Here is a 114,855-nt window from a genome sequence, read left to right as displayed (position 1 = left end):
CAGCTTCGTGAAAGACGCCTACATCCGGTACAATGCTCTTGATTGTCGTATCGAAGAAACTGCCGATCTTCACCATAAAGTCCGGCATCTCGCGGGTGGGCAGTTTGGCTTTGGGATAGGCCTCGCGGAGAATGGCTGCGATATCGGAAATCCATAATGTGTTGGACGCCGCTATTAACCGCCGCCCGCCGGCTGCCTCTGCCGTCATCGCTTTGATGTGGAGCGAGGCGCAATCGCGTACATCGACAACCGGATAGGCAATACGTGGCATCATGGGAAACTTTCCACTAAACAGGCCTTTGATAATACCGAGCGAAGCTCCACCATTGTCATATGTGTCTGGTCCAAAGACGAGCCCGGGGCACACCGTTGTGATTCTGTCCTTTACGTTCTGCGCCGCCGCATAATCCCAAACCGCCAATTCCGCCCGTGTCTTCGAGACGGGATAGGCCGTTAGCGGTTTCCAATCCGGATCGGACCAATCCTCTTCTTTGACACGCATATGCTCGCCGCGTCCTGGCTGTCCCATCATCGACACCATGGAGGATGTCATCACGACGCGTTCTGCGCCCGCGCCGATGGCTTGTTCAATAACGCGCATCGCGCCTGCCCGCGCCGCAGGGACGAGGGCTTCACGGTTAGAGGGGGCATCCATTGGAAAGGGTGACGCGATATGTTGAACGAAACGGCAATCTTTCACGGCCGTCTTCCAGCCTACATCCGAGTCGAGATCGGCCTCAACTAACTCCAAACGGGAGGTGTCCGAGCTGTGTTCTGCCAGCGCCTCAACAATCCGCTCGCCCTTGACCTTATTGCGAACAGTCCCCCGCACGGCATAGCCTTTGGCAAGCAATCCCGCCGCAACGTGGGAGGCAATAAAACCGGAAATTCCGGTAACAAGAACGGTATCGGTCATATCATTTTCCTAACTCTCAACAGGGAAAAATACTAATATTAGAAATTTCGTTCAGGATGGTCGTTGTAATTCGTCCATGATTAAGTGTGATGTCCAAAGTCAGGGCAAAAATAACGCCCATATATATCATATATGAGAAGCCCCAGAAATTCCCGAGTAACAATGTATAAAACCAATTTTGCCCGAAGATATAAAGGCAGATCGTTACTATAGCCGATATGAGCAACAAGCCTGCAGGCAGTGATAAATGGAAGCGTGCGCCGGGGCGCACCCATGCCAGCAATAGAATGAGGGCGAATGCCAGAATGTTGACGCCCGAGAAAATTCGAATGTCGCGGATTAATCCTGAAACCGTCGCGTCATATTTTCCTTTGATAAACGATTCGAGTTTTTCGGAAATTTTAAGAGCGGTTGCATTCTTGTTTTTGAAAAAACCTGTAACGGCGGATTGACGCTCGGGTGTTACGGTTTCGCATTCGAAATACCGGGAGATTGCTTCCGCCACTGCGATATCGACTTTGGCACCCAATGCGGCCTGAAATGCTTTTCCACGATCGCCGAATTTACCTCTCAGGCGCTCTGCCCCCTCAATAAAATTATCGGTTTGGATATTTGGGTGATGGGTACTGACTTCGGCCTGTACTTTGCTTTGGATTGCAAAAACCGCAACTTTTTGAATATCGTCTCTATCTGCAAAGCTACTTACAAAGATGAGCGTGAAAATGGCTATCCCTGAAATTGCGACGGCCATTAGAAACCATCTTAACCACCCCATGCTTTTTTCGACAGATTTGTCTTCATTGGTCATCGCAACTAACGTATCGAAATTTTGGTCGGGCAGTTGTAATTGTAGAGTTCTATCGCTTCCGGCATCCAGCGTTTGAAATCCGCGACGCGGGTTTCCGGGCTGGGATGGGTGCTTTGAAATTCCGGTGGTGTTGCGCCGGCATTGGCTCCCATACGTTCCCACAGTTTTGGGGCCTCACGCGGATCATAGCAGGCGCGCGCGACGAGGAGCAGACCGATATAATCGGCTTCAGATTCATGTTTGCGGGAAAAGGGCAGGGCGTAGCCATATTGGCTGATCCCGCCAAACACGCCCATGACCGCACGTTGGGCTCCGGCATCCATTCCGCCCGCTCCGAGGGAGACCCCTGCGCCGACAATCCGTTGCATATTTTGTTGCGCCATTCGCTCCGCGCCGTGATGGGCGAGGGCATGCGCGATCTCGTGCCCCATGACGACCGCCAAACCGTCTTCATTTTCGGCAATCGGAATGAGCCCCGTATAGATCGCGGAATAGCCGCCGGGCAGGGCAAAAGCATTGGCTTGTTCGCTGTCGATAACATTCACTGCCCAGTCAAAACCGGATGGTTTGCCCGTTTCCGCAACCAGCATCTGGTCGGCTGTTGTGGCCAGCCTGTCCCCGATTTGGCGCACGGCTTGAACGACGGGCTCATTGCCCGACAGGACTTTCGAATCGCTGAGGATCTGTTGATAGGATTGCAGGCCGAGCTGCATTTCCTGCGCCGGTTCCATCGTTCGTAGTTGACTGCGCCCCGTCAGGGGTACGGTTTCCTGATTCATGAAATAATATATGCCCGCCCCGATCGCGAAGAGCAGCATGATTTGCCACCGAAACCCGCCGCGTCGCCGCCCGCCGCCCAGCATAGACCGCGCGACGCTTGACCCACCGCTTCTGGAACGCCCGAATTGCGCAGGAGCAGGTCTGCGGACGACTCGCCGTGAGGGCCGCTGCCCGCCATATTGCCGTCTGTAAACCATGCTCACTCTCCACGCTATTAGTGCAGACTACCCGTCCGAAGTCGAAAGGCAAAGCCGAAACGAAGGCCTTTTAAGTCTTTGCGCCTGAATGAGCGTAGAAAAATCGCTTTTCCACGCCTTTGTCAGCGACGCTCTCTTGCATGGCTGCGCCCATATCATTATGGCGAAGCAATTTGCTTTTTCGCCCGCACGGATACGAGCCTCATGCCTAAACGGACCGACATTTCCTCCATCCTGATCATCGGGGCTGGCCCTATTATTATCGGCCAAGCCTGTGAGTTTGATTACTCCGGTGTGCAGGCCTGCAAAGCGCTCCGCGATGAAGGTTATCGCGTCATTCTCGTTAACTCGAACCCTGCCACGATCATGACCGATCCGGGCATGGCGGATGCGACCTATGTCGAACCGATCACGCCCGAAATTGTCGAGAAAATTATCGCGATTGAGAAACCGGATGCGTTGCTGCCGACAATGGGCGGGCAGACGGCACTGAACACGGCACTGGCACTGGAAGAAATGGGCGCGCTGGAAAAGCACGGGGTCGAAATGATCGGTGCGAAAGCGGATGTGATTGATAAAGCCGAGAGCCGCGACCGTTTTGCGAAGGCCATGACGAAGATCGGTCTCGAAAATCCCCGTGCCAACATCATTACGGCTCCGATCGGTCCTGACGGGGAAGCTAATATTGCCGAAGGCGTCGCAGAAGCCGTTCGCAAACTCCCTGAAACGGGACTGCCCGCCATTATCCGTCCGGCATTCACCATGGGCGGCACGGGTGGAGGCGTCGCCTATAATCATCAGGAGTTTGAAGAAATCGTCCGCTCCGGCCTCGCGGCGTCTCCGACGAATGAAGTCCTGATTGATGAGAGCCTGTTGGGGTGGAAAGAATATGAGATGGAGGTTGTTCGCGACAAGGCGGATAATTGCATCATCATCTGCGCGATTGAAAATATTGATCCGATGGGTGTTCATACGGGCGACTCGATTACAGTCGCCCCCGCACTGACCCTCACGGATAAAGAATACCAGATGATGCGGAATGCCTCCATCGCGGTCCTCCGCGAAATTGGCGTCGAGACGGGCGGGTCGAATGTTCAGTTCGGTATTAATCCGAAAGACGGCCGTATGGTCGTGATCGAGATGAATCCGCGTGTCTCGCGGTCCTCGGCGCTGGCCTCCAAAGCGACAGGTTTCCCCATTGCGAAAATCGCGGCGAAACTCGCCGTCGGCTACACATTGGATGAACTGGATAATGACATCACGGGCGCAACGCCTGCCGCATTTGAGCCGACCATTGATTATGTCGTCACTAAAATTCCCCGCTTTGCCTTCGAAAAATTCCCGGGCTCGGAGCCTATCCTGACAACGGCTATGCGATCTGTCGGTGAAGCTATGGCGATTGGCCGGACCTTTGCGGAGAGTTTGCAGAAAGCCCTGCGATCTCTCGAAACCGATCTGGAAGGTCTGGACGAAATTGATCTGGGCACGGATGATCCGGAAGAAATTTCTGCCCTTCTGAAATCCCGCCTCTCTATTCAAGCACCGGACCGCATTCTCGTCATCGCGCAAGCCTTCCGCGCGGGTTTCTCTGTCGAAAAAGTCCAGCAATACACGAGTTTCGATCCGTGGTTCCTGCGCCAGTTTGAAGCCATTGTGAAAGCCGAAAGATGGCTCACCGAGAAGGGTTTACCTAAGGACGCCGCAACATGGCGGGCCATCAAATCCGAAGGCTTTTCTGATGCCCGTATCGGAACATTGACGGGCAAAGCGGAACGCGCAGTCCGCAAGGCGCGGCACAAAGCGGGAGTCCGTCCTGTCTATAAACGCGTCGACACCTGCGCAGCGGAATTCGCGGCGAAGACACCTTACATGTATTCCACATATGAGATGCCGAGCTTTGGCGGTGAAGTTGCGAATGAAGCCCGCGTCTCTGACCGCAAGAAAGTCGTTATCCTCGGGGGCGGCCCTAACCGCATTGGCCAGGGGATTGAGTTTGATTATTGCTGCTGCCACGCGGCCTATGCCATGGCGGAAATGGATATTGAATCCATCATGGTCAATTGTAACCCAGAAACTGTTTCCACCGATTACGATACTTCAGACCGTCTCTATTTTGAACCGCTCAGCGAAGAAGATGTGCTGGAATTAATTCACGGCGAAATGCAGTCCGGTGAACTGCTCGGCGTCATCGTCCAGTTCGGCGGGCAGACCCCCTTGAAACTCGCCGAAGCCTTGGAAGCTAATGGTATTCCATTATTGGGCACAAAACGCGATGCCTTGGACCGTGCGGAAGACCGGGAACGGTTCAAAGACCTCGTCGACACACTCGGCTTGAAGCAACCTAATAACGCCATCGCCCGCAATGCGAAAGAAGCCCAAGCGGCTGCCGATATCGTCGGTTATCCGCTCGTCCTTCGCCCGTCCAACGTCCTCGGTGGACGCGGGATGGAGATTGTGGACTCGGATGCGGAATTAAAACGCTATATCAATGAAGCCGTCAAAGTTTCCGGCAAATCCCCGCTCCTCATCGACCAATATCTCCGCGATGCGGTGGAAGTCGATGTCGACGTCATCTGTGACGGGGAAGAAGTTTTCGTCGCGGGTATCATGGAACATATCGAAGAAGCCGGCGTCCATTCCGGCGACAGTGCCTGCTCCCTTCCGCCCTATACATTATCAGACGACATTGTCGCGGAACTGGGTCGGCAGGCTGAGGCGCTGGCGCTGGAACTCGGCGTGGTTGGGTTTATGAACACGCAATTCGCCGTGAAAGACGGCGTTGTTTATCTGATTGAGGTGAACCCGCGAGCGTCCCGCACAGTCCCCTTTGTCGCGAAAGCCATTGGGCTTCCAGTTGCGAATATCGCGGCGAAAGTTATGGCGGGCGCGAAACTCTCGGATTTCGATCTCACTCTCCGCCCGCAGAAATATATTGCGGTGAAAGAAGCCGTCTTCCCCTTTGCCCGCTTCCCGGGTGTGGACACAGTCCTCGGGCCGGAAATGCGGTCCACGGGTGAAGTCATGGGACTGGCCGATAATTTCGGACTGGCCTTTGCGAAGAGTCAGCTTGGCGGCGGTGTGAACCTGCCGAAATCAGGCAAAGTCTTCATCTCCGTGCGCGAAGATCATAAACCGATCATGGTCGGCCTCGCCAAAGACCTCATCGCGCTTGGGTTCACAATTATCGCCACGGGCGGGACAACGAAATTCCTGCGCGAAAATGGTGTAGAAGTCGAATATGTCCGCAAAGTCCATGAAGGTCGCCCGCATATTGTCGATGCCATGAAAAACGGCGACATCGCGCTCGTGTTCAACACAACGGCGGGCAAGCAAGCGCTAGAGGATTCAAAATCCCTCCGCCGCACAGCCCTCACCCAAAAAATCCCCTATTTCACAACCGCCGCCGCCGCGAAGGCTACGGTAGAGGCGATTAAAGCGCTGGCGGAAGGGGATTACGAGGTGGAGAGTTTGCAGAGTATTGCGGCGGGGTAAGCCAAAAAAAGCTTTAATCTTCCGATATGTTTATAGCTTTTTCGACATTGATTTTAAAGCCAGGCGTCTCTTTATAGTTTAAAAGTCTTCCGTCATTATCAATTTGTATGATTGTGGAGTTATTATTTGAATCTTCATAGCGTATAGCAATGCCTTCGGCATTTGCTAAGCAACCAATTTCTAATTTCGATTGCAGTCCGTGTTTTTTGAAAAATGACGAGATTTGGTTAGTGTAATTGTAGGGGTTAGAAACGCCTTCTAATTTAACATATGTATTTAAATATTTTTCTTCGCCTAGATTTTCATAAAGAAATATACCTGTAACAGATTCACATCTAGTCATTATATTTACAGCAGAAGAATTTGATGCAAGCGCATTATTAGCTAAAAGTATAGAGACGATTGTCGATAGACCGATTTTATTTAACTTCATAATATACAATCTCCCATGGCGTCCAGAAGGTTAGCTTCTGTTGCCGCTTCGATTAATTCTTTTATTTCATCATCACTATAGGACTCTCTTGCCCACGAAGGCTGAACATAGCCTTCATATTCTAGTAAATCTCCATCTGGTGAAATGATATAGGTTGCAACATTTTGCCCGCCGCCTAATTGACTAATAGTTTCTGCCGTTGCTAGATCGCCAGTTGAAGGACCTCTATTAAATGCATCGTCCCCTATTCTTGCGCTCAATGTCGACAGATCAGAAGGCGGGTGGCGGTGAATGATGCCAACAACGTGTTCAAAAGACAAGCTATTTGCAGCTAAGCTAGTTCCTCCCTCTGTCAATACTCTAAATGGTATACTGTTTTCATTTCCTGTTACCCTAGCAAGAATAAAAGTACGACCTTCGAATGTCACAATTAACGCCCCATGTTCTAATTCCGATTCAGCAAATCCAGCAGAAATATCTGATTGTAATGCTTCATTAAACTCTTGCGCAAGGCGGTCCACCCCCCGCTCTTTATCTTGCTCCACATAGCATAACAGTTCTTCTTCCGTCTCCTCATCAAAAATGGTGTCATCCATTCCTTCCTCGTTAAGCGGATTGAAATCCGGACTCTGCCCCGCGCCTGTTTCGGTGACGCCGGTGGGATTTCGAGGAGTTTGCGGGCAGCTTGTTGGTGTGCTGCCCTCAACATAAGCATAACACGCGAGGCGGACAGGCGGTGGTGCGACTTCGACCGGTTGGACAATCGCGGCGGGCGGTGTTGTAAGATGTCGAATGATCTCCGATGGACCCGTGTCGATAAACAAAAAATCCATGTGCCTCTCCCGTTGCATTACACTCGTAATTTAAGGAGATGTTATGTGTAAATGTACAATCCAGAGTATATTTCATCGATCTGAAAAACGGCGATATTGCGCTCGTCTTCAATACAACGGCGGGCAAACAGGCGTTAGAGGATTCAAAATCCCTCCGCCGCACAGCCCTCACCCAAAAAACCCCCTATTTCACGACCGCAGCTGCGGCCAAGGCTACTGTCGAGGCGATTAAAGCGCTGGCGGAAGGGGATTATGAAGTAGAGAGTTTGCAGAGTATCGCGGCGGGGTGAAACGTTAAGTCTATTTGGGTTTTCGTTTCGTTGACCGAGATCCCAGCACTAATCCATCTGAAAAAACTTGAATAGATGTACTGTCAATTCTACTTTTTTTGTTGCCCTCAAATGATTTGCCTAAAGAAAACACTATCTCAAAAGCACCAGAGCTCTCTCCGCATCTTACGCTCATACTCCTATAGATAAGATCGTCACTGTTAATAGATTTTGTCAAATGTTCACTTATATCGTGACTCTGGTTGGCTGACACGATTTTACCCGACACAGATGCACGGCTTCCGTTTATATCGCTCGTTGCTGCAAAAGCGGATATATATAATGCGCTATCACCACAGATATACTCACTCGTTTGACGAACGCTTTCCACTGGAATTAAAATGGAAAGTTGAGCCGATCTTTCAGGATCAAAGAATAAATCGGCATTAGCCGATGTATTAGTTGAGATTAGTATTAGGGTAAGTAAGCTTGTTTTTTTGAAGTTTAACATTCACTACCTGCGTCTTTCTCTGCCTCAATTATTCGATCTTGGAGGGATTGTCCAGGAGCGTCAGGGTTTGGATCAGAGTAGCTATACTCTCTCAAGACACCGTCTGGGCCCAATATATAGTGCGATACATCGTCCACCGATGTCCGTAACCCGCCCGAAGTGAGAAACCTTTCTCCAGCGGCCCAATCCCAAGGGTCATATGGTTCGCCTGTAATTGGATGCGTTCTTAAACCACCAGTATGTCTGCTGGATGGAAACGTGCTTCCAAAATTTAACGCAGATAATTGATTCAAATTATCTACATTGACGAAACCCGGCCCTGTATCCGAAGGGTGAAGGTGGACAATACCAACAATATTCGATTGATTAATGTCCCCAAATTCATTTTGCGCATCACGGAGCATTTGATCCAATCTAACTGTACCTGTGCTTCCCCCGAATGTGGGCGATGCAAATACGATGCTCCCATCTTCTAAGCGCAGCACAAAGGTCCCAAGTTCTAGATTATTTGGATTATCGACACTATTATTTATATCCCTAATTTCTTCTGCCGCGCGTTGAGCCGCATCATCCATTTCCCGCTCTTCATCTTGCTCCACATAGCATAACAGTTCTTCTTCCGTCTCCTCATCAAAAATGGTGTCATCCATTCCTTCCTCGTTAAGCGGATTGAAATCCGGACTCTGCCCCGCGCCTGTTTCGGTGACGCCGGTGGGACTTCGAGGAGTTTGTGGGCAGCTTGTTGGTGTGCTGCCCTCAATATAAGCATAACACGCGAGGAGGACGGGCTGTGGTGCGACTTCGACCGGTTGGACAATCGCGGCGGGCGGTGTTGTAAGATGTCGAATGATCTCCGATGGACCCGTGTCGATAAACAAAAAATCCATGTGCCTCTCCCGTTGCATTACACTGGTAGTTTGAAGAAGTGCTTTGTGTCAATATACAACTTTAAATAAGTGCCGAGGCTTGATCCGAGTGGCATCACCTTTTTTCTATTTGAGATCCGCCCGCATCCGCTATCGTCATAGGGCAGAGTGTGAGACTTGACTCATCCCCTCAACACACCGTAACAATAAAAGTCTTTTGATTTTCGTCTCCTTTCGATGCTCAAGACATTCCGGCGGCAGGGTGGCACTCCTGCCGCCATTTTATTTTTGTTATCTTCATCTTATTTTCAGGCATAAAAAAAGCGGGATTGCTCCCGCTTGCGTTTTTCAGAGTTTGAGGCGTTTAGCTTCGCATTTTCGAATGATGCTCCGAGAGGATTTCACTGGCGGCGTTTTCAACGAAACTGTCCAGTAGGACCGAGGCACAGTCAGAGGCTATGCGTATTTCTTGTAAGCCCCGTGTTCCATCTGTGGAACAAGCGCTTTCAGATTTTTTCACGAGTTTGTCATAGACGATTTCAACGCCCCACTCCGTTTCAAGATACCGTGTATCGATTTCGACACTGACCGTATCCGCAGTTGATGCAAATGCGGCGGGGGCCATGGCGAGACCTGCTGTAGCGGTTGCAATCATTGCGATTTTGAATGTTTTTAATGTCGTCATGTCAGTCTCCTTTTAATCTCCCACCACAGGCCGGAATTGGCGTGGCGGGCTGACAGCCCCTCCCGCCCCGGCTGGCACGCTAGGGCGAGAGAGTGATAAGGAATTGGAAGGGGTTCTTTCATTTACCTTATTGCTTATCAATAAACGACATATGTCGTATTGTATAGAGTTTTTTATTGTTTTTCGATAATTTAATAAAGTGGAATGACTCGAAGAGTTTGGGTGTGGAGGGGCCTGAATTTTGATCGAAGCGATTTCTAACTTGACGACCCGACATTTCGCCTTATCTGCTTGCGGCTTGTAAATTCGCCGAAATAGAGTTTGGGACAGACCCATGATGCAGAAATATCCAATGACCGTTCAGGGCCATGCCGCGCTTGAAACAGAGTTAAAGCATTTGAAGTCTGTGGAGCGTCCAGAGATCATCAATGCCATTTCCGTTGCGCGCGATCATGGCGATTTGTCCGAGAATGCCGAATATCATGCGGCAAAAGAAAAGCAGGGCTTTATCGAAGGCCGAATTCAGGAACTCGAATCTAAACTGTCCCTCGCACAGGTTATCGATCCGTCCTCTATGTCGGGGGATGTCGTTCGGTTTGGCGCGACGGTAAAAGTTGTGAATGAAGACACGGACGAAGAGTCGACCTACCAAATTGTGGGTGAGGACGAGGCCAGCGTGAAGGACGGCAAAATCTCCGTCACGTCACCCATTGCTCGCGCGATGATCACGAAAGAAGTCGGCGACAGTATTGAAGTTATCGCGCCGGGTGGATCCAAAGCTTACGAAATCCTCGAGGTCGATTACAAATAGTGACGGTTGTTTCGGAAAGTTGCGAGGCTGTAAAATGCCTCGTTATTTCCGACGGACGGCGCGGTATTGAAAATCAGGCTTTGGGATTGGCGGAAGCCTGCGCCGCTTTGCAGCCGCTCTCGATCCAGACGCAACATATTCAGCACAACACCTTCGTTGCGGCCCTGCCGCCGGGATTGCAATTACGCGTTGCTCGTTTCGAGCTCCCGGAGTGTGACATTGCTATTGGCTGCGGGCGGCAGGCGATTGCGCCACTCTTGAAATTGAAGCGGGATAATCCCGCCATCTTTACCGTTTATATTCAGGATCCCCGCATCAGCCCTGACGCTTTCGATCTTGTCATCGCACCGGAACATGACGGATTGAACGGGCCAAATGTTATAAACATGATTGGCTCCCCGAATCGTGTGACGGAAACTCGGATCATTGGCGAGACGCTGAAATTTGCGGCGGGTCTGGCAAAGCTTCCTTCTCCGAAAACAGCATTCCTGATAGGCGGAACGTCGAAAACGCATATGCTGACTCCGGACGATCATGCCAGTCATCTCGCCCATGCGAAGACATTATATGCTGCAGGGCATAGCTTGCTGATTACGACATCACGAAGAACGCCGGATTTTGCACGGGAGGCTTGGACAGATTTCGCATCAGAATCGGACCGAATATGGCTCTATGACGGAAACGGCCCGAATCCGTATTTCGCCTTTCTGGGTGCGGCGGATCTAATCCTCGTGACTGAAGATAGCACGAACATGCTGACCGAAGCCTGCGGGACGGGCAAACCGGTTTACCGTCTGCAGATGTCTGGCAAAGCGGGGAAGTTTCAGACACTTTATGGGGCTTTAGAATTACGGTGCGATGCCGTTTCTTATACGGGACAATTATCCGGCGCAGACTTTCTTCCGTTAGATGAAACGACCCGTGCCGCCCAGGAATTGTGGAACAGATTCAAGTCGTCGCCTTAACCTAAGGACATCCCGCTTCACCTTCTGTCCGAACCCAAGCCATCGCATTTCGCAAAACTGTTTGGTGCGCCATATTATCATAAGCGTCAGTTTTGTGGCCTAGCGCAGAGTAGATCATTTTCCCCTGTCCCGGGCATTTGGCCCAAATGATCGGATGATCTTCCGGCTCCGGTCCCATGCGCAAATCTTCGACGCCGTAGACTTTGTTGACGGGCGAATAGGTGCTCTCATCCAGACCGGCCAGCACGACGACATCACCGGCGACTGGACCCGTGAAGGTGTACCATTCATCCATATGTGAAAATTTAGCGCCGATCCCGTCCATAACGGGGTGAGTGGGGGCCAGCGTCACGACATCCGCTATTTGGAATTGTGGGTCGGCAGGGTGGCTGACAAATTCTGTTCCCAATTGTGTTTCCCACCACGGCCAAGTCGCCGCGAGGCTGCTGTCGCCCATCGCGTGTTGGGCAATCATTCCGCCGCCACTTTCGACAAAGCGTTCAATGGCGGATTGTTGATCGGGTGTCAGGATATCACCCGTGGCAGAATTCATGACGATGACGCTGAATTTTTCCAGATTGGCCTCTGTGAAGACGCCCGTGTTTTCTGTGATAAATATTCCGGAGCCATTTTCATCTGACTCCCGCGACCAGAATGCTGCTGCACCTGCAATCCCGCTATCATGACGCCAGTCTTTCGTCGCCGAAAAGACGAGCGTTGCGCCCTCCGGCATATAATCATAACTTCGGGGCCACTCGAAATTCGTGGTATCAGACGTTTCATCGGCGGCTTGAACGGCCAAACATCCCGTGGTGAGAAGAACGGTACAGAGGAGAACTATCTTTTTCATAAGACACGCTCTGGCAGATAGGGAGCATCTTCACAAGTCCGTGCACAGATTCAACGGCGAACTCCTGTTGCGACTCAGGTCTGCGCGCCCTACATTACGCTTGAGAAATTCATGAAGGGACATCCAAAATGTCTGAGACTATTCACCATCCTGTTCTCGTTGTCGGTTCCGGCCCTGCCGGATATACGGCGGCTGTCTACGCCGCGCGGGCCATGCTCAAGCCTGGTATTGTTGCGGGGATGCAGCCTGGCGGTCAGTTGACCATTACGACCGATGTTGAGAATTATCCGGGTTTCCCAGAGATTATGGGACCGGACCTCATGGAGAAGTTCAAGGAACATGCGCTGAAATTCGGTACGGCCTTTCACGAAGACCTGATCGTGGATGTGGATTTCACCGTCCGTCCCTTCGTCCTCAAAGGCGATAGCGGTACGATCTATACCGCCGATTCCGTCATTATTGCGACGGGTGCGCAGGCCAAATGGTTGGGCTTGCCGAGCGAAGATAAATTCCAGGGCTTTGGGGTTTCCGCTTGCGCCACTTGCGACGGATTTTTCTATCGCAATAAGGAAGTCTTTGTCGTCGGTGGCGGGAATACGGCTGTCGAAGAGGCGCTTTATCTCTCCAATCTCGCGTCCAAGGTTACACTCATACACCGCCGCGATAGTTTGCGGGCGGAAAAGATCTTGCAGCAGCGTTTGTTCAACAAAGACAATGTCGAAGTGCTTTGGGATACGGAGTTGGATGAAATTTTGGGTGATGACATGCCGCTCGGTGTGACGGGTGTACGTTTGAAATCTTCCAAAACGGGCGAGACATTTGAACGTGACACGCATGGTGTCTTTATCGCCATAGGTCACAAACCTGCGACGGAAGTCTTCAAAGGCCACGTTGCAATGAATATGGGCGGCTATATCACAACCGCTCCGGATAGTACGGCGACGGATATTCCCGGTGTCTTTGCTGCCGGTGATGTGTCGGATGAAGTCTGGCGTCAGGCCGTTACCGCTGCGGGTCTTGGCTGTATGGGCGCTTTGGAGGCTGAACGCTTCCTAGCGGAAAAAGAGGCCGCCGAAGCGCAACTGGAAGCGGCCGAATAAGTGCCCCATTCCCTCGATTGGGATAAATTGAAAACATTTCACGCCGCGGCGGCGACAGGTTCACTGACGGCTGCCGCAGATAAATTGCGGATTTCACAATCTGCCGTGTCGCGACAGATTACGGCGCTCGAGGACTATCTCGACATGCCGCTCTTTCACCGTCATGCGCGGGGCCTAACTCTGACGGAACAGGGTCATATTCTGTTCAAGACGGCTGATGATGTGGCGGTTAAGATTGCCCGTGCGCAGAGCAGCGTGATTGATAGTCGTCAAAAACCACAAGGCGTGCTGCGGGTGTCGAGCCCAATTTCCTTAGGATCCAACTGGTTGCCGAGTGTGCTGCCTGAATTTTTAGCGCAATATCCTGATATTGATGTGCAACTCATTCTGGAAGATAGCGAGCATGACCTTTCAGCCTTTGATGTTGATTGCGCTCTTCGCCCGTGGCCGTCGACGCAGGGCGATGTCATCCAACGGAAATTGGGTCAGATCACGCAATCGCTTTATGCCAGCCATCAATATCTTTCCGACCACGGTGCGCCAGTATCAGCGCGGGATTTAGATAATCATCGCATAGTTGCTTTCGGTGATTTAATGCCGAAAAACCTTCAGAGTGCAAATTGGGTTTTGGATGTGGGGCATGATGTGAACGAAACTCCGCGGAAACCGGCTCTCGTCGTCAATAATCTGCATGGTATTATGCGGGCGGCAGAGGCGGGAATCGGCATCGTTGGTATCCCTGATTATATGACCGCACTTTCGCGGCGTCTTGTGCGGATTCTGCCCAGCGTGAGAGGGGATCAGTTTGACTTATTCTTTGTCTATCCTACGGAATTACGGGGGTCTGTGCGGGCGAAAGTCTTCCGTGAATTCCTGACCCAAGTGACCCGCGACTGGCCTAAAAGCTGACGCTGGCCTGAATGGATTGCCAAAAAGCTATGCGTTTATGCATAGCTTACTTGCGTTGGCACGGGTTCTGTCATCGAAATCCATCCCCTATATGATAATCACGAACGCAGCAACGTCCTCCCCTTTTGTCGCTGCGCTTCATACCGCATTCACTCTCCCCGATTGGATAGCGAAGACTTTCACGGCTCCTGCGCTTTGTCGCAGTGAGCCGTTTTTTTTGGCCATTTATTAACCTTGCGCGTTCAAAGTGAAAGAGCGTGCGTGGAAGTCTACAATATTGCTGCGCTGAGAGATGGGTTAAAATGCTGCCAGAAGATAATCAGAAGTCGGACTCCGTTGATGGGGAATATCTCCGTATATTGTCGGAAAACCTTGAATCTGGTGTCAGTATTCTCGATTCAGATATGAACTACCTGTTTCTCTCCTCTTCTGTTTATAAAAATATTAAATGTACGCCGGAAGACCTGAAGGCGGGGGACTCTCTGCAAAAATGTCACGATATTATGTTGGCCAATGGGTTGTTCACGGAAGAAATTCTAAAAAATCAACGTCTTTCCAGTGAAGAACAAATTCTTAAAAATGCGTCCGGACAGGTCGAAACAGCCCGTCTTGTCACGTTAGGAGATGGATCGACACATCGGTTTGTTCGTAAAAACCTCCCTTGCGGGAAAACGGTTTCTATCGCGGATAATGTGTCCGAGCTGGTGGAGAAAGATAAACTCTTTGAGAAATCACTGGCCTTGGGAAATGCAGGTTACTGGTCCCTCGATATTGCGACGAAAACCTACACACTCAGTAAATCCTTACATCGCTATTTCGGGTCGGAGCTCATCGAACAAATTCATCGCAAAGGCATTATATCAGTTGTTCATCCTGATGATCACGAAAAATTCCGGAAAGCACTTGCCTCGGCCTCAAAATCTGGAAACCGGTTTGATGTCACCTCCCGCACGCCATCCCACAAAAAGGATGGGCGCTGGTCAACAACAAGCGGTGAGATTATCCGTGATGTCAGCGGCAAAGCCATTCGTATCGAAGCTTTTGTCAAAGATGTCACCCGCGATAAACGTCAGGCCGCAGAATTGGAAGCGGCCAAGGATGAAGCCATCGCGGCGTCTAAAGCCAAATCTGAATTCCTTGCCAATATGAGCCATGAAATCCGCACGCCGATGAACGGCATTTTGGGAATGGCGGAACTCTTAAGCCACTCAGAAATTTCTGATCGCCAGAGGGATTTCGTGACGGTTATCAATAATTCCGCCTCCGCCCTTCTGACGATTATCAATGATATTTTAGATTTCTCGAAAATCGAAGCCGGTGCCTTTGAAATAGACCCGGTTCCTTTTGACCTTAAATCCTCAATGAATGATGTCACCTCGCTCCTGCGGGCGACCGCGCAGGATAAGGGGTTGGAACTTATCATCAATTATCCGACGGATTTGCCAAAAGGCTTTATCGGCGATGCGGGACGTATCCGTCAGGTTATGACGAATCTCGTTGGGAACGCGATTAAGTTTACCGAAGAGGGCCATATTTGCATTGATGTGGACGTGAAGCGCAGCCGCGATATCGCAGTCTGTACGATTAAAGTCTCAGATACGGGTATCGGTATCCCGCCCGAAAAATTACAACATATTTTTGAAAAATTCACACAGGGTGACGGATCAACGACGCGCGTTTATGGTGGAACCGGTCTCGGCTTGACGATTTCCAAACATATTATCGAAATGATGGGTGGCCGGATGCAAGTCGCCTCAACGCTCGGTCAGGGATCCAGTTTCGGTTTCCGCGTGCCCTTACCGTTGGATCCTGATGCAAAGACTGAACATTTTGACAGGTCACTTGTCGCCCATAAACGGGCGCTTATTATTGATGATATTCAGGTCAATCGTGATCTATTATCCGAGCAATTATCCGCTTGGAATATACAGACAGAGACCGCCATTGATGGTGTAGATGCCCTGACAAGAATAAGAGCGTCGCAAGAAGCCGGGCAGCCTTTTGATTTTCTCATCTTGGACTTCCTCATGCCGGGAATGAATGGGCAGGAATTTGCACAAGTTCTGCATCAAACCTCTACTTTGACTGCACCGCAAATCATCATGCTCTCCTCTTGTGATCAACCGATTAGCACGCCAGCGCTGTCGGCGATCGGTATTGATAGCTACCTCGTGAAACCTGTTAGAGAACGGCGACTTTTTGATACAATTGTGCGTACGCTATCCAATCCGCCTGATCGGGATGAGACAGTGGTCGCTGTGAATGAAGATGTTTTGAACGTGGGACAGACATCGCAGAAACAGGATATTCTTGTCGCGGAAGATTTTGCCCTGAACCGTGATGTTGTGAAACTGATGTTGGGCGACACACTGTTCCAGCCCATTTTTGCCGAAAATGGGAAACAGGCTTTGGACATGTTTACAGCTGAACCTGACAGATTTGATGCTATTATCATGGACGTGTCCATGCCCGAAATGGATGGTTATCAGGCCACACGCCGTATTCGCGAATTTGAACGGGAACAGGGCCGCGAACCCGTTCCAATTATCGCTTTGACGGGGCACGCTCTGAAAAATGATCGTCAGGACTGTATGGATGCCGGGATGGATGATTACCTGACAAAACCGGTCAAACAGGGCGAACTCATTGATGCGCTGGAAAATTATACGGGCAAAGCGGTTGACCTTAAACGCAGCGCCCAAGATTTCCTAACGAATCCGGCAATACGGTCCAGCGCCGCGTCGAGCTCCTCCATAGCAGCGGCATAACTGATACGGATATGGCCCGGCGCGTGAAAGGCACTGCCCGGAACGGTAGCAACGCCTGTCTCTTCCAACAGGTCCAATGCGAAACGCGCATCATCATGGGTGATCGCTGAAATATCGGCAAAGGCATAAAACGCCCCCGGCGGGACGAGGCAGGATACACCGTCTATGGCATTTAGTTTTTTCACGACGTGATCTCTGCGGGACTTATAAGTCGCGCGCCAATCTTGCAGGAAATCTTGTGGGCCGTTTAGAGCGGCCACGGCCGCCCACTGGCTAATGCTAGCGGGATTAGATGTTGTTTGCCCCATATATTTCGCCATAGCCTTTATAAGCCAGTCCGGCCCGCCCGCATATCCAATCCGCCAGCCTGTCATCGCGTAAGCTTTCGACACACCATTCATCGTGAGGGTCCGGGCAAATAAGTCCGGTGCCACTTGCGCCATCGTGGCGAATTCGAATTCGTCATAGACAAGGTGCTCATATATGTCGTCGCAGAGGATCATGACCTGCGGATGAGCCCGTAAAATCCCGGCTAAGGCTTTCAATTCATCTGCTGAATAGGCTGCCCCTGTAGGATTTGACGGGGAGTTGAGCATGAGCCATTTCGTTTTAGGGTTGAGGACTGCCTGTAAAGCATCCGGCGTCAATTTAAATTCGGTCTCAGCGCCGCAGGGAATAACAATCGGTGTCGCCTCACAAAGCCTGACCATATCCGGATAGCTGACCCAGCAGGGGGCAGGAATGATGACCTCATCGCCGGCGCCAATCGTGACGGCGAGGGCATTAAAGATGACGGGCTTCCCACCGGGCGAAACGTTGATTTGCGCGCGTGTGTAGGTCAGTCCGTTATCGCGCTCAAACTTTCGAATAATCGCATCTTTTAACTCCGGAATACCGTCAACCGCTGTGTAGCGTGTTGCACCCGCATTCATAGCATCTGTTGCGGCCCGCCGGATATGTTCAGGTGTATCGAAATCGGGTTCTCCGGCGGAGAGGGAAATCACGTCCCGCCCAGCCGCTTTCATCTTCCGTGCGGTTTGCGTAATCGTCATCGTGGCCGAGGCCCCAATACGCTGAATTCGGTCGGATAATCTTGCGTCACTCATGGAGAGGGCATAGGCGAAGCAGGTGCCTTATGGGAAGGCGCAAATAGGACCCACGCGATATGAGCCTCAAAGAGTTTTCAGTCCTGATGTTGGTCTGCACCATCTGGGGCTTGCATTTTGTCGTGATGAAATTTGCGATGATCGATGTGGGCGTCCCGCCTATTTTCTATGCGGCGTTACGGGTCAGTCTTCTCGCCCTCATCCTTCTGCCTTGGTTACGCTGGCATAAAGGGCAGATGAAATATGTGTTCTTGGGCGGATTGGGCTTCGGCGCTTTCAATTACGCTTTTATGTTCCCCGCCCTGGAATTGACAACGGCGAGTGCGGCGGCTGTCACGATTGAGCTATATATGCCCTTTTCCATTCTCCTCTCAGTTATTTTCCTGAAAGAGCGTTTGGGGTTCTGGCGGGCTCTTGGTGCGGGACTCGCCTTTACGGGCGTCGTCATTATCGGGCTCGGTGCGCCGTCCGAGCAAGCGGGCGAGGGCTTTGCATTGGGCATTGCTTTCATGGCGTGCGCCGCGATGTCGGAGGCAATTGGTGCAATTTCCGTGAAATCGGTCAAGGCAATTTCACCCATGCAGCTCTTGGTCTGGTTCGGGATTGTGGGCTCGACGGTGCTTTGGCCGCTTAGCTTTATCTTGGAAGATAACCAAATGCGGGCTTTTGCCCCAGAGGCGCGTTTGTCTTTTCTATTCTGTTTGGCCTATTCCGTTCTACTCGTCAGTCTCGTCGCCCATGGATCCTATTATTGGCTGTTACAGCGCCTGCCGATTCATGTTGTTGCGCCTTCTGGACTGATGACGACCGTGATCGGCGTTATTGGCGGCACATTGATTTTGCGGGAAGCACTTACGGTAACGTTGCTGCTTGGGGGTGTAGTAACCCTGTTCGGAATTGCACTTATCCTGTGGCGGAACCGAGGTCGAGCCGACCTGGTCATCACAGAGATTTCATAAGGTTGTCACACTCCGGCCATTCTTGATGTGGATATAGTCATCATAAGAAGACTGGTGATGACTATGACACGCGAATTGAGATTTGAAAAAACGGTTCTGATGGGCACGGCCATCATGGCAATCTTCCTGTTTTTGGTACAGGCGCTCTGAAAGAGCCCGCCTTGTATAACTGAAATTTAAGGCCACAGAACGGTCGCACCCCATTGGCCACCCGCTCAAACCGTTTTAGACCACAGTCTGGAGCGAAGAAGATCGGTGCGAATTGGACGTCAGGCGACATAAGGATACGAGCTTTTCGCCCTATCATGATGATGGTGGCTGGATTGATTTTCTAGAGGATGACGCCCAGCGTTTTACGACGAATGCCGCGCTCGTCTTTTTTGTGCATGTCGGTTTGGCGCTTGCGCTGTCGGCTAATTTTATCGTGCCGGATTTGAAACCGCCGCCTGACCCCGAACCGATCACCGTTCAAATCGTCAGCTTTGACCCTGTTGAGCCGGAACCCGAACCGGAACCTGACCCGATCGTCATTGAGCCCGTGCTCACGCCGCCGCCCCCTGCGCCGAAGCCAAAGCCGCGACCTGCGCCGCAACCCGTCCCGGAGCGTCAACCGCCGCAGCCTGAGCCCGAGCCTGAACCGGAACCTGAAATAGAGCCAGAGGTCGTGATAACACCTCCACCACCTGAAATTTTGACCCAGCCTGAACCGGAACCGGAAGCGCTTGAGCCCGTACGTCCTGAGCCCGTACGTCCTGAGCCCGAACTTATCGAGCCCGAGCCTCTCCCAGAGCCTGAAATCGTTGAACCAATTGATCCGGAGCCGATTGTCGAGATTTTTGAACCCTTGCCTGAACCGATTGAGGATCCCATCCGCGAGCCAGAGTTGGAAACTGAGGTCGCGCCGCTTGAGCCGGATTTTGACATTGAAATATTTGACCCGGTTCCTGACCCTGACCCTGAAATTATAGAAGAGCCTCTTCCCCTGATTGAGGACGTGCCCCCGACACCGGGTGTCATAGAGGCCGAACCTCTACCCGAAATTATAGACCCGGAGCCGCTGCCCCCCGAAATTATCATAGAGCCGGAACCAGAAATTACACCTGAACCTGTGGAGCCGACACCTGCAGAGCCGGAGGTGATTGAACCCGACATCATTCCAACAGCGCCAACAGTCCTCGCTTCACCCGACGCGCCCGAAACGCGGGAGCAGGAACGCCGCGCCGTGCCGCAGGAACAATCCGATCCGTTTCTGGACCTCTTGGAACGGGACCGGGAGTCGCAGAAGCCGGAAATTACGCCTCCAAACTTGGGCGGCCCCACAACGGGTGGCGGCAATGAAGGGCCTGTTGGCGGTATTAGTGCGCCGCCGGGTGGGGGAACCCAACGCACGAACCCCAATCCCGGTGCGGGCGGTTGGACACTGGCCCCGCAGGGCCCGGGGACGAGCAAAGCCTATGAAGGGCTCAATCTGGATATGCGCTGTCGCGAGGAAGGCCGCACCCATGCCGATTGTCCTGAATATGTGCGCAAAAACCGGGGTCGCGCCGCCGACGGATCGGAAAGCTTTAACGGCTTTGCGGGAACGGGAACGGATCGCGGGGACCGGATTGAAGACTCGCGCTTTATTCCATCCCGCGGATCTTTGGGATTGCCGATTGGTGATAATTCAGTGAATAGTGGCGGCCCCTCAACATCCTCGCTCGACTTTCAGGATACGAATTTTGACCGCGAATTCCTGGGTAAAGAGCTCTATCAGCTCGAACCGGAAAGAGGTTTGCTGGATGATATTTTTGCGCCCTTGGACCCCGTTAATAATTCGACGGACCCCGTTCTCAACCCTGTACCCGAAGATGGAACGAATGAGGATGAGAAAACGGATTGGTTATTGAAAACACTACCTGAGTAGTGATTCCAGACCTTGCGTGGCCCGTTCCAGAGCGGCCTCGGTTTGAGACTTCTGACGCAGGGCTGCAATCCGTCCCAAATAGGGGAAACCACCCAAAGCGCGTTCAGACTGTATCAGGAATGCGGTTTCGGTCTCGCCTTCATCAATGGCCAAGGTCACCGTCTGCTCGCCCAGCGGTCCAATGGTTCTGACCCTGACATATTCCCCCGACGCAGTTTGCAAAATTTCCAAAGAGCCAAAACGATCCGCTCCCATATTTTCAACTTGCCAAGCGGCCGTTTGGCCGACCCCATCTTCTGCCCCCCCAAAGACCCACTCACTCTCGGGTCCGCCGACGCCGCTCCAATCGGGGTAAGTTGTGAGGTCGGAGATGAGCGTGTAGATATCATCGCCGTCCACCAGCATCATAACGGTTCTATCCACCCGCTGCGTTGCAGGTAAAAAGGCCCCGACGGCGCAGAGTAGAAAAAAAAGGGCGAGGATAAACCCCGTCATGCGAAAGAACCATTTCATATTGAGGCACAGTGTAACGATGACGGTCTGACGATACTATTGAAAATCCGTTGCGACCTGCGGATGAGCCGCGCATAAGGCAGAGAGGAGAGACTGGTATGAATATGCGTTTGATCGTCGCCGATGGTGATATGACCATGATGGAAGAATTCGGTAGCTTTGCGCTCTCGGGCTTAAATCTCTTGGGATCACTCTTTCTGTTTGCAATTGGCGCGCTGGTCGCGATTTGTCTCGTCTTATTCGTTATTGATATCACGCAGACTAAATCCGCCGTGCGCAGAAATTATCCCGTCATCGGCCGGTTCCGCACGCTGTTCACGAAACTCGGCGAATTTTTCCGTCAGTATTTTTTCGCCCAAGACCGCGAGGAGATGCCGTTTAACCGCGCGGAACGTGAATGGGTCGATCATGTATCCGAGAGCGGCAGTGATGTCGTACCTTTCGGGTCCACCAAAGTCCTGTCACCTGGCACCCCGATTTTCGCGAATGGTCTGTTTCCAAAACTGGAAGATGATGAACCACCGGTGCCCGATTTTATCATCGGTCCCGACACGCGTCATCCTTATGCGCCTAAATCTCTCTTCAACATTTCCGCGATGAGCTATGGCAGTCTGTCCAAGCCCGCCATTCAGGCGTTGTCAAAAGGCGCGGCGAAAGCGGGATGTTACCTCAATACGGGGGAGGGCGGCGTCTCGCCCTACCACCTCGAAGGTGGCTGTGATGTCGTCTACCAAATCGGCACGGCCAAATTTGGCGCGCGGAATGAGGATGCGACCCTCAATGAAGACAAACTTAAAAAGATCTGTGAAAACCCACATATCAAAATGGTCGAAATAAAACTGTCCCAAGGAGCAAAACCGGGCAAGGGCGGCATTCTTCCGGCGGGCAAAGTGAATGCGGAAATCGCGGAAATTCGCGGAATTCCTGAAGGTCAGGATGCGATCTCACCCAATCGTCATGTCGATGCGGCCAATGCGGAAGAGTTGCTCGATCTCATCCACCGTGTGCGGGAAGCTTCTGGTCGGCCCACGGGGATCAAAATGTGTATCGGTAATGTGAAACCGATCATCATGTTGATGGACGCGATCAAAGCGCGCGGCCCTGCTTCTGCACCCGATTATATTGTTGTCGATGGTGGTGATGGCGGGACGGGCGCCGCGCCATTACCCCTGATTGATAATACAGGATTGACGGCGCGGGAAAGCCTTCCGTTGATGGATGATCTGCTGACCGAATACGGCTTACGTGACCGCGTGAAACTTGTTGCCTCTGGCAAACTAATTACGGCGGCGGATGTCGCCTGGGCGTTCTGTGCGGGGGCGGATATGATCAATAATGCGCGTGGATTTATGTTTGCGCTGGGCTGTATCCAAGCGCTGAAATGTGATCAGAACACTTGCCCAACAGGGATCACGACCCACAATGCCAGATTACAAAAAGGCCTCGACCCAACAAATAAAGCTGTGCGGGTCGCCAATTATGTGAAGACGATTATCAAAGAAGTTGAAATGATTGCCCATGCCTGCGGTGTGGATGAACCGCGTCAACTTCAGCGCGAACATGTCCTGATTGTACAGGCCAATGGTCGTTCCAAACCGTTTGATCAGGTTTGGGATAAATCACGATATATGTAGGCCGTGATGGTCTGTCGTCGTACAAAAATTCTGGCGGGTATTGCCGCCGTTTTTGCTTTGATCGCAGTAGGATTATTGGCTGAGCTTTGGCAGTTTGAACGTGCGCAAGACCGTGCATTCACGGCCCAAGCCCAAAGTGTCACGGCCTCTGTCAAAACTGACCTCGAGAGTTTGCTAGCGAATATTGAAGTTGCGGCAAGCGAGCTTGGCGAAACCTTCGGCGAAAGAGATTACACGCGCGCCGAAATAGAGAGCATTGTCAGAGATAAATCGCTTTCAATGCCTGAATTGCGCGGCGTCACGGCCTTTTTGAGCATCTGAAATTTCCACATTGTCCTCATCGCTTTTCCGGCCCTGATTGTCGGGCGGCATATCCTGTGAAAGCGATGGAGTTGAGAAGGCTAACTAAAGACAAAAAAGAAAGAGGTATCGCATCATCCTAATCTCGAGAATGAATTAGGCGTATTTTTCGCCTAAATAGACCCGGCGGACATCCGGATTGGCGCGGATTTCCTCAGGTGTGCCTTCGAACAGGGCTTCGCCTTGGAAGAGGATGGAGGCGCGGTCAACAATGTCGAGTGTTTCGCGGACTCTGTGGTCCGTAATCAGAATGCCAATCCCGCGCTTTTTGAGGTAGAGGACGAGATCTGAAATATCTGCAATCGCGATGGGGTCGATGCCTGTAAACGGCTCGTCCAAGAGGATGAAGCTTGGGCGACTGGCCAAAGCACGAGCGATTTCAACGCGACGACGTTCACCACCTGAGAGGGCGAGGGCCGGAGATTTCCGAATATGGCCAATGTTCAATTCGTCCAGCAGGGCGGAGACATTGTCATCCCATTTGCTGCGGTCTTTTTCTGTCAGTTGCACAACGGCTTTGATATTTTCCTCAACCGTTAACCCGCGAAAGATGCTCTGTTCCTGCGGGAGATACCCAACGCCAAGGCGAGCACGTTGATACATGGGTAGTTTTGTGATGTCCTGTCCATCGAGAGAGATTGAGCCGCGATCAGCCTCAATCAGACCCATAATCATGTAGAAACTCGTGGTCTTACCCGCACCATTAGGTCCCATCAAAGCGACGACTTCGCCGCGCTGGACAGTGAGTGTGATATCTTTGACAACGACACGCCCGCGATAGGCTTTACCGATATTATTCGCCGCCAGCCCTGTGGCAGGCGGTGTGAATCCAGAAGTTCCGGAATCTGCCTCCGCGTCCCGTTTCCCCATCCCGATGACCATTAATTCGTCCCTGCTTGGCTTGCATCTGTTGACCGGATGAGGATGGCAACCCGGTCTTGTTTCGCGCATTTGCGGCCCGTGCAGGTGCCTTTCACTTTCGCGTCACGGGTCTCCAGATTATAATCAAGGCGGGTCCCCGTCACGACGCTATCGTCCTGCAACAGGACGACATCACCCGTCACGACGAATGTGTCATTGGCGGCCGTGTAGACGCCGCGCTCACCTCGAACTTCCTGTTCAGGCGTGATGTAGTAAAAATTGCCTGTCGCGACGACGCGATTAATCCGGTCTGTCGAAATCATGCCGCCGCCATTATTACCAGCGGTGTAAATTTCAACTTTATCAGCCAGCAGTCGCACATCGCCTTGGCGGATATCCGCCTGTCCGGTGAGCGTGATGACGCCGTTTTTAGACACTGTATTATCGGAATAGAGAACCGTGTCCGCGGAGGAGTCAGAAGAAAACTGAGCCGCCGCCAAATTGGGAAGCGCTATAAAAGCGAGAAGCGCGAACGCGCCTAGAAAACGTGTCATGGTCAACTCCTAATTCCCCGATCCCGGTATCACGATTTTATTCCGGTCGCCCGCTTTTTGTCCCAAAAATTGGACTTCTTTTGTGCGCGTATCATAGATCAGTTTCTGCGTCTCGACCCGATTGCCGCCCGGTTGAATGACGACGACATTTCCCGTCACTGTCATGATTTTTTTATCACGTTCATAGACGCCGCGATCACCACGAATATCATTGTCTTCCGTGACGTAGTGAAAATTACCTTCTGCTTCAATCCGGCGAATGGCACCGAGTTTCAAGCTGTCATCGGTCGAGCCGGTTTTCCGAATACGGTAAATGTCCATTTCGTCTGATGTCAGGACTGCGCCGTCTTGGACGACTTTCACGTCGCCGCGCAAGTCCGTGCGTGTGCCGTAATAAATGCCTTTATCTGCGACAATATCGATAGGGCCGTCACCCCCAAAACCAAAAATATCATCTTCTTCGGGAGCAGCAGCCTCGTCCTGTTTTATAAGAGCTGTCATCCCGTCTTTAAAAATGAAAGTCTTATAAGAGTCTTCAATGGCATAAGTCTGGCCCGTAACCGTGCCAAACTCACCCTTGCAATCAATCGGTTCGTCGCCCTCAATGCGTTTGTCGCGGTTGAAGATACGGGCGTGGATTGTGTCGCAGATATAGCCGTCATCTGTCTCCAGATTGACATCGGATTGGAGATTCAGGATTTTATCCATATCATTGTAAGATCCCGTTTCCGCCAACACGAAACTGCTCTGCGCCCCTGCATCGCGGATAAACTCCAACACGGGCTTATCCAGCGCAACCGTGTTGCGGTCAGCCTGTCGCCGTGTTGCTGTGTCAGATGTGAGGTAAAATGGCAGGCCGTCACTTGTTCGGCCGGAATAGCGCGGATTGACCATTTTCACCGATTCTGTTGGGTCATCCTCATAGCCTAGGCTCGTACGGTCCGACATGAACTGCCAGATCAAAACGCCAACCAACAAGACCGACACGCCCATCAGGATATAACGCATAACTTTGATACGTTGCGTGTGTGCCCGCGCGGCCTCCAGCGTAAGCGCACGTTTCGGCTCCCAAAGGCCGAGACCTTCGGAGACGCTGCGGTCTGTTATGGTGGCGGAAGAATTCATAGTTGCGAGAGTTATAACGTGCGAACAGTGAAGGTGCGATAGCTAAAGGCTAGCGTGACGCTTTATTAATTTAGTCGGCTCTGCGCATCCGGTGAGAGAAAATATCGACATCGGCCCAGCCTTTCAGGTCGAGCTTGGCGCGGGTCGGCAGAAATTCGAAACAGCCCTGCGCAATCTCCCAACGGTCTTCACGCATGAGACGGGCCGAGAGGATGGTTTTGAGCTGGTGAAGATAGAGCACATCGGACGCCGCATAATTTAGTTGTGCTTCGGTCAGGTTTTCCGCCGCCCAGTCTGACGATTGCTGCTGTTTAGACAGGTCCACACTAATGAGTTCTTTGGTGAGGTCTTTCAGGCCGTGACGATCTGTATAGGTGCGCACAAGACCGGAGGCGATTTTGGTGCAAAAGACGGGCGCAATCGTGACCCCCATATCGCGCATCATCATGGCGACATCGAACCGCGCGAAGTGAAAAATCTTCGTCACATCCGGATTTTCCATCAGGGCTTTGAGGTTCGGGGCGTCATATTTATCCCGGTCCATTTGCACGATATGCGCATCGCCGTCCCCAGCTGAGAGCTGCACAAGGCAGAGCTTGTCGCGAATGAGGGAGAGCCCTTGCGTTTCTGTATCGACGGCAACGCTGCTCCCGAATTCGATATAATCGGGCAAGTCATGTTTATGCAGGTGAACGGTCATAGCGGGGCTTCCGGAAAAATGTTTCCCCTTCATGCCAAATAAGAAAACAAAAGGCCATGCCGGATTTTCGGCGGTCATGGCCTATGTGACGTGTTAGAGCGCAATTATGGATTTGTTCAAACCCACATTACCGATAGGGGCTAACGCTCTATATGCGATCTTTCGCGATGGCGAGCTGACCTATGACGGGCATCTTTATATCGGCGTCAAAACGACGGGTATTTTCTGTCGTCCGGGATGTCCGGCGCGTCTGCCAAACCCTGAGAATTGTGTCTATTGCGAGAGTGTGGCGGAGGCGTTGGAAGCCGGTTTTCGCGCGTGTAAGCGATGTCATCCTGCTGGCGGGAATTACGGCCTCATTCGGCAGCTTATTACATTAATTGAGGAAGAGCCTGATCTGAAACTCACGGGTGATGTCTTGGCGAAGAGAGGCATTGATGCCTCAACCGCACGGCGTCAATTCTTGGACCGTTTCGGCATGAGCTTTGCGGATTACGCACGGGCTAGACGGATGGCGCTGGCCGCCAAGACACTCTCGAAAGGCGGGTCTGTGATCGCGGCGCAATTGGATGCCGGTTTTGACAGTCCCTCCGGTTTCCGTACAGCCTATGCCAAGACATTTGGTGTGGCGCCCGCAAAGGGAAAGCCGGACCCGCTTTATATCGACTGGCTGGAAACCCCGATGGGGCGGATGATTGCGATTGCGGATGAGGCGGCGCTCTACCTGCTGGAATTTACCGACCGCAAGAATATGCGGCGGCAGTTTGACCGTTTGCGGAAAGTGCAAGGCCGTCCCGTCCTGCCGGGGCGGACGGAAACAACCCAAAAGATTGAAGATGAACTGGCAACTTATTTTGCGGGTAAACTATCAGACTTCCAAACACCGCTGGCGACCTCCGGCACGGATTTCCAACGTTCCACGTGGAACGCGCTACAAACCATCCCGCATGGTCAGACCCGCAGCTATGCGCAACTCGCGCAGATGATCGGAAAACCCAAGGCCGTCCGCGCCGTCGCCTCGGCCAATGCAAATAATGGCCTCGCGCTCATCATTCCCTGCCACCGCGTGATCGGTAGCGATGGCGGGTTGGGCGGTTACGCGGGTGGTCTAACTCGCAAACGCGATTTACTGGATTTGGAAGCTGGGTCTTCAGAGAAGACTTAGCTCAAGGGTTTGAGTGTAAACTGCGCATTCAAACTGCCCTGCGGCGTTCGGTTGATCATGACCGTTTGCACATCGACCGTATATCCTGTCGTTAGCGCTTGCATGAGTCCGAAGAGGGGTTGCGTCCCGACATCATCAATCCAGACGGTGACGCTACCATCATTCTGCGGCTGAACGCGGGTCAGGCGGACATCACGTTGGCGGGCGAGATTAATCATAGCCCCGCGTGAAAATTCCGTGCGCGTGGCATCTCCGCCGGACCCGACAGAAAGTCGCGGCTTGGCCCGCAGCCACAATTCACGGTCCAATTGGGCCTCTGCCAAAACGGTGTCTCCATCTGGTCCGGATTCGCGTGTCAGAGCAAACCACGCGGCGAAGATAAATAATAGTCCGGCTAATACCATCAGCAGAACACGCTCGCGGGGTTCGCGGCTGTTGAACCAATTTATCATGACGCGGGCTCCAGGCTGAGCGTTGCCTCGCCGACAAATGTGTCATCTCTTTCGCGCACGCCACCCGTCTGCAACCGCCCGCCGACGTCGGCAATTGCGGCTTCCGCGCGGGCAGCGGCATCGAAACTGGGATAGATAAAGCGCAAAGCAAGCGTGCCGTCCGTCGCATTATAACGCATTTGATCTACGCGGATATCATCGAGGTCTTTCATCCCGGCAAATAAAACGTTGGAGAGATCGAGAAATCCGTCCGCCTGTTGTGGCCAGGATTTTGCGGCCCTCGCCGCGGCGCGACCAGGCGCGTTGGGTGCGGCTTGGCCTGTGACTTCCGTATATTCCGCTGCCGTTTTGGCTTGTAAATTTTCTGCCTGCGCGACTTTAGAACGATCAGACACGCCGCCCCAAATAAAAGCGACTAACGCCGCGCAAGCGGCGAGCGCGCCAAACCGCATCAGCGCGGGTCGTGGTAGAGAGATGTTAGAGCGAGGGCGATAATCACCTTGTAGCAGATTGATCCCCCGTCCTGCTGCAATGCCGTCGGCGAATTGTCGGGCGAGGTCAGTATCCGTCGGCTGCACCAATTCCGCCTCAACCCAGTCCAAATCCAACGCGGACTGTCCCGGCTCGACAGCGCGATCAATGACGAGAATTGCTTGGTCGCCTTCCAGTAAATCATAATCCACATAGGCGGCTTTGGGGCGCAGATTGATGAGACTTACGCCCAGCTGTCCCATAACGTCTTGGTCTATCACGGCGAGGCGGGGCGGTTGGTTGTCTGACAGGGCGAAATGCAGATCATCTGCGCTGGAGGCAATATCATCCTCCCGTGCAAATTTCGCCATTTTCAGCTGCTGTGCCCGCCCGGCCTTGGGCAGTTCCGTTTCAAATATGCGCGCGGTTTGCCCAGGTAGAATAACGTGGAGGTCAGACGCGTCCAATGTACCGAACATCGTTTGCGCGACGCGACGGGTATTATAGCCGTCGCTGGAGGCGCTCGCAAAAATCGCGTCGCCGCTCTCTGTCGCGGGCAATATCAATAGCGTTGGCAGAGCCATTATCGCGCATCCTCTTGAGCGTTCGGGTCTTCGATTTCCGGCCGGAAAGTTTCCCGTCCCCAACCTCGATATGTCAGCACCGGCGCGTCCTTGTCTACCCCATCATAGCGATAAGTGCGAACGCGTTCTGCGGGGCCGACCGTCGTGACGACCTCGACGAAGACGGCTGAGACATCGGTTGTCAATCGGTCGGTCAGCGAGACGCCTTCAAGTTCCAAGGATGCCAGAGATTGCCCCAGCTCTTCGCGATTACCAAAACCTTGGTCGGGCCGCGCTTCCAAAATGCGTTGCGCGGCAGTGGAGGCGTTATCTCCACCGATCGCGGCGGCAAGAATGGCAATGCGTTCCAATTCCAATGTATTCAAATTCACAGCGGGCATTTCGCCCATGCGTCCCGTGCAGACAAAGGGCTGGTAAATATCCCAAAGGTCTTCATCCATGCCGTTTAACGCGCGCATTTCTTCCGGTGCGGTGAGTTTCGTATCCGATGTGCGGTAGGGCGGATTGGCCCGCAGGTAAGTCCCGTCTTCCGCCCCGCCCGCGCGTTGATTTTGGTCGGCGTCAATCCAATCCATGAGGGCGCTGGAAATGACTTCGGCTTGATTTTGCGGGATACCTATATTTTCTGAGAGCGTTTTGAACTCGGCCGGATGCTCTGTGACCTTGCCTTCAAAATCCAAAACCGCATTTAAATTAAAACAATGGCTCGCATCTTTCAGGTGGACCGTGATCACGCCGTCTTCTGTCGGTAGAATGATCGGCTCGTCCTGCCGGATGAGGAGGGACTTCGCGCGGTCATCCAATGCAGCGAAATCATTGGTCAACCAGGCGCGAATGAAATCCTCCGCGCCGCGGCCCTGCCAATCAGCTTGGGCGTAAGCGTTGACGTTGATTGTGCGTTTTACGGCGATGCGGATATCATCCATCAGGGCCACGGTAATCGCTGCCATAACTGACATGATGAGCAGCGTGGTCAGCAGCACCGTGCCGCGCTCTGTATCGGATTTCCTCATTGGCCGATCTCGAACAAGTGAGAGGTTTCCGTCCCGCTCTGGACGAGAGTCAATTTGACAGCGCCTGTGCGGGAGAGGGACGGCGCACGGCCATCATTCGGGATAACCCAGTTCTCAAGCTCAATATAATCGCTCTGCCCGCGCGTGACATAGAACACTTCCGCATTATCAATATTATCCATCAATACCCGCCCGCGCCAACCGTCCAATTGGTCCGGATTTTCATGGGTTAGGGTTTCGCGGATGAATTGATTATTGCGGAAAACATATTGTACGCGTTGAGCCTGTCCGCGTTTTGCACCGACAGGGTTACTTCGTCCCAATCGCGTGAATTGCAGCAATGCGTCCCCATCGGTTGTCAGGAGTGTCCGTTCCATCCCGCCTAACCCGTCGCGAGCGGGGCGCAGGGTCAGGGCGTCCATATCGGCGCGGATAATCGCGCGGAAGGTCGCGATATCGGCGAGCTGTTCAGCGGCGAGGTCGAGCCGGTCTTTTGCGGCAAAAGTCTGGAACATCGCGCCCAATGTGCCCGCGCTGATGATCGCAAAGATGAAGAGCGAGATCAGGACTTCGACGAGGGTGAATCCGTCTTCGGAATTACGGGCGGCGCTCATTCCGGTGCGACCCAAGCGCGGCGCGTGATGAGCGCATCATCCCCGTCCAGCACCGTCATCCGCAATTCAAACAATCCGGCTTGAGGCGTCTCTATGGTGTCCAATCGCCAGTCATAGGTCCGTCCCGCCACCGTCTCTTCGCCACTCTCGGACCGGACTTGGGGGGTGCGCATTCGGGCGAGGACGAGCTGATTATCCGCCACAATTCCGGCATAGGTCTTATCCGTCAGACGGTCCGTGTGCGCGACGGATTGCGCGCCCGCCCGCGACAGGCCGACAATGGCGAGGGAGAAGATCAACAGCGCGGCCAGCACTTCGACAAGGGTGAAGCCAGCCTCTCTCATTCCGCAATCTCCGCGATAATCCGGCCCCGCTCGTCTGGCATGAGAAGAAATGTAGTCTCGCGACCCTCAATTTCCAGCTCAAAATCCGTCACGCCGCCCATTGGATCGAGCGTGATGAGGGGAACTGCGACGATGTCTTTTGATTTGGCGATGATTTTTGCACGGTCTTTGAAGTCAATGATTTCGTCCTCGACTTTGAGATCGACACTGAACACATCGTTCCACTCCGCCTCGACCCGTGTTTCCCATTCGCCGGAATATTCCAGCAGGTCATAACCGTCCGAGTCAATTTCTATGCCGCGGATCCGGCCGTCAATCGCGCTGTCACGTGCGGCGATATTTAATTGCGTTGCAAATTTCTGCATCTCGGCTTTGAACGGGTCTTCCCCGCGCGGCAGGTTCAGCACGACCAATCCCGCCGTCAACCCCAAGACGGCCAGCACGCAGAGAATTTCGACGAGGGTAAACCCCGCTTCGTTATGGGAGGCGCTTACTGCCAATTCCCGATATCCGCGTCTTGACCCTCTCCACCGGGTTCGCCGTCCGCGCCGAGGGAGTAAATATCAATCGGTCCGTTTTCACCGGGATTTCGGTACTCATATGGATTGCCCCATGGGTCCAGTGACATCTTCCGGATATAGCCGCCTTGGCGGTAACGCGCCTCTGAAATCCCGGCAGGCGCCGTTGTCAGGGCCTCAAGCCCTTCCTGTTCGGTCGGGTAATTATTTAAATCCAGCGCGTACATCTCGAGCGCCGTTTCAATCGCGGCGATGTCGCCTTTGGCCTTTTGGACCTGCGCTTTGCCTTGGGCGGGCAAGACGTTCAGCACGACGAATGTCGTCAGCAAACCGATGATGACGAGTGTCACCATGACCTCGACGAGGGTGAACCCGTCCTCATTTGTTTTGTTTTCAGTGTCCGTCATGTCGCGTCCCTTAATAAGCCAATGTATTGAGTTGCAGGATAGGGAGGAAGATAGCCGCCACGACGAGCAACACAACGCCCGCCAACAGTATGATGATCGCGGGTTCCAGCAGTGTCAGGAACACCGTCGTCGCGGCGTCAAATTCATCTTCCAGATAATCGGCGGATTTGGCGAACATATTCCCCATATCGCCGGAGGCTTCGCCCCCCATGACCATTTGCACGACGAGCGGCGGGAACACACCCGCCTCTTTCAATGCGGCCGACATGGGCGCACCGGAGCGGACACGTTCAATCGCGGCGGTCAGGCTCTCGCGCATGACAGCATTTTTCAGGGTATGTTGCGCCGTTTCCATCGCGGCGAGGGCGGGCGTGCCCGCACTGACAAGACCTGCCATCGTGCGGGAGAACCGCGCCGCATTGACGTCGCGGTGCAGTCGCCCGACCAGCGGCAATCGTAATTTTATCGCGTCCCAGCGTCGGCGAATGGCTTTGCGTTTCAAAGCGTAACGGAGGGCCACAATCGCGGCGACGATAAGGCCGAGCAGGATGAGGCCGCGGGCTTGCAGAAATTCTGACACCCATATTGTGGCTTTGGTCAGGGGCGGGAGGTCCTGCCCGAATGTATCAAATTGCTCGACAACCTTCGGCACGACGAAAATCATCAACACGACGATGACGATTAGCGCAACCGCCGTCAGGACGAGCGGATAGGCCGTGGCCCCCGCAATCTTGCGCCGGATTTTCTGCGCGGATTCCAGATCATCGGCGAGGCGCAGCAGGACTTCAGGGAGTTGTCCCGAGGCCTCGCCCGACGCGACCATCGCGGTGTAGAGGTCGGAAAAGGCCTGCGGTTGACTGCGCAGGGCGGAGGACAGGGTTGCCCCTTCTACGACTTGCGACCGTATAGAGAGCAACACGCCCTTCATCGCGGATTTTTCAAATTGCAGCGCCGTCACGCGTAGCGCGTCCTCGACGGGTGTGGCCGCATCAATCAGGATCGCGATTTGCCGTGTCGCGCGGGTGAGTTCCGCATGTTTAATTTTCCCGCGTCCGAAACTTTTTTGGTCCGAGAGATCTCCGGCTTTCACGGATTTCTTGCGGGACCGGTTCAGGTCCAACGGGGTCAGCGCCCGGGCGCGGAGGAGGTCGCGTGCCTCCCGCGCACTGCTCGCCATTAATGTGCCGGACCGTTTGGCCCCGCCCGCATCTATCGCACTGTAATCAAACGCATCCATTAGATTGCGTCAGTCGTTTTCGCCGAACACACGCGCAGAACTTCCTCCGAACTCGTGGCGCCTTCCAGCACAGCATCCGCGCCGGATTGCAGAAGTGTGTGACGATTGGCGAAAGCATAAGCGGACATATCTGTATCCGACGCGCCGTCATGGATCATCTGACGCAATGTGTCGTCGTTGATAACCATTTCGTAGAGTCCAAGGCGTCCCTGATAACCGATATTTTGGCACTGCATACAGCCGACGGGTTTGTGGAAAGTCGCGCCCGCTTTCACGCCCAGTTCCGCGCATTCCGATGGTGTTGGGGTGTAAGGCGTTTTGCAATGATCGCAGAGGCGACGGACTAGCCGTTGCGCGACGAGCGCCGTCACGGTGGAGGAAAGCAGGAACGGCTCGACGCCCATATCGCGCAGACGCGCAATCGCGGCGACGGCTGAATTTGTATGAACCGTGGACAGGACCAGATGTCCCGTTAGGGCAGCTTGCACGGCGATTTCCGCCGTTTCGGGGTCGCGGATTTCGCCGACCATCACGACGTCCGGGTCCTGCCGCAAAATCGCGCGCAGGCCTGCCGCAAAGCTCATCCCGACCTTATCATTCACCTGCGTTTGACCAATCCCGTCCAGCGCATATTCAACCGGGTCCTCGACTGTCAGCACGTTTCGTGTGCCGTCATTCAAAGTGGAGAGCGCGCCGTAAAGCGTCGTCGTCTTACCGGAACCCGTTGGCCCCGTGACGAGGATAATCCCATTGGGTCGCGCCAGCATGGATTGGAAATCCGTCAACATGGCGGCGTCCATACCGAGTTCCGAGAGGCCAATCCCCTGACTGTCTTTTTCGAGTATCCGCATGACCAGACGCTCGCCGTGGCGCGCGGGCAGGGTGGAGACGCGGACATCAATCTGCCGTTCGCCGAGATTGAGCGAGAAGCGCCCGTCTTGCGGGATACGTTTATTGGCGATGTCCAGCCGCGCCATGACTTTGACTCGCGACACCAGAACGGGTGCAAGGCGGGCGGGAAGGGAGAGTTTCTCAGTCAGCGTTCCGTCAATCCGGAACCGCACGGAGAGCCGTTCCTCATAAGGTTCAACGTGAATGTCTGAGGCGCGGGAGCGAATAGCTTCCTGCAAAATCCCATTAATGAGACGGATAACGGGCGCATCATCGGCATCATCCAGCAGATCCGATGTTTTCGGCAGGCCAGAGGCGAGTTGCGAAAGATCCTGAGGATCGCCAATCGCGGCATCAGCGGAAGATGTCAGGTCGGATTGTGAATAGGTTTTAGCGACCAAATTCGAAAACGCATCCGCGCTCATCTGTTCTGGCCGGATGGGCGCTCCGAAGGCCCGCCGCGCCTCCAGCAGTGCTTCCCGAGCTGCGCCAGGACGGTGCGCGAGGACTGGAATACCGCTCGCACCTTCTGCCACAACAATCCCGTGCATCCGCGCAAAAGCATAAGAAAGCGGCGGGCTGGCAGGCGGTAGGTCGGGGGCAATTTCAGTATCCATATCCTTCAACCTAGACTCATCTTTCGCAGCTGGGAAGCGAGAGTCTCCTAGAATTGTATTCTGCTTCCGGGGCCTGGTTATTTATCGAAAAACAATATTTATTGTTGTTTTTCGATAAAATTTGACCTAGTGGAGGATAAAATAAACAGGGTTTCCTGTGTTTGGGTTCAGTTTTCGGGGGAAGCTCATGCTTTCAATTAACAATATTTCCAAGAGTTTCGGTGCGGTTCATGCCTTGGATGGTGTGTCACTGGATTTAGAGCCAGGCTTGTTTGGGCTTCTTGGTCCAAACGGTGCGGGGAAATCGACCCTCATGCGGACACTTGCAACGCTGCAGAACCCCGATAGCGGGACGATTACGTTGGACGGGCAGGATATTGTCGCCAATCCGAATGCAATGCGAAGCGTCCTCGGTTACCTACCACAGGATTTTGGAGTCTATCCAAAAATGAGCGCGAAGGCGCTGCTCGACCATATCGCCGTATTGAAAGGCGTGACGGATAAATCGGCGCGGGATAAACAAATCCGAACGTTGTTGGAGCACGTGAATTTACTCACCCATGCGTCTGCCAATGTCGCGACCTATTCCGGCGGAATGCGTCAGCGTTTCGGTGTGGCGCAAGCTCTGCTCGGCGCCCCGAAAGTCCTGATTGTGGATGAGCCGACGGCGGGCCTTGACCCTGCGGAGCGCCAACGTTTCTTGGATCTGCTGTCTGAACAAGCAGAGACGAAGATCATCATTCTCTCAACGCACATCATTGAGGATGTGCGTGATCTCTGCACGGATATGGCCGTGATGGGGAACGGCAAGATTGTGGCTCGCGGCGCACCCGAGGCGCTGATCGCTAAAATTGATGGACAGGTCTGGCGCAAAAAAGTTGCAAAAGAAGAATCCGTGGAAATTAAATCCCATGCCAATTTCCTTTCCTCTCGTCATTTGGCGGGCGGTGTTATCGTGTCGGTGCTGTCAAAACATTCACCGGGGGAAGGTTGGGAACAGGCGGATGTCATTCTTGAGGATGCCTATCACGCCCATCTCAACGGTCTTGTCGCCGAGGAAGTGGAGACGTTTGGTGCTTAAGCGACTTATAGATTTTGAAACACGGTATCATGCCAAGCAGGTCGGCTTCTGGGTCGTCATTGCGGTGATGCTCGTTTACGGGCTTTTGGTTGCACTACTTCCAGATATTGTCGGCAATGGTCTGTCCGGTTCCCGCCTCAAAGCCAATGGCGCGCAAATGATTGCGGGTGGTTTATCCGGCGCCTACCTGCCCATTATTTTCTTCGGCGGCATTTTCACCGTCACAGGTATTTTGCGGGATAAGACCTCCAATATGCTGGAGATTGTCCACGCCACACCTGTCTCCACGCGGGATATGACATTGTCGCGCATGGTTGGTATTTTCGGCGTCCTCTGTATCGCGTTTTTTGTCTTTTTGGTCGCGCAATTTCTCGGTCAGTTAAGTCCAACATTGGATAAGGAAACGCTTGGACCCGTAAATCCGCTTTATTATTTGCAACCCTTTATTCTGCTCACAGTCGTCAACGCGTTGTTCGTCACGGCCTTTTTCACTCTCATCGCCGGACTGACGCAAAACCGTATGCTGGTTCTGGTCTCCGCGATCGGGCTGTTCTTCTTCTCACTGATGGTGGGGGTTGTTACGGAGCTGGATATTCCGAAATGGGTGCAGGCTGTGGCCGACCCGTTTGGCTCATTGGCTTATGGTTTCGATACGGAGTTCATGAATCCGCAACAGCGTAACACGGAGCTGCTGCCACTGACGGGCTATGTCGGTTTAAACCGTCTGGTCTGGACGCTCATATCGCTCGGGATATTGGCGCTTGTTTTTGGAAAGTTCAAACGCGGCCTTATCACAGGGAGGACCCGTCGGGCAAAAGTCGAAATGAAGGGAACTGGTCTGTCCTATTCCGGTGTCGCGCAGACATCCGGCTTTATGTCAGATCTTGCAGCCGTTTGGACGCGTTTCAAATTTGAATATTTGACGACTGTGCGGTCCGTACCTTTTATCATACTTGCGAGTCTGGCTGTCGCACTTTTTGCTTTGATTATCATCATTACGGTTTTCTTCTCACCGCAGAAATTGATTCCGACATCGCTGATTATTTCTAGATTGGGATTTACGTTTTTCGCCATTCCAATTATTTTAATTATTGCTTTCTTTGCCGGAGAGATTTCCTTTCGGGACCGGGGCGCAAAGTTTCATGAATTACTGGATTCGACAAGCGTCAATAATTGGCCGCTTTTGGCGGGTAAATGGCTAGCCCTGTTTGCCGTGGTCTTCTCTCTTTGTTTTTTTGGTATGTTGGTCAGCATGTCAATCCAACTCATGACAGATAGTCCGCCCGTCGATTTCGGTCTCTATCTGGGCTTCACATTCCTGAACGTATTCCCGAACTACCTTTTCATGGCGGCGTTGGCGATGATGGTGCAGATGTTCGTTCCGAATAGAATAATCGGTATGTTGGCCGCGGGTGGCGCTTTGGCAGCCTTGCTGTTTATCGGACGCTTACCGTTCTACCATCCCCTCATGGGATTTGGCGGGACGTCGCCCGGGCCTGTTTCAGAGATTTCGCCTTATAATAATTGGATCTATTTCCGCTGGTTCAATTTCTACTGGGGCATGTTTGTTCTCGCCTTTACCGTGTTGGGCGTCTGGATGTGGCACCGTGGATTGCAGGTAAGCTTTCTCACCCGCTTGCGCTATGTTGGACGCCGTGTCACGCCTGTATCGGGTGGTGTTATGGCCTTGGCGCTGGCCGGGTTTATCGGCTCGGGCATCTATATCTTTCAGGCTTATGACAAGGTTGACTGGAATAACCGCAATGACCGCGAAGCCCGTCAAGTTAGGGGTGAGGCCCTTTTCAAGCGGGAAATGGACCTGCCGCGCCCCCATACGCGGGCGGTAAAAGTTGACGCCCAGATTTATCCGTCCATTCAGGAAGCCCTCATTTCCGGCACGATGGAGCTGCAAAACGCCAGCGGTGAACCGATCACGGAACTCTATGTGCAGCCCTCCACCGGTCATGAGGAGGATATGCGCGTCCTGGCAGTTACCGGTGCGACGGAAGTGACCTCCGGCGAAAATGACGACGGTGACAGCCTTAAAGACATTCGTGACTTTGACGTCCGGCTATTCCGGTTTGATCCGCCCCTGGCCGACGGCGCGACTGCCACGCTGGATTTCGAAGTCTTTCTTCACGGGCCGCGTTTGGCGGATCGTAGTTCGGTCTCGAAAAACGGAACCTTCATGAATAATTACGCGACCTTCGGGGGCAGCCCGCGCGTGATCCCTGTTTTCGGACCGCCCGACCTCGCCATTCAGAGCAAGAAACGACGTCGTAAGCTCGGTCTGGAAGAGCTTCCAAAGCTACCCGAGCCCACTGCCGAGGGCATGGATTTGAATATATTCGGGGCTTTGACGGGTCCTGCCGACATGATTGATTTTGAGGGTCGGATCTGTACCGAAGCCCCGCAAACGCCAATTGCGCCCGGCAACCTGATTGCGGAAGAGACGGTGGAGGGTCGGACGTGCCGGACCTATAAGACAACACAACCCATCAGTAATTTCTTCTCCATGCTCTCCGGTGATTACGCGGTGACAGAGGATAGTTGGACCGCCCCGGACGGGAAAGTTATTCCCATCCGTGTCTACCACGCGGCCCATCACGATTATTCCGTCGATGATATGATCCGCGCCACGCAGTTCTCACTCGGTCATTACACCGAACATTTCTCGCCTTATCAGTATGATTATGTGCGGATTATGGAGGTCCCGTTTATCGGATTCGCGCAGGCCTTTGCTGGGACGATTCCCTTCTCCGAGTCGGGCTTCATCATGGATGCGGGCGATCCGGATGATGTAAAGACACTGGATAATGCCTCCGCAATCACAATGCACGAAATGGGACATCAGTGGTTCGCCCATCAAATTGTCCCGGGTTATAGTCGTGGGTTTAATGTGCTCTCCGAAGGGCTGACATCCTATATAACGTTGGACGCCTATGAAGCCATGTATGGGTTCGACAAGGCATTGTTCCTGTTGGAAAACGGCACGATTGCGCAATATATGGCGCTGTCCATGTTTGACAGTCAGGCGGAAGTTCCTCTGGCTGTGGCGCGGGACCAACAATATCTCGTCTATAACAAGGCCGATTGGGTGATGTGGAGCTTGAAACATCATATCGGGCCGCAAAATATGCGGGATGCGATGAAAGGCTTTATCGAGGAATACGGTCTGAAAGGTCCGCCCTATCCGACGACGAAAACGCTAACCAATGTTCTGCGTGAAGCGGCCGGTCCTGAATATGACCAACTCATCACGGACCAATGGGACCGGATGGTACAGTGGAAATTCGGTTATGGCGATGACGGTCCGACAGTCTCAGAAAATGCTGACGGCACGTGGCGCGTAACAATCCCCGTCAACACCCAGAAGGATATCCAGACCGAAGAGATGGAAAAGTTTGAGAGCTGGGCCGATATGGACGGTGAAGTTTTGAACGAGCCTCTCGAAATCGGGATCTACACGGATGAGCCGAAAAAGCTCTGGAGTGCCTGGACGCAACTCGAACGGGTTTGGGTGACACAGGAAGATCAAGTCTTCAGCTTTGATGTTGTGGAAAAGCCAACGCATATCGCGCTCGACCCGCGCCGGATCATGTTGGAATTCCAGAACACGAATAACGTGCAGACTGTGGGCGAGGCGTCGGCTTATCGCCGCTAGGGTCGCTTGCACCTGCATCACGTGACTGTTATGGCGCGCGGAAACTTATAACCCGCAGGACGCGCGCCATGAAAATGAACGGCAATGAGATTAAGCCCGGCAATATTATCAAGCACCAAGATACGCTCTGGGTCGCGGTAAAATGTAATGCTGTAAAGCCTGGAAAGGGCGGTGCGTTCAATCAGGTCGAATTGAAAAACCTTCTCGACGGGCGAAAGCTGAATGAGCGTTTTCGCGCGGCGGAAACAGTCGAACGTGTGCGCCTCGATCAGAAGCCCCATACGTTCCTTTATCGCGACGGCGACATGCTCGTCTTTATGAACACAGAGAATTATGAGCAGATCAATCTGGCCGAGGAATTTGTCGGCGAGCAGGCGCAATTCCTGACGGACGGCATGGAGGTCGATCTCGAATTTTACGAAGAGCGGGCGATCACGGTTGCCATTCCGGAACAGGTCGTTCTCGAGGTCGCCGAGACGGAGCCTGTCGTCAAAGGTCAGACGGCGGCGAATTCCTACAAACCCGCGACCATGTCGAACGGCACGCGCACAACCGTGCCGCCCTTTGTTGGCGTGGGCGAGCGTTTAATTATCAACACGACCGACGGGTCATATGTGAAGCGTGCCGATTGATGCGGATAGACTTGGGAAGAGGTTTCTCTTTAAATTTGATTAGTGCCGCAATGCTCATCTTTGCGGCTGTGGTTTTATTGATTACGAAAATTTTCTCTTCTAACAATTACTTAGTCGCTATTATCATCGCCCCCTTATTACTTATTGTTTGCTTTGTTTTGTATAAGCTTTTGCAGAACAAAACTTCATCGAAAGAAAAATCATGAGCGGAATGTCTGCCATAATGACCGTGATGCAAAACGCAGCCCGAAAAGCGTCGCGCAAATTGCTGCGGGACTTCAACGAGGTTGAGCATTTACAGGTGTCCCGCAAGGGCCCTGCCGATTTTGTCTCGCGCGCGGATAAGCAATGCGAGGAAACCCTCGTCGAGATGTTGTCCGAGGCCCGCCCGGGTTACGGTTTCCTGCTCGAAGAGGGCGGCGAAATTATCGGGTCTGACAAGACCCATCGCTTCATCATCGATCCGCTGGACGGCACCACGAATTACCTTCACGGCATTCCGCACTTCGCCATCTCTATTGCGCTGGAACGCGAGATTGACGGCAACCCGCGCGAGATTGTGGCGGCCATGGTTTATAATCCGATCACGGATGCCATGTTCATGGCGGAAAAAGGCAAAGGTGCTTTCGTCAATGACGGCACGCGCGGCGGGGCAGACCGTCGTCTGCGTCCCGGCAAACGCGATATTTTCCAAGATTCGATTTTCGCCACAGGCATTCCGTTTCTGGGCCGTCCGGGCCACGCACGGTTCCTCAAAGAACTTCATAAAGTCATGGGCAGTTCCGCCGGTGTCCGCCGAATGGGCGCGGCCAGTCTCGATCTCGTCTGGACGGCTGCCGGCCGTTACGATGGCTATTGGGAACGTGATCTCGCGCCTTGGGATGTCGCGGCAGGTATCCTCATTTGCCAAGAGGCAGGGTGCGTCGTCGAAAGCCTCTCCGGCGGCGACCCGACCTATGACGGTGATCCCTTGGTCACGAATGCGGCTCTATTGCCTATGCTAAAAGACCGTCTGGTCGTTCAGTAGAGTTTGAAATAAGCGAAAGCTGCGACCGCCCATCTCGGGGTCGGCAATAGTCTGATAAATGGGACTGTCCGCGTGGGGCCTCCGCGATGGAGTACCAAGGGTAGGTCTTTCATCTATGTTTTACGCGGGAGGCCAAGCGCGTGAGACAAGATTAGAGGTCGGCGATACCGTTACATCTTCCAAATCTCAGGCTCCATCGGTCTTTAAGCGACAGAGCCCTTGCGCTCTCGCATCAGGCTCACGCCAAATACAAGGCCACGCGGCAGCGGTTTTTGAAGAAACGGCCGGTCAGATAATCCCCGGAGTCTGCCCACTTGGAACAGCCGGTCGGCTCTCGTTTCTAAAAGTCCGGCACAACTCTCGTTCTCACACAAAAGCGCTCAACCCCACCGTCCTTCAGTACCAGCAAGCGAGGCCTCGCCTGTCCCGTGTCTGAAAGAACGAATGTAATATGGCATAGCTTTTATAAGTGGGGATCATTCTCTTCATAAACGGGGATTGGCGGCCGTACTCAGCCTCACAAAACCCAAAGTCATCCCGCACGCAGCGAAGTGGAGATGCGGGACCTATCGCCTATAAACCCAAGCTAAAGCTCTGTAATCGTTAGGCCCCGCATCTGCGCCCTTTGGGCTGGTGCGGGGTGACAATGAAAGTGGCTTTGGATGGAATTATTTTTTCAAAACCAAGGATTAATCTTGGCTTAAGCTTGGATTGATCGAAGATAGCGTCTCCCGCCGAACTGGCGACACATCGACCCCAGAATCAATGCCGGATGAGAGGAAGGAAAGATGTGCTCAATTTCCTCATCCCCTCCCCACAAAAAACCGATAAACTCCAAAGGCCAATCCCGCGCCGATCATCTGCATGACAATAAATAACGGTGCATCAACCGGACGGATGCCCGCGAAACTATCGGTCAGGCTTCGCGCGACGGTCACGGCGGGATTTGCGAAACTCGTCGAGGCGGTGAACCAATAGGCCGCTGTGATATAGAGGGCGACCGTCATGGGCACGGCTTTGGGCTTGAACCGCACCGCGAACAGAATGCAGAGCATCAATCCGAAGGTCGCAATAAGTTCCGAAAGCCCCTGCGACGCACCCGCCCTGATCTTCGGTCCGATCTGGAAAATGGGCGCATCGAACATGGCATGGGCGGCATAGACCCCCATGATCCCGCCGACCGTCTGCGCGGCAACATAACCCAGCGCTTCACGCGTCGAAATGGCTTTGTCGAGCCAGAAGCCGAATGTCACAGCCGGATTGAAATGCGCGCCGCCAATGGGTCCGAAAATCGTAATTAGGACGTAGAGAATTGCCCCCGTTGCAATCGTATTCCCCAACAGGGCAATCGCGATATTTCCACCTGACAGTGTCTCCGCCATGATGCCGGACCCCACAACTGTGGCGAGGAGGAAGGCCGTGCCGAGGGCCTCGGACATCCATCTTTGTAATGTTGAAAATTTAGTCACAGCAAACGACCTCATCCAGAACGGGACCGCAAATTTCAGGGTTTCCGCCGCAGCAATCCTCCATCAAAAATTCCAGCAAACCCCGCATACCGTCCAGATTGGCGCGGTAGCGCACAGATCGCCCCTCCCGCGTGGACGCGATGAGCCCCGCCGATTGCAGGATGGAGAGCTGGGTCGAGGTCGAGTTTTGCTTCGCATCCAACCGCGTCGCAACTTCACCGGACATCAACCCTGCGTCCCCCGCTCTTATGAGCAGACGGAAAGCCTGCAACCGACCCGTGTTTGAGAGGGCGGAGAAAGCCGCCAGTGCGTTATTCATATCCATATATCCTGAATAATGGATATATAATAGACTGCAAGTCTGAATGTGAGACTGTGCTTGTCATATTTGACGGGTCGCGCCATGTCGGGCGCATGAACGATATGACTCCCATTCTGATCGGTGCCGGACAAGCGGTGGAGCCTGTGCCTGCGGATTTATCGAAGGCTGCGTCGCACGCGGATATGGCGGGGCGGGCGGCGAAATCGGCACTGGCCGATGCGGGCATCGCTGCTGCGCATATTGATGTTGTCGCCTGCGTCAGAACTTTTTCCGATAGCAGTCCCGCCTATGCTTGCCCCTTTGGCGGACCGGATAAATTTCCATTGGCCGTGGCGTCGCGCATCGGGGCTGCGCCGAAGCTGGCGATTTATGACGTCTTGGGCGGACAATCTCCACAAGCCCTTGTCGGAGAATTTGCGCAGGAGTTAATAGCGGGCCGCGCAGATGTGGTCGTCATTGCAGGCGGTGAAGCTCTCGCCAATATGCGGGCCGCACAGCGCAGCGGTGCAGACCTTGATTGGTCAGAGGAACATGAGGGCGAGTGGAAAGATCGAGGCCTCTTCAGCGGTTCGATGATCGTGTCGCAAACCGAACTCGCCCACGGGTTGATGGATGCGATGAGCTATTACGGATTTATTGAGACCGCCCGCCGGATCAAAGCGGGCCGCACGGTGGCCGAACATCGTAAACATATGGCGGAGTTAATTGCGCCCTTCTCAGCCGTTGCCGCGCACAATCCCTATTCCATGTTTGATGAAACCTATTCGGCTGAGGCCATCGCGAAAGAGACGCCTGACAACCGCGCACTTATCTCGCCCTTTCTCAAATCCATGGTCGCCAAGGATGGCGTCAATCAGGGTGCGGCTATCGTGATGACGACGGTGGGCCGTGCGCGGGAATTGGGCGTGCCGGAAACACAATGGGTCTATTTGCGCGGTCACGCTGAGGGTCAGGAAAAGCTGATGCTGGACCGCACAGAATTGGGCCGCTCTGTTGCCATGGACGTCATCATTGAGGCCGCGCTCTCCGCCGCGAATGTCGCGCCCCAGCAGATTGAACATGCCGATATCTATTCCTGCTTCCCCTGCGTCGTGGATCAGGCCGCGACAGCGCTGGACCGTAAGGGCAAATCGATGACGCTGACGGGTGGATTGCCCTTCTTCGGCGGTCCTGGAAATAATTATACTTTGCACGGTATTTGCGAGGTCGTCGAGGCCTGTCGGAAAGCACCGGGCGGTCTCGGCCTCGCCCATGGCAATGGCGGCTGGATGAGTAAACAGGCCGTTGGGATTTATTCAACGGAGGCGGCAGAGGGCGATGTGTTCGCCGATCGGGATTTAATTGCGACGAGAATTGAGGGGCAGTCTTCTCCGGGACAGGTGGAGCAGGTTTCAGGCGATGCGGTCATTGAAACCTATATCGTAAATCACAAGCGCGGCGTGCCGGTTAGTGCGGTCGTGATCGGGCAGGCTAAAACGGGTGAACGATTTTATGCGAGGCTGCAGGATATGACCACAGACCAATTATCAGCGATGGCCGACGGTCAATATGACCGTGCAGATATTCGTGTCGAAACGGGGATGCCCGCGAATAAGGCGTGGTTGATTTAATACTACACTCTGTCATTGCCCGACTTGATAGGGCAATCCATTTGCATTGACGTTGACATATAATATGGGTTGAGCTTTTCACGAGATTGAATGCGAGTGGATCCTCCGGTCAAGCCGGAGGATGACAATGACGGGAAGCAATCAATCTGTCTCCAACACTTCCAGCGTCAGATTGTTATTCGTAAACACACAAATCCGGTCGGCAATGCCCATGGCTTTGCGGGCGAGTGTTTCCGCATCTTCTTCATATTCATCCATGGCGAGAGCAGCGGAGAGGGCGTAATTTCCCCCCGACCCAATGGCCGTAATGCCGCTATCGGGTTGGACGACATCGCCATTGCCCGTGAGGACGAACGTCTCGGATTTGTCCGCAACGATCATCATGGCCTGCAATTGACGCAAATATTTATCCATGCGCCAATCCTTGGCCAGTTCAACACAGGCGCGGGCGAGTTGCGTGGGATGCAGTTCCAGCTTGGCTTCCAACCGTTCCAACAGGGCGAAGGCATCCGCCGTCGCGCCTGCAAATCCGGTCAGGACCGTCCCGCCGGCAAGGGTTCGCACCTTGCGCGCGCTCGCCTTCATCACCGTATTTCCGGCGCTGACCTGCCCGTCACCCACAACAACAACTTTGCCGTTTTTGCGCACGGTCAGGATCGTCGTCCCGCGCCACTGACTGGCATCTGCATAATCATGATGGGGGTTATAGGTCATATCAGCATCCCTTGGTGCGGGCATTATAGGCGGCAATTTGCTCGGGTGTCGCGGCGGGTTGCTCCGCTTTCCAAGTCGCGTAATCCATACCGTAAACACGGAGGCGGGCGTCTTCTAAGTCCATATCATGGCCCTGTTCTTCGGCCTCCGCCAGCCACCATTTAGACAGGCAGTTGCGACAGAAATTGGCCAGGATCATCAAATCGATATTCTGAACATCGCGGTTTTCGTCCAGATGTTCCAGCAGGCGCCGAAAGGTTGCGGCGTCGAGTGCGTCTTTTTCCGCCTGGCTCAGATCGGTCATAGCGCGCGCGCCTCACGCTCTAATAAAATGGGCACACCATCGCGGATGGGGTAGGCGAGCTTGGCCTTCTTGCTAATTAATTCATTCGCGTCGGTGTCGTGCGTCAAGGGTCCCCGCGTCTTAGGGCAGACGAGAATGCTGAGCACTTTCGGGTCGATTTTGGCTTGTTTGGGCGTTGCGTCGGTCATTGGGTCGGTTGGTCTCCATCATCGGTAATCTGGCTCGCATAAAGATGCATCAGGCCGATCAACAATCGCCGCCGATCATCCACCGTGGCCGCTTCCAACAGGCTCTGTTTATCCTCCGCCTGAAACGGGGAAATCATGGCGGCTTGATTGACGAGCAGGGGGAGGGGGATTTCTTTTAACGTATCCCAATCGACCTGAACATTAATCGCTTTAGCGAGAGACTTCATGGCAACTGTCAAAGCCGCACGATCCGATCGCCCGGACTCGGACAGGGCTTCTGATGTTTGTTTCGCATTATGCGTATCGGCATCCGCCTCAAACCCGTCAAAATCAATATGGGCCTGACGATATGGAGATGTCGTTTTCAATTCCTCGCCCAAGCGAAACCGTTTCAGGCCTTTCAGCACGACAAGATATCGCCCGTCTTCCGTCTCGGAAAACTGGCTGATACGACCCAATCCGCCGATCTGTTTCAAATTGTCGTTCTCGCTTTGCACCATCCCGATCAAGCGCTCACCCTTCAGGGCGTCGTCGATCATGTTCAGATAGCGTGGTTCGAAAATATTCAGCGGCAGATCACAGCCCGGCAGCAGAACCGTCCCGTTCAGCGGGAACAGGGCGACCGTCTCTGGATTGGTCCGACGGGCGAGGGATTTATAGTGAGCGCTCATAGTCCGAAAGTGGGGAGGGCGGGGCGTCCTGTCAATTGCGACATCAATTCTGATCCCTGTTTTCACAGCGGTAATTTAGCGGTTGACCTTTAACTCTACATATGTAGATTTTATACATGACCCGTACACGACGCCCTTCTCCCTCCACACTAAAAATTCTGACCGGACTCTCCGCCGCGCCTGAGGGACTGCACGGCTATGCCCTGATGAAGGAGACCAGCTTGGCCTCAGGCACGCTCTATCCGATCCTGATGCGCCTGACGGAACGCGGCTGGCTGGAGAAGGCGTGGGATATGTCAGAGGCCGGCCCGCCCCGACGCATCTACACGCTCACCGCAAAAGGCAGGACGAAACTGGAAACGTTACAGTCGGAGACAAGGCTGCAATCAGCTTCAGCCACGGAGAAATTGGCATGAGTGGATATTTGAACAATTTGCTCGGATGGCTGGGGTCATATCTTCCCCAGGATGAACAGGGTTGGATTGAAGATATGCGCATAGAAGCGCAGCATGTTCCGAACGGGCTGGCCCGGGTCGGCTTTTTGTGGGGCGGCGTGCAAGCCGTTTTTGGCGAGATCATACGCCGCCACATCGGGCCGCGCCGTCTGGGGCAAGGGCTCTTATCCCTTGCCCTTCTCCTGCTCTGCACGGGGGGTGTTTTGTTTGCAACGGGGATGGAAGATCCGCGCGTCAGGATGACGTTTTACAGTCTGCTCACCCTCTATGCCATCGCGGGCGGATTATGCTGGTGGGCGCTCGATGTGATGAAGCGCTTCGTTTTGTTCTGTGCTGTTGCATTGATCGGGATTTGGGTTTTTCTGGGATTGGGCGGGGCTGCGTCCCTTGTCCTACCGCTTGGTTTCCTGCGCGCTTTTTCAATTGAACAGGCGGCCATGATGGTCTGTCTTTACATCATTGCCAGCTATCTGACATGGGTCGAGGGCGCGGCTCGTGCCTAGCCGGATCAGGCGAATTTCAGCTGGCGCGGCCATCATATTGGGGTTGGCGCATCTGGTCTACGGCATGGTGGTTTTCAAAGCCCTGACACCGGACCATCTCTGGTTCGCGGGGGCAGGTATTGCGATGATTTGCGTCGGCCTCGCGCATTGGAACAGGCCTGCGAGAGTGCAGGCCGCGCTGATGTGCATCTATCTGGGTGTGCTGGCGCTCATCCTACCACTCCCGCAAATCTTCATCGGATTGGCGATTTTCCTGACACTTCTTGTTTCAGACAGACGCGCGTCCTACGCGTAAAGGATGGAGGACAGTCTGCGTCTTCCGTCGCGAGACACGTCTGATTCCGTGCCTTCGGCCTCGAATATTGTTAGTAGGAAGAGGCGGGCGGCCTCGTCATCATGCATCCGGTTTTTGCCAATGGAATAGATCAGGTGGTCGACGGCCTCTGCATTCCGGCCCGCGCCGACGAGCGCTTTGGCGAGCTCCAACCGCGCGTCGAGGTCATCGGGATTATCTGCGACTTTGGCGGCAAGTTCTGCCGTTGCGTCGTCTTCTTCGGGTGCAGAGCTGCGCAGGTCGAATTGTGCTTTCAAAGCGGAAATTTCCGGATGGTCCAGCACGGATTCCGGGGCCTCATGGATAAGTTGAAAGGCGCCGTCCTCGTTCCCGCTCTCCATGTAAAGACGGGCGAGGCCTGCGCGGGCGGATGGGTTGTTGGGGTCGAGCGAAAGTGCGCCAGCGAAATCCTGCGCCGCACCGCCGGGGTCACCAGCGGCGAGGCTGTCTTTTCCGCGGGCAACGAGTTTTTTGGCATCTTCCACGGGGTCCGTTTCACCGGACAATTTAGCGACAAATTCCTTAACAGCCGTTTCAGGTTGCGCGCCCATGAAGCCGTCCACGGGCTGGCCATTTTTAAAAGCGTAAACGGCAGGAATAGACCGAACGCCGAGTTGGGTGGCCACAGCATTTTGTTCCTGTGTGTTGATTTTGACGAGCTTTACCTTGCCGCCCGCCGCTTTGACTGTGCGCTCGAGGACCGGCATAAGCTGCTTACACGGGCCGCACCATGGCGCCCAGAAGTCCACGATGACGGGGACGTCGGCTGAAGCCTCGATGACATCCGTCATAAAGCTCATATCGGTGCCGTCTTTGACGATGTCGGTCGCGAGTTCAGTCATTGAAAAATCCTCTAATTTTATACGTGTCGTATTTGGGCGGGGGGTAAAATGAATTCAAGGGGAGGCGAAGGGGCTGGCTCGCCAATCCTGTCACATCGCTGTGAGTGTCGGAGCTTATAATTTGGCGTAGAGGGCCAGCCGTTCGACCATCAGATCGAAGAAGCCGTCCGCATCCGCGCCGACCGCCCATTGGCAATCGCGGTCCCAGTCTGTGCCGTGCCAGTAATCGACGGAGGTGCAGCCACGTGTGAGCTCGCTCTCGGCCTCAACGCGAATACCGACTTGGCGGAAGGTGAAGAGATCGGGGCGGAGTAAGTAAGCCGTCGTGCAGGCGTCATGAATGGGAGTCCCATTCGTCCCGAATTTCTGAGCGTCAAATTCCGCGTATCCTCCGCTTAACATTGGGACCAGAATATCTGTCATATAATTATTTAATTCGCCCAGTTTTTTGACATGATCCGGGCGGATGAGGGTTTTATGCGTCACGTCCAGACCAAAGACTGTCTTTGGCACGGAGGTGGCAAATATTTCGGCAGCCGCATGCGGGTCGACATAGGCGTTAAACTCGGCGCTCGGCGTGATGTTGCCTGCCTCTGATCGCGCCCCGCCCATAATGACAATCTCCCTGACACGGGAAATGATGTCCGGTGCGCGGCGAAAGGCGGTCGCGATATTGGTCAGGGGACCCGTTGGCACGATGAGGACATTATCGACCGTGCGGCAAATCCGGATGATGGCATCGACGGCATGCTCCGCTTGCAACGGCAAGGCGGGTTCGAAAATCTCTACCCCGTCCAGACCTTCCGAGCCGTGAACCTCTTCCGCTGTCGCCAGCGGTAATTCCAGTGGCGCGTCACACCCCGCATAGACGGGAATATCTGTGCGTTTGCATAATTCGACAATCATCCGCGCATTGCGCTGGCATTTGTCCAAGACCGTATTTCCCGCCGTCACTGTGATCGCGCGAATGTCGAGGGGCGTATCCGACGGCGCCAGCGCCATCATCAGGCTGATCGCGTCATCCTGTCCGGGGTCGCAATCAAATATCAGGGGTCGTGTTTCCATATGTGGCTTATGGACATGTCGGGGCTTGAGGGAAACCCCGCATTGGATTATGGGGCCTCTTGCGCGAAAGAGAGTGGACCATGGCCGAGCCCCAACCGAATATTGAAAAAGTTTTTGTCAGTGCGGAAGATTTACTGCGCGACAGTTTTGAGTTGGCCTTGCGTATTCATGAGAGCGACTTTCACCCGTCTTTCATTCTTGGCGTTTGGCGCGGCGGCACACCTGTCGGGATTGCCGTACAGGAAGTGTTGGAAACACTCGACTGTCCGACAAATCATTTCGCCATTCGCACGGCGAGTTATGGGGCGCGGACGACGAGTTTTGACGGTGCAGAGGTCCTGCCCGAGGTCAAAGTCTACGGCCTGCAACATGTTGTCGATGTGATCGATTCTGAAGACAGCTTGCTCATCATTGACGATATTTTCGACAGTGGCCGCAGTGTCGATGCGATCATTCGCGAGGTCCAAGCCCGCTGCCGCAAGAACACACCGACAGAAATCAAAGTTGCGACAATCTATTATAAGCCGAAGCGAAACCTCACAGACCGCACGCCGGATTTCTACGTCCGCGAAACGGATGAATGGACCGTCTTTCCGCATGAATTGCGCGGCTGTTCCGAAGACGAGCTGCGCAAACGCGGGACAATGCCGGCGCGTTATTTCGAGATGAACCCGAAATTTTAATCTGCGACGTTAGGTTCCGTCACCGTCAAACTATCTGAATTAATCGACGTGATGAGTTGTGGCGGTGTGGCCTGATGCGGCCAGCGGATTTCCAGACGGTCAATCGTATCATCGCCAAGCCCGAAAATCAGTGTGCTGTCATCCTGTGAATGGGCACTGTTCCCACCCGTAATTTGCTGCGTCAATCGCTTACCACCCGTCGTATAGAGGTCCGCCCGCAGGCCGATCGCGTTCGCATTGCTGCGCGTTGCAATGACATCTAGCGAGAAGGATTTTGCCGTTGGATTGACGGAGTCATTTCGAAAGAGCTGCAAACCGCCATCCTGATTGATGACGAGGATATCGTGGTCGCCATCGCCGTCATAATCGGCCAGCGCACTGCCGCGGGCATTTGTGGTCGCGATGTCGAGTTGCTTTGTTTTCCAACCCTGAAGGTTTGTAAAAATAGCGGAGTCGCCGCCCAATTGGGTGCTCGTATTTGATCTGGCCGCCGCGGCGAAGAGATCCAGTTCACCATCCCGATCAAAATCTGCAAAATTCGCGCCCCATGACATGACGAATTCCGTTTGAGTGGGCCGCGCAATATTCGCGGAAAATCCCGTCTCATGAGACATATAGAATGTGTTTCCGAACGTATTTGGATCAGACTGATCGATAGGATGTGTCGGCGCGTCTGTGATGTAGATGTCGAAAGCGCCGTCCTGATTTACATCGCCAAAGGCGATACCCATCGCCGCTGGCGTGTCTCTGCCGATATATTCATGGGACAGGTCCAAATGCCCCGCACCGTCATTGATGAGGATCGCGTCCGTTAGCTCTTCTTCGAAACCTGGCATCATGCCGCCCGCATTGCCGACATAAATATCCGGCCACATATCATCATTCAGATGACCCGCCCGCGTGACAAGGGCTCCGCGATTGGTCGCGTCGTCCGCACGAATAACATCCAGCGCCAGACGGAATGTCCCGTCCCCCTGATTACGATAGATGACATCCATATTCGCGCGTTTGCCGATCGCGTCTTCCGCCGCGTCATCCGAAGATGTGCGGTTAATCACCATCTGACCGAGATAGAGGTCAATCCATCCGTCCAGATCGTAATCAAAGAAACTGGCGCTACGACTTTGGCTGCAGCGATGAGGGGATTTGACAGCGGAGGATCTCTCTGCGCGCGTAATAACTTTTTTGAACCGGGCGGAGCATCCATCCACGCCTGCGGCGGTCGCAACATCTGTGAAAAGTCCTGGCCCCGCGTTGTTTCCATTTTCGACGAAACTGTTCTTCAACAGCAGGTTCGGTGGCCCCCCATAAGGATTATCCTCAACCGTTCGCACGTTCCATTTTTCATTCGATGTATAGACGAAAATATCAATATCACCATCGCGATCATAATCCGCCGCGACCGCCCCAGCATATTCGAAATTTTCGAAATCTGGAAGGAGGTCATCCGAAAGGGTAAATGTACCTGTCGCGTTTCCTAAATAGAGATGCGGGCGCAGCGTGTCGTTCTCATCCGCATTGAATCCGTTCGTCGCGAAAATATCGAGATATCCGTCATTATTCACATCTAGCCAAACGACGCCGAGACTGTGCCGTGTCGTCCCACCATAACTTTCCGCGCTGAGGCCCACGCTGGCCGTCACATCGGTGAATTGAATGTCCGACGCATTGGCGGATATGCTTGGGCAGCCGAAGGCCAAAGCCATGGCGCCAGCGATTATTGGTCGATAATATTTAAACATTTGGACGTCCCCATATGCGGGACGATACTGTCATTCTGTCCTGCCCCATCGGCTGGATATTGCGCAGAAACAATCGCGTCAAGATACCAATATGGCCTCAACAGTCTCTCGCTTTGGACTCGCGGTTTGGGTGCCTAACTTTGTAGTTGTAAGTGCGCCAGCCGCGCAGGCAAATGTCAGCGCGTCCGCATCGGATTGTCCTTCGGCGAGTGCCACAGTCAGCGCAGCGGCAAAGGCGTCGCCCGCGCCCGTCGTGTCAATGACCTCGACCTTGGGCGGTTTGCCATGCGCCACTAACGCGCCGTCCCGCCAAAGCTCCGCCCCTTCGCCGCCCAAAGTAATGGCGACGAGTCCTTTATGGCCCGAGAGATTATAGGCGTCCGCTTCGCCTTTATTCACAATAATAAGGTCGGCACGGTCGAGGATGTCTTGAACGTCTGCGCGCACGGGGGAGGCATTAACCGCGACAAAACCTTTATAGCCGTCAATCGCGGCTCGAATTGTGTCCAGCGGAATTTCGAATTGTGTAATAAAATAATCGCTGCAAAGTTTTGGTACATGTTCCGGTGCATAGGCCGAATTAGCGCCGCTCGCGACAGCAATTTGGTTTTCGCCATCCGCCGCCACGCTGATAAAGGCGAGACCTGTATGGGTGTCGACGCGTCGGACCGCATCCAGATAAACGCCCTCGGCTTCCAGATTGACGAGAGCTTGCGCAGCATAATCGTCATTGCCGACGGCGCACATAATTTCCGTTTCTGCGCCCAATCGTTTTGCGGCGACGGCGACATTTGCGCCCTTGCCGCCGGGCAGGGCGGTGTAGGTCCCACCCGTAACTGTCTCTCCGGCGCCGGGCAGTTTTTCCAAGCTCACGATCAGATCCAGATTGACGGAGCCTAAAACAGTTAATCCATAGCTCATGAGAGATCCTCGCTAAAATCGATTATTGTCGCCGGATGGTTGGCGGCTTTTGCAAATCGCAACAGGTCTGCACTCGCAATTCGCGTACTCGCCGTGTTGCGCATCGGGTGGAACCAGACATGCTCATGCTCAAAGAGCGCCTTGTCGAGGATGAGCTGCACCTGTCCGTCCATATCGTTCATCACGGAAAACACGGTGACCGACCCCGGCACAACATCCAACAGGTCTTTCAGCGCCTCAGGCTTGCCGAAAGACAGGCGCTTCGTCCCGATCCGTTTATGCAATTGGTTCAATCGGATCTGCGTGGACCCCAATGCGGAAATCAAAATGAACGCGCCGGATTTGTCTTTCAAAAACAGATTTTTTGAATGTCCTCCCGGCAGGCGTGCTTTCACATCCGCGCCGTCTTCCACCGTGAACACCGCACGATGTTCTTCCGTGCGGTGATGGATGCCTGTTTCGTCGAACAAGGCATAGAGCGCGGCTTCTTTTGGATGCGGTCTCGTCATATCCCGCGCTTACGGGATTGGGGACACCTATTCAAATGGCGGATAGAAAAACGCCTCGCGGATAATCTGTCCGTCCGCGTTCGTTGTATAAAGCCCGACCTCTTTCATCTGCACCCGCTCACCGGAGTTTTTATCCGTGACGTCCATCTCGAAGATGAGGGAGAATGTATCATCCCCATGCAGGAAGGGCCCTTCCGCCGACGTGCTGTGAACCTCATTATTGGCGAACCACCAGTCATGTTTGGCGCGGATTGCGTCGAGTCCACTCGCTTCGCGTCCCATCGGTTCACCTGGCATATCCAGTGCTTCGACGGACACGCAGTCCTGTGCATAAAGCTCGTCCAGCGCTTTGGCTTCTTGCTCCGTCTGGCAATATGCCGTCAGAGCCTTAGCCGTTTTGACCAGTTTTTCATTGAACATCTATCTCTCCTCTTTCGCGTGTTGAGCCCAGAATAGCAGAGTTTGATGGTACGGGCGAGTCTGTTGAAAGGAGGTGTGATTTTGCCTGATAAAAGGCTTGATACCTCAACACATTTGAGTCTATACGGCGCGCCTACCGAGAGGCGGGCTGGCCAAGCCGCACGCCTTCTACGCAAATCTAATGAGCGGGCGTAGCTCAGTGGTAGAGCATCACCTTGCCAAGGTGAGGGTCGAGGGTTCGAATCTCTTCGCCCGCTCCAGATTTTTCATATAATTTTCAAAAATTTTCCATGATCTAAAACGGATCGGATAATTGCAGAGCGTAAAAGATGGTAGCTTAAGTTTACACGATTTAAATTTCATGGATAAATTTAAGGCGATATTTTTTCAAATCCGAAAAATCTGATTGCGTACTCAACTTTGAGGTGGGTGCGTCATTTTACCATTTTGACGACAAATTGAGAGTTTGGAAGTCAGATTCTGAGTTTGGAATATTGTTTCCATGCGAGGAGAGGGCTGCCATGATATTTCGATCCGAGGGTTTACGTGTCTTGAAATTTATCGCTTTTGTGACGGCCTGTTTATTGGCGTGTGTCGGTTTCGCATCGGCCCAATCCGGTATTGGTGATGAAGGTGCCGTTTTTCCGGATCTTGGCGATATTCAAAAACGGTATAATACGCAGGAACTCTCCGCGCTGACAAATGACCTCGCAGGGGATCATATTGACATAGATACGGGCGCTCTCAGTTTTACGGTGACGGATGTTTCCCTGCCCGGAAATGATAGCCTTGCGGTTGAGTTTACGCGGACGCTCTCACGGGATCGCTCCGGTCAAAAATGGGGCGATTGGACTATTGGCGTGCCGTCTATTTCTCGGAATTATGTTGAGGAGAACCGAGCTAACCTTGATCGCTGTACGGGAAACCTCACGCCGGGCTCATTCGAATGGTCAGCTCATACTGACACGGACGCCAATGGTGATGAAGCTTGGACGGGCACGCGTTGGACCGCGCATGACTTGCGCGGGAATATCCAGCATTACGGCCATCTCCATCTGGTCCACGATATGACGAACCAGCCTATCGGCATGTTCGGGCATGGCACGGGCAGCCATGGGTCTGACGCGGTGGACTTTGGCTCGCAGGCCTATCTCTATGACGCGAATAAGCGGCGCGTGAAGACGGTCCAGCGTAATCATCAGGGGACGGTGCTGGACGTTAATTATAATATCTTCGACGCCGCAGGCACGCTCGTGCAGGTCTATAATGCGACGAAAGGCGAGCGCACGGATTACGTGGACGGCCCGAACGGCGCCCTCGCAAGGATCAAGCGAAAGCAGGGCACGGACACGGTAACCTTCATCCACGCCGACCATCTCGGCACCGCACGGTCGGGCACGGGCTGGGGCGGGCAGGAACTCTGGGAGGACTACCACACGCCGTTCGGCGAAAGCCTGCTCCACCCCGACGCGACGGATGACCAAGGCGATTATACGGGACATATCCGCGACCGCAAAACGGGCCTGACCTACATGCAGGCGCGATATCAGGACCCGCTGATTGGGCGGTTCTTGAGCATTGACCCCGTAACGTTCATGGACACAGGTGACCCTAGATATTTTAATCGTTATGCTTACACGGCTAATGACCCAGTCAATTTAATTGACCCGACTGGAGAAGCCTTTGGTGTTGCTAGTAAAGTTATAAAAGTCGCTATAAAAGGCGGTGATGTTGGAGCGGTTTTAGCAGGCGGCATAGCTGATGCTAAAACGCTAACAGGTCGAAATGTTAGTTTAGGACGACGGCTTGCGGCGGGAGCTTCGTTAGCGACTGAGATATTCTCGCCCGTTAGTGCTAGGGATGCCAAGGCAATTACGAACGGTGCGAGTCAACTTTTAAAAGCTGAGAAGATTCAAGGCCCGCCAAAAGTTGACATCGGCCTCACGAATGGTCGCCGCACAGGTGGCACACCGCAAACCCGTCTCAAAGTTACCGAAGCAAGTGGTAATACGAAAGATATTACTAGAGAAAGAGTGAAAGCAAAGTCACCTAACACCCATCCTTCCGCCCCAAGTGGAGCAATGAGCAATACCAAATTCGATAATCCACAACCTGGTTCTGGGGGATTGAAAAGAGATCCCACTCCTGATGAAGTTAGGATGATTGATAATGTTGAACGGTGATATGGATTTGCACTCATTAATAATTAAGTTCCGTGATTTCATTGCGCTGAACTGGGAACGTATTCTTGAACTAGATACTCAAGACGAAAGTGACGCTTTGCTGATTGATTGGCTACAAGTTAATTGGGAAATGCTAGTTGAAAGACAAATACCTAACCCGAAAATTATTTTAGAAATTTACGGAGACGGTGCGGATAATGGGAGAAGCTCTCGCATTCAGTTTGCTGATGCTTTGCCTACTCATCGAGTATTGCTAAAATCTAAAAACAGGTCTCTTGTTTTTGATCACCTAAATAAAAAAAATGTGGAGATTGATGAAGCACCATTAACGCTCGATAGATTTGTTAGTATGCGCCCTGATGGTTGGTACTATGAGGAACCACCTTTTGATAAAGCGCTATCTTTCATTAATGGGAAAGAGGTAGTTTTTAACATCAACGATGTTGAATTTATATTAGGTCATATTGTTGATTAGAAAATGCAAAGAATAGAAAAAGGGTCAGATTAGGTGAGAAACAAGATAAAGCGAAGCGGCCATTGTGGCCCACTTCGACGCTAAAGCTCTGTTTTTACGACTTATTTTGTGGGCCAAAGTGACACCATTTTTCTATCACCTTGGGCCACGAGTGGCCCCATCCCAGAACCCTGTAGAATCCTGTATTTTACTACCTCTTTCCAATCGGGACTCTTAGACCATAATCTGCTATGTTGTCCGCATGGCGCAGGATGATGAGTTTTTTATTGATGGCCGAACGTCGAAGCGTTCAGGGTCGCAAGGCTCGCCCACACCCCGTTCGGCGAAAGCCTCATCCACCCCGACGCGACGGATGACCAAGGCGACTACACAGGCCACATCCGCGACCGCAAAACGGGGCTGACCTATATGCAGGCGAGATATCAGGACCCGCTGATTGGGCGGTTCTTGAGCATAGACCCCGTGACGTTCTTGGATACAGGGAATCCTAATTTCTTTAATCGTTATGCTTACACTTTTAACGACCCAATCAATCTAACTGACCCAAGCGGAATGTGCGCTGAGGATGGTAAGTCAGGATTCTGCCCTCAGGATGAAACCGCTCAAAAGATGTTTGATCAACAAATGAAGGATCCACATAGCAGTCTTCCACAGGCTGAAAAAGATGCTATAGAAAGTGGAACCTATATCGCCGTAAGTAGTAATGAAGATTTTGGTGGTTCCTCGGTTGGCCAAAATGAAACTAGTGACGGTGTTGCAATCCCGAATAGCTATGGATTGTCTTTTGCAAAACAAAAGGGCGTGTTTGAGAATTCTGATGGGACCATATCAGAACAAGATAGTTCGCCGACAGAAGTTTTTGAGCACGAGGTCGGTCATATTGTGGACATCATGTCAGGTGCTCCATTGACCGACCGTACTGTTGATACCATTGGTTATCCAGATAAACCAAATGAAGTTTCCGCCATTAACAGAACGAATATTTATAGAAGAAACACTGGTGGCCCCAATGCTCGTCAAAGAGTTTGTCACTCATGTTCTGTAGGTAATGCTAAGATTTGGAAGAAGTATGGAAGCCCATGAGATACGTTTATTTTATTGTAATTTCAATTTTAGCTCTTTTCACATTGAGTTTAACAGCATGTGCTCAATCGACGTACACCTCATCATGTGAGGAAATAAATGGGAAACCGATTGCCAGTTCGTTGCAAGAAATGATTGACCAAGCAGATTTTATTGGGCTCTTTGAGGTTGAAAGATATAACTCAAAAAGTAGTGAGGCTCCTCAAGCCAACTATCTATACCCACTTTACTCATACAATCTTAGCCTATCTAAAAATATCAAAGGAACCTCTCCTAAAGAGTATAGTATCCCTGTTTTTCTCGAAACCAAAACCGTTCCACCTGAGTATTTCTACATCAAAGATATACATCAAAATCTAGTTAAAAATGACCACCTCATATTAGGATTTTCTTTTATGGTAGAAATGAAATCTGGCGAATGTAGATACTCTACCACATTAGTGGAAGGGTATGAGTATCTTGTGTTTGGTGGAGCGAATAGTCGTTCCGTTTATCAGCCAATTTTAGATCGACGGTTTGACCCTTTGTATAGAAGTGTAACGGCTCTTATTAAAGAAAACGGGCCAAATTAGTGTTGTAACAAGATAAAGCGAAGCGGCCATTGTGGCCCACTTCGACGCTAAAGCTCTGTTTTTACGACTTATTTTGTGGCCCAAAGTGACACCATTTTTGCATCACCTTGGGCCACAGGTGACACCATCCCAGAACCCTTAAATTTACTCCCTCTTTCCATCAAAGACTCTGCGGCCATAATCTGCTATGTTGTCCGCATGGCGCAGGATGATGAGTTTTTTATTGATGGCCGAACGTCGAAGCGTTCAGGGTCGCAAGGCTCGCCAAAAACTCGCACATCTAAGAGCAGCGCCGCCTCTCAACCGATAGTCAAATTAGGTAATCTCTCTTGTGGGAGCATGAGCTTCATGACGCGTCTGGTGAAGGATATGGTGATTACCAAGCGATAAACATAATCCCCACCTTCACCCCCACGCAAACCCAATACTCACGCGCTTTCCAACAATCGCATCCCCACTTATCCGGCCTGTGCTATATCTAAACTCGTTCTTTCGGACATGGGACAGGCAAGAGATCGTTGGCTTTCTGGTATCGAAGGACGGTGTGCTTAGAAGCATCTTGTAACGGGGATGTGGAGGAGCCCAGCCGCGAGCGCCTGACTCTCTGGAACGAGAGCAGTCAAGTAAGGCCGCCGTTGGAAACACACCGCCGCGTGGTTTGTGCCAGAGCCTGTCTGACAATCAGGTGACGGTCGATATTCGCGTAAAACAAAACTAACTTTGGTATCCATCGCGGATATCACCACGCGGGCTGTCCCACCATTAACGGGAAATCTGCTCTCGCCGTTCCCACCGATGGGCGGTCGCACCTTCCCGCATGGTTATTTGAGAACGTCCTATCCCCAAATTTCCCTGTCAGTCTAGTCGATGTGTTTCTCCTTAAACGACTGCGTTTGGCCAAGTTCACAACAAATTGGTCCTACCAATTTAGCTATATTGGTCGAAAACATAGGTTAACGCGTTGCGTGGTTTTTGTTCTGGTGTGTCAAATAACAATAAGTTTAACATTAATGGGGGAGAGCACTCGATGAGTTGCCTAATCACACACCATAAAACCACGTCTCGTTTTCGCGGGCTAATCAAACGCGGCCTAACGGTCTCGACGTCGGCGCTCGCGGTTGGATTGATGGCGCAACCGGCTATGGCGCAAACGTCAGAGGATGAGGATGTCATGGTCGTGACCGGTTCTCGTCAGGTGATTCAGGACGCCATCGCGTTGAAGCGAAACAGTACGCAAATCGTCGATGGTCTATCGGCGGACGAAATTGGTGATCTTCCCGCGCTCTCCATTGGTGAGGCGCTTGAAAATATTACGGGCGTTGCTTCGCATCGTGAAAATGGCGGTGCCACTGAGGTCTCCATTCGCGGTCTTGGTCCGTATCTTTCCTCGACGGTTGTAAATGGTCGTGCGGCGACAAACGGCTCGGGTGACCGGTCCGTGAATTTTTCTCAGTTTCCATCAGAGCTCGTCAATAAGCTTGCCGTGTTCAAAACATAGGATGCGAGTCAAATTGAGGGCGGCGTGGCCGGACAAATTCAGCTCGAAACGCTGAAGCCGCTGGAATATGGCAAGCGCCGTCTCCAATTCGATCTAAAGGGTAATGTGAACCCGGATCAGCTCGATCAGGATGATACGGAAGCCGGTGATTTGGGCTATCGTTTTACGGGCAGCTATGTGGACCAGTTTGAGCTGGGTACAGGCGATATCGGGTTCTCCATCGGTGTGCAGCGCAGTGATATTTCACAGCCGGAAGCCGAGAGCCGTCAGACCGGACCGACGAGTAATTCCCGACCGGCCTGTTTGATCACGAATGGCAATGGGCGATATATTGAACCAACAACGCTTGGAACAGTCACGGGGTTCTCGAATAACCCGGAAACAAGACGCCGCGGCGATGACGATTGTGATGATCTTAACCTAGAAGGGTTTGACCTTGATGATCTGAGTGGCAGTGCCAGTCCAACGCCAGAAGAATTAGAAGCTTTCGGCCGTGGTTCTTTTGTTGAAGGTGTAGATACAGGTCTTATTAACGGTGTCGCGCCGGATGCGGGTGTGCCATTCGTGTTTGCTCCCTCCCAGCGCCATTTCCGTCAGAATGATACACGTGATGAACGGGATGCAGTCTTCGGTGCGATTGAGTGGTCGCCTAATGACCGTTGGAACATTAATTTGGACGCGCAATATTCTGAGCGAACTCAAACTGAGCAGCGCAACGACCTGACATTTAATGGGGGACGTCGGAATGATACATCCCTCAATATTGGACCGGGCGGAACCACAACAACACTGGATTCGCTCGTGGCAACGCCAAGCGGCGCGGTCTTACGGTCCATCACAGATAATTCGATTGAGATTCAGGGCGGTGATTTTGAACGTCGTGAAACTTATACGGGTGCGGGCGCGAACATCGTTTATGATGTGACAAACCGCCTGACTGTGTCGGCTGATTACGGCTATTCCAATACAAACCGGATTGAAAATAATCGGGAATTCAGACTGCAATCCGATATTTCGCCGGTCATCGAATTTGATCGTCGTGGCAATAATGTCCCGTCTTACACGCTCTATGACGAAGTGTTCGATGTGAATGATTATGATAACTATGTGGACCGCCTCCGCATTCGGATCGATAATGACCTTGAACGCGACAACACGATCCACTCCGGACGCTTTGACGTGGCGTATGACCTTGGTGACGGCTTCTTCACAGGGCTGGAAGCCGGTGTGCGTTGGGCGCAGCAGGATTATCTGGATTTCCCTGGAGGAGCAGAATCCAGCAACCCTCTGGACATTACGAATGGACGATTCTCGTTCGAGATTGAAAATGATGGCGAGCTGACGGTTAATAATCGCGAAGTGATTGATGATAATGACGAAGATGAGGATGATCCCCTCTTCGCCCAGTCTCAACTGCTACAGTCCAATATTGTCAACATTATTGGGTCTACACGCGATGCCTGCCGGACAGAATTCCCGGAAGGTAATTCATTCCTGAGCAGTCAACGCAATGGTGACCTCGTCACAAATATCGACGATGACGGTACAATAATCAGCTCAACAAATACTTGGGCGACATTGGACGCGGGCTGTGTGGCTGAAACATCGGTCAATTCCTTAAATGACATCTTGAGTGATATTAACGCCTATCTCACAAACCCTGATGCTGAAGAGGCAAGCTTCTCTTCTGCGCTCAATGCTTTTTCCAGTGATATTCCGGGCCTCAATCGGGAGAACACGCGGACAATTGATGTTCAGGAAACGACGCAGGCTATCTACCTGATGACGACTTATGACGGCTCTATTAATGGGTCTTTGCCGATTTCCGGTAATCTTGGTCTTCGCGTGGTTCAAACAGATGTAGAAGCCACGGGCTTCCGTCGTCAATTAATTGTCAATGATGATGATGGTGAATTGTCCCTGTCTTTCGGGGATTTGGAAACAATCCGGGCCGAAAATGATTATACTCGTTTCCTGCCAAGTGCGACACTGATTGCAGAGGTCGCACCGGATAAAATTGTGCGTCTCGGTGCATTCCGGGCAATGTCGCGGGCGGACCCCGCGGATATGGGCTTCGGTCGTCAGTTCTCGAGCAATACAGGTGATGATGAAAATCCGATCACAACGCTTGAGCAATTAATTGACGAAGTTGATGCCGATGGTAACCCGGAACTCGATCCTCTCATGTCGTGGAACTATGATGCCAGTTTTGAATGGTATCCGAATGAGGATTCAATTCTGGCGGTTGGTGCTTATTATAAAGCCTTCCAGGGTGGGTTTGAAAATGTTCGTCAAAATGAAACATTTGTTATTAATGGTACGGACATCACACGTCCCGTTTCTGTTCAGCAGACAAGCGATGATCAGAGCAGCCTGTTTGGTATAGAGCTGACCGCAACGCATCGCTTCAGCTATTTGCCCGGTATCCTCAGCGGTTTGGGAGCGAAACTGAGCTATAATTATGTGCAATCGGATTTCGAGTTTGAGGACAGCCGTTACGGTGATGCCTTCACACGCAATTTGGATGGGTCTGTGACGCAAACAAATCAAGGGATCATCGCCCCTGCCGGATTGCCGGGACTGTCCGAGAATACATTATCAACTCAGGTCTATTACCAGATTGGTGATTTCGATATGCAGGTAAATTACAAATATCGTGACGAGTATTTTCAACCTTTTATTTCTGATGGAACGCGCCTGCGCTATGTTGGCGACATCGGTGTATGGGAAGCGCGCGCCTCTTATGACGTGACGGATAATTTCCGTCTTTCCGTTGAAGCCATTAACCTCTTTAGCGCACCAAAAGAACAATTCGCTTTTGTTCGCGATGATCTTTATGAGGTCAATGATTACGGTCCACGAGTCTTCTTCGGGCTACGCGGCCGGTTTTAGTCTACCAAATTTCAGAGCGGCTGAAATATGACAGCCGCTCTGCAAATCTATGAAATTTGTAAAATACTACCTATAATTAATTTCTCATAACAAAATTATTGTCCAACGGCTCCAATAATTACAGGAGACCTGCATGACCCCCACACTTTTAAAAGCTACATTGATTACGATTCTTCTCTCTGGGACGGCGAGTTTGGCGCAGGTCCAGACTTATGACGGTAACGGACAGAATAAAGCGTTTCCGGGAACCCTCACGGATGAGGCCAACTATTTCGGATTTGGTCGTTATGACCAGATTAATTATCCGGGCACGGTCGCAAATTACGGGTTTGAGCGTCAGACAAACGGTCAGATTCACGCGAAAAAGCATAATGGCGGGTATAATATTTTGGATAATATCTAGGGCGCTTGGTTCATAAAACAGACTCGGTTTTATGACTTCAGTGAAATCTTTACCTCTATCGGGACCGATACCGGCATTACAGTTTATAACGGTACACGCGGGCGCGACACTTATTCCGGTTTCACGACGGGCGAATATAATTATCTCGGGCGTGCAGATTTTGACTAAATTGATTCCGAGTGTTCATCCGGAGACGACACCGTTGAGGAACAATCTCATGGCAGATGAATGTGACGAAAAATAACGGAGATACTTATTATCTTGAATCCATTGAGGGCGCCTATTTCGTTTTGGAAGGCCAATTCTATCTCGTCGTACACTCGTAACCGGCGGCGGTGCTCTTTGCAAATCGTATTCAGTCCCTAACCGGGTTCTCCACGCATGCTATACGGGTTCTCCGTGCATGCTATAAATGTTGCAACAGGCAGATCACATAGCAATAATGTACCTGATGGAAATGACCCGCTCTTCTGGTGGGACGCGAGCAATAATCAGCCTACTCAAATCTTGATTAACGCCGTTGCGGATATTCAAACCGAACTCGCGCCGAGCCAGGATCTGGACGGTCTCATTTGGGCGCAAGGCGAGTCGGACGCTGTTTCCATATATTATAGCAGTGCAGGTATTACGGAAACAATTCGATCGGAATTTGCGGCTGCTACCGTCAATATCTTCCAATATTTACGAAATGCATTCTGCGCGGATTTACCGATTTATGTTCAGCAATTAAATGATTTCGATATCCCGAACGGCGCGACATTCCCGCAACGTGGCGAACAGGACATTATCATCGCCGACCAGCGGGACACACATCTCGGTGCTGTAACACTTGGGGCAACGCAACGCGATCCCTCACATTTTGATACCGTTGCGCAGAACAATATTGCTGAGCAATTGGCGGATAAAGTTGTTGAGATTGACTCCGCCCCGTAAGGCTTTTCCATATTCCTTAAAAGGTTCTCGCATATAATATGTGGGAGTTTTTTATGTTCTGATTGGACCAAAACCTTATCTTGAGGCTGAGGTCGCCGATTTTAAACGGGCCACATCATAGGCTGGTTTAACGGTCTTCTTCTTTCGCCCAAGCAATTTTTGGACCTGTTTTTCGACAACTAGGTGAAACAAGCTTCCCGCCAAGGCCGTCCCGGCCAAGCAGGCTATTGCCAAGAATAGGGGAGAAAGTTCCGGCACCGTTTTTTCTGCAATTTTATAAAAAACCGGAATAGTGAAAACCTGAATAAGATAAATGCTATAAGACGCATCGCCCAAATGTTCACCCAATCGGAACTTCCACTGCGAAATATTGACGAGGCCTAACACGAGAAGGGCGCTTGGCAGCCCCCAGAGAACGGGTTGCGGCAGATCAGGCTTTATCCAGATACTGGCCAGTAACAAAGCCGTGCCCGCCAGCGTAAGTAATCCGGCATAAGATTTAGCCCAGGTCAACTTTGACAATTTAGCGATAATCATACCAAAGCCGAATTCGAGAATGATCGAATCTTGCCCCGCAAAGACGACCAAACCGGACAGGATGATGAGGGGCAGTATAAATTGCACTGTCTTATTCTTGAATAGCAGACACAGTCCGAAGATCAGATAGAACATCATTTCCCATTCTAATGTCCAGCCAACATAAAGGATTGGCATATCCAGTGTCGTCCAACGCGTCAGAAACAGGAAGGAGGCGAGGACGGCTTCCACCGCCAAGGGCTCACCGCGGAAATCACCTGTTAATAGGATCGCGACGAACCCAACCCCCGTTAGGATCCAGTAAATCGGGACAATCCGGACGGCACGACTGTGCAGAAACGCCACTGGTTTTCGGGGGCGAAGCTCTGCAATGTAAACCATGATAAAGCCGGACAAGACGAAGAAAATATCAATCCCGTTCGCACCCCAACCCCGCAAAAATTCCAAGGCGGGAATAGCAAAGCCTTGTTCTCCCCCAATCTCAATGATGTGGAACAATACAACATTCAGAGCCGCAAAGGCTCGGAGTATCTGTAAATTGCTTAACACGCAGACGCACTCCTGTCTCAGTATGGACAGGGTCGTGCAATTCCCGCACCAAGTGTAAAGAGGGCTCAAAAACGTTCATTCGCGAAAATCGCGACATTATAAAGTGTGTCTAGACTTTATCGACATCGCCAAGATCATCCCTTAGTGCTTTTCAACTATGACCGTTTATGTCGACACCGCGCGCCACCCGTTTAGGGGTTACATTATGTGCCATATGACGGCGGATACACTGTCTGAGCTGCATGATATGGCCGACCGTTTGCAGATGAAACGGGATTGGTTTCAGGAACCGCCAAAGGCTAGTCATCCGCATTATGATATTCCGGAGGCCCGCCGCGCTAAGGCAATTGCGCTCGGCGCGATCGAAGTCGACGACCGGACGGGACTTCATTTTGCCGCGCGGTTGGGTTTGGAATGGGCTGAGCTGCAACAAGATGAATGTCGAATATTAAAATATACTCGTACGGTTCAACGGACAGACCGTTATCGTCAGGCTTTTATAGGACGAATAGAATGAGCAAGCCACTTGAGGGTATCCGCGTTATTGAACTCGCCGGAATAGGCCCTGGGCCTTATGCAGGGCAACTCCTATCAGATATGGGCGCGGAGGTTATCATGGTGAACCGACCGGGTCCGATGTCCGCTGTGCCCATGATTTCAAACCGGAACAAGACGACCATTACGCTGGACCTCCGAAAGCCGGAAGGCGTGGCGGTCGTGTTGGACCTCGTGAAGACCGCGGATGTCTTGTTTGAAGGCCTGCGCCCCGGTGTGACAGAACGGCTGGGCATTGGGCCAGAGGCGTGCCACCTCGTCAACCCAAAACTCGTCTATGGCCGCATGACGGGATGGGGTCAGACCGGTCCCTGGGCGAAGACCGCAGGGCATGATATTAATTATATTGCGATTACGGGCGCGCTTGGCGCGATGGGGAAAAAGGGGGAACCGCCCGTACCGCCCCTTAACCTCGTCGGGGATTATGGCGGCGGATCGCTCTTTCTCGTCAACGGTATTCTCGCCGCGCTGATACAGGCGGGCCGCACGGGGAAGGGCGATATTGTCGATACGGCGATTATTGACGGGACGAATTCCCTGATGAGCATTCTTCATACGCTGGACGGGATTGGTCAGTGGACGCCTGAGCGGGGCGCAAACCTGTTGGACGGGGCTATGCCCTATTACCGCTGTTACGCAACGCAGGACGGGAAGTTCATGGCGGTGGGTCCGCTAGAGCCCCAATTCTTTGCCGAGATGTTACGCGTGCTCGACATCGACCCGACCGAATATGGCGGGCAGAATGATAAATCGAAATTCGCGGAACAGCATGACTTGCTGGAAAGAACTTTTGCGACCAAAACACGGGATGATTGGGCGGCTTTGTTCGACGGCACGGATGCCTGCGTCGCGCCCGTCCTGACCTATGCGGAAGCCGCTGAGCATCCGCAGAATATTGCGCGGGGTGGGCTGAAAAAACACGGGCCGTTCACCCATCCGCGTACGGCACCCGTTTTTCAAGGCACGATGGAAGATCCGGAATTTTCGATATCCGGGCCCAATGCGAATGCGACGGAATTATTTAATGAACTCGGCTATGACACGGTGAAAATCGAAGCGCTTAAAGCTGCAGGAATCACACCCTAGAGCAGACTGTTTTTGATCATTGGCTGGAGCGTCTGTTGCAGTTCAATCGAATCTTGAACGGGCGTTTGAAAGCTCGGCTCATCCACGCCAATAATCGCCCAATATCCTGTTTCGAAATTGACTCAGGGCGTGAAGCCCCAACCCCCCGGGTGAGGATGTGATGGACGCGTCAGAACAACGTTCGGAAAAAGGGGTGTCGTCACATTCGATGAAAAACCCGAATCCATAATGTCATTCCAATTCCAGATTATCCAAAGCGCTGAACCGGCTAAGAAAGGTGACGCCATATGTGCGGTCCTGACGCCATGCCGTCACATCTTTCACCATCAAGGCCGCAAGCGTCAGGTGATCCGGACCATAGGCGAAGGCGTCGGCGGGCGGTGTGTCCGGTCCCTCAACAATTATCGAACTCGCGCAGTCCCGCAGGGAGACATCGCCTTGTCCATGACAGCCGCGACCGCTCGGTCGAGCATTGAACCCCGAGGTAAAACTTCCAAGCTGTTCGAGCGTGACGGATGACCGGATGTCATCGACAGCATAGGGCCAATCCACGATTGTTTCGGACAATCGGCTCTGCTCCGACAGTGTTCCTGCCTCGATCAATGTTCAGAGTCCCATACCGCTCACCAGTTTAGAGGCCGAGGCGACATTTGTAGATTGCTCGAGATCGAAATCGCCCTTCCGGTAGTGATAGAGAACACCGGAACTGTTCCCGATCAGGACTGCACCCTCGGCGATGGGAGAGCGTTCAACCTCTGCACCAATGGCGGAAAATCATATGACGCGGGTGGCGGGGAGGATGTTGGCGGAGGTACAGAGCGTGCTCCGTTGCCGCCGCAGGATGAAAAGAACAAGGCGCTCGAGAATAGCGCAGAATATGAGAAAAGTTTCATAGCGTGGTCTTTCCTTCCAAAAGGACACACGTTTCATCCACGAAAGTCCTTCGCAAAAATCAGAGTTTTCTTTCATCCGTATTCAGGGCATCGGATAGCCGCATTTTCGCGCTGCCGGGTTTGAGGGGTTTTTGCTGGCTCGCATGTGGTGCCCATCCTGTCATCCAGAGGATTTCGAAAGTCGCGAGGAGCTTCCCGTCCTCACGCGAGAAATGCTCTGCATATTTTTCCCGCAAGGTTGTAAACCAGCCCCGCGAGAGTGGACGCTTATCCCGCGCGCTGAGTGCATTTGTAAGACCCAGATCCCGCAGATCAGAGACCAGACTTTCCAGCTTTCCATAAGTCACGGTCATCCGGTCCGTATCAACGACCGGCAGTGCTAGTCCCGTTCGCCCTAACAACATCGCGGCCTGTGAATAATCGACCATGGGATAGACCCTCGCCGTCGCTCCGCCAATGATCTGTTGATCTGTGGCGTAAAGGCTTTGCCGGAGTTGGGTCAGGGTCTCTCCGCCGAACTGAGCCACAATCAGGAGCCCGTCAGGTTTCAGGTACTGGCGAAATGTCGTCAACGTATTCGGAAGACCCTCATCGCTTTGTAGCTCAAGTAGGGAGAGAATGACGTCATAGTCACTGTCCAAATCGGCGGGTCTCTCTATATGGTCAAATGATATAGGCCGCCGCTCAGGCCGGAGGTGGGATTGAATAATGTCCCGTCCATCAAAGCCGCCAATTAAAACGGCCCGATCAAACTGCCGATTAATATCTTCCAATCGTGAGGCCGCATCCTCTGCCGCGCGTTGGTATAAAAACGACACGCCTTTACGGGCTTGTCGGTGCGTGGCGCGGGTCTTTGCGAAACGCAACGCGATTGGGTCAAATATTTTCGGTGGAGACGTGTTCATATCCTTGCGCTACTGTCGCAAACATGTCGGAAACACAAGATGACAGCCTGCCACAAGTCATGACGCGTGTGCTGAAACATGCGGGCGGGTCTGTCGTGGATACCGTGCTGCCCCCGCAAGAGCTTCTGAGCCTCGCGGGTGATCCGCTGTCCAAACGGTTGTGGGAGAATGTCACCTTCCTCGACGCGCCGTGGTGCGAGGCCTGCGGCTTTCCATTTGAATACCAGATTGCTGACGGTGGATTATGTGGGCGCTGTTCCGTCCGCAAACCCGCCTATGACCATGCGCGTGCGGCGATGGCTTATGATGACGGGTCACGCGCGCTGGTGCTGTCATTTAAACACGGGGGCCGAACGGAAGGGCTGGCCGGATTCGCGGCGCAGATGCGACGGGCGGGGCGGGACATATTGGACGGCGCGGATTATCTCATTCCCGTGCCGCTCCACCCTTCTCGTCTCATTCGGCGAAAATATAATCAGGCGGCGCTGCTGGCGCGGGCGCTGGGTAAAATCACATCGGCAAAGTTTGATCCTGATAGTTTGATGCGCACTAAGCGCACAGAAAGCCAAGGGCAGTTTAATCTGCGGCAACGGGCAGATAATGTGCGCGGCGCGTTTGATATTCGTCCCGGTGCAATGGACAGATTACAGGGCGCGCATGTCATCCTGATTGATGACGTGCTCACGACGGGCGCGACTTTGGAAGCTTGCGCGCGCACCCTGAAAAAAGCGGGCGCCCGACAAGTGGACGGATTATGCTTGGCACGGGTCGCAAAAGCCGCCGCATTGCCTACATAAGGACCTAACAGGAAAGAAAATCTCATGGCCAAAGTCGAAATGTATTCCAAATTCATGTGCCCGTTCTGTATTCGGGCCAAGCATTTGCTGGAGAAAAAGGGCGTCGACGTCATCGATATCCCCGCCACTAAACCGGAAAAGCGGCAGGAAATGAACGCGCGGTCGGGCCGCAACACCTTCCCGCAAATCTTCATTGACGGCAAACATGTCGGCGGCAGTGACGACCTCGCAGCGCTGGAGCGTGCGGGGAAACTCGACGCGATGCTCGGCCTCTAATATGCGGGTTGCCGCGATACAGATGTGCTCCGGGACGGATGTCGTCGCGAATATTGCGGCGGCGTCCGACCTGATCCGTGCGGCTGCCGCTGACGGTGCGCGCTTTATTGCGACACCCGAAATGACGCATCTCCTGCAAAAGGATGCGACGGAATTGCGGCGTGGCGTTAAGCCCATGGCAGAGGATGAGGGTGTGACGGCTTTTGCAGCACTGGCGGTAGAACTCGATATCCATCTGCTCATCGGATCCCTCGCAATCTTGCGAGACGACGGGAAGATCGCGAACCGCTCTCTACTGTTCACGCCGGACGGAAAGCTCTCCGCGCAATATGACAAAATCCATTTATTCGAAGCGGCAATTTCAAAATCCGAGAATTACCGCGAGAGTGACACTTACACGGCTGGGGAACGGTCCGTCATCGCGCCAGTCGGGGATTTAAATCTCGGCCTCTCCATCTGCTATGACGTCCGGTTTCCATCGCTTTATGCGGGCTATGCCAAAGCCGAAGTCGACCTGATTGCAGTACCCGCCGCCTTCACCGTCGCGACGGGGAAAGCCCATTGGGAGACTCTGCTCCGCGCGCGTGCGATTGAAACAGGGGCCTATGTCATCGCCCCCGCACAAGGCGGCCATCATGCGGATGGACGTCGCACATGGGGGCGCAGCCTGATTGTTGATCCATGGGGAGAGGTTCTTGAAAAACTCGATCATGATGACCCCGGATTTATTCTGGCGGACATAGACCGCGCCGCTGTCACAAAAGCCCGCGCCCGTATTCCGGCTTGGCGGGGGGCACCCTCATGATCCGCTACACGCTCATTTGCGACCACGACCATGAATTTGAAGGCTGGTTCTCGTCTTCGTCTGACTATGACGATCAGGCGAAAAGCGGCCTGCTGACCTGCCCGATCTGCGAGAGCGTGAATGTCGAAAAAGCGATCATGGCCCCTGCGATCAAAACCGCGCGAAAGGTCGAGGCACGGTCAGAAAAAGCCAAGATGGCGATGAACACCGTCGCGGCGAAAATCCGAGATGAAATTTCGAAAAATTGCGAAGATGTCGGCGATAAATTCGCAGAAGAGGCCCGCGCTATTCATTACGGCGAAAAAGTTGCGCGCGGCATTTATGGCTCGACTACACCGGAAGAATCCGCGAGCCTGTCCGAGGAGGGGATAGAGGCGCACCCTCTGCCCGATATCCTCGTCCCTGAAAAATCAAAACCGAAGTTGAATTAATGACGCAAGTGAACGCTATTGTTTTAGGGGCAGGCTCATGGGGCACGGCACTGGCGCAACTCCTCGCGTCCAACGGTCATGCTGTGACTCTCTGGATGCGGGATGCGGAACAGGCCGCTGCGATCAACGAGACGCGCCAAAATGCAAAATATCTGCCCGATGCGCCCTTACATGAAAATATTACGGCAACGGCGGAGCTGCCCAATTTTGCAGCCGCCAAACTCTGCCTCTCCGTCATTCCCGCGCAGCATACGCGCGGTCAGTTGGAAGCTTTCGCAACGCATATTCCGGACGGGTTACCCGTCATTCTCTGCTCCAAAGGTATCGAGATTTCGACGTTGGATTTCATGAATGAGGTTCTGGCCGAGACGGTTCCGCAAGCGTCGCGCTTCGTCCTCTCAGGGCCCAGCTTTGCCAAAGACGTTGTCGCAGGTTTGCCGACGGCTGTGACTCTGGCGGGCGATGATTTGGCGGCGGCCAATGCACTCGCGCCGCTCATTCGAGGGCTGACATTCCGCCCCTATACCACCGATGACATGATCGGTGCGGAGATAGGCGGCGCGGTGAAAAACGTTCTCGCAATCGGCTGCGGTATGTTGCTGGGTATGGGGTTGGGGCAGAGCGCCCATGCCGCCCTGATCGCGCGCGGATTTGCGGAGATGAACCGACTGGGCGCGGCTTTGGGTGCAGAAGCCGAGACGCTTTCCGGGTTGTGCGGATTGGGCGATTTGGTCCTGACCTGTTCCTCAACACAATCCCGCAATATGTCCTGCGGGATGAGTTTGGGACAGGGTGAAAGCCTGAAAGATATTCTGGCGGCTCGAAATTCCGTGACAGAAGGTGTTGCGACAGCGCCGGCTCTTGTCAGACTGGCAGAAAAGCACAATGTCGATATGCCAATTTGTGTGGCAGTGAACCGCGTTCTCAGTGGCGACATAACACCGGCAGAGGCGATGACCGCGCTGCTCGCGCGGCCTCTAAAATCTGAAACGGATTAGGCGGCCATCCGCATTGGAACGTCGAAATGTGGTTCCGGATTATGAATATGGTCCATTATATTCTGCTCTGTCGCAAAGGGTCCAAGCGCCATAAAGGCCTCTTCCTGCGCCACGTGTCCGGCGATAGCGGCATAGCTTTTCGCGCGGCTGAAATCGATCGTGCGGTTGAAAAACGCTTTGCGCAGACGCGGGGACAATCTGGACAGCGTCAAAACCTGCCGCACGCTTTTATGGCAGAGATATAGATCCGCCGCGATGGCATCAACGTCCTGATTCTGACGAAACATGCCAATGACGGTATTATAGAGATCGCGATTGGACATGAGGGCCGGAGTCTGATCGGCTGAATCCTTTAACTCTGAGAGCTCAATAAATGGAATATTGACAAGTGAACGCGGTAAAAGCCCCATGAAATCCAGACGACGAATGGCGGCGAGACGCTTCCGGCCATCCACAATTGTAAGCTTGCCATGATTGCGCGTGACGATAATCGGGGAGAGGAGGCCGAAACGGGCGATAGACGCCTGAACAGCTTTGATTTCGGAGAGCTCACGCCCCGCAAGCGGACGCGGGCGCAGAGTTGTGAACATATCCACAGGGGCCGTTTTAAATAGGGACATAGCTGCCTCTTTCATACTTAACATGACGCTAACCTGAAGGATAAACACTTACTGGAACACATCCGTTCCATTAAAAAAATGCCAAAATCCTTAACGTGCGTTAACTTGTTACCTCACTGTTATAATTAGCATTTTGGCCGAAATAAGACATACACAGTTAAATCACATCTGCGAGAACAGGCCGTTATTTGTTAGGGTTTTATTAACCCTGTGAATTTCAGGGTTTGGTACCGACCGTCACGTAATTAATCGATTTATCCCCAGAAAGTGTCCACACCTGCGTGATCGGATTGAGGCTCATGCCGATCTGTTCACGAACGTCTAATCCCGCATCCGTCATCCAACGCGTTAACTCAACGGGCTTCACGAGCTTTGCATATTGATGCGTTCCGCGTGGCAGCCAGCGCAGGACATATTCCGCGCCGACAATCGCAAAAGCAAAAGCCTTGAGTGTGCGGTTAATGGTGGAGCAGAGCATGATCCCGCCCGGCCGCGCCATCGCGCCGCAATCCGCCATGAACTCCGGTGGGTTGGCGACGTGTTCAATGACTTCCATATTCAGCACAACATCATAGGGAGCTTCGCCAGCCTCCACCATTTGTTCAATCGTGCCGTGGCGGTAATCGACCTCGACGCCGACTTGCTCGGCATGGGTCTTTGCCGTCTTGAGATTGCGTTCTAACGCATCGACACCCGTAACAGTGGCACCCAATCGCACCATCGGCTCACAGAGCAGTCCACCGCCGCAGCCAATATCGAGAACCCGAAGACCTTTCAGCGGTTGTTCGGCTTCGGGGTCCAATCCAAAATGTTCGCAGACCGTCTCTTTGATAAATGACAACCGCGCCCCGTTCATAATATGCAGCGGCTTAAACGGCCCCGTCGGATCCCACCAATCCGCCGCCATACGCGAAAAGCTCGCCATCTCCGCCGGATCGACGGAAACGCGCGAGAGACGGTCGGGCTGAACATCGGAATGGGCCATAGGACTAAATCTTTCGGAACGAAATCACGTGTGTTTGCGTTTTATATACGTAGCAACAAATCAACAGGAGAGAAATTATGGAATCCGAACACATCAAAGGTGCAGCCAACAAAGCCGCCGGTAAAGCCAAACAAGCCGCAGGTGATGCAATTGATAATAAAGAGATGCAGGCCAAGGGCAAACTTCAGGAAATGAAGGGCAAAGCCCAAGGTGTCGTTGGCGATGCAAAAGACGCCATTGAAGAAAAATAGGTCTAAACGCCAAACTTCAAGAAATGCCGCGCACCCTCCGGGTGATGCGGCTTTTTTTATGGAGCCGACGGCAAGTGAATGTTGAATTCCGATACAAATGCCTGTTGACCTTCAATACCGCAAACCGTCACTCTTCGCCTTGGGTTTTCACCTAATCCAGTCCGGTAGACTGTATATTGGGGATTGGAGAAATGATTTTTTCCCGGTTCAAGCGTAATCTCATAGCTCGAAATATCTTCTCCCCAAATACCGTCCGGATTTCCGACAACGGTATCTTCATGAGACGAGTATTTGCAGGTCAAGATTACAGGTGAGCTTGACTTATTGTCATAGTCGAATTCGTAGCCGTACCATGTGCAAGGCTCCGCTCTTCCGTCAAACACACATTCACTTTGCCCTGTGATGTAGATGTCTTCAGTCTCAAAACAGACATGCGCATCATCTAGGTAGCCGACGCCCTCTTCAAATTTATACAGACAGACTAATCCGGATTTGACATTGGTAATATCTACCACGGTCCCACTTGGACTTGCGCTGCAGGCGATATTTCCGATGATGACCAGCAAAATCACGACGGCGCAGTTTAGAGTGTAACGCATGATTAAAGTCCAATCCAAAATTTTGGTGCAACGTCATTGTTCACTATCTCAACCATTGCGCATTTCGACACATATGCCTAAGAGGTCGCCGCTTCGATGGAACAAACCTGTTTCCATTGTCAATAAATAACCCAAGGAGCTGGCTTTGGCCCGCATCGTCATGAAATTCGGCGGCACTTCTGTTGCCAATCTGGAACGTATTCGTCACGTCGCGGGATTAGTCGCGGAAGAGGCGAAAGATGGCAATGAAGTTGCTGTCGTTGTCTCCGCCATGAGCGGGGAAACCAACCGCCTTGTCGCGCTGGTCGATGAATTGGATGCTGACTCTGATAAGGGCGCAGCGATTGAGGATGAATATGACTCCATCGTCGCCAGTGGTGAACAAGTCACCTCCGGCCTTCTCGCCATTGCTCTGCGTCGTCGCGGGTTGAAAGCGCGGAGCTGGCTCGGCTGGCAAATCCCGCTGCGCACCGACATGGCCCATTCCAAAGCCCGTATCGCGGAAATCGAATCTTCCGCCATTGGCCCCTCCATGAAGGACGGGAATGTCGCCGTTGTCGCAGGATTCCAGGGCGTGAACGAGACGGGCCGGATTTCCACGCTGGGTCGTGGTGGCTCTGATACGTCGGCCGTTGCCATTGCTGTTGCGCTGAAAGCTGACCGTTGCGATATTTATACCGATGTCGACGGTATCTATACGACGGACCCGCGCATCGCGAAAGATGCCCGCCGCCTGAACCGTATCGCTTTTGAGGAAATGCTGGAACTCGCCTCGCTTGGCGCGAAAGTGCTCCAAACCCGTTCGGTCGAATTGGCCATGAATAATAATCTCCCCATCCGCGTGTTGACCAGCATGGCGGAGGTCGGGGACGAAAACCCCGGAACCCTGGTCTGCCACGAGGATGAAACCATGGAAGAACGAGTCGTCAGCGGCGTCGCCTATTCACGCGACGAAGCCCAAATCACATTGCTTAAATTGAAAGACGCGCCCGGCATGGTCGCCAAGGTCTGTCGCGCGATGTCTGATGCCAATGTCATCGTTGATATGATCGTGCAGGGGATTTCCCGCTCGGATAACTCCGCCAACCTGACCTTCACGGTCGGCAAGCGGGACCTCGAGAAAGCTCTGACAGCCTTGGAAGGCTCCAAGGAAGAGATTGGTTTTTCCGGCATTAAATCGGACTCGGACGTCACCAAAGTTTCCGTCGTCGGCATCGGCATGCGCTCTCACACGGGTGTCGCGCAGACTATGTTCGAAGCCCTCGCGGATAAGAACATCAATGTCGAAGTCATCGCCACATCGGAGATCAAAATCTCGGTCCTGATCGACAGCGAATATACGGAACTCGCCGTCCGCGCCTTGCACAAAGCGTTTGAGTTACACCAGACGCCGGCCCCGAAAGTGAGTGCGCCTTAAATCAATCAGATTTTGCTATGTCTCGGCGAAATAATTCGCCATTGTGAATTAAGAACAGGTGTTCCCTTCATAGAGAGACATAGATCATGACCCGCATTCCGACCTTTAAAACTCTATTTTTGGCCACGGCGCTGAGCGGCCTTGTCCTGTCAAACTGTCAGCAGGCCGATAGCCCCGATCCTGTTGAAGCTGCCGAGACCTCTACCGATGAGGCCGTTCAACGCGCTGCCGCCAGTACCGCGCCGATTATTCTACCGGGCGCGCCCGGACAATCGTCACAAACACTGGTCGCGGAAGACGCGATCAAAATTGCCGATAATAGTTATTCACCCGATGATGTGATGTTCATGCAGAACATGATCCCGCATCATGCGCAGGCCGTGGAAATGGCCAATCTTGTGGAGTCCCGCACGAACCGCAAAGAGATCGTCGATATTGCCAGCCGGATCAAAGCCTCCCAAGCGGACGAAATTAAGTTTATGGAAGACTGGCTGACGGAGCGGAACGAACCGCTCACTATGTCAGGTGGTCACGAACATCACAGTGGCAGTACAGGCGAGAGCATGGGCGCTCACCATGAGATGGAGGGCATGGCCAGTCCGGAAGAGATGGCAAAATTGGCCGCGTCTGAAGGCGTCGATTTTGACAAACTGTTCCTGACCCTGATGATTGCACATCATGATGGGGCCTTGACGATGGTGGAAACGCTGACAGATCAGCCGGGCTCGGCCTATGATCCCGTCCTGTTCGATTTCACAAATGATATTATCAATGATCAAACCTCCGAGATTGAGCAGATGAGTGCGATTTTGAGCTCTTTTTCTTCGGATCCGAGGGCGAACCTCAAAGGGGGTTTTAACAATGCGGAGTCGGCCATTCTGAACCTGAAACGCGTCGCGACATTGCCGAAGCCGGCAGGCTTTTTCGATCCCAAAAATCCGGCAGGTCTGCCGCCGATTATTTCAAAAGACGACGCGGCCAAGACGGGCCGTGATGATGGGCAGAGTGTGGAGGGCACCGAATGGGGCTCCCGCTCCCCGCTCTTTAGTTTTGCCAATACGGATATGGCCTTTCAGGACGACATTCTCGTGACGGGCAATTATCACGGCTTTAGTATTTACAAACTCCAAGAGGACGGCACACCGGAACTCTTTAGCTCAGTCGTCTGTCCGGGCGGACAGGGCGATGTCTCCATCGTGGATGACCTTCTCATCATGTCGGTTGAGCAAACACGTGGTCGGGTTGATTGCGGATTACAGGGCATTAGCGAAGATGTGAGTGCAGAGCGTTTCCGGGGCATTCGGATTTTCGACATTAGCGATCTGGCCAAACCCGTACAGGTCGGCCAAGTCCAAACCTGTCGTGGTTCCCACACCCATTCGGTTGTCACCCAAGACGAGACCAAGCTGGTCGTTTATAATTCGGGCACATCCTCAATTCGGAAGGATGAAGAGTTAGAGGGCTGCGTCGGCGGTGTTGCTGGCGATGATCGGACGGCACTCTTCCGCATTGATGTGATTGAGATACCACTCGCGGATCCATCCAAATCCCGTATCATCGACAGCCCCACGGTCTTCGCCGATGAAGAGTCGGGACGTTTGGCTGGATTATGGCAGGGCGGCGATCACGGTGACGGGACGCAGGACACGAACCAAACCAATCACTGTCACGATATTACAGTCTTCCCCGAAGCGAAAATCGCGGCAGGGGCCTGTTCCGGGAACGGGATTATTTTTGATATTTCCGACCCCCTAAAACCAACGCGTATTGACGAGGTTGTTGATACGGGATTTGCCTATTGGCATTCCGCGACATTCAATAATGACGGGACAAAAGTCCTCTTCACGGATGAATGGGGCGGGGGCAGCCGTCCGCGCTGTCGCGTCTATGATCCCAAGGATTGGGGCGCGAATGCGATTTACGATATTGAAGAGGGCGAGCTGACCTTCAAAAGCTATTATAAAGTTCCAGCGCCGCAGTCAGACTCAGAAAACTGCGTCGCGCATAATGGCTCCATCATTCCCGTCCCGGGGCGTGATATTTTCGCCCAAGCCTGGTATCAGGGCGGATTGTCTGTGATGGACTTCACGGATTCAGAAAATCCGGTGGAGATCGCCTATTTTGACCGGGGTCCCGTCCATGACGAAAAACTCGTTCTCGGCGGATACTGGTCGACCTATTGGTATAATGGCAATATTTACGGGACTGAAATTGCGCGAGGATTGGACGTCTTTTCCCTCACACCGAGTGAGCATTTAACCGAGAATGAAATCGCTGCCGCCATGCTTGCCGATCAGGGCAACACGTTTAACCCACAACAACAATTCCCGGTCACATGGCCCGCAGAACCGGTTGTCGCAAAAGCCTATATTGACCAAATGCAACGCAATGACGGGATGACGGCGGATCAAGCCGGAGTATTGCTGCAGGCCTTGGATCGTGCAGAGGAACAGTTAAAGTCTGGCAGTGATGACGCAGCGCTGTCAGAGACACTCACCGCGCTCGTCAAAGACGTCGAGCATGAAGGTCTGTCCAAAACAGTCTCCGCCATCGCGGCGCGTTTACAAGACTGATAGCTATTTCCAAGGGCGACTGAAGTTAATCTATTTCAGTCGCCCTTGGACCTTAACCAAAACTTCACCACACCCTCATCTTTTGCCCGATTTAAGTCACATTTAAACCTATTGCCGTAATTGTCCGAACAGCCTGCGGGGGCTTGGGAGAGTTTTGTGCGTTTTTTATCTGTGAAACCTATTGCGGCCACATTGATGGCGGGGCTGATGTTGAGCGCCTGTGGTGGCGGGGGTGGAAGCTCCAATTCGAGCGCAAGTTTGGGTGGACCAACCGGTGGCGGAACACCAGCCCCTGCGCCTGCTGCGACGAAGTTTTATACCGATCTCGAAACCCGTGAAGAAGCCGCCCGCTTCCTTATCCAGGCAGGATTTGGCGGAACAGATGCGGAAATCGATTCACTGGTTGGGACAGATGCTGCCAACTGGATGACAGCCCAAATGCGTGCGCCTGTCACGAAAACATATGACGCGATGTTGGCGGCCTATCCAACGCGGCAGGATACGGATCGGGAACATTCCAAAATGCTTTGGACGAACCTGCTGACGGCTGATGATGTTCTGCGACAGCGTATGATGTTCGCCCTGTCTCAGATTTTCGTTATCTCTGATAATGACTTTTTCGACGAAGGTTACACGACCGCACACTATACGGATATTCTGACCGATCACGCTTTTGGTAATTACCGCGAGATGATTGAGGACATCACCTATTCTCCTGCCATGGGGCAATATCTGACCTATTACCGTAACCGCAAAGGCGACGAGCGGTCCGGCCGGATGCCGGATGAAAATTACGCCCGCGAATTATTGCAGCTCTTCTCCATTGGTCTGGTCGAATTGAATCAGGACGGGACACCGAAAGCGGGATCGCCGGAAACCTATGACAATGATGATATTATAGGCTTGGCAAAAGTTTTTACGGGATTGTCGGGTTCAGGCCCCAGCTTTCGCTGGAGTGATCAGGATGAGGATTGGAGACGCAAACCGCTGCAGATGTTTGATGATGAACATTCGCCGCTGGAAAAGACTTTTCTTGGCACCACTATCCCCGCTGATACAACGGGTGTGAACTCCATTGATATGGCGCTGGACACGATTGCGGACCATCCTAATGTTGCGCCGTTTCTCTCGCGCCAGATGATCCAGCGTTTCACTTCGTCCTCGCCCTCGCCCGAATATGTCCGACGCGTTGCAGATGCGTTCGATGCGGGAAGCTTTACCGCGCCGAATGGCAGGGTTTTCGGATCGGGGCAAAAAGGGGATTTCGCAGCGATGATCGCGGCGATCCTTCTGGACGAGAGCGTGCATGACGATGTGCAGGAGGCGAATGAAGGCAAATTACGGGAACCCATTGTGAAATTTGCGCATTATGCCCGGGCCTTTGATCTCGCCGACATAGATGTTTCCGCCGAGTGGCGGTTTAACGACACATCCAATCCGAATGATAAATTGGGCCAGCATCCGCTGCGCAGTCCGTCTGTCTTTAATTTCTATCGCCCCGGCTATCTCTCGCCTGCGACAGAGTCCGGAGAGGCAGGTCTGACCGCCCCAGAATTTCAAATTGTGAATGAGGGCTCTATGCTCGGGTTTTCGAATTTTATGACGCATTATATTACCGTGAGGGCGGACGATCCGGCGGGTAATCCCGGCTTTAATCCTGATTTCGCGGCGGAGATAGCGCTAGCCAATGACCCGCAGGCCCTTATCGATCATCTCGACGTTAAACTGACCGCCGGACAACTTTCAGATGCGACGAAAGCGGAAATGGCCGATACCGTCTCCACATTGTTAATCGCAGCGGATGACGCGGAAACGGATCGCCTCGACCGCGTCCAACTCGCGCTTATCATGATGATGTCTTCCGGCGCCTTTGCCGTTCAAAACTAGGAGCCGGACGATGACATTTTACAATAGACGCCAATTCCTCACCCGTTCCACCCTCGGTTTTGCTGGCGCGACGATGGGACTTTCCATGTTGGCCCATGCGCCTGCCCGCGCGGCTAATACGGGTGGTTATAAAGCGCTTGTCGGCATTATGCTGAAAGGCGGGATGGATAATAATGACACGATTCTGCCCAGAGATAGTGCGAGCTATGACGCCCTCAAAGCTTTGCGCGGCGGTATTTTTGACAGTCATAATGCTGATGACCCGACCAGTTCGCGCTACCGCGAGAACATCCTGCCCCTTAATGTCCAGGACGGCGTACGATTTAACGGGCGTCAATTCGGTGTGCCGCGGGAACTCGCCGCGGTGCAAGAGATGTTCAATACTGGGGATCTGGCCGTTGTCGGCAATGTTGGGCCCTTGCTCGATACGGTCGACCGCGACGCCATCGAAGCCCAAAGCGCCTTACTACCGAAACGCATTTTTTCGCATAATGACCAGCAATCCACGTGGATGGCGTTGGGAACAGAAGGCACGCGGCGCGGCTGGGGCGGTCAATTTGCCGATGCCGTGATCCAATCCGGCGGCGCGCCCAACCCGCTCTATGCGGCGATCACGGCCACCTCGCCGGATGTATTCCTCGCAGGGCAACGGGCGCAACCGTTTCGTATTCCAAAGGTCGGCAGCCGTTTGCGCATAGATGGTGCAGAAAGAAAATGGCACCTCGGATATAGTGATGATGCAGATGCCGCCCGCGCGAAACTCGCGGCTTTTATGCGTCGCGAAAGTTTTGATCACACAAATCTCTTCCGCAGGGATGCTGTCAAAAAGTCAGGCGTCGGGATTGAAAACCAGATCGCCTACTCTGAGCGCGCCAATGCTGCGACGCCACTGGCGACAGAATTTCCGTCTACAGGTCTGGGCCGTCAGCTCGGTGGTGTCGCACAGGCTATGTCCCTGCGCGGGGAATTGGGGACCAGTCGTCAGGTGTTCTACACGGCACAGGGCGGATATGATACGCATGACAGTCAGGGCGGCGCTATTTCCGCGCGACATACAGAACTTGGCGATGCCCTGGCGGCGTTTAAAGCGGCCATGATCGAACTCGGGACATGGGATGATGTCCTCGTCTTCACCATGAGTGATTTCGGACGCTCCATGGTCGGCAATGGCGATGGATCTGATCACGGTTGGGGCGGACATCATTTCGTGGCCGGCGGGTCCGTGCGCGGCGGGCATATTTACGGTGATATTCCGGAAGTCGACCTCGCCCATCCTCAATATACGAAAGAGCGCGGACGTCTCATTCCGACAACCTCTGTTGAGCAGCATGCCGCCGCGCTGGGTAGTTGGTTTGGATTGGATTCGGGAGAATTGAATGCGATCTTCCCGAATCTCTCACGGTTTGACCGCTCCGCGCTCGGCTTCGTTTAAGCCTTCGCGCGGGACAGCAGGATCAGGCCCAGACCGCCCCAGAAGATTTCGATTCCAATTTCGATATAGGTGAGCTGCGGCCCTGTGCCGTCCAGCGCGAGACCGACCAATCGCCCTATCATGAAACAGAATGTCAGGAAGACAATGGCTTTGGTCAATTCCCGGACGGAGCCTTTCATCGCGACCTGAACACAGACAATGCCGATCCCGATCAGAGCGGCCCAGATCGCACGCACCTCGTGCAGGCCGAGCAGGTCCGGCGTCCAACCCATCGCATTGGCAATGCGAGCGGGTTGGAACAGGCCGTAAAGTCCGTATCATATATAGAACAGCCCGTTGATGATGCCGTAGATTTTCATGACGTGTCTCCCGCTATAATCTCTCCCTCTCTTGTGACGGTTCGGCTTGCCAAAGCAAGTGCAGACGCCTATAGGGCCGCCTTCACGACAAAAGTTGTGACGCAACGTATCGGGTTGAATGGCATACCTGATCGTTCGAAAGGCAGACTGGTTTCATTTCGTTTTGAAGATCAGTCCTTATTATTGGAGACCGAAATGCCCAAAATGAAAACGAAGTCGAGCGCCAAAAAGCGCTTTAAGATTACCAAATCCGGTAAGGTCAAAGCAGGTCAGGCTGGCAAACAGCATGGCATGATCAAACGCACAAACGATCAAATTCGTAAGCTGCGCGGCACAACAGTCCTCAAAGACTGCGACGCCAAAGTGATCAAGAAAAAGTACATGCCCTACGGCTAAGCGCCGCCCTACCTTACATACCGGAGAATTATCATGGCACGAGTCAAACGCGGCGTAACCAAGTCCGCTCGTCATAAAGAAATATTGAAACAGGCCAAAGGTTATCGCGGTCGTCGGAAGAATACGTTCCGCATCGCCAACCAGGCCGTCGAGAAAGCGGGTCAATACGCCTATATCGGTCGGAAACTGAAAAAGCGTCAGTTCCGCGCTCTGTGGATCCAACGCATCAATGCGGCGGCCCGCGCCCACGGTACGACTTATGGTCGTTTCATGGACGGCTTGAACAAGGCCGGAATCACGCTGGACCGTAAAGTTCTCGCCGACATGGCCGGAAACGAGCCGGAAGCGTTTGCAGCTCTCGCAGAGACAGCCAAGAAACACGCGTCCAAGCCGCATACTGTTAAGTAGCCGCTTCGAGCAATCCTGATTTTTAAAGGCTCCCGGGAGGGAGCCTTTTTTTATACGCGTCATAGAGGCACAACCACAGGTGTATTTTTTTATTTCGCCTCCTCAAATTTTATGTAAGGTCTAGTAATGATGAGGGGCGCAACCTGAATTTTTCAATCCTCATTTTCGTTGTTAAAATTAAATGAGGATTATTATGACTTTAAATCTCACCTTTAGGGCTGTTGGCCTTTACGCGTTTTTCCCTGATCTCGCTCTGGATGGTTTGGATGCAACCTCATCCATTCAAAACGTTTTAGATGCGGTCGCATCGACCCAACCCGGTTTCAGTTACGGTTTTGGCCCAACCCACGCTGGAAAATCCATCGTCACATCTATGACCTATGATTATTCCAATACGTCCCGGCAACCGCCGAACAGTTCCGGCATTCCCGGCGTTGGGCCGCGCACAATTCAAACCACCATCGGAGATGTTTCGCAGGTCTGGCAATATTACCGGAGCGCTATCGTACATATTGGCGGATTTGATTATGAGATTAGGAACCAAACTGTGGGCCAACCCTCTTTTGCAACAACCCCAATTGGCAGCGACTTCAAGGTTCCCGAAGGCGGAGTCGTGGAAGCCTACAAACTCGTATTCCGGAATGTGACAATTGACCTTTCCGCAGAAAAGCAAAACGCTTATCTCGCAGCAAAGATGGCACCAACCGCCTGATAGGTAACCAATATTATGTCATGAAGGCTCCCGCGAGGGAGCCTTTTTATAGCCTAGATGACAGCCCGTCCTAACATGGCTTGCCAAAAGGTCAGTCATGTTATGGCGACCCATGAGAGAGTTGTCATCCAAACCCATGCATTTCGTGAAACACGGAAGTCACTTCCCTGTCTCGACTATATGATCATGGTTTATTAACCACGCTCCTAATTCCCGCTAAGCGTTCAAAGCTTCTATAAACATTTTACCCTATTCGATCATAACGAAGCGATAACTGGGGTAGAGCATCAAGCTTATCAGAGCATATGAGCGTTTTTTGCGCATTGATCAGAGCTTGGGCGCGGCTGACCTTCTGCGCGCGCGTGCCGTCTATATGTTGGGCTGGGTCTTCCTGTTTTCACAGGTCATCAATTTGACATTTATGAGTTACGCTTATGGCACTTGGACTTTCGATCATTGGATCGCGGCGAGTGTCATGGTCATTATATTCACTGCGACGCATCTTCTGCGTTATACGAAGGCGTTTACGGGCTATGCTATCGCTTATTCGGCACTGATGCTGATAGGGATATTGGCGACATCTATCCCCGATCAAACAGGCATTAATACGGCGATGTTGCCGCTCTTGGTTGCGGGGGCTGTCATTAATGGGTTTATATCGGGGTGGCGCATGGTCTTTGTCTATGCGAATTTCTCGCTCGCGCTCGTTTGGTTTCTTTACAGCGCGTCTATCACTTGGCCCGTTCCGATTGGCGTTAGTCCCGTTGACTATCAAGCGCGCGCTTTCATGCGGGCGGTTCAGACGACCATTGCCTTTTCCATCGTCTCCACGGGTCTCGCCGTGTTCTCTATCTCTATGCATCGTCTTTTTGATCTCTTGGAAAAGAACATCAAATTAGCTCGGGAAGCGGATTACGCGAAATCCAACTTTCTCGCCAATATGTCTCATGAACTCCGGACGCCCTTAAACGGTGTTATCGGGATGGCGGGCCTGATGATGAAGACGGATATGACACCGACGCAGCGTCAATACGTTGAGATTATCGATGGGTGCTCTACCGGATTGGTGACGATCATCAATGATGTGCTGGACCTGTCCAAATTGGATTCCGGTAAAGCCCAATTTACCTATGCGTCTTTCGATTTACAGAAAATGCTGGGGTCCCTCGTCGCTCTTAACCGTCCCGCAGCCCTCGAAAAAAATCTCGCGCTTGAGCTTCATTGGATGGGAGATACCCCAACACATATTATCAGTGATGAGTCGCGCTTGCGGCAAGTCGCGAATAATCTCATCGGCAACGCAGTGAAATTTACAGAATCGGGCCGGATTGATGTCATCGTGCAGTCCCGGCAAATTCGTGAGGATCTAACCGAGCTATGCCTCTTCGTCCGGGATACGGGCGTGGGCATAGATGAAGCCGATTTGGGGCGTGTTTTCACGCGTTTTGAACAAGTCGATAACCGTCTGTCCTCCGGTACAACCGGCACAGGGCTTGGCCTGTCGATTACGCGCGGCCTTGTTGAGGGTATGGGCGGTAAGGTCCATGTCCAGAGCGTTGTGGGGGAGGGAACGGTTTTCACAATTCAACTCCCCGTACGGATTGAGCGACGCGGAACGCAGGTGGTACAGGTTCCGGCTGACAAGATGAGACGAAGCGCTTAACCTGCTTTTGAAATCAAGAAAAAGCAAAAACATCATCCGGCTGGGGGCGCGCATGTTAACCTTTTGTTATTCGCATTTAATGAAAGATGAAAAGAAGCCTCAAAGTCTTAAGAGTTTTCGCCTACAACTCTAGCATGAACAATGAGACCTCTGCGCCAGAGAAAATTGATGACCTTCAGGACACGGCAGCGGAGGTAGGCCGAAAGGCGTCCATCTCTATTTTTGCGTTGCTGGGCATGCTGCTTTTCCCAGCCGCCGCCTCGGCCGGGTCATCCGACCGGGTTAAATTTTCCGTCAAACCCAAAGTCGCGGTCAAGCTGGTGTCAAAAAAGCCGGGACAGCGGACATACCGGATTGCCAGCAATGCCCCGTTTCGGATTACGGCGTCAGGTGTCATCGGTCCCATCCGATCGCGTATCACGAAAATCGGCGAGGCCGCGCAAAAACCGGGCAAGCTCGCGGCTTGCCGTCGCGCTGCCGGAACCCTTCCCACGACGATTTACCGTGCGGCGCGTAAGACAGCAGTAGAGCCGGCCCAACGCAAGGCGCAATCCGTCCTCATCACCCTTCGCTATTCCAAATATTCCAAGCCGGTTTTTAAAATTGTGCCCCGCCGCAAGAAGGCCGAGACACCCCCTGTTGGACAGGCCTGCGAGACAAATCCGCAAGGTTGACAGTCCCGCCTCATCCGCGTAGAGGCCCGCCATTCGCGCAGTTTTAACTCTGCGCTCCGCGCTGTGCAGGATGCAGACGGGGTCCCGTGGTCAACGAGTTTCGTTCGCCGCGGCCTTTTGCGTTTTGCCTATAACTGGGTGATTTGAGATTTGTTTGAAGCCTTAGGCGATAAGTTAGGCAATGTATTTGACGGTTTGACCGGTCGTGGTGCGCTCTCCGAATCCGACGTCAATAAAGCCATGCGCGAAATCCGCATTGCGCTGCTTGAAGCTGATGTCGCCCTGCCGGTTGTCAAACAATTCGTCGAACAGGTCCGTAAGGAAGCCGTCGGCGAGAAAGTTATCAAGTCGATCAAACCGGGCCAGATGGTCATCAAGATTGTCAATGACGCCCTGATTGATATGCTTGGCGGGACGCTCTCGGATGATGAGGCTGACAAGGCCGAAGCCGCGAAGGCCTCGGAGCTCAACCTCTCCGCCAAACCGCCCGCCGCCATCTTGATGGCGGGTCTTCAGGGTTCCGGTAAGACGACGACCACTGGTAAGCTCGGGCTCTATCTTCGTACCGCGTTGAAGAAGAAAGTCCTCTTCGCCTCGCTCGACACGAACCGTCCTGCCGCGATGGACCAGCTCGGTATGTTGGCCGAACAGGCGGGCACGGGTTTCCTGCCCATCGTCAAAGGAGAAAGCGCCCTGCAAATTGCCAAGCGCGCGATGAAAGAGGGCGCTAAAGGCGGCTATGATATCGTCTTCCTCGACACAGCGGGCCGAACCACCGTCAATGATGAATTGATGGACGAAGTCGAGGCGATTGCGAAAGAGACAAACCCGATTGAAACCCTCCTCGTTGCTGACTCGCTGACGGGTCAGGACGCCGTCGAAACCGCCAGACGCTTTAATGAACGCCTCCCGCTGACAGGTCTCGTCCTGACGCGTATTGATGGCGATGGACGCGGCGGTGCAGCGCTGTCCATGCGGGCGGTGACAGGTCTTCCAATTAAATTCCTCGGCACGGGCGAGAAGCTCGACGGCCTCGAAGCTTTCGATGCCGAACGTCTCGCGGGTCGTATTCTGGGGCAAGGCGATATCGTCTCCCTCGTCGAGAAAGCCGCGCAGGTCATCGATGAAAAAGATGCCGCCAAGACAGCCGAGAAAATGCGTAAGGGTCAATTCGACCTCGAAGATCTGTCCAAGCAACTCGGCCAGATGCAGAAAATGGGCGGCATGGGTGGCCTCATGAAATTAATGCCCGGTATGGGCAAGATGAAGAAACAACTCGATGCCGCGGGCGGCATTGATGACCGCTTGCTGAAGCAGCAACAGGCTATTATTTCCTCCATGACACCGGAAGAACGCCGTAAACCGGCCCTGCTGAAAGCCTCGCGCAAGAAACGTATCGCGGCAGGCTCTGGCATGTCCGTGCAAGAGGTCAACAAGCTCCTCAAAATGCACCGCCAAATGGGCGACATGATGAAGAAAATGTCCAAAGGCGGCATGGCCGGCATGATGCAGGCAATGGGCGGCATGCCCGGAATGCCGAAAATGCCCGGTGGGATGTCGGCCAAAGGCGGGATGCCAAATCCGGCCGATATGGATCCGGCCCAACTCGAAGAGCTCAAAAAGCAAATGGGCGGCATGCCCGGATTACCGAAATTACCCGGTCTCGGGGGTGCAAAGCTTCCGGGTCTGGGCGGCGGAGGCCTTCCTGGCTTAGGTGGCGGCTCACCTTTCGGGAAAAAGAAATAAACGCATTTAATTTAAAACAGACACTCAAAGGAAAACTCACATGTCCGTTAAACTTCGTCTGGCCCGTCATGGTGCCAAAAAACGCCCTTATTACCGCATCGTTGCGGCTGACGTTCGTGCGCCCCGCGATGGTCGCTTCATCGAACAGGTTGGGTCTTATAACCCTATGCTTCCAAAAGACTCCGAAGACCGCGTCAAGCTTGACGTTGAAAAGGTTCAGGACTGGCTGAAAAAAGGCGCCCGCCCAACAGAACGCGTTGCCCGTTTCCTCGGCGCTGCCGGTCTCTGGGAATGGAAGCACGGCAATAACCCTGAAAAAGGTAAACCTGGTCAGAAAGCCCTCGAGCGTATTGAAGAGCGCAAAGAAAAAGCCGAAGCCCGCGCCGCTGCGGAAGCCGAAGCCAAAGAAGCTGCTGCAGAAGCCAAGAAGGCCGCTGACGAAGCCGCCAAACAGGCCGCTGAAGACGCAAAAAATGCGCCTGCTGAAGACGCGCCTGCCGCTGAGGAAACACCTGCTGAAGAGTAGAGTTTGTCTCAGATTAAAGTTTGAAAGCCGCTTCTTTCGGGAGGCGGCTTTTTTTATGAGTCAATCTCGACATTGTGCTGAGGACTTACAGGTCGCATAATAGCGAGGCAGAATTATTCTGGAGCGATTAAATATGGGACTGTTTTCGAAAACATCCAAATATCTCGAATATGAATATATGGGACACCGCATTGAGGTTCATAATTGGTGGCGCATGGTTCCAACCCAATCTGCCGCGACGCTGATTATCGATGATGAAATCATCGTGAAAAACACAAAATGGAGCCATATAAACCCGGATATTCCGGTGCTTAAAGGTTCTGGCCTCTCCGAGTCGATAAAGTCCGTTGAGGTCTTTATGATCGGCATGTTCAGCATGAAGTTCGCATTGAAAATCAATGGTGGGCTTGTTTATTCCGAAGAGATCAGTCGGGCGGATGAATGGCAGAGAAAACTGTTTGGTCATAAGACATCCTGAATGCCCGTCCTTTAAATTTTGAAGCCTCCACGTGAAGCGGCTCAAATGGAAAATTTGGAACCAAGGTGGAAGTTCATTCGTAATGTAAGGGAAGACAAAAAGAGGAACATTTTATGCCCGAACATTATGTAAACAACTTAGATGAAACCGCACGCGATACATCCATTGGACTGTTAAAATCCGCATTGGCTTCCGCACTGGACTTACAATTGGCCGTCAAACAAGCGCATTGGACGATCAAAGGTCCAAGCTTTATCGGCTTGCACGAATTACTGGACGAGGTCGCAGACCGCGCGCGTGACCACTCTGATACGATTGCGGAACGGATGGTTATTCTCGGCGGACAGACACATGGTACAACGCAGAAAATTGCTGAAAACACATCGCTGGAACCCTATCCCGCAGACATTACGGATCAGAATGACCACGTAAAAGCACTCACTGAGCGGTTCATGGCCTTTGGTGGCATGTGCCGCGACGCCATCGCCAAGGCAGGCGAGAATGGCGACGAGGATACGGCCGATCTGTTCACAGAGATTAGCCGGAACGTCGATAAGGACGCGTGGTTCATCGGTGCACACAACGCGTAACAATGAATCGGAGTTTTGAGACTTCGGAAGTTGTTATAATAAAGTTGAGAAGCCGTCCCTCGGGGCGGCTTTTTTTATGAAGGGGCCATTCATAATTTTGAGGAATCGCTTGGTTTGATTATCAATCTTCCATCAGCCCGGAAACGACCTTTAAGTGAAATGTTTTGGCGATCAATCACCGCCTGTAAAAGATAATCCTCGGTTATGCCGTTTTCGAAACCGGGGATTGATAAAAACCTCTTTCCTCTATCTCCGTTCATTCCGGCCCGTTATTTGCGTGCAAACAACATGATCTGGAATGCAGAGTTTGTCATGGTTTCAGTGAGTTAAGCGCCGATTTCCGATTGACGCTCTGGACCCCAGCTCTAGTTGTTTGTGAACAAATAACGGGCCGGGGTGGGCGGGATAACTGGGAATTGAGATTTATTTCAAAAACTGCGTCCACACCCCTTTCGACCTGTGCAATCTTTAAGGTGTCTTCTTTTACAGGGCGGTCAGGTGCACATTGACCAGTGCAATTCTGTTTGATGAGGTGTCGAAAATTTGGTGAAGCTTACCCATTTTTCGACGCTTTAATTTAAAAAACGGAAATGCACGGACCGGAAAGAAGCGGTGCTTGTCATTGGACAAAGTCGAGTAATGCCGACGGAGTTGGGTGGCCTATCGAGAGCTGATCGTTCCCCGACTGAATGGTTCGGCCGTTAGTGCGAAAAGGCGCCGCCGCGTGGGCCTGTTGGGGTTCGAAAACTTAGCTTATAATCTGGTTTGCGACCAGAACCCTGAATACCCACGCGGACATCCCGTTTCTTTTGAAATTAAAACGAAACAAACGGACATAACTAACAGATACAAAAGCGAAACAGCTTTGAGGTTTACGAAATCGACGGCCACCCCGACCTGTCATCCCGACACCAATGGATGCGGGACCTATCGGCTGCTCTCTTAAACCTGCGTTCATATACGACAGGCCCCGCATCACGTGCGGGGTGACATAAGTGTGTGTCGCCGGGTACGCGCTTGCGCGGTACCGTGCAGTTCGGTTCCTCAGCTATTTGATTACCAATCAAATAGCTTCGTCACCACGTTAACCTTTCGGTCATCATACCGACCCTTGCGTTACAATGCCCTCATCTTGGGTTCGAAACGCTTGCGCATTTTGGAAAAATCTGCGTTGGTTATAACATTGCGTTGGCTGGTCTTGGCGCAAACCCCGAAATCGCTATTAAAGGAGCCCGCCTTGTCCCCCATTCGCACCTGTCTCACACTATCCTGTCTCTTATTTGCCACCCCTGTTTTTGCGGCTGACCTGCTCAGTTTCGATGCAGACCGGAACGTTTTCACCATGGCGCCGACAATTTCCAAGGTCACGCCGGGCGTCGTGTCTATCAATACAATTGAATCGGAAGAGGCGGACGGCACGAGTATTGGAGGCATCGGATCAGGCGTCATTATTGATGCGAATGAGGGGCTCATCCTGACGAATGACCATGTGATAGAGGATGCGCAATCCATCACGGTCGTCCTCTCAGACCGTCGCCGTTATGACGCGACAATTATGGGACAGGACCCTGAGACAGACCTGGCCCTCTTGCGGATCACGGCGGAAAATTTGCAGGCCGTGAAAGTCTATGAAGATGACGCTACGCAGGTTGGGGATCTCGTTATTGCTGTAGGAAATCCCTTCGGTCTGTCCCATACGGTCACGACGGGTATCGTCTCGGCCATCGGGCGGCGCGATGATAATCCGCTGGGCTATACCGATCTCATTCAGACGGATGCCTCGATCAATCCCGGAAATTCCGGTGGGGCATTGGTCAATTCAGCGGGTGAATTAATTGGCATAAATTCCGCGATTGTCTCGCGTGAAAGTGGCGGCTCCGGCATTGGTTTTGCCATTCCCGCCCACACTTTCCGCGCCGTCGCGGAACAGTTGGAAAATTACGGCACGGTCTCGCGCGGCTCACTCGGCGTGATGATTACGCCCGTCACGATGGACCGGATGACGGAACTCTCGCTGGACAATCTGAACGGCGCGCTGATCGTCGAAGTCAATTCAGGCGGCGCGGCGTCCCTAGCGGGACTGCGGGTCGATGATGTCGTGACGGAATTTGCCGGACGACCAATCGGGAATAGTTCTGATCTTCGCTATGCCGTTGGCTTAGTGCGCCCCAATACGGTCGCGGATGTGAGCTATATTCGCGGAGGTTTGCAGTTCAGTGACCGCGTGACGATCCAATCCAAAGGCATCGCGAAGACGGTCAGCTATGAGGTGATCTTGGACGACCCGGAATCCTAATCATGCTGTTTTAAAACTGCGTCGCAAATCTCAATCGCGGCGGAGAGCACAGCTTCAATCGACATATCCGTCGTGTCTAGCATGTGCGCATCTGCGGCGGGTTTTAACGGTGCAACCGCACGAGTGCTGTCTCTTGTGTCGCGTTCAATTAATTGTTCAAGGACTTGGTCAACGGTCAGCTTTTCGCCATATCCGGCCAGTTCCGCATGGCGACGTTTGGCCCGCTCAATCTGGGTCGCCGTGACATAGAGTTTCACATCGGCGTCCGGACAAATAACGGTGCCAATATCGCGACCGTCTAACACGCCGCCTTTGGCCGCAAACTCGCGTTGAAAGGCGAGGAGCGCCGCACGGACTTTCTGATGGACGGAAACTTTCGACGCCGCCGCGCCGATGGGGCCGGATTTTAGAATGGGATCGTAGAGATCGTCAGGAGAGAGGTTTAAGGCTGCCGTTTCGCCGTCCGCTTCAAGGGCAACATTGCCGCCCGCATCCAAGACACGTTTGGCTGTTGCCCGATAGAGCTTGCCCGTGTCGAGATAGGCGATGCCGTAATGCGCGGCGAGGGCTTTGCCGAGCGTACCCTTGCCGGACGCAAATGTCCCGTCAACGGCGATAACCGTCATTAATTTATCTCCGCGCCGAGCGAGGCCATGAGATCGAAGAAATCAGGAAAGCTCGTCGCAATCATGGAGGCATCATCAATTGTCACAGGTGCATCCGCGTTCAGGCCGAGAATGAGGGCGCTCATAGCGATGCGGTGGTCGTGATGGGTCGTGACTGTGCCGCCACCCGCGACCGGACCGCCCGTGACTTTCAGGCCGTTTTCGAGTTCCTCAGCATTGACGCCATTTGCTTTCAGGAGGTGATAGGTTGCCGTGATGCGGTCGCTCTCCTTCACGCGAAGCTCGCCAATGTCGTCCATGACCGTTGTGCCAGTCGCGAAAGACGCGGCGACGGCGAGGACGGGATATTCGTCAATCATGGAGGCGGCGCGCTCCGGCGGCACGGTGATGCCGTGGAGTTTAGAATACTTGACGTGAATGTCGGCAATGACTTCGCCGCCTGATTTGCGGAAATTATCGGGACGGACATGCCCGCCCATTTCGGTCAGGCAGTCGAACAGCCCCGTTCGTGTCGGGTTCATCATGACGTTCTCTATAATGACGTCAGAGCCGGGCGTGATGAGCGCAGCGACAATTGGAAAAGCGGCAGAGGAGGGGTCGCCCGGAACATTGACGGTGGTGGCTTTCAGGTTCACTGGACCTGTCAGCTTGATTGTATTCCCGACATTTTTGGGTGTCATCTCGACCTTGGCTCCGAATGCACGGAGCATGTTTTCTGTGTGATCGCGCGTTGGAATGGGCTCTGTAATTGCAGTGGTCCCTGTCGTGTTCAGCCCCGCGAGAAGCACCGCCGATTTTACCTGTGCCGAGGCGACGGGCGGTGTGTAGGTCAGGGGGGTGAGATCGCCGTCGCTGGACAGCATGACGGGCAATCGGCCGCCCTCTTGCGCTGTGGCATTCACACCCATCTCCCGCAGCGGATCAAGAATGCGGTTCATCGGGCGGGATGAGAGCGAGGCGTCGCCCGTAAATGTCGCCGTGATGGGATAGCCCGCACAAGCCCCCATAATCAGGCGCACACCCGTGCCGGCATTGCCGCAATCCAGATCAATCTCTGGCGTTTGCAATCCTGCCGCGCCGCAGCCTTTGATGGTGTAAGTACCATCAGCCGTTTTCGTCACTGTCGCGCCGAGCGCGGACATAACTGACGCAGTGGATAAAATGTCTGCGCCCTCCAGCAGGCCCGTCACGGTCGTTACACCCTCGGCCATCGCGCCAAAGATCATGGCGCGGTGGGACATGGATTTATCGCCGGGTGCCCGAATTGTGCCCGTCAGAGGGCCGGACCGTTGCGCCGAACGCTGCCTATCGGTATCTGTATTCGAACTGAGCATATGTGCCCGTCTCTCCCCTTCGGTGTTGACTCACATAAGCCAAGCGCTAAGACGCGCGGATGTCGCAAATCCTCGCGCTTTCTGCAAGGGATTAGCGCTCCGCTATATGAATTTAAAAGGTATCCGACATGGCAAAAGTCGATCTCGGCAAAAAACGCGTCTGTCCCGAATGTGAAGCGAAGTTTTATGACCTCGCGAAAAATCCGGCCATCTGCCCGATGTGCCAGAACAGCTTTGACCCGACAGAGCTGGATGCAACGCCAATTCTGCCCTCCGCACCCCTCAAACCTCAGACCAGCAAAGCTGACCTTGAGGATGACGAGGACGAAACGGAAGCAACTGAAGTCGATGAGGAAGATATCGACGAAGAGGAAGAAGCTGCAAAAGAGCTCGAGCTTGACGGCGACGACGCGGCCATCATTTCCGGTGGGTCCAATGATGACGACGATGACCGTCCAGACTTTGACGGCTTCTCAACAGATGAGGACGAGGACGAGGACGCTGCCCTCGTGTCTGATGATGACGAAGACACATTGCCTCCAACAGGCGATGAAGACGATGATGACGCCGAAGAAATTGAAATCTAGTCTTTAAGATTAATGGCCGAGCGGGCGAAAAGCCCGCTTGCCAAGCCTCGCGTCTGGCGTTAAACGGCGCATCCCATCCGATATGGAGAGGGGCCTTAGCTCAGCTGGTAGAGCGCTTCGCTGGCAGCGAAGAGGTCAGGGGTTCGACTCCCCTAGGCTCCACCATCGGCTTCTTACCCCAAATGCTTACTCTCTTGCTTTAATCTAAGAGAAATTCGCGAACGGCCCTGATGAACTGATCTGCGGCGGGTTCGCCTTCTAGTAGGAGATGATTGTCACTGTCTAATGAGACAAATTCCGCGTTTGGAATTTCCGCCGCGATTTCCCGGCCTGTTTGCCATTTGATGCGCTGATCTCCTCGCGAGTGAATGACGAGTGTCGGGACTTTCAGGTTTGGAAGATGGTGGCGCACATCTATGCTAGCAAAGGCTTCCAAGAACTTTACAGCATTTTCAGGGCTCGTCGTTTGTCGTTGAAAATCATCGAACCACGCGAGGTCTTCTGCTGATGCGCTGGGCATGAAGGTTGAGGAGAAGACATGTCGATAGGCCGGATTATTCTGCCCCCATCCAGTCTTCGTCAATGTCATCATGGCTTCATTGTGCATTTGGGTTTCAGGTGAGGCGTCAATCTTCCAACCTTTTGGGTAGCCCCCAAATAGAATGAGTTTTGAGACGCGTTCCGGATGGCGAATGGAATATTCAATAGAAACTGCCGCGCCTTGGGAAATCCCTAAAAGCGGGAATTTTTCAAGGCCCATTGTGTCGACAACACATTCCAAATCTTTGACAAACGTTTCCTGCGAAAGCTCATCGACGTCCCAATCTGACAAACCATTTCCGCGTTCGTCATAGCGGATAAAGCTGAAATCTTTTGCGAGTTCCCGATAGAGCGGACTCCAAATCGGGGCTGACCAATCGAGTTCCAAATGGGTGAGCCAGTTGGCGGCCTTTACAAGCGGTGGTCCGCTTCCGACACTCGCATAGGCTAAGCTAACGCCCGTCGGCGTTTTGCAGAATTGAATTTTTTGTCGCGCGAGCAGTTGCTTTTCTTGAGCGTGGCCTTGAGGTTTTTGTGTCGGAATGGAAACGGATAAGGGGGGCGGCGTGTGCGGCTTTACATCGAAATCAATGCCAGCTTCCCGGAATCGAATTTCAAGTTCTTCCTTAATCTTCTTTGCTTCCGTGGTGGCGTTTTGATGGAGAAGAAGATTGACCAGAGTTTTGGCGGCCTCAGGATTGAAAGGCTCCAAATCGAGCCAGTCCCTTGCGAGTTGTTCGCTTTCATCAGGCGCAGTGTTGGGATGTTCCAAATTTCGTTTGAGAACCTGCGCCTTGAGACGGCTGACCTCCGCCCGTTGCTCGCTAAGCCAGAGAGAAAACTGACTCAAATTCGGAAGATCAACGCCGTCCAAAAAAGTCTTGCTTAAATCCGATTTGATCGCGCGTAATTCCGAGACGTCTAAACGCCGACTGTCCAGACGCGTTTTAATATTATCCAAGGGGCAAGTGAGGCTCTTCATATTAAATGCAATGGTTTCCCGATCCGCCACGAGGCGCTGACGATGGCTTTCATTCAGACAGTTGCGTAACCGGCTGAGCGCCCAGCGTAGGGAGCCTTTAGGGTCATGAGGCGTGTCCCAGAATATCTCGCAAAGATGCTCACGCCGTTTGGGCTCGCCGGAAAAAATCAGATAACTCAACAGAGCGCGCGCTTTTTTCGAGGGCGGAAGATCGACAGGATCCCCCATCTGTATCAGGCGGAATTCTCCAAAGCAGTTGATTTTGAGCTCTTCCAAAATACGCACCTATTCCCCGAAGCTTACAATAAAGGTGTGACCCTAAATCTATATTCAAACCTAGCTTCGTTACAGTCAGTTCTAAAGGTGAATGGTGTTTAAACCCCCTAAAAACCACGGTCTTGCAAAAATAATGCGGTTTTTTCGCCTAGAGGGTCAAAATTACCACGCTTTACACACGCTTTTACACACGCTCACGCACACATCCGAGTGTCATGAAAGGTGTGTCAGCGTTGGCGCCCCGCGTTGACCGGGATGGCAGGGCAAGCGCCCGGACCCACAGACCGCGTGTCTTAGCTCTGCCAGACCTGAACCGCCGCAAGGTTGGGGCTTCGGTTTGAGAGGATTGATTATCGCATCAATCCGGAACGTGTCGTCGAGGACACGTTTTATGTGAGGGAAGACAAGACATGGCATTATTTCTAGGTGACGGAACAGCAACAACGACGCAAGAGACGGATTTTGTCTTTGGTACGGGCCCGGGTCTTATTACGGCAGCGCCAAGCGGCGGGGCAGACCTGCTGGTTGGCGGTTATAATACAGGCGGCCTCTTCTCTGGTATTTCCGGTAACAACAGTGTTGCAACAGCGTTCAGCCTTGAAGTCGATGATCGCTGGATCGCGGCGGACCGTTTTAGCTTCATTCAAGCCGGCGCACCTTCAACATCTATTCATATCGCAGGCGAGGATGCGATTGAATATTACAGCGTCAGCGTCGGCGCGAATGAAACGATTACCGTCGATGTCGACCTCGCAAATTTCGATTCCTTCATTCAACTCATTGGCCCTGATGGCACGACCGTTCTCGCCAGCAACGATGATGACGCCGGCGATATCGGGTCCGTCAATGGAACAGACTCCTTCCTGACATTCACGGCGGGTGCAGATGGCGCCGGAACCTATTTCGTCGTTGTGGGCAGCTCAGATGGCGGCGCGATCTCCGCACTGGGCGCGAGCGCAGAAGCCCTCGTCAATGTGACCGTCACCAATCATGTGGCGACGGGTGAGGCTATTGACAGCGATGATGACTTGCGCGGCGGTGACGGCGATGACTTGGTCTATGGCGGCGACGGTGATGATGAACTGCACGGCGATGCAGGTGATGACCGTCTGGAGGGCGGCAATGGTGATGACCGTTTGGAAGGCGGTGAGGGTGATGATCGACTCATTGGCGGGGACGGTGCTGACCTCTTGATCGGAGGCAGTGGCGATGACCGTTTGGACGGCGGCAATGGCGATGACGTATTATTTGGAACTTCAGGGTTTGATAGGCTGAATGGTGATGCTGGTAATGATATCATCCACCTGGGGACAGGGCGCAGCATCGCTGAGGGGGGGAATGGCGACGATACATTCATCATCGCGAGCGCGGTCGATTCTAGAACCGCATTAGGGGGCGACGGCGGGTTTGATACGCTTCAGTTGAGCTTTGATGGATTCATTAATTTGTCTTCGAGAAGTGCAAATCTCAATAGTATCGAGGCTATCGTCTTTACGGATGTTGAAGGTCAAACAGGCCCTATCGAAACAACGATTAGTCTTAACGTCAGCACCGCCGGTCGAACATTCAGCGGCACAATTACGGGCAATAATGGCGATATTGATAATATCATCATCGGTTACTCACAATCTCCGGATCTGAACACGAATGTTTCCGACTGGACATTTATTGACTGGGAAGAGCAGGACACATTTACACTGCAAGGCGATAATTCTGGCCGCTCTTTTATCGGTCCTGATGTCGCCGGTACATATAATGCCCGCGGTGGAGATGACGTGGTCATTGCAGGTCTGGGCGACGATGTCATAAATGGCGGTGACGGTAATGATACGCTCACGGGTGGTCTGGGCAATGATACAATATTTGGTGATGCGGACGATGATCTCATCATTTGGAATAATGGTGATGGCTCTGATATAAATGATGGGGGCGAAGGGGACGACACACAGCAAGTCAATCTGGCTGACGGTGCCGGAGATAATATCACAATAAGTGATAATGCAGGCACCACAGTCTTCTCGCGTACAAATCTTGGTCTCTTCACACTCGACCTTACAAATATTGAAACCCTCGATATCCGCGGCAATGGCGGAGATGACGTCATAGACGGCTCGGCGGCGCAAATCGAGCTTCAGATCACCGGCGGTGAGGGTGACGATACGCTGAATGGTGGCGCAGGCGATGATACGCTGGATGGTGGTAGCGGAGATGATATACTCGATGGCGGCGCGGGAGATGACACACTTTTTGGTGGCGTCGGAAACGACACCTTTATCGGGGGCGAAGGCAACGATACGGCTGTGTTTGGCGGGCGTGACTTTGCCGATATACAGATCGTCTTAGATCAGAATGGCGGCCTCGCCATAGTGGACCAATTTGGGGATATGGACACGCTGTTGGGCATTGAATTCGTCCAGTTCCGGGATCAGACTTTGACGATTGCCGATCTTGAGGCGCTCGCGAAATTTGGTGTGATTGGCACCGAAGGAGATGATGATCTCGACGGGACTGACGCCGACGATACGATTATTGGGTTTAGCGGTAATGATACGCTCAACGGTCTGGCGGGGAATGACACGATTAATGGCGACGACGGAAATGACGTCATTTCCGGTGGTGCGGGTGACGATACGCTGGATGGCGGCGCGGGTACCGATACCGCGTCATATTTTGATGCAACATCCGATGTCACCGTCAATTTAGCCTTAGCCGAGGCGCAAGACACAATTGGCGCAGGGACGGATACGCTCTCGAATTTCGAAAATCTCACAGGATCTGATTTCAACGATACGCTGACGGGGAATTTGGGAGCTAATGTCATCAATGGTGGCGCGGGTGACGACACTATCTTTGCTGATAGTGATTTGGGCCTCGGAACTTCTGGCATTGGTCTGGGCTCAGGCGCACTCGCACGGGCTGCGAATGCCGGAAATGTCGATACGGCTACGGCGATTGATATTACGAATACGTTCTCTTTTGCAGCCAACCCGGATATCGCGAATTCGGAACGTGATGCTCATGTCACCATCACCGGAACGGGTGACGCGACAGAAAGTCTGCATTTCTACCAAGTGACCGTCAATACAGCCGGGGCGGTTATAACCCTGGATACAGATGATAGCGGTCTTACTGATTTTGATACAGAATTCACGATTTTCGATGCGGCAGGTAATATTCTCGCCAATAATGATGATAGCGATCTGACAGATGGAGCGGGCGGCTCGATATCCTCATTGGATAGTTTCCTTACCTTCACGACCACTGAGCCGGGCACATACTTTATTGCAATGGGACGTTTTCGAGGCAGCTCGGAAACACCTAACCCTGTGCAGGCAGGTGAATCCTATCGGTTACATGTCTCAATCACGGAACCACAAGATAATGAAGCTTTGACGGGTGATGCCAATGATGTCGTGAATGGCGGTGGCGGAAATGATATTATCCACGGTCTTTTTGCGGACGATATCCTAAATGGTGATGCCGGAAATGACGAGCTCTATGGTGGCGATGGATCTGATACACTTGCGGGCGGCGAAGGTAATGATTTTTTAGATGGCGGTGACGGCGTTGATACGGCCAGTTATGCCAATGCGGCGCTGGCCGTCAGAGTCGATCTTGCGCCCTCTACCCAGCAAAACACATTAGGCGCGGGCGTGGATACGCTCACAAATATTGAAAACCTGATTGGATCAGATTTTGACGATACGCTGCGGGGCGATGATTTCGCAAATGTGCTTCAGGGCGGTGCGGGCGCTGATACACTCACGGGACGCGGGGGCGATGATACACTTCTCGGCGAAGACGGTGCGGATATACTGACCGGTGGCTCAGGTGCTGACAGGCTGGAGGGCGGTGCGGGCGATGATGCCCTGAATGGCGGCGGCGGCGATGATGTTCTCATTGGCGGGGTCGGTGATGATATAATGGACGGCAGCGCAGGTATTGATACAGCCGATTATAGTGGCACAGACCAACGTGTGCGCGTTGATCTCTCCAACACGGCGCAACAAAACACGTTGGGCGCGGGCCTGGATACGCTGACCGGGTTTGAAAACCTGATTGGGTCAAGTTTCGATGATGTGCTGACCGGCGATAGCGGCGACAATATTTTGTCGGGCAATAACGGCATTGATACACTCAATGGCGGGGACGGAAATGATACGCTCAATGGTGGGAGTGGCACAGATACGCTCAATGGCGGCAATGGTAATGACACGCTTTTCGGCGGAACGGATGCGGATACGCTGAATGGGGGTTCGGGCTCTGACACTCTCAGCGGTGGTGAAGGTGATGACAGCCTGAATGGCGGCGGCGGTAATGACCGTCTTGTCGGTGGCATTGGAAACAACACCCTCAATGGCAGCGCCGGAATAGACACAGCGGTATTCTCACAAACGCTCTCTTCCAGCACCATTGGATTTGATATGTCCGGTGCGTTAACTGTGACGGGACCAAATGGGACGGACACGCTTACGGATGTAGAATTTCTCGAATTCTCTGATGTGACTTTCGCTGTAGATAGTATTATTTTCGGAACGCCCGGCATCGACGCGCTAAATGGTCTCGAGACGGTGGATGTCATTTTCGGATTAGAAGAGGATGATGTTCTGAACGGAAATGGCGGCGACGATATCCTTATTGGCGGCGCAGGGAATAACACCCTCAACGGCGGCGATGGCATAGACACAGCCCTATTCTCCGGAAACTTCTCCGTTGACGCTATTGGTATAGATGACTCCGGCGCACTGACTTACACAGACGCTGACGGGACAGATACACTCATTGATGTGGAGTTCCTCCAATTTGCTGACGGGACGATATCAAGAGAGGCTATCATTTTTGGCACAGTCGGGTTGGATAGCCTTGATGGGCTTGAAACCGCTGATTTCATTTTCGGGTTTGACGAGAATGATATCCTGAACGGGAATGGCGGCGATGATGTCATTCGCGGCGGTGCGGGTGATGACACGCTGAATGGCGGCGCAGGTGATGATGTTCTCAATGGGGGCGAAGGCGCGGATATATTTATCGGCTCAGAAGGTGATGATAGTGCTAATGGCGACGAAGGAGATGATTTATTTATCTTCGATACGGCCAATGGCTCTCAGTTCCTCGGGCGTTTTAACGGCGGCGCGGGTGCCGATTCGATTGTCTTCCAAGGTGATGGATTTATCGATTTAGATGATAACAGCGCTGATTTTATCGAAATAGAATCCTTGGTTTTCGCTGATGATGGAAATGCGGGTCAACGCCGTGTTCAAATCGGGGGGCAAGAGGTCGACAACGCCGGAGATACTGAAATTTCTGCCTCCGCCACAGTGGAAGGACGCGGTGTCGGATTTGTGGATGAGCTCATTTTCAGCAATGAGAATAATAACGTGACTGTGGATCTGTCCGGTTGGACTTTCACCAATTGGACGGCGGGTGAAGATATCATTCGCTTCCTGGGCGCGGACGGAAACGATGACATTACAGGCACAGTTCTGGATGACCTGATGACGGGCGGCCTTGGTAATGACACGCTGCTGGGCGCTGCAGGTAATGATGACATCAGAGGCAATGACGGCGACGACACACTGGAAGGTGGAGACGGCAATGATCTCATCTTCGGCGGTGCGAGTAATGACGTCGTCAATGGCGACGGCGGTAATGACACGCTGCGCGGTGGAGACGGTACAGATAACATACGCGGCGGGATTGGCGATGACCGACTCTTCGGCGATGATGGTGATGACATCCTCGGTGGAGATAGTGGCAATGACGTCATTCTGGCAGGCATTGGGGATGACCGTCTCTTCGGTGGGAACGGCGAAGACCGTCTCTTCGGCCAAGGTGGCGATGATATCATCAATGGCGCAGATGATAACGACCTCGTCCAAGGCGGGGGCGGCAATGATACCCTAAACGGCGATGCCGGCGATGACCGTATCTTGGGCGATGCCGGAGCGGATGAGCTCAATGGCGGCGAAGGTGCCGATACTTTGAATGGCGGCGCCGATGATGACACGCTGAATGGGGATTCTGGAAATGATGACCTGATCGGCGGCAGCGGCGCAGACACGTTAAATGGCGGCGAGGGTGACGACCAACTTCTCGGCGGCAGCGGTAATGACACACTGGATGGCGGCGCTGGCGGTGACCTCCTCCTTGGCGGCAGCGGCAATGATATGCTGACGGGCGGAGACGGTATCGACACGCTACGCGGTGATGTTGGCATTGATAATTTGCGCGGCGGTAACGACGATGATCGACTCTTCGGTGATGATGGTGACGATATCTTAGGCGGCGATAGCGGAGATGATGAAATCCTGGGCGGAACCGGTGATGACCGTTGTTTCGGCGGCACGGGTGAAGATCGTCTGTTTGGTGAGGCCGGGGATGATATTCTCAACGGCGGCAGCGGGGACGACTTCCTCCGGGGCGGCACTGAAAATGACACCCTGAACGGTGACGAAGGCGTAGACCGTTTGTTTGGTGATGTCGGTGACGATATTCTCTCGGGCGGCGCGGGTGCAGATACGATGACCGGCGGCGCGGGCGCAGATAGCTTCGCCTACACACTGGGCTCCAGCACGGACATTGTGACCGACTTTACCTCCCGGGAGGATACAATCCTTGTAGACGGTGCATTGCAATTCTCGGGCTTTGATGACCTGCAAATTGTCCAACAGGGCGGAAACACAGTGATCACGAATTTTGATACGGAAGATACATTGATTCTATTGAACACAGTCGCGTCATCGCTGACGGCAAGTGATTTCATCTTCGGGGCTTCAGAACCCTCAGTGAACATAACGGCTGAGCTCTCAGATTTTGGAGATCTTGAAACTGTGCAAGCGCTGCAAACCTCAGAGGTCCCGCCTGTTCCTGAATATACACTTCTATCGACCGGCTTTTCAGTTGATGATTGGGAAGCCTCCTATTTCACAGACGACTATACTGATGTTGCGCTCTAGGGGAATTGGTTAGAAGATTTTAGGCTGTCTTCAAACAAATATATTGATTGGAAAAGGCCGCAAACTCAGCGGCCTTTTTTCTTAAGTGTAAGAGGATCACATAGATTTACAGCTGGATAAACACAAACGAGTCTGGTCTTTGTCAGAACATAGCGTTACATGCGCTTGGCGTAACTGGTTATCAAAGTATCATAGGGCATGATCTGACATGAAATATCCGTATCTTCGACCAATCCTTCCGCAGCCTGAAACGTGGGTTCCATTGCTGGAAACAAGCTATTCTCAGCGCTATTTCTCGAATTATGGACCGCTGGCCACGCGCCTCGAGGGCCGCATGACCGAGAACTATCTGATTGAGGGTTACAGCTCGACCTTGGTGACCTCCAATACGCTGGGCATTCAAGCCGTTTTGAACGCGCTCGAAGTCTATGGGCGCTATGTCATTCTACCCGATTTTACATTTTCGGGCACACTACAGGCCGTGATTGCGGCGGGCGGCAAGCCGATTGTCTGTGACGTTCTCAAGGAAACAAGTGAACTTGATCCAAAAAGCGTCGAGGCCGCGTTGGAAAAATATGACGATGTAGCCGCAATTATGCATGTACGTTGCTATGGTTTCGTTAATGATATCACGCCTGTGAAAAAAATATCTAAAGCGCATGGTATTCCATTGGTGATTGACGCCGCGGCGGCCCTGTCAAAACCGTCAGAGCAGACATTTGGCTCTGAATATGGCGAGATTGAAATTTTCTCGCTCCACGCGACAAAGGTTTTTGCGATTGGCGAAGGGGGGTTGATTGCTGCGCCTGAACAGATTTCGGAGCGTATCCGCCGCAGCGTCAATTTCGGGTTCCAATCTGACCGTACGTTCCATGACGGTACGAACGCTAAAATGGATGAGTTCCGGGCCGCCATTGGCTTTGGAACATTGGATTTGATCGACGGAATTGTTGACAACCGGCAAAAGCACGCGTCGCTCTATCTTGAATTATTCGAAGGCAATGATTTCGTAGAATTATTTGATATGCCGGAACTGGCCAGTTGGTCTTGTTTTCCGATCCTTGTCCCAGAAAGTAATCGTGAGAAATGCATTACCGTCTTTGCCGATCAGGGTGTTGAAGTGAAAAAATATTACTGGCCGAGCTTATCCGTTGGATATCAAGGCCGGGCAAAGCTTGAAATTATGCCGGTCGAGACGTCCCTCTTATTACAAAATTCGGTGATGTGTTTGCCGATTTATTCAGAATCGCCGGATGATTTTTGGACAGGCTTGAGCCAAGCTGTGCGAAAGTCATTACAACTGCTGGACTCCACCCGCTAGAGTTCGATGATGATCTCGTCGTTAAAGACTTCGGTTCAACGCGTTCCGGCGCGCGCCCGATGGATATTCCTGTTTGGCCTGCTGGCGTTGGCAGGGCTTATCGTTCTGCATTTTGCATTTATTTATAATTTTTCCAATGCACACCCACGATCAGATCAGTGGCGACATATCACAAAAATTATAATCCCTTGGAGTTCCGGTGATGTCTCTCCGAAAATACTCTGGAGCAATCATCACCCGAATCCGCTCCTGCATTTTTATCAGATTTTTATTGCCGGTCCGATCTTTGATTGGGATGTGCGAAAAGACGCCTATTTTTCACTAACGCTACATATTCTGATTTATTTATCTTTGGCCGTCGTAACATTGAGACTGGCCAAGGATAAAATGAGCCCGTTTCTCTTATTTGGTATCTTTGCCACAGGTGCATATTTTTTGTTGTTCCAAACAACGTTGACTTGGGTGTGGACGCTCGTCTCACTACAGTCTTTGGGATATGTTTTCGGTATCGCTATGTTGATTGCGCTCAGCCGTTTTGGGATGCTGAATCAAGCGACATCTTTGACTAAAGAGACGCGTGTTTCTCTCATACTTGGTTTGATTACTATCATAACCGTCCTGATGAATTTTGATTACGGCGTGATTTTTTTCTTATCCGCATTTGGTGCAATGACACTCGTCTCTATTTTCCACCGTGACAAAGCCTTGTTCCTCCAAATGATTATCTATGCGGGCATATCTGTGGTTGGAATCCTACTTATCAAACTCCTGCTTCTCCCGTCTGGTAAAGAAGGAGAAGGTGCCTCTGTTATAGCCCTTATCACAGGGCTTCCGGATTTGGTGAAAGCCTATTTCTATTCAATATCCAGTGCATTCTGGGGTGAATCTTGGTTTAGAGATTTTACCATTCATGGATCAGGTGTGTTTCTACCTGCCATCTCTATTGCTTTTACGACGTTCGTCTTTTTGGGCGCCGCTTTAGCGGCATTGTCGAAAGGGCGGCGCGGCCTGCTTATGTTGGGGCTCATGATTTATTCCGCCCTGTTTAGTCTTGCCGTTTTCACCGCGCGGGATGCAGGCGACTTTACAATTCTCCTTTCCTCTTCCCGCTATGCCACGAATTTTAAATTATCCTGGGTCGGCGCATTTTTAGCACTCGCCCTATACGCAGCAGAAGCCGTGAAATTTATGCCGCGTCAGCGTTGGATGGGCCTAACCTGTGGTGTTTTTATGGTCGCTCTCATCTCTGGTGCGGTCGCAACGAACATGTCTTGGGATAAAGCCAAAAACCTGCGCGCCGCCTATGATCGCGACGAGATGATGGTTTATATACTCGGAACAGACCCAAGCGCGAATTTTCGATTGCCGTCGAGTGTTGTCGGCTCAAACCGCAACTTTGATGCGTCTCTCAATTTCTTGGTTGAGAATGAGTATAGCGTTTTCAATCCAAAATTCCGTCCAGGCCCACAGCTGGCTATTTATCGAGATTTAAAAATGCAAATCGAAGGTAACCCTGCAAACTCATATAAAATCGTTATGGACTCCCGTGCAGTTCCCGCGAAAAAATCAGATAGAGTTGACCTTTGCATTGAATTGACAAACCTACCGACGGATGGGCCCGTAATTCTGGAGATCGACCATTTAAATGATAAGCGTATTTATAATGGAAGGCTTAGATTGAGAGCCAAGGATTATAAACGCGTTCTATCTGCTTTACCGGGTCAAACGCGTCATTACGTTCAGCCGGGAGTGGACAAGATGAAGGTTTGTTCTTGGTCAGAATTGAGACTAGTCGAGAATTAATCAACAGGGCCGTAACTTTGCGGGGACGCCATAGGCTGTGCCGGGTCCGTCAATATCTGATACGACGACTGCGCCGGCACCAATCATAACCTCGGCTCCAATCTTGGCGCGGTCTCTCACCGTTGCGCCAATGCCGACCCAGCTATTCTCACCAATCGCCACATGCCCACCCAGAGCAACGCGGGGTGAGAGATGCACGGCCTCCGCGATCTGGCAGTCATGCTCAACGATGGCACCGCTATTGATAATGCAATAATTTCCCAGTACCGCTCCGGGGTTGAGCACAGCTTGTGGACCTATGAAAGTCCCGGTCCCTATTTTCACATCACATCCAATTGCCGCACTGGGGTGAATAATCGTTTCGCAAACCCAACCTGCCTTAACCATCTCCTCTGAGAGGTGCGCCCGAATATTATTCGACCCTATGGCGACATGAAAGGCCGCTATCCTTTTTAAGGCAGACTGTCTGTCGCGTACCGGAAGATTAAATATCGTTTTTCCGATATCATCGGCAGAGTCGGATAGAAAACCTTCCAAATTTAACCCCGCCTTTAACGCTGCATTGGCAACAACTTTTGCATGCCCCCCTGCGCCAATGATAAAGAGCGGGTGATCCTTGGACATTATTTTTTACTGCTCCACTCACGCTGCAGGTGTTCTTTAATCGTGTAGATAGGGTCGCCTTCCGTCCGGTTGTAAACGCGGAAGAGGAACTCACCAATCGCGCTCGTCGTCGCCAGCTGGATTAGGATCACGATGAGTAACACATTTAAGATCAAGCCGTTGGAAATCCTGTCCATGACACGGAAGTCAAAAAGGGGAAGCAGGATCAACCGCAATGCAACCAAGCCCGTCAACGCCACAGAAATCAGCGAGAGCCACATGAAGGGCCGGCGTGATAAACCGGTTGCCTGATCAAATAGAAAGGAGAGGAGTTTTGTCATCGTCCAGCCTGACTCGCCATATCGACGGGCGTGATGATTGACCTCGATCTCTTTGACCTTCCCGGCCTCGCGGAAAACAAAGGCTGTGTTCCACGCTTTGAATTGGCCAAAGTCGAAGGGTTTGACGAGCTTGGCGTTATAGATTTTGAACGTACATCCAAAGTCAGTCAGGGAATGCCCGGCGACTTTCGCCATAACCATATTCGCAATTTTAGACGGTAATTTACGGAGGAAGCTGTCCTTCCTGTTACCACGTCTGCCGCTGATAATATCATAGCCCTTATCATATTCCGCCGCGAGCTTTGGCAGGTCTTCGGGATCAAGCTGAAGGTCTGAGTCGATGAACACAATCTTTTCACCCGTTGCATGGGCAACACCCGCACTCATCGCGGCGAGCTGTCCGCCATTACGAAAAAAATCTATGGCATGGGTGACTTCAGGATTATCCGCGAAAATCTGACGATGAAGATCATAGGTCTTGTCCGTGCTCCCATCATTAATAAGCAGAACCTCAAAAGGACGTTTCATCCCGCGCAGGGTCGCGAGCAGGCGGTCCGTATATTCGGTAATGCTCTTCTCTTCGAAGTAACTCGTCACGATAACGGAAAATTCTGGGACGTTTTGGGTGTCCGATTGGGTCAAGGTTCTACTCTCATTTGGCCTAGCGCCTGTTTGATGGAGTCAGGCCACGGTGGCAAGCCGCATTTCTATGGGGGTGTTAATCTTCGTGCAGGCTGCATGCTGTTTAGCGGCCTCAAGACGATATTTGGATATATCCTGTCATAAATATTTCACCTGAAGACAGGCCTTGCTCATCTTGCAATTCCGCTCCGTCTTGGGCATGCGACCCCTTATGATGATACCGCAAACTCTTAAAATCGCGACTATCGGAGCGGGCTATGTCGGCCTCGTGACGGGCGTCTGTTTTTCCGATTTTGGCTATGAGGTGTCCTGTCTCGACAAGAATAAAGCTAAAATCGGTGCGCTGAAACGCGGTGAAATTCCAATCTTCGAAGCGGGCCTCGAAGAGCTTGTGTCCAAAAATGTCGAATCCGGACGATTGCGTTTCACAACGGAGCTGTCCGAAGCTGTCCCAAGCGCAGACGTCGTCTTTATTGGCGTCGGGACGCCTGAATCAGCTGACGGTTCGGCAGATCTGCAATATGTCCATGCGGCCAGTCGTGATATCGCGAAGCAGTTAGAGGGCTTCACCGTTATTGCGATTAAATCGACCGTCCCTGTTGGTACGGGGGATGCGGTTGAAGCCATTATCCGTGAGACTAATCCGAACGCGGATTTCGCCGTCGTGTCCAATCCTGAATTCTTACGCGAAGGCGCAGCAATTGCCGACTTCATGGATCCCGACCGCGTGATTATCGGCACAGAGGATGAACGCGCGCGGGATATCATGGCACGGCTTTATCGCCCGTTCTCCGCTTTAGGGCCTCCTGTCGTATTTACGGATCGTCGCACATCAGAGCTGCTCAAATATGCGGCCAATGCCTATCTCGCGACGAAAATCAGCTTTATCAATGAAATCGCCGATCTGTGCGAAGCCGTTGGTGCAAATGTCACGGATGTCGCCTTTGGGATGGGCTTGGATGAACGGATTGGCTCGAAATATCTCTCGCCCGGCCCCGGTTATGGCGGATCCTGTTTTCCGAAGGACACAAAGGCGCTGCTGGATATTGCGAAGAAGGCCGGCGCCAATGCGCGGATTGTGGAGCAGGTCATAAATGTGAATGATGCCCGCAAGCTCGGCATGGCGGATAAGGTCGTTAAACTCTGTGGCGGCTCTGTTGAGGGTCTGACGGTCGCAGTGCTGGGTCTCGCTTTTAAGCCGGATACGGATGACGTGCGCGAAACGCCCACTTTCCCGATTATCCGTGTCTTGCAGGAAAAAGGCGCGACTGTACGGGCCTATGACCCCGAGGCGATGGAAGAGTCAGTCCCGCATTTGGACGATGTCACATTCTGTACCGACGCTTATGATTGTGCAAAACGGGCTGATGTGATCGTGCTTGCAACAGAGTGGAAACATTTCGAAAATCTCGACTTCAATCACCTCGCTCAGATCATGAATGCAAAACGCTTTGTCGATCTCCGGAATGTCTATGATCCAAAAACTGTGCGGCGACACGGGTTTGACTATGCGAGTATAGGCAGAGCATAAACCAAGAGTCGATTTTTATGAAAACCGACTCGCTTCTTATTGTAAATCGATAAGGACATCCCTACGTCTAACCTGTAAGACGGGGTGACGTGAGAGGGAGAAAAGACCGAATGTCCAAATTTGATACGCAGATTGAGCAATCCAAGAAAGAAGTCGCGGAAGCGCAGAGCAGAATCGCCGAACTATCCGCGCGCATTGATACGGCTCGCTCTAAAATGAGCCAGGGTACAGATATTTCCTTGGATATTGAAAATGCCTCCCTGGACGATGTCCATGCTCATTCCGATTTGATGAACGCTAATATTGCTGAGCTGATTATGGGCTTGGACGATGTCACGGCCGGGTTCTCGAAGGACTTTGACGGGTTACGCTCCAAGACGGGCTGGGAAAAATTCGTTGGGATTTTTTCGAAACAGCGCGCGGAAAGCCTGCGGGCGGAACGTGTTCGGGCTGCGTCCATTGAGGATAAGCTACAAGACCTGATCGCGAAATCAAACACGATCCAGGCCATGTTGCAGGACCAACTCAACGAGTTGGGTCACCATAAGAATAAGGTCGAAGGCAATTTGCAGCAGACTCTCGCGGACCGCGAAGCTGCGCTGGAAACGCTGGAGCAAATCAAAGGCGAAATCACCGCTCTGGACCCACAGATCATTGAGTTGGAGACAAAGCTTTCCACCGCGACTGATCCGAAGGAGCGTGCCAAGCTGGAATCTGAACTCGCGACCGTGAACTCCCGCCATAATGAATTGGCGCAATTGGAGCAGGTCAAAATATCTGAGAGCCAAACACTTGAACGCTATATCGAGAAGGGCAAGACCTGGATGGATTCGCTCCAGAACCAGATCGCGACCCAGATGGTGCTGTTGAACAAGCTGACAACGGATACGAAACAACGTGTTGTCCTCTATGATGCGCTGTCCAAATCCTTGAAAACGGCCCAGCAGCAGGATGTTGCGCATAAGATCAACGAAATCGGCGTTGCGACAGATAAAGAAGCACAGGTTGCCATGGCAGCCATCGGTGCGGCCACGAATAACAAGATGGCCGAGATGATGGAAGCGCATGAAGACCACATCGTCTTCGCCCGTAAAGTGCTGGAAGAAAAAGCCAAAGCGGATGAGCGGTTTGCGCGTCGGTTCGAAAAAATCGTCGAGCAGCATGATTCTAACGCCTATGGCGAGAGTGCTTAAGGCCCGGTCATGGACCTGAGCTATACGCACCGTGTGCTGGATAGCGCACGGGCGACCCGCCGTTACTTTGCTAAATTTGATCGCATCATCGACCATATCCGGTCGGTGACGGAACTCTCGGTTGGTGAGAAACTCATCAGCCGCGCGGAGGCCGATATTCTCGGCCAATATCTGGGTGATCTGAATAACAGTTTCACGGCGCTGTCCTATAAATATCTGATGACGAACCGTGCGCCGGATTCGGGCAAGATGAGCATTGATAAAACGGAGTCCGGGTTTCCGGTCTTTTCCGAGATTATCCAACTCGCCGCCGACTCGACGCAGGCGAAAAAGCATCTGAATTCCCTGCCGGATCAGGAGCGCCTGAAGAAGGATATGGTCAATCATATCCTCTCGGAACGGACCGCGCCGACGACCCTTCAATATGCACTGGCGCAGCGGATTTATTACGAGACGCTGGTGAGCGAGAACCTGTTCCTGTCGCAAAATCATCCGCAGATTGTTTGGGTTGGCAAAGACCTGAAACGCAAGAAACGCCGCTATATCATCCATTGGGCGTCCTATGATTCAAAAACCAATATCCCAGTTGTCTACCTCATGGTCGTCGATGATACGGCGTCGCGTGCGCTGCCCCATGATGAACGACGCTGGCCGCGCGTGCAGGACGCGTTGATGGCGCAGTCTCTGTCGGAGCTAAAACTGCTGACAATTGCCAAAGGTTTCGATGAAGACTTTGACGGGTTGCATCCTAAATCCCTGCGCCGTTTTCATCTCGGCCCGATGCACAGCCATGCCTTCACCGAACAACACGGACCCATCCGGAATGTTCTGGCTGAAGCCGTCGGCGAAGAAGGCTTGGACTGGGCGCTGGCCTGGACGGTAGAAACGCTGATTTCCGACGGGCAGAAATGGGTCAAATCCGGTGTCTTCAAACAGGCCCCACGCGAAGTTTACAAACTCGACGCCTTTGACCTGTCCGGTAAAATGGACGGCGTTACCGATGTGACCCGCGCCCTGATCCTGCCCCACCGAGCCTATCAGGTGATGGAAGAAAAATACTCTGAGCAATTTGCGGGCGTCCGGCGATATGTCGTCGGTCAAAACGCCAAAATCCTAAGCTACACGTAAGAGAGAAACCCGAATTTATGTCCAACGCCTCTGACCTCATGGAAATAAAAGAAACCGCTATTCGGGAGAAAGTCCCGGCGGCGCAATCCATGCTGGACGGATTTGACCATACCCCGCGTTTGGCCAAGCCGAAGGATATCGAAAAAGTTGCGTCCAAATCACCCGGCATAGGCGGCTCCCGCAGACGTTTCCGCTCGACCACGCCGGGCCTCGTCACGCAATCGACAGTGAAAGCTGAAGGCGTGCATATCATTGCCCGCGTTGAGACAACAGATGAGGATGACGCGCTAATGAGCCCGCTCCAAGCGGGCGTCCTACACGCGCTCCGCCGGGCGCTCGCGACGGCCCTGACCGTGGTCGATCAATATGCCGACGCGACGGGCCTCTCCGCACTGATGAAGGATAATCTGCAGGGCAAATTGCCCTCCGGCAAAACAGCAGAATTCAATGAAGGCCTCGCGGCGGGCTCCGTCATCGCGCTCCACGTTTTCGCGAATATGGCGAGCTTTCTGCTGTCTTCCCTGCACGACACATCGGAACTCACTGTGGATGTGGGCGATGTCGAGGAAGTCCTGACCGATAATCCGCAACTCGCGCTGACGGGCGCGCTTTGGGAGCTCGATCAAGACCTCGCCATCTTCGCGACAAGCGAGGATAAACTTATCCCGACGGTCACGGCCTTCCTCGAACAACTCATGGACAAGGCTGCGATGCGCGCGCAGAACTTGCCGCGTCTGGAGGCCTTCACCTCGGTCGCTTACCGCGTGGAAGAAGATGATTTCGAAATCCGCGGGTTCGAAGCCGCCAGCCGCGCGAAATCCACCAAGCTGACCATGACGTTCAAAAAACCGCATGAGGTTGTCGGCAACCATATCGCCAAATATCAATCCATGAAGCTGTCCAAAATGCTCATGGCCTATGACTTTGAAAAGAAGCTGAATCCCTTTGCCGAATTGGGCGGGTTTATCTTCACCTTTATGGGCGACGGTGCGCCGGGGACGGGGAAGACGACCCTGATCCAGATGATGGCGGGGCTCGTGAATGAGTATTGCAACGTGGCGGGCTACCCCTTCCGCTACGCCAATCTCAGCACGGATTCGATTGATAGCTATCAGGGTAAATCCGCGCAAAATGCCAAAGCCTTCATCAACCAAATCATCGACCCAAATGTGATCGGTTTCGGCACGATTGACGATATTGACCAACTCGCGGGAAAACGCGGCGACCGCCAATCCTCCGCGGGTCAATTGGAAATTACCGCCGTGTTGATGGAAAGTTTCGCGGGCGCGAATACGGTTGTGCGCGGGAACTGTACCTTTGGCATGTTCTCGAACTATCCCGAAAATGTCGATGACGCGCTCCGTCAACGCGCCGCCGCCCGTTTCCTCGTGGACGGCCCGCAGAGCCGTGAGGACTATATCGATATTCTCCACCTGCTCATGGGCAAGAACCACGACATTCCTGTCGGGAAACATGAACTGTTTGAGGCGCAGCAGATTAAAAAAGCCGTCGCCGCCAGCTATGAATCTTACGCCCGCCCGAAAGAGGAAGGACTCGAAATCGTCTTTGACGCGGTCAGCAAATCCATTGGGAAGTTAGATACCATCGCGAAACTCGGCACCTATCTGAAAGGCATTCAGGAAGCCGATGCCCGCTTCACAGGCCGCGCCATCAAGAACATTACAGACGCCGTCAAAGTCCGCGCCATGGACTTCGAACTCCCCGACGAATGGATGGAAAACCCGGAGCTGTTCTTGCAGAAGGATTATGACACAAAGAAGAAAATGATCGCCGATCTCTCGACGGAAATCACGGTCGATATGGTTATTCAAGAAATCAACCGATACGCGGATTCAGAATTCCGCTACGCCGATAAATCAGACGAAATCGCGATTGAAAATATGGTCCGAGACTTTGGCCGACAGGAGGAAGCTAAGAAGCGATATTTGGGGAGTAAGGGGTGAAGACAAACCTACCCATATGGAGTGACGGACCTGCTGAAATTCTTGAAAAAGCTTTTGATTTATTGGCTGAGAACAAAGAATCTTCGACAAGAATTTCTATGATACTTGTAGACAATGCTACTGAGCTAATGCTTCAAACTTATGTTTCTTTACCGAAGCGTGTTACTGGAATATCTATTTCGAGAGCGCAGAGAGACGAATACTGCAAAAATTTTCCAAGTTTATTGGACGGAATTGAGGAGCTTGCCGACGAGAAACTCATTGGGTTGAGTCTCGGTGAATTCGAATGGTTGCACCGCATAAGAAATCGACTTTATCATGATGGGAATGGGCTTACAGTTAAGAAAAGTCTTGTTGAAATTTATGCCGAACTTTCTCTAAAACTATTTTCTTCGCTGTTCGGAGCAGAGTTAAATTTGGGCCGAAATGTAGGAGAGCGAGCAAACAAGATTGGAAAATTTCTCAATAATTGGATCGAACTTGAGAGAGATATTTTCAAACTTGCAAATTTAGAGAAAAAGGCTCCGCTTATAGCTGCAATTCGACGTCTTCAAACTGACGATAAAATTACAGAGGAACAGTTTTTTCAAATTATGCAAGTAGTGCAAATCAGGAATCAACTTGTTCACGGTCAGTCTGATACAGATACAATGCTAAAATCAGAAAATTTGATAAAGCTGTCCAATGTTAGGATGCTTGTTGATAAGCTGAAACGAGAGACAAACTCATGATGCGTCTCGTGAAAGCCGGGCTTATGTTTGGAAACCTTTATGAGGTGTCCTCTCCCGCCCTTGTCGAGCGCTACAATCGGGCGCTGGAACATCTGACGGGGAAGCGCACGGCGCTGACCGAGTTTCACATCGACATAGTCGGCGCGTCGCCGGAAATTGCGCATGAATTTGATGATGAGCTTTATCTGAACCCGCATGGCGCGAACCAGATGTTTATTCTGCTCTCGACGGATCAGAAAACGGCACCGCTGCTCAATTCGCAATTCTCAACCTCACGCTCCATTCTCAAGCAATATATTGAGGCGAATGAGGACCAGCTTTTTGCCCTGACGGCACGCGAAGCCGTGGCGGGCGAGTTGATGAATTCCGTGTTTAAGATCGCGGAACCCGCAGACCTGCTGGACATTAACCAGATCGAGATCACGGCGGATACA

Annotated in this window: 109 protein-coding genes and 2 tRNA genes (2 of these 111 only partly in view); 63 read left to right on the top strand and 48 right to left on the bottom strand. The window is 52.7% G+C overall.

Annotation, left to right across the window (positions count from 1 at the left end; all coding sequences use genetic code 11):
- The 3 genes in view from ACP9M6_RS02220 to ACP9M6_RS02210 are tightly spaced (at most 16 nt apart) and all read right to left on the bottom strand, a layout consistent with a single transcriptional unit that may run on beyond the window.
- A protein-coding gene (locus ACP9M6_RS02220; RefSeq protein WP_427453061.1) for an NAD-dependent epimerase/dehydratase family protein crosses the window boundary here: on the bottom strand, positions 1 to 916 show its 5' portion. Its footprint begins 107 nt before the window's first position; the window shows 916 of its 1,023 coding nt (coding positions 1–916); its start codon is at positions 914 to 916; the stop codon falls past the left edge of the window.
- A 16-nt stretch (positions 917 to 932) separates the two neighbouring features.
- A complete protein-coding gene (locus ACP9M6_RS02215; RefSeq protein ID WP_427453060.1) occupies positions 933 to 1,724 on the bottom strand; it encodes a hypothetical protein in 792 nt (263 codons plus the stop codon).
- A gap of 5 nt (positions 1,725 to 1,729) precedes the next feature.
- A complete protein-coding gene (locus ACP9M6_RS02210; protein WP_427453058.1) occupies positions 1,730 to 2,701 on the bottom strand; it encodes a M48 family metallopeptidase in 972 nt (323 codons plus the stop codon).
- Between the two features lie 204 nt (positions 2,702 to 2,905).
- Between ACP9M6_RS02210 and carB the strand changes: the two genes are divergently transcribed.
- A complete protein-coding gene (gene carB / locus ACP9M6_RS02205) occupies positions 2,906 to 6,193 on the top strand; it encodes a carbamoyl-phosphate synthase large subunit (RefSeq protein ID WP_427453057.1) in 3,288 nt (1,095 codons plus the stop codon).
- 13 nt (positions 6,194 to 6,206) lie between these two features.
- On the opposite strand, the gene ACP9M6_RS02200 is transcribed toward carB, so the two are convergent.
- Both ACP9M6_RS02200 and ACP9M6_RS02195 read right to left on the bottom strand, forming a co-directional pair.
- Positions 6,207 to 6,626, bottom strand: coding sequence for a hypothetical protein (locus tag ACP9M6_RS02200; RefSeq protein WP_427453056.1), 420 nt, complete (start codon positions 6,624 to 6,626; stop codon positions 6,207 to 6,209).
- Complete coding sequence (locus tag ACP9M6_RS02195; protein ID WP_427453054.1) at positions 6,623 to 7,459, bottom strand: hypothetical protein; 837 nt, start codon at positions 7,457 to 7,459, stop codon at positions 6,623 to 6,625. The genes ACP9M6_RS02200 and ACP9M6_RS02195 overlap by 4 nt, the downstream gene beginning before the upstream one ends.
- A gap of 38 nt (positions 7,460 to 7,497) precedes the next feature.
- Here ACP9M6_RS02195 and ACP9M6_RS02190 point away from each other — a divergent pair, with 38 nt between their 5' ends.
- Entirely contained in the window at positions 7,498 to 7,749 is a 252-nt protein-coding gene (locus ACP9M6_RS02190) for a hypothetical protein (RefSeq protein ID WP_427453052.1), read from the top strand.
- Positions 7,750 to 7,759: 10 nt separating this feature from the next.
- On the opposite strand, the gene ACP9M6_RS02185 is transcribed toward ACP9M6_RS02190, so the two are convergent.
- The 3 genes from ACP9M6_RS02185 to ACP9M6_RS02175 form a co-directional block, all read right to left on the bottom strand.
- Positions 7,760 to 8,239: a hypothetical protein gene (locus ACP9M6_RS02185; protein WP_427453051.1), complete on the bottom strand. Its 480-nt coding sequence runs from the start codon at positions 8,237 to 8,239 to the stop codon at positions 7,760 to 7,762.
- Positions 8,233 to 9,126, bottom strand: coding sequence for a hypothetical protein (locus tag ACP9M6_RS02180; protein ID WP_427453049.1), 894 nt, complete (start codon positions 9,124 to 9,126; stop codon positions 8,233 to 8,235). The genes ACP9M6_RS02185 and ACP9M6_RS02180 overlap by 7 nt, the downstream gene beginning before the upstream one ends.
- 343 nt (positions 9,127 to 9,469) lie before the next feature.
- Positions 9,470 to 9,790: a UrcA family protein gene (locus ACP9M6_RS02175; protein ID WP_427453047.1), complete on the bottom strand. Its 321-nt coding sequence runs from the start codon at positions 9,788 to 9,790 to the stop codon at positions 9,470 to 9,472.
- Positions 9,791 to 10,127: 337 nt separating this feature from the next.
- Between ACP9M6_RS02175 and greA the strand changes: the two genes are divergently transcribed.
- Both greA and ACP9M6_RS02165 read left to right on the top strand, forming a co-directional pair.
- Positions 10,128 to 10,601: a transcription elongation factor GreA gene (greA, locus tag ACP9M6_RS02170; protein ID WP_427454740.1), complete on the top strand. Its 474-nt coding sequence runs from the start codon at positions 10,128 to 10,130 to the stop codon at positions 10,599 to 10,601.
- Positions 10,601 to 11,566 (top strand): mitochondrial fission ELM1 family protein, encoded by a 966-nt coding sequence (locus ACP9M6_RS02165; protein WP_427453045.1) that lies wholly within the window; start codon positions 10,601 to 10,603, stop codon positions 11,564 to 11,566. The genes greA and ACP9M6_RS02165 overlap by 1 nt, the downstream gene beginning before the upstream one ends.
- Before the next feature lies 1 nt (position 11,567).
- Here ACP9M6_RS02165 and ACP9M6_RS02160 read toward each other — a convergent pair whose 3' ends face one another.
- Positions 11,568 to 12,416: a ThuA domain-containing protein gene (locus ACP9M6_RS02160; protein ID WP_427453043.1), complete on the bottom strand. Its 849-nt coding sequence runs from the start codon at positions 12,414 to 12,416 to the stop codon at positions 11,568 to 11,570.
- A gap of 128 nt (positions 12,417 to 12,544) precedes the next feature.
- On the opposite strand from ACP9M6_RS02160, the gene trxB reads away from it, so the two are divergent.
- The 3 genes from trxB to ACP9M6_RS02145 all read left to right on the top strand — a co-directional run bounded on the left by trxB (position 12,545) and on the right by ACP9M6_RS02145 (position 17,193).
- Positions 12,545 to 13,516 carry a thioredoxin-disulfide reductase gene (gene trxB / locus ACP9M6_RS02155; protein WP_427453042.1) on the top strand — a complete coding sequence of 324 codons (972 nt, stop codon included), beginning with the start codon at positions 12,545 to 12,547 and terminating at the stop codon, positions 13,514 to 13,516.
- Entirely contained in the window at positions 13,517 to 14,425 is a 909-nt protein-coding gene (locus ACP9M6_RS02150) for a LysR family transcriptional regulator (protein ID WP_427453040.1), read from the top strand.
- 302 nt (positions 14,426 to 14,727) lie between these two features.
- Positions 14,728 to 17,193, top strand: a complete 2,466-nt coding sequence (locus ACP9M6_RS02145; protein WP_427453038.1) for a response regulator — start codon at positions 14,728 to 14,730, stop codon at positions 17,191 to 17,193.
- Here the strand turns inward: ACP9M6_RS02145 and ACP9M6_RS02140 are convergent.
- Positions 17,088 to 18,299: a pyridoxal phosphate-dependent aminotransferase gene (locus ACP9M6_RS02140; RefSeq protein WP_427453036.1), complete on the bottom strand. Its 1,212-nt coding sequence runs from the start codon at positions 18,297 to 18,299 to the stop codon at positions 17,088 to 17,090. The genes ACP9M6_RS02145 and ACP9M6_RS02140 overlap by 106 nt on opposite strands.
- Positions 18,300 to 18,358: 59 nt before the next feature.
- Here ACP9M6_RS02140 and ACP9M6_RS02135 point away from each other — a divergent pair, with 59 nt between their 5' ends.
- Both ACP9M6_RS02135 and ACP9M6_RS02130 read left to right on the top strand, forming a co-directional pair.
- Positions 18,359 to 19,258 carry a DMT family transporter gene (locus ACP9M6_RS02135; protein WP_427453035.1) on the top strand — a complete coding sequence of 300 codons (900 nt, stop codon included), beginning with the start codon at positions 18,359 to 18,361 and terminating at the stop codon, positions 19,256 to 19,258.
- Between the two features lie 262 nt (positions 19,259 to 19,520).
- Complete coding sequence (locus ACP9M6_RS02130) at positions 19,521 to 21,164, top strand: hypothetical protein (protein ID WP_427453033.1); 1,644 nt, start codon at positions 19,521 to 19,523, stop codon at positions 21,162 to 21,164.
- On the opposite strand, the gene ACP9M6_RS02125 is transcribed toward ACP9M6_RS02130, so the two are convergent.
- On the bottom strand, positions 21,153 to 21,677 hold the full coding sequence (locus ACP9M6_RS02125; protein ID WP_427453031.1) for a hypothetical protein: 525 nt from the start codon (positions 21,675 to 21,677) through the stop codon (positions 21,153 to 21,155). The two genes, ACP9M6_RS02130 and ACP9M6_RS02125, sit on opposite strands and share 12 nt — an antisense overlap.
- A 104-nt stretch (positions 21,678 to 21,781) precedes the next feature.
- Here ACP9M6_RS02125 and ACP9M6_RS02120 point away from each other — a divergent pair, with 104 nt between their 5' ends.
- Both ACP9M6_RS02120 and ACP9M6_RS02115 read left to right on the top strand, forming a co-directional pair.
- Positions 21,782 to 23,311 (top strand): FMN-binding glutamate synthase family protein, encoded by a 1,530-nt coding sequence (locus ACP9M6_RS02120; RefSeq protein WP_427454739.1) that lies wholly within the window; start codon positions 21,782 to 21,784, stop codon positions 23,309 to 23,311.
- Positions 23,312 to 23,314: 3 nt separating this feature from the next.
- A complete protein-coding gene (locus ACP9M6_RS02115) occupies positions 23,315 to 23,632 on the top strand; it encodes a hypothetical protein (protein WP_427453029.1) in 318 nt (105 codons plus the stop codon).
- 135 nt (positions 23,633 to 23,767) lie between these two features.
- Here the strand turns inward: ACP9M6_RS02115 and lptB are convergent, their stop codons facing one another.
- From lptB to ACP9M6_RS02095, 4 genes are all read right to left on the bottom strand, one after another.
- Complete coding sequence (gene lptB, locus ACP9M6_RS02110) at positions 23,768 to 24,541, bottom strand: LPS export ABC transporter ATP-binding protein (protein WP_427454738.1); 774 nt, start codon at positions 24,539 to 24,541, stop codon at positions 23,768 to 23,770.
- Between the two features lie 11 nt (positions 24,542 to 24,552).
- Entirely contained in the window at positions 24,553 to 25,086 is a 534-nt protein-coding gene (locus ACP9M6_RS02105) for an LptA/OstA family protein (RefSeq protein WP_427453027.1), read from the bottom strand.
- Between the two features lie 9 nt (positions 25,087 to 25,095).
- The gene (gene lptC / locus ACP9M6_RS02100; protein WP_427453026.1) at positions 25,096 to 26,211 is read right to left on the bottom strand and encodes an LPS export ABC transporter periplasmic protein LptC; all 1,116 of its coding nucleotides are present in this window, start codon (positions 26,209 to 26,211) and stop codon (positions 25,096 to 25,098) included.
- Between the two features lie 70 nt (positions 26,212 to 26,281).
- Positions 26,282 to 26,911 carry a ribonuclease D gene (locus tag ACP9M6_RS02095; RefSeq protein WP_427453024.1) on the bottom strand — a complete coding sequence of 210 codons (630 nt, stop codon included), beginning with the start codon at positions 26,909 to 26,911 and terminating at the stop codon, positions 26,282 to 26,284.
- Between the two features lie 106 nt (positions 26,912 to 27,017).
- On the opposite strand from ACP9M6_RS02095, the gene ACP9M6_RS02090 reads away from it, so the two are divergent.
- The gene (locus ACP9M6_RS02090; RefSeq protein ID WP_427453022.1) at positions 27,018 to 28,076 is read left to right on the top strand and encodes a bifunctional transcriptional activator/DNA repair enzyme AdaA; all 1,059 of its coding nucleotides are present in this window, start codon (positions 27,018 to 27,020) and stop codon (positions 28,074 to 28,076) included.
- Here ACP9M6_RS02090 and gspM read toward each other — a convergent pair.
- Genes gspM through gspE form a run of 9 tightly spaced genes read right to left on the bottom strand, consistent with a single transcriptional unit; the run spans position 28,073 to position 35,224 of the window.
- Positions 28,073 to 28,528: a type II secretion system protein GspM gene (gspM, locus tag ACP9M6_RS02085; RefSeq protein ID WP_427453020.1), complete on the bottom strand. Its 456-nt coding sequence runs from the start codon at positions 28,526 to 28,528 to the stop codon at positions 28,073 to 28,075. The two genes, ACP9M6_RS02090 and gspM, sit on opposite strands and share 4 nt — an antisense overlap.
- Positions 28,525 to 29,583, bottom strand: coding sequence for a type II secretion system protein GspL (gene gspL, locus ACP9M6_RS02080; RefSeq protein WP_427453018.1), 1,059 nt, complete (start codon positions 29,581 to 29,583; stop codon positions 28,525 to 28,527). Before gspL ends, gspM begins: the two co-directional genes overlap by 4 nt.
- Positions 29,583 to 30,596, bottom strand: a complete 1,014-nt coding sequence (gene gspK, locus ACP9M6_RS02075; protein WP_427453017.1) for a type II secretion system minor pseudopilin GspK — start codon at positions 30,594 to 30,596, stop codon at positions 29,583 to 29,585. Before gspK ends, gspL begins: the two co-directional genes overlap by 1 nt.
- Positions 30,593 to 31,210 (bottom strand): type II secretion system protein GspJ, encoded by a 618-nt coding sequence (locus tag ACP9M6_RS02070; protein WP_427453015.1) that lies wholly within the window; start codon positions 31,208 to 31,210, stop codon positions 30,593 to 30,595. The genes gspK and ACP9M6_RS02070 overlap by 4 nt, the downstream gene beginning before the upstream one ends.
- Positions 31,207 to 31,554: a type II secretion system minor pseudopilin GspI gene (gene gspI, locus ACP9M6_RS02065; protein WP_427453013.1), complete on the bottom strand. Its 348-nt coding sequence runs from the start codon at positions 31,552 to 31,554 to the stop codon at positions 31,207 to 31,209. The genes ACP9M6_RS02070 and gspI overlap by 4 nt, the downstream gene beginning before the upstream one ends.
- On the bottom strand, positions 31,551 to 32,054 hold the full coding sequence (locus ACP9M6_RS02060; RefSeq protein WP_427453011.1) for a prepilin-type N-terminal cleavage/methylation domain-containing protein: 504 nt from the start codon (positions 32,052 to 32,054) through the stop codon (positions 31,551 to 31,553). Before ACP9M6_RS02060 ends, gspI begins: the two co-directional genes overlap by 4 nt.
- Positions 32,045 to 32,479 carry a type II secretion system major pseudopilin GspG gene (gene gspG, locus ACP9M6_RS02055; RefSeq protein ID WP_427453009.1) on the bottom strand — a complete coding sequence of 145 codons (435 nt, stop codon included), beginning with the start codon at positions 32,477 to 32,479 and terminating at the stop codon, positions 32,045 to 32,047. The genes ACP9M6_RS02060 and gspG overlap by 10 nt, the downstream gene beginning before the upstream one ends.
- 10 nt (positions 32,480 to 32,489) lie before the next feature.
- A complete protein-coding gene (gene gspF / locus ACP9M6_RS02050; protein WP_427453007.1) occupies positions 32,490 to 33,716 on the bottom strand; it encodes a type II secretion system inner membrane protein GspF in 1,227 nt (408 codons plus the stop codon).
- Positions 33,716 to 35,224, bottom strand: coding sequence for a type II secretion system ATPase GspE (gspE, locus tag ACP9M6_RS02045; protein ID WP_427453005.1), 1,509 nt, complete (start codon positions 35,222 to 35,224; stop codon positions 33,716 to 33,718). Before gspE ends, gspF begins: the two co-directional genes overlap by 1 nt.
- Before the next feature lie 187 nt (positions 35,225 to 35,411).
- Between gspE and ACP9M6_RS02040 the strand changes: the two genes are divergently transcribed.
- From ACP9M6_RS02040 to ACP9M6_RS02025, 4 genes are all read left to right on the top strand, one after another.
- Positions 35,412 to 36,305, top strand: a complete 894-nt coding sequence (locus ACP9M6_RS02040; RefSeq protein ID WP_427453003.1) for an ABC transporter ATP-binding protein — start codon at positions 35,412 to 35,414, stop codon at positions 36,303 to 36,305.
- Positions 36,298 to 39,969: an ABC transporter permease gene (locus ACP9M6_RS02035; RefSeq protein WP_427453001.1), complete on the top strand. Its 3,672-nt coding sequence runs from the start codon at positions 36,298 to 36,300 to the stop codon at positions 39,967 to 39,969. Before ACP9M6_RS02040 ends, ACP9M6_RS02035 begins: the two co-directional genes overlap by 8 nt.
- A 68-nt stretch (positions 39,970 to 40,037) precedes the next feature.
- The gene (gene efp / locus ACP9M6_RS02030) at positions 40,038 to 40,601 is read left to right on the top strand and encodes an elongation factor P (RefSeq protein WP_427452999.1); all 564 of its coding nucleotides are present in this window, start codon (positions 40,038 to 40,040) and stop codon (positions 40,599 to 40,601) included.
- A gap of 202 nt (positions 40,602 to 40,803) precedes the next feature.
- Positions 40,804 to 41,628, top strand: a complete 825-nt coding sequence (locus ACP9M6_RS02025; protein WP_427452997.1) for an inositol monophosphatase family protein — start codon at positions 40,804 to 40,806, stop codon at positions 41,626 to 41,628.
- Positions 41,629 to 42,431: 803 nt separating this feature from the next.
- On the opposite strand, the gene ACP9M6_RS02020 is transcribed toward ACP9M6_RS02025, so the two are convergent.
- Together ACP9M6_RS02020 and ACP9M6_RS02015 are read right to left on the bottom strand one after the other, a co-directional pair.
- Positions 42,432 to 43,097 (bottom strand): MIP/aquaporin family protein, encoded by a 666-nt coding sequence (locus ACP9M6_RS02020; protein ID WP_427452995.1) that lies wholly within the window; start codon positions 43,095 to 43,097, stop codon positions 42,432 to 42,434.
- On the bottom strand, positions 43,090 to 43,422 hold the full coding sequence (locus ACP9M6_RS02015; RefSeq protein WP_427452993.1) for an ArsR/SmtB family transcription factor: 333 nt from the start codon (positions 43,420 to 43,422) through the stop codon (positions 43,090 to 43,092). Before ACP9M6_RS02015 ends, ACP9M6_RS02020 begins: the two co-directional genes overlap by 8 nt.
- Positions 43,423 to 43,511: 89 nt before the next feature.
- Between ACP9M6_RS02015 and ACP9M6_RS02010 the strand changes: the two genes are divergently transcribed.
- Positions 43,512 to 45,029: an acetyl-CoA acetyltransferase gene (locus tag ACP9M6_RS02010; RefSeq protein WP_427452991.1), complete on the top strand. Its 1,518-nt coding sequence runs from the start codon at positions 43,512 to 43,514 to the stop codon at positions 45,027 to 45,029.
- A gap of 141 nt (positions 45,030 to 45,170) precedes the next feature.
- Here ACP9M6_RS02010 and hslV read toward each other — a convergent pair whose 3' ends face one another.
- Genes hslV through ACP9M6_RS01990 form a run of 4 tightly spaced genes read right to left on the bottom strand, consistent with a single transcriptional unit; the run spans position 45,171 to position 46,906 of the window.
- Positions 45,171 to 45,743 (bottom strand): ATP-dependent protease subunit HslV, encoded by a 573-nt coding sequence (gene hslV, locus ACP9M6_RS02005; protein ID WP_427452989.1) that lies wholly within the window; start codon positions 45,741 to 45,743, stop codon positions 45,171 to 45,173.
- 1 nt (position 45,744) lies between these two features.
- A complete protein-coding gene (locus ACP9M6_RS02000; protein ID WP_427452987.1) occupies positions 45,745 to 46,047 on the bottom strand; it encodes a DUF1244 domain-containing protein in 303 nt (100 codons plus the stop codon).
- Positions 46,044 to 46,235 carry a Trm112 family protein gene (locus tag ACP9M6_RS01995; RefSeq protein WP_427452985.1) on the bottom strand — a complete coding sequence of 64 codons (192 nt, stop codon included), beginning with the start codon at positions 46,233 to 46,235 and terminating at the stop codon, positions 46,044 to 46,046. The genes ACP9M6_RS02000 and ACP9M6_RS01995 overlap by 4 nt, the downstream gene beginning before the upstream one ends.
- Positions 46,232 to 46,906 carry an LON peptidase substrate-binding domain-containing protein gene (locus tag ACP9M6_RS01990; RefSeq protein ID WP_427452983.1) on the bottom strand — a complete coding sequence of 225 codons (675 nt, stop codon included), beginning with the start codon at positions 46,904 to 46,906 and terminating at the stop codon, positions 46,232 to 46,234. The genes ACP9M6_RS01995 and ACP9M6_RS01990 overlap by 4 nt, the downstream gene beginning before the upstream one ends.
- A gap of 116 nt (positions 46,907 to 47,022) precedes the next feature.
- On the opposite strand from ACP9M6_RS01990, the gene ACP9M6_RS01985 reads away from it, so the two are divergent.
- The 3 genes from ACP9M6_RS01985 to ACP9M6_RS01975 are packed head-to-tail and all read left to right on the top strand — an operon-like array spanning position 47,023 to position 48,159.
- The gene (locus ACP9M6_RS01985; RefSeq protein WP_427452981.1) at positions 47,023 to 47,322 is read left to right on the top strand and encodes a PadR family transcriptional regulator; all 300 of its coding nucleotides are present in this window, start codon (positions 47,023 to 47,025) and stop codon (positions 47,320 to 47,322) included.
- Positions 47,319 to 47,864 carry a hypothetical protein gene (locus ACP9M6_RS01980; RefSeq protein ID WP_427452979.1) on the top strand — a complete coding sequence of 182 codons (546 nt, stop codon included), beginning with the start codon at positions 47,319 to 47,321 and terminating at the stop codon, positions 47,862 to 47,864. Before ACP9M6_RS01985 ends, ACP9M6_RS01980 begins: the two co-directional genes overlap by 4 nt.
- Positions 47,857 to 48,159, top strand: a complete 303-nt coding sequence (locus ACP9M6_RS01975) for a hypothetical protein (RefSeq protein ID WP_427452977.1) — start codon at positions 47,857 to 47,859, stop codon at positions 48,157 to 48,159. The genes ACP9M6_RS01980 and ACP9M6_RS01975 overlap by 8 nt, the downstream gene beginning before the upstream one ends.
- Here the strand turns inward: ACP9M6_RS01975 and trxA are convergent.
- Positions 48,150 to 49,040 (bottom strand): thioredoxin, encoded by an 891-nt coding sequence (trxA, locus tag ACP9M6_RS01970; RefSeq protein ID WP_427452976.1) that lies wholly within the window; start codon positions 49,038 to 49,040, stop codon positions 48,150 to 48,152. The two genes, ACP9M6_RS01975 and trxA, sit on opposite strands and share 10 nt — an antisense overlap.
- Before the next feature lie 114 nt (positions 49,041 to 49,154).
- Entirely contained in the window at positions 49,155 to 50,105 is a 951-nt protein-coding gene (locus ACP9M6_RS01965) for a nucleoside hydrolase (protein ID WP_427452974.1), read from the bottom strand.
- An 80-nt stretch (positions 50,106 to 50,185) separates the two neighbouring features.
- Here ACP9M6_RS01965 and ACP9M6_RS01960 point away from each other — a divergent pair, with 80 nt between their 5' ends.
- Positions 50,186 to 50,788 carry a phosphoribosyltransferase gene (locus tag ACP9M6_RS01960; RefSeq protein ID WP_427452972.1) on the top strand — a complete coding sequence of 201 codons (603 nt, stop codon included), beginning with the start codon at positions 50,186 to 50,188 and terminating at the stop codon, positions 50,786 to 50,788.
- On the opposite strand, the gene ACP9M6_RS01955 is transcribed toward ACP9M6_RS01960, so the two are convergent.
- From ACP9M6_RS01955 to ACP9M6_RS01940, 4 genes are all read right to left on the bottom strand, one after another.
- Positions 50,785 to 52,530: a CRTAC1 family protein gene (locus ACP9M6_RS01955; protein ID WP_427452970.1), complete on the bottom strand. Its 1,746-nt coding sequence runs from the start codon at positions 52,528 to 52,530 to the stop codon at positions 50,785 to 50,787. The genes ACP9M6_RS01960 and ACP9M6_RS01955 overlap by 4 nt on opposite strands.
- A gap of 78 nt (positions 52,531 to 52,608) precedes the next feature.
- Positions 52,609 to 53,451 carry a ribokinase gene (locus tag ACP9M6_RS01950; protein WP_427452968.1) on the bottom strand — a complete coding sequence of 281 codons (843 nt, stop codon included), beginning with the start codon at positions 53,449 to 53,451 and terminating at the stop codon, positions 52,609 to 52,611.
- Positions 53,448 to 53,960, bottom strand: coding sequence for a prolyl-tRNA synthetase associated domain-containing protein (locus tag ACP9M6_RS01945; protein ID WP_427452967.1), 513 nt, complete (start codon positions 53,958 to 53,960; stop codon positions 53,448 to 53,450). Before ACP9M6_RS01945 ends, ACP9M6_RS01950 begins: the two co-directional genes overlap by 4 nt.
- Before the next feature lie 27 nt (positions 53,961 to 53,987).
- The gene (locus tag ACP9M6_RS01940; protein WP_427452965.1) at positions 53,988 to 54,380 is read right to left on the bottom strand and encodes a SnoaL-like domain-containing protein; all 393 of its coding nucleotides are present in this window, start codon (positions 54,378 to 54,380) and stop codon (positions 53,988 to 53,990) included.
- Between the two features lie 185 nt (positions 54,381 to 54,565).
- On the opposite strand from ACP9M6_RS01940, the gene ACP9M6_RS01935 reads away from it, so the two are divergent.
- The 9 genes from ACP9M6_RS01935 to ACP9M6_RS01895 all read left to right on the top strand — a co-directional run bounded on the left by ACP9M6_RS01935 (position 54,566) and on the right by ACP9M6_RS01895 (position 64,419).
- A tRNA-Gly gene (locus ACP9M6_RS01935) sits at positions 54,566 to 54,640 on the top strand.
- A gap of 261 nt (positions 54,641 to 54,901) precedes the next feature.
- Positions 54,902 to 56,563 (top strand): RHS repeat-associated core domain-containing protein, encoded by a 1,662-nt coding sequence (locus ACP9M6_RS01930; protein ID WP_427452963.1) that lies wholly within the window; start codon positions 54,902 to 54,904, stop codon positions 56,561 to 56,563.
- Entirely contained in the window at positions 56,550 to 57,038 is a 489-nt protein-coding gene (locus tag ACP9M6_RS01925; RefSeq protein WP_427452961.1) for a hypothetical protein, read from the top strand. The genes ACP9M6_RS01930 and ACP9M6_RS01925 overlap by 14 nt, the downstream gene beginning before the upstream one ends.
- Before the next feature lie 333 nt (positions 57,039 to 57,371).
- Positions 57,372 to 58,121, top strand: a complete 750-nt coding sequence (locus tag ACP9M6_RS01920) for an RHS repeat-associated core domain-containing protein (RefSeq protein ID WP_427454737.1) — start codon at positions 57,372 to 57,374, stop codon at positions 58,119 to 58,121.
- Entirely contained in the window at positions 58,118 to 58,693 is a 576-nt protein-coding gene (locus tag ACP9M6_RS01915; protein WP_427452959.1) for a hypothetical protein, read from the top strand. The genes ACP9M6_RS01920 and ACP9M6_RS01915 overlap by 4 nt, the downstream gene beginning before the upstream one ends.
- Positions 58,694 to 59,720: 1,027 nt before the next feature.
- The gene (locus ACP9M6_RS01910) at positions 59,721 to 60,191 is read left to right on the top strand and encodes a TonB-dependent receptor plug domain-containing protein (protein WP_427452958.1); all 471 of its coding nucleotides are present in this window, start codon (positions 59,721 to 59,723) and stop codon (positions 60,189 to 60,191) included.
- A gap of 24 nt (positions 60,192 to 60,215) precedes the next feature.
- Positions 60,216 to 63,083 (top strand): TonB-dependent receptor domain-containing protein, encoded by a 2,868-nt coding sequence (locus tag ACP9M6_RS01905; protein WP_427452956.1) that lies wholly within the window; start codon positions 60,216 to 60,218, stop codon positions 63,081 to 63,083.
- Positions 63,084 to 63,216: 133 nt separating this feature from the next.
- Positions 63,217 to 63,486 (top strand): hypothetical protein, encoded by a 270-nt coding sequence (locus tag ACP9M6_RS01900; protein ID WP_427452954.1) that lies wholly within the window; start codon positions 63,217 to 63,219, stop codon positions 63,484 to 63,486.
- Between the two features lie 381 nt (positions 63,487 to 63,867).
- On the top strand, positions 63,868 to 64,419 hold the full coding sequence (locus tag ACP9M6_RS01895) for a sialate O-acetylesterase (RefSeq protein ID WP_427452952.1): 552 nt from the start codon (positions 63,868 to 63,870) through the stop codon (positions 64,417 to 64,419).
- A 75-nt stretch (positions 64,420 to 64,494) separates the two neighbouring features.
- Here the strand turns inward: ACP9M6_RS01895 and ACP9M6_RS01890 are convergent, their stop codons facing one another.
- Entirely contained in the window at positions 64,495 to 65,505 is a 1,011-nt protein-coding gene (locus tag ACP9M6_RS01890; protein ID WP_427452950.1) for an acyltransferase family protein, read from the bottom strand.
- 205 nt (positions 65,506 to 65,710) lie between these two features.
- Between ACP9M6_RS01890 and ACP9M6_RS01885 the strand changes: the two genes are divergently transcribed.
- Complete coding sequence (locus ACP9M6_RS01885) at positions 65,711 to 66,022, top strand: DUF4031 domain-containing protein (protein WP_427452948.1); 312 nt, start codon at positions 65,711 to 65,713, stop codon at positions 66,020 to 66,022.
- The gene (locus ACP9M6_RS01880) at positions 66,019 to 67,146 is read left to right on the top strand and encodes a CaiB/BaiF CoA transferase family protein (protein WP_427452946.1); all 1,128 of its coding nucleotides are present in this window, start codon (positions 66,019 to 66,021) and stop codon (positions 67,144 to 67,146) included. Before ACP9M6_RS01885 ends, ACP9M6_RS01880 begins: the two co-directional genes overlap by 4 nt.
- A gap of 231 nt (positions 67,147 to 67,377) precedes the next feature.
- On the opposite strand, the gene ACP9M6_RS01875 is transcribed toward ACP9M6_RS01880, so the two are convergent.
- Positions 67,378 to 67,713 (bottom strand): hypothetical protein, encoded by a 336-nt coding sequence (locus ACP9M6_RS01875; protein WP_427452945.1) that lies wholly within the window; start codon positions 67,711 to 67,713, stop codon positions 67,378 to 67,380.
- Between the two features lie 385 nt (positions 67,714 to 68,098).
- Positions 68,099 to 68,944, bottom strand: coding sequence for an SAM-dependent methyltransferase (locus tag ACP9M6_RS01870; RefSeq protein WP_427452943.1), 846 nt, complete (start codon positions 68,942 to 68,944; stop codon positions 68,099 to 68,101).
- A gap of 23 nt (positions 68,945 to 68,967) precedes the next feature.
- Here ACP9M6_RS01870 and ACP9M6_RS01865 point away from each other — a divergent pair, with 23 nt between their 5' ends.
- The 5 genes from ACP9M6_RS01865 to ACP9M6_RS01845 are packed head-to-tail and all read left to right on the top strand — an operon-like array spanning position 68,968 to position 72,251.
- Entirely contained in the window at positions 68,968 to 69,741 is a 774-nt protein-coding gene (locus tag ACP9M6_RS01865) for a ComF family protein (RefSeq protein WP_427452942.1), read from the top strand.
- Positions 69,742 to 69,765: 24 nt separating this feature from the next.
- Complete coding sequence (gene grxC / locus ACP9M6_RS01860) at positions 69,766 to 70,017, top strand: glutaredoxin 3 (protein ID WP_427452940.1); 252 nt, start codon at positions 69,766 to 69,768, stop codon at positions 70,015 to 70,017.
- A gap of 1 nt (position 70,018) precedes the next feature.
- A complete protein-coding gene (locus ACP9M6_RS01855; RefSeq protein WP_427452939.1) occupies positions 70,019 to 70,822 on the top strand; it encodes a carbon-nitrogen hydrolase family protein in 804 nt (267 codons plus the stop codon).
- On the top strand, positions 70,819 to 71,253 hold the full coding sequence (locus ACP9M6_RS01850) for a DUF1178 family protein (protein WP_427452937.1): 435 nt from the start codon (positions 70,819 to 70,821) through the stop codon (positions 71,251 to 71,253). The genes ACP9M6_RS01855 and ACP9M6_RS01850 overlap by 4 nt, the downstream gene beginning before the upstream one ends.
- A complete protein-coding gene (locus ACP9M6_RS01845) occupies positions 71,253 to 72,251 on the top strand; it encodes an NAD(P)H-dependent glycerol-3-phosphate dehydrogenase (protein ID WP_427452935.1) in 999 nt (332 codons plus the stop codon). The genes ACP9M6_RS01850 and ACP9M6_RS01845 overlap by 1 nt, the downstream gene beginning before the upstream one ends.
- On the opposite strand, the gene ACP9M6_RS01840 is transcribed toward ACP9M6_RS01845, so the two are convergent.
- Positions 72,248 to 72,871 carry a ParB N-terminal domain-containing protein gene (locus tag ACP9M6_RS01840; protein WP_427452933.1) on the bottom strand — a complete coding sequence of 208 codons (624 nt, stop codon included), beginning with the start codon at positions 72,869 to 72,871 and terminating at the stop codon, positions 72,248 to 72,250. The two genes, ACP9M6_RS01845 and ACP9M6_RS01840, sit on opposite strands and share 4 nt — an antisense overlap.
- 217 nt (positions 72,872 to 73,088) lie before the next feature.
- Complete coding sequence (gene ubiG, locus ACP9M6_RS01835) at positions 73,089 to 73,856, bottom strand: bifunctional 2-polyprenyl-6-hydroxyphenol methylase/3-demethylubiquinol 3-O-methyltransferase UbiG (RefSeq protein WP_427452931.1); 768 nt, start codon at positions 73,854 to 73,856, stop codon at positions 73,089 to 73,091.
- A gap of 77 nt (positions 73,857 to 73,933) precedes the next feature.
- On the opposite strand from ubiG, the gene ACP9M6_RS01830 reads away from it, so the two are divergent.
- Complete coding sequence (locus tag ACP9M6_RS01830; protein ID WP_427452930.1) at positions 73,934 to 74,107, top strand: CsbD family protein; 174 nt, start codon at positions 73,934 to 73,936, stop codon at positions 74,105 to 74,107.
- Positions 74,108 to 74,163: 56 nt separating this feature from the next.
- Here the strand turns inward: ACP9M6_RS01830 and ACP9M6_RS01825 are convergent, their stop codons facing one another.
- The gene (locus ACP9M6_RS01825; RefSeq protein WP_427452928.1) at positions 74,164 to 74,706 is read right to left on the bottom strand and encodes a hypothetical protein; all 543 of its coding nucleotides are present in this window, start codon (positions 74,704 to 74,706) and stop codon (positions 74,164 to 74,166) included.
- A gap of 145 nt (positions 74,707 to 74,851) precedes the next feature.
- Between ACP9M6_RS01825 and ACP9M6_RS01820 the strand changes: the two genes are divergently transcribed.
- The 4 genes from ACP9M6_RS01820 to ACP9M6_RS01805 all read left to right on the top strand — a co-directional run bounded on the left by ACP9M6_RS01820 (position 74,852) and on the right by ACP9M6_RS01805 (position 82,015).
- On the top strand, positions 74,852 to 76,123 hold the full coding sequence (locus ACP9M6_RS01820; protein ID WP_427452926.1) for an aspartate kinase: 1,272 nt from the start codon (positions 74,852 to 74,854) through the stop codon (positions 76,121 to 76,123).
- Positions 76,124 to 76,209: 86 nt separating this feature from the next.
- Positions 76,210 to 78,696 (top strand): DUF305 domain-containing protein, encoded by a 2,487-nt coding sequence (locus ACP9M6_RS01815; RefSeq protein WP_427452925.1) that lies wholly within the window; start codon positions 76,210 to 76,212, stop codon positions 78,694 to 78,696.
- A gap of 156 nt (positions 78,697 to 78,852) precedes the next feature.
- Positions 78,853 to 80,583, top strand: a complete 1,731-nt coding sequence (locus tag ACP9M6_RS01810; protein WP_427452923.1) for a DUF1800 domain-containing protein — start codon at positions 78,853 to 78,855, stop codon at positions 80,581 to 80,583.
- 10 nt (positions 80,584 to 80,593) lie between these two features.
- Complete coding sequence (locus ACP9M6_RS01805) at positions 80,594 to 82,015, top strand: DUF1501 domain-containing protein (RefSeq protein ID WP_427452921.1); 1,422 nt, start codon at positions 80,594 to 80,596, stop codon at positions 82,013 to 82,015.
- On the opposite strand, the gene ACP9M6_RS01800 is transcribed toward ACP9M6_RS01805, so the two are convergent.
- Positions 82,012 to 82,287, bottom strand: coding sequence for a DUF4345 family protein (locus ACP9M6_RS01800; protein ID WP_427452919.1), 276 nt, complete (start codon positions 82,285 to 82,287; stop codon positions 82,012 to 82,014). The two genes, ACP9M6_RS01805 and ACP9M6_RS01800, sit on opposite strands and share 4 nt — an antisense overlap.
- A 282-nt stretch (positions 82,288 to 82,569) precedes the next feature.
- Here ACP9M6_RS01800 and rpmI point away from each other — a divergent pair, with 282 nt between their 5' ends.
- From rpmI to ACP9M6_RS01750, 10 genes are all read left to right on the top strand, one after another.
- Positions 82,570 to 82,770, top strand: a complete 201-nt coding sequence (rpmI, locus tag ACP9M6_RS01795; protein ID WP_427454736.1) for a 50S ribosomal protein L35 — start codon at positions 82,570 to 82,572, stop codon at positions 82,768 to 82,770.
- Positions 82,771 to 82,803: 33 nt separating this feature from the next.
- Complete coding sequence (gene rplT, locus ACP9M6_RS01790; protein ID WP_427452917.1) at positions 82,804 to 83,178, top strand: 50S ribosomal protein L20; 375 nt, start codon at positions 82,804 to 82,806, stop codon at positions 83,176 to 83,178.
- A 193-nt stretch (positions 83,179 to 83,371) separates the two neighbouring features.
- A complete protein-coding gene (locus ACP9M6_RS01785) occupies positions 83,372 to 83,890 on the top strand; it encodes a hypothetical protein (RefSeq protein WP_427452915.1) in 519 nt (172 codons plus the stop codon).
- A 316-nt stretch (positions 83,891 to 84,206) separates the two neighbouring features.
- Positions 84,207 to 85,553, top strand: a complete 1,347-nt coding sequence (locus tag ACP9M6_RS01780; protein ID WP_427452913.1) for a sensor histidine kinase — start codon at positions 84,207 to 84,209, stop codon at positions 85,551 to 85,553.
- A gap of 134 nt (positions 85,554 to 85,687) precedes the next feature.
- On the top strand, positions 85,688 to 86,227 hold the full coding sequence (locus ACP9M6_RS01775; RefSeq protein ID WP_427452911.1) for a hypothetical protein: 540 nt from the start codon (positions 85,688 to 85,690) through the stop codon (positions 86,225 to 86,227).
- A gap of 150 nt (positions 86,228 to 86,377) precedes the next feature.
- Positions 86,378 to 87,973: a signal recognition particle protein gene (gene ffh, locus ACP9M6_RS01770; protein ID WP_427452910.1), complete on the top strand. Its 1,596-nt coding sequence runs from the start codon at positions 86,378 to 86,380 to the stop codon at positions 87,971 to 87,973.
- A gap of 40 nt (positions 87,974 to 88,013) precedes the next feature.
- Entirely contained in the window at positions 88,014 to 88,499 is a 486-nt protein-coding gene (gene rpsP / locus ACP9M6_RS01765; RefSeq protein WP_427452909.1) for a 30S ribosomal protein S16, read from the top strand.
- A gap of 133 nt (positions 88,500 to 88,632) precedes the next feature.
- The gene (locus ACP9M6_RS01760) at positions 88,633 to 88,977 is read left to right on the top strand and encodes a hypothetical protein (RefSeq protein ID WP_427452908.1); all 345 of its coding nucleotides are present in this window, start codon (positions 88,633 to 88,635) and stop codon (positions 88,975 to 88,977) included.
- A gap of 113 nt (positions 88,978 to 89,090) precedes the next feature.
- A complete protein-coding gene (dps, locus tag ACP9M6_RS01755) occupies positions 89,091 to 89,567 on the top strand; it encodes a DNA starvation/stationary phase protection protein Dps (protein ID WP_427452907.1) in 477 nt (158 codons plus the stop codon).
- 1,237 nt (positions 89,568 to 90,804) lie between these two features.
- Complete coding sequence (locus ACP9M6_RS01750) at positions 90,805 to 91,863, top strand: S1C family serine protease (RefSeq protein ID WP_427452905.1); 1,059 nt, start codon at positions 90,805 to 90,807, stop codon at positions 91,861 to 91,863.
- Here the strand turns inward: ACP9M6_RS01750 and cmk are convergent.
- Positions 91,860 to 92,489 carry a (d)CMP kinase gene (cmk, locus tag ACP9M6_RS01745; protein ID WP_427452903.1) on the bottom strand — a complete coding sequence of 210 codons (630 nt, stop codon included), beginning with the start codon at positions 92,487 to 92,489 and terminating at the stop codon, positions 91,860 to 91,862. The genes ACP9M6_RS01750 and cmk overlap by 4 nt on opposite strands.
- Positions 92,489 to 93,823, bottom strand: coding sequence for a 3-phosphoshikimate 1-carboxyvinyltransferase (aroA, locus tag ACP9M6_RS01740; protein ID WP_427452902.1), 1,335 nt, complete (start codon positions 93,821 to 93,823; stop codon positions 92,489 to 92,491). Before aroA ends, cmk begins: the two co-directional genes overlap by 1 nt.
- 128 nt (positions 93,824 to 93,951) lie before the next feature.
- Between aroA and ACP9M6_RS01735 the strand changes: the two genes are divergently transcribed.
- Together ACP9M6_RS01735 and ACP9M6_RS01730 are read left to right on the top strand one after the other, a co-directional pair.
- A complete protein-coding gene (locus ACP9M6_RS01735) occupies positions 93,952 to 94,410 on the top strand; it encodes a TIGR02300 family protein (protein ID WP_427452900.1) in 459 nt (152 codons plus the stop codon).
- Between the two features lie 89 nt (positions 94,411 to 94,499).
- Positions 94,500 to 94,575 (top strand) — tRNA-Ala (locus tag ACP9M6_RS01730).
- 34 nt (positions 94,576 to 94,609) lie between these two features.
- Here ACP9M6_RS01730 and ACP9M6_RS01725 read toward each other — a convergent pair.
- Positions 94,610 to 96,217: an alpha/beta fold hydrolase gene (locus ACP9M6_RS01725; protein WP_427452899.1), complete on the bottom strand. Its 1,608-nt coding sequence runs from the start codon at positions 96,215 to 96,217 to the stop codon at positions 94,610 to 94,612.
- Positions 96,218 to 96,618: 401 nt separating this feature from the next.
- On the opposite strand from ACP9M6_RS01725, the gene ACP9M6_RS01720 reads away from it, so the two are divergent.
- The 3 genes from ACP9M6_RS01720 (at position 96,619) to ACP9M6_RS01710 (ending at position 106,288) form a co-directional block, all read left to right on the top strand.
- Entirely contained in the window at positions 96,619 to 103,164 is a 6,546-nt protein-coding gene (locus ACP9M6_RS01720; protein ID WP_427452897.1) for a pre-peptidase C-terminal domain-containing protein, read from the top strand.
- Positions 103,165 to 103,372: 208 nt separating this feature from the next.
- The gene (locus tag ACP9M6_RS01715; RefSeq protein WP_427452895.1) at positions 103,373 to 104,485 is read left to right on the top strand and encodes a DegT/DnrJ/EryC1/StrS family aminotransferase; all 1,113 of its coding nucleotides are present in this window, start codon (positions 103,373 to 103,375) and stop codon (positions 104,483 to 104,485) included.
- A gap of 6 nt (positions 104,486 to 104,491) precedes the next feature.
- Positions 104,492 to 106,288, top strand: coding sequence for a hypothetical protein (locus ACP9M6_RS01710; RefSeq protein WP_427452894.1), 1,797 nt, complete (start codon positions 104,492 to 104,494; stop codon positions 106,286 to 106,288).
- On the opposite strand, the gene ACP9M6_RS01705 is transcribed toward ACP9M6_RS01710, so the two are convergent.
- Together ACP9M6_RS01705 and ACP9M6_RS01700 are read right to left on the bottom strand one after the other, a co-directional pair.
- Positions 106,289 to 106,912 carry an acetyltransferase gene (locus ACP9M6_RS01705; protein ID WP_427452893.1) on the bottom strand — a complete coding sequence of 208 codons (624 nt, stop codon included), beginning with the start codon at positions 106,910 to 106,912 and terminating at the stop codon, positions 106,289 to 106,291.
- Positions 106,912 to 107,874: a glycosyltransferase family 2 protein gene (locus tag ACP9M6_RS01700; RefSeq protein WP_427452891.1), complete on the bottom strand. Its 963-nt coding sequence runs from the start codon at positions 107,872 to 107,874 to the stop codon at positions 106,912 to 106,914. The genes ACP9M6_RS01705 and ACP9M6_RS01700 overlap by 1 nt, the downstream gene beginning before the upstream one ends.
- A 211-nt stretch (positions 107,875 to 108,085) precedes the next feature.
- Between ACP9M6_RS01700 and ACP9M6_RS01695 the strand changes: the two genes are divergently transcribed.
- The 6 genes from ACP9M6_RS01695 to ACP9M6_RS01670 all read left to right on the top strand — a co-directional run.
- Positions 108,086 to 109,405 carry a UDP-glucose dehydrogenase family protein gene (locus tag ACP9M6_RS01695; protein WP_427452889.1) on the top strand — a complete coding sequence of 440 codons (1,320 nt, stop codon included), beginning with the start codon at positions 108,086 to 108,088 and terminating at the stop codon, positions 109,403 to 109,405.
- A 110-nt stretch (positions 109,406 to 109,515) separates the two neighbouring features.
- On the top strand, positions 109,516 to 110,598 hold the full coding sequence (locus ACP9M6_RS01690) for a hypothetical protein (RefSeq protein WP_427452888.1): 1,083 nt from the start codon (positions 109,516 to 109,518) through the stop codon (positions 110,596 to 110,598).
- A gap of 9 nt (positions 110,599 to 110,607) precedes the next feature.
- Complete coding sequence (locus ACP9M6_RS01685) at positions 110,608 to 111,726, top strand: hypothetical protein (protein WP_427452886.1); 1,119 nt, start codon at positions 110,608 to 110,610, stop codon at positions 111,724 to 111,726.
- A 17-nt stretch (positions 111,727 to 111,743) separates the two neighbouring features.
- The gene (locus ACP9M6_RS01680) at positions 111,744 to 113,690 is read left to right on the top strand and encodes an ATP-binding protein (protein ID WP_427452884.1); all 1,947 of its coding nucleotides are present in this window, start codon (positions 111,744 to 111,746) and stop codon (positions 113,688 to 113,690) included.
- A complete protein-coding gene (locus ACP9M6_RS01675) occupies positions 113,687 to 114,421 on the top strand; it encodes a hypothetical protein (protein WP_427452882.1) in 735 nt (244 codons plus the stop codon). Before ACP9M6_RS01680 ends, ACP9M6_RS01675 begins: the two co-directional genes overlap by 4 nt.
- Positions 114,418 to 114,855, top strand: partial view of a DUF6638 family protein gene (locus ACP9M6_RS01670; protein ID WP_427452880.1) — the beginning only. It continues 1,056 nt past the right edge of the window; only the first 438 of its 1,494 coding nucleotides appear in the window; its start codon is at positions 114,418 to 114,420; the stop codon falls past the right edge of the window. Before ACP9M6_RS01675 ends, ACP9M6_RS01670 begins: the two co-directional genes overlap by 4 nt.

It is taken from the genome of Litorimonas sp. WD9-15 (assembly GCF_050271975.1).
In the GTDB taxonomy this organism is placed as follows: domain Bacteria; phylum Pseudomonadota; class Alphaproteobacteria; order Caulobacterales; family Maricaulaceae; genus Litorimonas.
This window is presented reverse-complemented; position numbering and strand designations above follow the sequence as displayed.

What these genes read in the sequence shown, in the direction of transcription:
- ACP9M6_RS02215 (WP_427453060.1), bottom strand. Translation starts at nt 1,724, where the DNA reads ATGACCAATGAAGACAAATCTGTCGAAAAAAGCATGGGGTGGTTAAGA.
- ACP9M6_RS02210 (WP_427453058.1), bottom strand. Translation starts at nt 2,701, where the DNA reads ATGGTTTACAGACGGCAATATGGCGGGCAGCGGCCCTCACGGCGAGTC.
- carB (WP_427453057.1), top strand. Translation starts at nt 2,906, where the DNA reads ATGCCTAAACGGACCGACATTTCCTCCATCCTGATCATCGGGGCTGGC.
- ACP9M6_RS02200 (WP_427453056.1), bottom strand. Translation starts at nt 6,626, where the DNA reads ATGAAGTTAAATAAAATCGGTCTATCGACAATCGTCTCTATACTTTTA.
- ACP9M6_RS02195 (WP_427453054.1), bottom strand. Translation starts at nt 7,459, where the DNA reads ATGGATTTTTTGTTTATCGACACGGGTCCATCGGAGATCATTCGACAT.
- ACP9M6_RS02190 (WP_427453052.1), top strand. Translation starts at nt 7,498, where the DNA reads ATGTTATGTGTAAATGTACAATCCAGAGTATATTTCATCGATCTGAAA.
- ACP9M6_RS02185 (WP_427453051.1), bottom strand. Translation starts at nt 8,239, where the DNA reads ATGTTAAACTTCAAAAAAACAAGCTTACTTACCCTAATACTAATCTCA.
- ACP9M6_RS02180 (WP_427453049.1), bottom strand. Translation starts at nt 9,126, where the DNA reads ATGGATTTTTTGTTTATCGACACGGGTCCATCGGAGATCATTCGACAT.
- ACP9M6_RS02175 (WP_427453047.1), bottom strand. Translation starts at nt 9,790, where the DNA reads ATGACGACATTAAAAACATTCAAAATCGCAATGATTGCAACCGCTACA.
- greA (WP_427454740.1), top strand. Translation starts at nt 10,128, where the DNA reads ATGCAGAAATATCCAATGACCGTTCAGGGCCATGCCGCGCTTGAAACA.
- ACP9M6_RS02160 (WP_427453043.1), bottom strand. Translation starts at nt 12,416, where the DNA reads ATGAAAAAGATAGTTCTCCTCTGTACCGTTCTTCTCACCACGGGATGT.
- trxB (WP_427453042.1), top strand. Translation starts at nt 12,545, where the DNA reads ATGTCTGAGACTATTCACCATCCTGTTCTCGTTGTCGGTTCCGGCCCT.
- ACP9M6_RS02145 (WP_427453038.1), top strand. Translation starts at nt 14,728, where the DNA reads ATGCTGCCAGAAGATAATCAGAAGTCGGACTCCGTTGATGGGGAATAT.
- ACP9M6_RS02140 (WP_427453036.1), bottom strand. Translation starts at nt 18,299, where the DNA reads ATGAGTGACGCAAGATTATCCGACCGAATTCAGCGTATTGGGGCCTCG.
- ACP9M6_RS02135 (WP_427453035.1), top strand. Translation starts at nt 18,359, where the DNA reads ATGAGCCTCAAAGAGTTTTCAGTCCTGATGTTGGTCTGCACCATCTGG.
- ACP9M6_RS02125 (WP_427453031.1), bottom strand. Translation starts at nt 21,677, where the DNA reads ATGAAATGGTTCTTTCGCATGACGGGGTTTATCCTCGCCCTTTTTTTT.
- ACP9M6_RS02120 (WP_427454739.1), top strand. Translation starts at nt 21,782, where the DNA reads ATGCGTTTGATCGTCGCCGATGGTGATATGACCATGATGGAAGAATTC.
- lptB (WP_427454738.1), bottom strand. Translation starts at nt 24,541, where the DNA reads ATGGGGAAACGGGACGCGGAGGCAGATTCCGGAACTTCTGGATTCACA.
- ACP9M6_RS02105 (WP_427453027.1), bottom strand. Translation starts at nt 25,086, where the DNA reads ATGACACGTTTTCTAGGCGCGTTCGCGCTTCTCGCTTTTATAGCGCTT.
- lptC (WP_427453026.1), bottom strand. Translation starts at nt 26,211, where the DNA reads ATGAATTCTTCCGCCACCATAACAGACCGCAGCGTCTCCGAAGGTCTC.
- ACP9M6_RS02095 (WP_427453024.1), bottom strand. Translation starts at nt 26,911, where the DNA reads ATGACCGTTCACCTGCATAAACATGACTTGCCCGATTATATCGAATTC.
- ACP9M6_RS02090 (WP_427453022.1), top strand. Translation starts at nt 27,018, where the DNA reads ATGGATTTGTTCAAACCCACATTACCGATAGGGGCTAACGCTCTATAT.
- gspM (WP_427453020.1), bottom strand. Translation starts at nt 28,528, where the DNA reads ATGATAAATTGGTTCAACAGCCGCGAACCCCGCGAGCGTGTTCTGCTG.
- gspL (WP_427453018.1), bottom strand. Translation starts at nt 29,583, where the DNA reads ATGGCTCTGCCAACGCTATTGATATTGCCCGCGACAGAGAGCGGCGAC.
- gspK (WP_427453017.1), bottom strand. Translation starts at nt 30,596, where the DNA reads ATGAGGAAATCCGATACAGAGCGCGGCACGGTGCTGCTGACCACGCTG.
- ACP9M6_RS02070 (WP_427453015.1), bottom strand. Translation starts at nt 31,210, where the DNA reads ATGAGCGCCGCCCGTAATTCCGAAGACGGATTCACCCTCGTCGAAGTC.
- gspI (WP_427453013.1), bottom strand. Translation starts at nt 31,554, where the DNA reads ATGAGAGAGGCTGGCTTCACCCTTGTCGAAGTGCTGGCCGCGCTGTTG.
- gspG (WP_427453009.1), bottom strand. Translation starts at nt 32,479, where the DNA reads ATGACGGACACTGAAAACAAAACAAATGAGGACGGGTTCACCCTCGTC.
- gspF (WP_427453007.1), bottom strand. Translation starts at nt 33,716, where the DNA reads ATGGATGCGTTTGATTACAGTGCGATAGATGCGGGCGGGGCCAAACGG.
- gspE (WP_427453005.1), bottom strand. Translation starts at nt 35,224, where the DNA reads ATGGATACTGAAATTGCCCCCGACCTACCGCCTGCCAGCCCGCCGCTT.
- ACP9M6_RS02040 (WP_427453003.1), top strand. Translation starts at nt 35,412, where the DNA reads ATGCTTTCAATTAACAATATTTCCAAGAGTTTCGGTGCGGTTCATGCC.
- efp (WP_427452999.1), top strand. Translation starts at nt 40,038, where the DNA reads ATGAAAATGAACGGCAATGAGATTAAGCCCGGCAATATTATCAAGCAC.
- ACP9M6_RS02025 (WP_427452997.1), top strand. Translation starts at nt 40,804, where the DNA reads ATGAGCGGAATGTCTGCCATAATGACCGTGATGCAAAACGCAGCCCGA.
- ACP9M6_RS02015 (WP_427452993.1), bottom strand. Translation starts at nt 43,422, where the DNA reads ATGGATATGAATAACGCACTGGCGGCTTTCTCCGCCCTCTCAAACACG.
- ACP9M6_RS02010 (WP_427452991.1), top strand. Translation starts at nt 43,512, where the DNA reads ATGAACGATATGACTCCCATTCTGATCGGTGCCGGACAAGCGGTGGAG.
- hslV (WP_427452989.1), bottom strand. Translation starts at nt 45,743, where the DNA reads ATGACCTATAACCCCCATCATGATTATGCAGATGCCAGTCAGTGGCGC.
- ACP9M6_RS02000 (WP_427452987.1), bottom strand. Translation starts at nt 46,047, where the DNA reads ATGACCGATCTGAGCCAGGCGGAAAAAGACGCACTCGACGCCGCAACC.
- ACP9M6_RS01995 (WP_427452985.1), bottom strand. Translation starts at nt 46,235, where the DNA reads ATGACCGACGCAACGCCCAAACAAGCCAAAATCGACCCGAAAGTGCTC.
- ACP9M6_RS01990 (WP_427452983.1), bottom strand. Translation starts at nt 46,906, where the DNA reads ATGAGCGCTCACTATAAATCCCTCGCCCGTCGGACCAATCCAGAGACG.
- ACP9M6_RS01985 (WP_427452981.1), top strand. Translation starts at nt 47,023, where the DNA reads ATGACCCGTACACGACGCCCTTCTCCCTCCACACTAAAAATTCTGACC.
- ACP9M6_RS01980 (WP_427452979.1), top strand. Translation starts at nt 47,319, where the DNA reads ATGAGTGGATATTTGAACAATTTGCTCGGATGGCTGGGGTCATATCTT.
- trxA (WP_427452976.1), bottom strand. Translation starts at nt 49,040, where the DNA reads ATGACTGAACTCGCGACCGACATCGTCAAAGACGGCACCGATATGAGC.
- ACP9M6_RS01965 (WP_427452974.1), bottom strand. Translation starts at nt 50,105, where the DNA reads ATGGAAACACGACCCCTGATATTTGATTGCGACCCCGGACAGGATGAC.
- ACP9M6_RS01960 (WP_427452972.1), top strand. Translation starts at nt 50,186, where the DNA reads ATGGCCGAGCCCCAACCGAATATTGAAAAAGTTTTTGTCAGTGCGGAA.
- ACP9M6_RS01955 (WP_427452970.1), bottom strand. Translation starts at nt 52,530, where the DNA reads ATGTTTAAATATTATCGACCAATAATCGCTGGCGCCATGGCTTTGGCC.
- ACP9M6_RS01950 (WP_427452968.1), bottom strand. Translation starts at nt 53,451, where the DNA reads ATGAGCTATGGATTAACTGTTTTAGGCTCCGTCAATCTGGATCTGATC.
- ACP9M6_RS01945 (WP_427452967.1), bottom strand. Translation starts at nt 53,960, where the DNA reads ATGACGAGACCGCATCCAAAAGAAGCCGCGCTCTATGCCTTGTTCGAC.
- ACP9M6_RS01940 (WP_427452965.1), bottom strand. Translation starts at nt 54,380, where the DNA reads ATGTTCAATGAAAAACTGGTCAAAACGGCTAAGGCTCTGACGGCATAT.
- ACP9M6_RS01930 (WP_427452963.1), top strand. Translation starts at nt 54,902, where the DNA reads ATGATATTTCGATCCGAGGGTTTACGTGTCTTGAAATTTATCGCTTTT.
- ACP9M6_RS01925 (WP_427452961.1), top strand. Translation starts at nt 56,550, where the DNA reads ATGTTGAACGGTGATATGGATTTGCACTCATTAATAATTAAGTTCCGT.
- ACP9M6_RS01915 (WP_427452959.1), top strand. Translation starts at nt 58,118, where the DNA reads ATGAGATACGTTTATTTTATTGTAATTTCAATTTTAGCTCTTTTCACA.
- ACP9M6_RS01910 (WP_427452958.1), top strand. Translation starts at nt 59,721, where the DNA reads ATGAGTTGCCTAATCACACACCATAAAACCACGTCTCGTTTTCGCGGG.
- ACP9M6_RS01900 (WP_427452954.1), top strand. Translation starts at nt 63,217, where the DNA reads ATGACCCCCACACTTTTAAAAGCTACATTGATTACGATTCTTCTCTCT.
- ACP9M6_RS01895 (WP_427452952.1), top strand. Translation starts at nt 63,868, where the DNA reads ATGCTATACGGGTTCTCCGTGCATGCTATAAATGTTGCAACAGGCAGA.
- ACP9M6_RS01885 (WP_427452948.1), top strand. Translation starts at nt 65,711, where the DNA reads ATGTGCCATATGACGGCGGATACACTGTCTGAGCTGCATGATATGGCC.
- ACP9M6_RS01880 (WP_427452946.1), top strand. Translation starts at nt 66,019, where the DNA reads ATGAGCAAGCCACTTGAGGGTATCCGCGTTATTGAACTCGCCGGAATA.
- ACP9M6_RS01870 (WP_427452943.1), bottom strand. Translation starts at nt 68,944, where the DNA reads ATGAACACGTCTCCACCGAAAATATTTGACCCAATCGCGTTGCGTTTC.
- ACP9M6_RS01865 (WP_427452942.1), top strand. Translation starts at nt 68,968, where the DNA reads ATGTCGGAAACACAAGATGACAGCCTGCCACAAGTCATGACGCGTGTG.
- grxC (WP_427452940.1), top strand. Translation starts at nt 69,766, where the DNA reads ATGGCCAAAGTCGAAATGTATTCCAAATTCATGTGCCCGTTCTGTATT.
- ACP9M6_RS01855 (WP_427452939.1), top strand. Translation starts at nt 70,019, where the DNA reads ATGCGGGTTGCCGCGATACAGATGTGCTCCGGGACGGATGTCGTCGCG.
- ACP9M6_RS01850 (WP_427452937.1), top strand. Translation starts at nt 70,819, where the DNA reads ATGATCCGCTACACGCTCATTTGCGACCACGACCATGAATTTGAAGGC.
- ACP9M6_RS01845 (WP_427452935.1), top strand. Translation starts at nt 71,253, where the DNA reads ATGACGCAAGTGAACGCTATTGTTTTAGGGGCAGGCTCATGGGGCACG.
- ACP9M6_RS01840 (WP_427452933.1), bottom strand. Translation starts at nt 72,871, where the DNA reads ATGTCCCTATTTAAAACGGCCCCTGTGGATATGTTCACAACTCTGCGC.
- ubiG (WP_427452931.1), bottom strand. Translation starts at nt 73,856, where the DNA reads ATGGCCCATTCCGATGTTCAGCCCGACCGTCTCTCGCGCGTTTCCGTC.
- ACP9M6_RS01830 (WP_427452930.1), top strand. Translation starts at nt 73,934, where the DNA reads ATGGAATCCGAACACATCAAAGGTGCAGCCAACAAAGCCGCCGGTAAA.
- ACP9M6_RS01825 (WP_427452928.1), bottom strand. Translation starts at nt 74,706, where the DNA reads ATGCGTTACACTCTAAACTGCGCCGTCGTGATTTTGCTGGTCATCATC.
- ACP9M6_RS01815 (WP_427452925.1), top strand. Translation starts at nt 76,210, where the DNA reads ATGACCCGCATTCCGACCTTTAAAACTCTATTTTTGGCCACGGCGCTG.
- ACP9M6_RS01805 (WP_427452921.1), top strand. Translation starts at nt 80,594, where the DNA reads ATGACATTTTACAATAGACGCCAATTCCTCACCCGTTCCACCCTCGGT.
- ACP9M6_RS01800 (WP_427452919.1), bottom strand. Translation starts at nt 82,287, where the DNA reads ATGGGTTGGACGCCGGACCTGCTCGGCCTGCACGAGGTGCGTGCGATC.
- rpmI (WP_427454736.1), top strand. Translation starts at nt 82,570, where the DNA reads ATGCCCAAAATGAAAACGAAGTCGAGCGCCAAAAAGCGCTTTAAGATT.
- rplT (WP_427452917.1), top strand. Translation starts at nt 82,804, where the DNA reads ATGGCACGAGTCAAACGCGGCGTAACCAAGTCCGCTCGTCATAAAGAA.
- ACP9M6_RS01785 (WP_427452915.1), top strand. Translation starts at nt 83,372, where the DNA reads ATGACTTTAAATCTCACCTTTAGGGCTGTTGGCCTTTACGCGTTTTTC.
- ACP9M6_RS01775 (WP_427452911.1), top strand. Translation starts at nt 85,688, where the DNA reads ATGAACAATGAGACCTCTGCGCCAGAGAAAATTGATGACCTTCAGGAC.
- rpsP (WP_427452909.1), top strand. Translation starts at nt 88,014, where the DNA reads ATGTCCGTTAAACTTCGTCTGGCCCGTCATGGTGCCAAAAAACGCCCT.
- ACP9M6_RS01760 (WP_427452908.1), top strand. Translation starts at nt 88,633, where the DNA reads ATGGGACTGTTTTCGAAAACATCCAAATATCTCGAATATGAATATATG.
- dps (WP_427452907.1), top strand. Translation starts at nt 89,091, where the DNA reads ATGCCCGAACATTATGTAAACAACTTAGATGAAACCGCACGCGATACA.
- cmk (WP_427452903.1), bottom strand. Translation starts at nt 92,489, where the DNA reads ATGACGGTTATCGCCGTTGACGGGACATTTGCGTCCGGCAAGGGTACG.
- aroA (WP_427452902.1), bottom strand. Translation starts at nt 93,823, where the DNA reads ATGCTCAGTTCGAATACAGATACCGATAGGCAGCGTTCGGCGCAACGG.
- ACP9M6_RS01735 (WP_427452900.1), top strand. Translation starts at nt 93,952, where the DNA reads ATGGCAAAAGTCGATCTCGGCAAAAAACGCGTCTGTCCCGAATGTGAA.
- ACP9M6_RS01720 (WP_427452897.1), top strand. Translation starts at nt 96,619, where the DNA reads ATGGCATTATTTCTAGGTGACGGAACAGCAACAACGACGCAAGAGACG.
- ACP9M6_RS01715 (WP_427452895.1), top strand. Translation starts at nt 103,373, where the DNA reads ATGAAATATCCGTATCTTCGACCAATCCTTCCGCAGCCTGAAACGTGG.
- ACP9M6_RS01710 (WP_427452894.1), top strand. Translation starts at nt 104,492, where the DNA reads ATGATGATCTCGTCGTTAAAGACTTCGGTTCAACGCGTTCCGGCGCGC.
- ACP9M6_RS01705 (WP_427452893.1), bottom strand. Translation starts at nt 106,912, where the DNA reads ATGTCCAAGGATCACCCGCTCTTTATCATTGGCGCAGGGGGGCATGCA.
- ACP9M6_RS01695 (WP_427452889.1), top strand. Translation starts at nt 108,086, where the DNA reads ATGATGATACCGCAAACTCTTAAAATCGCGACTATCGGAGCGGGCTAT.
- ACP9M6_RS01690 (WP_427452888.1), top strand. Translation starts at nt 109,516, where the DNA reads ATGTCCAAATTTGATACGCAGATTGAGCAATCCAAGAAAGAAGTCGCG.
- ACP9M6_RS01685 (WP_427452886.1), top strand. Translation starts at nt 110,608, where the DNA reads ATGGACCTGAGCTATACGCACCGTGTGCTGGATAGCGCACGGGCGACC.
- ACP9M6_RS01680 (WP_427452884.1), top strand. Translation starts at nt 111,744, where the DNA reads ATGTCCAACGCCTCTGACCTCATGGAAATAAAAGAAACCGCTATTCGG.